The organism is Flavobacterium galactosidilyticum (assembly GCF_020911945.1).
Taxonomy (GTDB): domain Bacteria; phylum Bacteroidota; class Bacteroidia; order Flavobacteriales; family Flavobacteriaceae; genus Flavobacterium; species Flavobacterium galactosidilyticum.
Window position 1 is genome coordinate 2,256,029 of record NZ_CP087135.1, and the last position, 115,343, is coordinate 2,371,371.

General features: G+C 34.9%; 103 protein-coding genes, 1 tRNA gene and 1 pseudogene (2 of these 105 running past the window's edge). 55 read left to right on the top strand and 50 right to left on the bottom strand.

All coding sequences use genetic code 11. The features are described 5' to 3' along the window. The 12 genes from LNP27_RS09775 to LNP27_RS09830 form a co-directional block, all read right to left on the bottom strand. Positions 1-1,206: the 5' portion of an amidohydrolase gene (locus LNP27_RS09775; protein ID WP_229941455.1), read on the bottom strand. It extends 498 nt beyond the left edge of the window; 1,206 of the gene's 1,704 nt are visible here — the first part of the coding sequence; its start codon is at positions 1,204-1,206; the stop codon falls past the left edge of the window. A gap of 535 nt (positions 1,207-1,741) precedes the next feature. Further along, entirely contained in the window at positions 1,742-2,158 is a 417-nt protein-coding gene (locus tag LNP27_RS09780) for a DUF2141 domain-containing protein (RefSeq protein ID WP_229941456.1), read from the bottom strand. A gap of 12 nt (positions 2,159-2,170) precedes the next feature. Beyond that, on the bottom strand, positions 2,171-3,178 hold the full coding sequence (locus tag LNP27_RS09785) for an NAD-dependent epimerase/dehydratase family protein (RefSeq protein WP_229941457.1): 1,008 nt from the start codon (positions 3,176-3,178) through the stop codon (positions 2,171-2,173). A gap of 369 nt (positions 3,179-3,547) precedes the next feature. Continuing rightward, a complete protein-coding gene (locus LNP27_RS09790) occupies positions 3,548-3,994 on the bottom strand; it encodes an META domain-containing protein (protein WP_229941458.1) in 447 nt (148 codons plus the stop codon). A 303-nt stretch (positions 3,995-4,297) separates the two neighbouring features. Then, complete coding sequence (locus LNP27_RS09795; protein ID WP_229941459.1) at positions 4,298-4,966, bottom strand: ferredoxin reductase domain-containing protein; 669 nt, start codon at positions 4,964-4,966, stop codon at positions 4,298-4,300. A gap of 934 nt (positions 4,967-5,900) precedes the next feature. Continuing rightward, a complete protein-coding gene (locus tag LNP27_RS09800) occupies positions 5,901-6,851 on the bottom strand; it encodes a calcium:cation antiporter (RefSeq protein WP_346432385.1) in 951 nt (316 codons plus the stop codon). A gap of 321 nt (positions 6,852-7,172) precedes the next feature. Then, on the bottom strand, positions 7,173-8,141 hold the full coding sequence (locus LNP27_RS09805; RefSeq protein WP_229941461.1) for an FAD:protein FMN transferase: 969 nt from the start codon (positions 8,139-8,141) through the stop codon (positions 7,173-7,175). A 10-nt stretch (positions 8,142-8,151) separates the two neighbouring features. Beyond that, positions 8,152-10,350: a PepSY domain-containing protein gene (locus LNP27_RS09810; protein ID WP_229941462.1), complete on the bottom strand. Its 2,199-nt coding sequence runs from the start codon at positions 10,348-10,350 to the stop codon at positions 8,152-8,154. Between the two features lie 12 nt (positions 10,351-10,362). Then, complete coding sequence (locus LNP27_RS09815; RefSeq protein ID WP_229941463.1) at positions 10,363-10,845, bottom strand: DUF2271 domain-containing protein; 483 nt, start codon at positions 10,843-10,845, stop codon at positions 10,363-10,365. A 6-nt stretch (positions 10,846-10,851) separates the two neighbouring features. After that, the gene (locus tag LNP27_RS09820) at positions 10,852-12,315 is read right to left on the bottom strand and encodes an ankyrin repeat domain-containing protein (RefSeq protein WP_229941464.1); all 1,464 of its coding nucleotides are present in this window, start codon (positions 12,313-12,315) and stop codon (positions 10,852-10,854) included. A gap of 91 nt (positions 12,316-12,406) precedes the next feature. After that, complete coding sequence (locus LNP27_RS09825) at positions 12,407-13,765, bottom strand: hypothetical protein (RefSeq protein ID WP_229941465.1); 1,359 nt, start codon at positions 13,763-13,765, stop codon at positions 12,407-12,409. Between the two features lie 13 nt (positions 13,766-13,778). Further along, positions 13,779-16,187: a TonB-dependent receptor gene (locus tag LNP27_RS09830; RefSeq protein WP_229941466.1), complete on the bottom strand. Its 2,409-nt coding sequence runs from the start codon at positions 16,185-16,187 to the stop codon at positions 13,779-13,781. A gap of 810 nt (positions 16,188-16,997) precedes the next feature. Between LNP27_RS09830 and LNP27_RS09835 the strand changes: the two genes are divergently transcribed. The 6 genes and pseudogenes from LNP27_RS09835 (at position 16,998) to LNP27_RS09860 (ending at position 24,194) form a co-directional block, all read left to right on the top strand. Next, positions 16,998-17,309 carry a PAS domain S-box protein gene (locus tag LNP27_RS09835; protein ID WP_229941467.1) on the top strand — a complete coding sequence of 104 codons (312 nt, stop codon included), beginning with the start codon at positions 16,998-17,000 and terminating at the stop codon, positions 17,307-17,309. A gap of 373 nt (positions 17,310-17,682) precedes the next feature. Beyond that, a complete protein-coding gene (locus LNP27_RS09840; protein ID WP_229941468.1) occupies positions 17,683-18,408 on the top strand; it encodes a type IV toxin-antitoxin system AbiEi family antitoxin domain-containing protein in 726 nt (241 codons plus the stop codon). Then, a complete protein-coding gene (locus LNP27_RS09845) occupies positions 18,405-19,403 on the top strand; it encodes a nucleotidyl transferase AbiEii/AbiGii toxin family protein (protein ID WP_229941469.1) in 999 nt (332 codons plus the stop codon). Before LNP27_RS09840 ends, LNP27_RS09845 begins: the two co-directional genes overlap by 4 nt. Position 19,404: 1 nt before the next feature. After that, a complete protein-coding gene (locus tag LNP27_RS09850; protein ID WP_229941470.1) occupies positions 19,405-22,593 on the top strand; it encodes a type I restriction endonuclease subunit R in 3,189 nt (1,062 codons plus the stop codon). Between the two features lie 271 nt (positions 22,594-22,864). Then, complete coding sequence (locus tag LNP27_RS09855; RefSeq protein WP_229941471.1) at positions 22,865-23,230, top strand: ISAon1 family transposase N-terminal region protein; 366 nt, start codon at positions 22,865-22,867, stop codon at positions 23,228-23,230. A 46-nt stretch (positions 23,231-23,276) separates the two neighbouring features. Beyond that, a pseudogene (locus LNP27_RS09860) lies at positions 23,277-24,194 on the top strand (ISAon1 family transposase). 343 nt (positions 24,195-24,537) lie between these two features. On the opposite strand, the gene LNP27_RS09865 reads toward LNP27_RS09860, so the two are convergent. Continuing rightward, positions 24,538-24,611 (bottom strand) — tRNA-Arg (locus LNP27_RS09865). 93 nt (positions 24,612-24,704) lie between these two features. Here LNP27_RS09865 and LNP27_RS09870 point away from each other — a divergent pair. Then, positions 24,705-25,217, top strand: coding sequence for an adenine phosphoribosyltransferase (locus tag LNP27_RS09870; RefSeq protein ID WP_229941472.1), 513 nt, complete (start codon positions 24,705-24,707; stop codon positions 25,215-25,217). Here the strand turns inward: LNP27_RS09870 and LNP27_RS09875 are convergent. The 4 genes from LNP27_RS09875 to LNP27_RS09890 all read right to left on the bottom strand — a co-directional run bounded on the left by LNP27_RS09875 (position 25,214) and on the right by LNP27_RS09890 (position 29,147). Then, entirely contained in the window at positions 25,214-25,354 is a 141-nt protein-coding gene (locus LNP27_RS09875) for an SsrA-binding protein (RefSeq protein WP_229941473.1), read from the bottom strand. The two genes, LNP27_RS09870 and LNP27_RS09875, sit on opposite strands and share 4 nt — an antisense overlap. 87 nt (positions 25,355-25,441) lie before the next feature. Further along, entirely contained in the window at positions 25,442-27,268 is a 1,827-nt protein-coding gene (locus tag LNP27_RS09880) for a M56 family metallopeptidase (RefSeq protein ID WP_229941474.1), read from the bottom strand. 5 nt (positions 27,269-27,273) lie between these two features. Continuing rightward, positions 27,274-27,630 carry a BlaI/MecI/CopY family transcriptional regulator gene (locus LNP27_RS09885; RefSeq protein WP_229941475.1) on the bottom strand — a complete coding sequence of 119 codons (357 nt, stop codon included), beginning with the start codon at positions 27,628-27,630 and terminating at the stop codon, positions 27,274-27,276. 299 nt (positions 27,631-27,929) lie between these two features. Beyond that, positions 27,930-29,147 carry an MDR family MFS transporter gene (locus LNP27_RS09890; RefSeq protein ID WP_229941476.1) on the bottom strand — a complete coding sequence of 406 codons (1,218 nt, stop codon included), beginning with the start codon at positions 29,145-29,147 and terminating at the stop codon, positions 27,930-27,932. A gap of 344 nt (positions 29,148-29,491) precedes the next feature. Here LNP27_RS09890 and LNP27_RS09895 point away from each other — a divergent pair, with 344 nt between their 5' ends. From LNP27_RS09895 to LNP27_RS09950, 12 genes are all read left to right on the top strand, one after another. Beyond that, entirely contained in the window at positions 29,492-30,757 is a 1,266-nt protein-coding gene (locus tag LNP27_RS09895) for a site-specific integrase (RefSeq protein WP_132109790.1), read from the top strand. 675 nt (positions 30,758-31,432) lie between these two features. Next, the gene (locus LNP27_RS09900) at positions 31,433-31,810 is read left to right on the top strand and encodes a single-stranded DNA-binding protein (RefSeq protein WP_132109791.1); all 378 of its coding nucleotides are present in this window, start codon (positions 31,433-31,435) and stop codon (positions 31,808-31,810) included. A 35-nt stretch (positions 31,811-31,845) separates the two neighbouring features. Then, positions 31,846-32,919: a DUF932 domain-containing protein gene (locus tag LNP27_RS09905; protein ID WP_229941477.1), complete on the top strand. Its 1,074-nt coding sequence runs from the start codon at positions 31,846-31,848 to the stop codon at positions 32,917-32,919. A gap of 52 nt (positions 32,920-32,971) precedes the next feature. Continuing rightward, positions 32,972-33,454 carry a DUF1281 family ferredoxin-like fold protein gene (locus LNP27_RS09910; RefSeq protein WP_229941478.1) on the top strand — a complete coding sequence of 161 codons (483 nt, stop codon included), beginning with the start codon at positions 32,972-32,974 and terminating at the stop codon, positions 33,452-33,454. A gap of 11 nt (positions 33,455-33,465) precedes the next feature. Further along, positions 33,466-33,801, top strand: coding sequence for a molybdenum ABC transporter ATP-binding protein (locus LNP27_RS09915; protein ID WP_229941479.1), 336 nt, complete (start codon positions 33,466-33,468; stop codon positions 33,799-33,801). A gap of 10 nt (positions 33,802-33,811) precedes the next feature. Beyond that, positions 33,812-34,006 (top strand): hypothetical protein, encoded by a 195-nt coding sequence (locus LNP27_RS09920; protein ID WP_074590745.1) that lies wholly within the window; start codon positions 33,812-33,814, stop codon positions 34,004-34,006. Positions 34,007-34,017: 11 nt separating this feature from the next. Continuing rightward, the gene (locus LNP27_RS09925; RefSeq protein ID WP_229941480.1) at positions 34,018-34,632 is read left to right on the top strand and encodes a PRTRC system protein E; all 615 of its coding nucleotides are present in this window, start codon (positions 34,018-34,020) and stop codon (positions 34,630-34,632) included. A 17-nt stretch (positions 34,633-34,649) separates the two neighbouring features. Further along, positions 34,650-34,868 carry a PRTRC system protein C gene (locus tag LNP27_RS09930; RefSeq protein ID WP_074590740.1) on the top strand — a complete coding sequence of 73 codons (219 nt, stop codon included), beginning with the start codon at positions 34,650-34,652 and terminating at the stop codon, positions 34,866-34,868. Between the two features lie 16 nt (positions 34,869-34,884). Beyond that, a complete protein-coding gene (locus tag LNP27_RS09935) occupies positions 34,885-36,060 on the top strand; it encodes a hypothetical protein (RefSeq protein WP_229941481.1) in 1,176 nt (391 codons plus the stop codon). After that, positions 36,057-36,779, top strand: a complete 723-nt coding sequence (locus LNP27_RS09940; RefSeq protein ID WP_229941482.1) for a PRTRC system protein B — start codon at positions 36,057-36,059, stop codon at positions 36,777-36,779. The genes LNP27_RS09935 and LNP27_RS09940 overlap by 4 nt, the downstream gene beginning before the upstream one ends. Continuing rightward, on the top strand, positions 36,779-37,585 hold the full coding sequence (locus tag LNP27_RS09945; protein ID WP_132109799.1) for a PRTRC system ThiF family protein: 807 nt from the start codon (positions 36,779-36,781) through the stop codon (positions 37,583-37,585). The genes LNP27_RS09940 and LNP27_RS09945 overlap by 1 nt, the downstream gene beginning before the upstream one ends. A 369-nt stretch (positions 37,586-37,954) precedes the next feature. Further along, positions 37,955-39,004, top strand: a complete 1,050-nt coding sequence (locus LNP27_RS09950; protein ID WP_229941483.1) for a PIN domain-containing protein — start codon at positions 37,955-37,957, stop codon at positions 39,002-39,004. Between the two features lie 30 nt (positions 39,005-39,034). Here LNP27_RS09950 and LNP27_RS09955 read toward each other — a convergent pair whose 3' ends face one another. The 15 genes from LNP27_RS09955 to LNP27_RS10020 form a co-directional block, all read right to left on the bottom strand. Then, positions 39,035-39,427, bottom strand: a complete 393-nt coding sequence (locus LNP27_RS09955) for a DNA-binding response regulator (protein ID WP_229941484.1) — start codon at positions 39,425-39,427, stop codon at positions 39,035-39,037. Between the two features lie 342 nt (positions 39,428-39,769). Beyond that, complete coding sequence (locus tag LNP27_RS15265) at positions 39,770-39,898, bottom strand: hypothetical protein (protein WP_255673697.1); 129 nt, start codon at positions 39,896-39,898, stop codon at positions 39,770-39,772. A gap of 171 nt (positions 39,899-40,069) precedes the next feature. Continuing rightward, on the bottom strand, positions 40,070-40,357 hold the full coding sequence (locus tag LNP27_RS09960) for a molybdenum ABC transporter permease (protein WP_131910552.1): 288 nt from the start codon (positions 40,355-40,357) through the stop codon (positions 40,070-40,072). Between the two features lie 127 nt (positions 40,358-40,484). Continuing rightward, positions 40,485-40,934, bottom strand: coding sequence for a DUF3872 domain-containing protein (locus LNP27_RS09965; RefSeq protein ID WP_131910551.1), 450 nt, complete (start codon positions 40,932-40,934; stop codon positions 40,485-40,487). Positions 40,935-40,945: 11 nt separating this feature from the next. Then, entirely contained in the window at positions 40,946-41,506 is a 561-nt protein-coding gene (locus LNP27_RS09970; protein WP_131910550.1) for a conjugal transfer protein TraO, read from the bottom strand. 20 nt (positions 41,507-41,526) lie between these two features. Next, the gene (gene traN, locus LNP27_RS09975) at positions 41,527-42,420 is read right to left on the bottom strand and encodes a conjugative transposon protein TraN (RefSeq protein WP_229941485.1); all 894 of its coding nucleotides are present in this window, start codon (positions 42,418-42,420) and stop codon (positions 41,527-41,529) included. 24 nt (positions 42,421-42,444) lie between these two features. Further along, complete coding sequence (gene traM / locus LNP27_RS09980; RefSeq protein ID WP_132109816.1) at positions 42,445-43,761, bottom strand: conjugative transposon protein TraM; 1,317 nt, start codon at positions 43,759-43,761, stop codon at positions 42,445-42,447. Continuing rightward, positions 43,748-44,035 carry a nitrogen regulatory IIA protein gene (locus tag LNP27_RS09985; protein WP_074590710.1) on the bottom strand — a complete coding sequence of 96 codons (288 nt, stop codon included), beginning with the start codon at positions 44,033-44,035 and terminating at the stop codon, positions 43,748-43,750. The genes traM and LNP27_RS09985 overlap by 14 nt, the downstream gene beginning before the upstream one ends. 21 nt (positions 44,036-44,056) lie before the next feature. Beyond that, positions 44,057-44,488 (bottom strand): hypothetical protein, encoded by a 432-nt coding sequence (locus LNP27_RS09990; RefSeq protein ID WP_132109817.1) that lies wholly within the window; start codon positions 44,486-44,488, stop codon positions 44,057-44,059. An 11-nt stretch (positions 44,489-44,499) separates the two neighbouring features. Then, the gene (traK, locus tag LNP27_RS09995) at positions 44,500-45,123 is read right to left on the bottom strand and encodes a conjugative transposon protein TraK (protein ID WP_074590706.1); all 624 of its coding nucleotides are present in this window, start codon (positions 45,121-45,123) and stop codon (positions 44,500-44,502) included. 21 nt (positions 45,124-45,144) lie between these two features. Then, positions 45,145-46,140 (bottom strand): conjugative transposon protein TraJ, encoded by a 996-nt coding sequence (traJ, locus tag LNP27_RS10000; protein ID WP_074590704.1) that lies wholly within the window; start codon positions 46,138-46,140, stop codon positions 45,145-45,147. 2 nt (positions 46,141-46,142) lie between these two features. Continuing rightward, positions 46,143-46,775 carry a DUF4141 domain-containing protein gene (locus LNP27_RS10005; protein WP_113667128.1) on the bottom strand — a complete coding sequence of 211 codons (633 nt, stop codon included), beginning with the start codon at positions 46,773-46,775 and terminating at the stop codon, positions 46,143-46,145. A gap of 27 nt (positions 46,776-46,802) precedes the next feature. Next, complete coding sequence (locus LNP27_RS10010; RefSeq protein ID WP_113667129.1) at positions 46,803-49,307, bottom strand: TraG family conjugative transposon ATPase; 2,505 nt, start codon at positions 49,305-49,307, stop codon at positions 46,803-46,805. Next, positions 49,304-49,636: a DUF4133 domain-containing protein gene (locus LNP27_RS10015; protein WP_113667130.1), complete on the bottom strand. Its 333-nt coding sequence runs from the start codon at positions 49,634-49,636 to the stop codon at positions 49,304-49,306. The genes LNP27_RS10010 and LNP27_RS10015 overlap by 4 nt, the downstream gene beginning before the upstream one ends. A gap of 11 nt (positions 49,637-49,647) precedes the next feature. Next, a complete protein-coding gene (locus tag LNP27_RS10020; protein WP_074590696.1) occupies positions 49,648-49,953 on the bottom strand; it encodes a DUF4134 domain-containing protein in 306 nt (101 codons plus the stop codon). A 189-nt stretch (positions 49,954-50,142) separates the two neighbouring features. Between LNP27_RS10020 and LNP27_RS10025 the strand changes: the two genes are divergently transcribed. Both LNP27_RS10025 and LNP27_RS10030 read left to right on the top strand, forming a co-directional pair. After that, positions 50,143-52,281 (top strand): ATP-dependent nuclease, encoded by a 2,139-nt coding sequence (locus LNP27_RS10025; protein WP_229941486.1) that lies wholly within the window; start codon positions 50,143-50,145, stop codon positions 52,279-52,281. 2 nt (positions 52,282-52,283) lie between these two features. After that, positions 52,284-54,089: a UvrD-helicase domain-containing protein gene (locus LNP27_RS10030; protein ID WP_229941487.1), complete on the top strand. Its 1,806-nt coding sequence runs from the start codon at positions 52,284-52,286 to the stop codon at positions 54,087-54,089. A 19-nt stretch (positions 54,090-54,108) separates the two neighbouring features. On the opposite strand, the gene LNP27_RS10035 is transcribed toward LNP27_RS10030, so the two are convergent. From LNP27_RS10035 to LNP27_RS10045, 3 genes are all read right to left on the bottom strand, one after another. Beyond that, complete coding sequence (locus LNP27_RS10035; RefSeq protein WP_428978999.1) at positions 54,109-54,615, bottom strand: conjugal transfer protein TraD; 507 nt, start codon at positions 54,613-54,615, stop codon at positions 54,109-54,111. A gap of 132 nt (positions 54,616-54,747) precedes the next feature. Then, positions 54,748-55,188: a DUF3408 domain-containing protein gene (locus tag LNP27_RS10040; RefSeq protein WP_229941488.1), complete on the bottom strand. Its 441-nt coding sequence runs from the start codon at positions 55,186-55,188 to the stop codon at positions 54,748-54,750. 4 nt (positions 55,189-55,192) lie between these two features. After that, positions 55,193-55,960 (bottom strand): ParA family protein, encoded by a 768-nt coding sequence (locus LNP27_RS10045; RefSeq protein WP_113667135.1) that lies wholly within the window; start codon positions 55,958-55,960, stop codon positions 55,193-55,195. A 695-nt stretch (positions 55,961-56,655) separates the two neighbouring features. Between LNP27_RS10045 and mobA the strand changes: the two genes are divergently transcribed. The 25 genes from mobA to LNP27_RS10170 all read left to right on the top strand — a co-directional run bounded on the left by mobA (position 56,656) and on the right by LNP27_RS10170 (position 85,015). Beyond that, complete coding sequence (gene mobA, locus LNP27_RS10050) at positions 56,656-57,093, top strand: conjugal transfer protein MobA (RefSeq protein WP_229941489.1); 438 nt, start codon at positions 56,656-56,658, stop codon at positions 57,091-57,093. Positions 57,094-57,095: 2 nt separating this feature from the next. Then, the gene (gene mobB, locus LNP27_RS10055; protein ID WP_229941490.1) at positions 57,096-58,373 is read left to right on the top strand and encodes a conjugal transfer protein MobB; all 1,278 of its coding nucleotides are present in this window, start codon (positions 57,096-57,098) and stop codon (positions 58,371-58,373) included. Between the two features lie 128 nt (positions 58,374-58,501). Next, positions 58,502-58,876: an ArsR/SmtB family transcription factor gene (locus tag LNP27_RS10060; RefSeq protein WP_229941491.1), complete on the top strand. Its 375-nt coding sequence runs from the start codon at positions 58,502-58,504 to the stop codon at positions 58,874-58,876. Beyond that, positions 58,873-59,466 (top strand): mercuric transport protein MerTP, encoded by a 594-nt coding sequence (gene merTP, locus LNP27_RS10065; protein WP_229941492.1) that lies wholly within the window; start codon positions 58,873-58,875, stop codon positions 59,464-59,466. Before LNP27_RS10060 ends, merTP begins: the two co-directional genes overlap by 4 nt. 6 nt (positions 59,467-59,472) lie before the next feature. Next, the gene (locus LNP27_RS10070) at positions 59,473-59,679 is read left to right on the top strand and encodes a GDCCVxC domain-containing (seleno)protein (RefSeq protein ID WP_078764772.1); all 207 of its coding nucleotides are present in this window, start codon (positions 59,473-59,475) and stop codon (positions 59,677-59,679) included. Between the two features lie 196 nt (positions 59,680-59,875). Next, positions 59,876-61,873 carry a conjugal transfer protein MobC gene (gene mobC, locus LNP27_RS10075; protein WP_229941493.1) on the top strand — a complete coding sequence of 666 codons (1,998 nt, stop codon included), beginning with the start codon at positions 59,876-59,878 and terminating at the stop codon, positions 61,871-61,873. A 127-nt stretch (positions 61,874-62,000) separates the two neighbouring features. Continuing rightward, positions 62,001-62,519 (top strand): helix-turn-helix domain-containing protein, encoded by a 519-nt coding sequence (locus LNP27_RS10080; RefSeq protein ID WP_428979000.1) that lies wholly within the window; start codon positions 62,001-62,003, stop codon positions 62,517-62,519. Between the two features lie 86 nt (positions 62,520-62,605). After that, entirely contained in the window at positions 62,606-65,146 is a 2,541-nt protein-coding gene (locus LNP27_RS10085) for a heavy metal translocating P-type ATPase (protein ID WP_162073199.1), read from the top strand. A gap of 21 nt (positions 65,147-65,167) precedes the next feature. Further along, positions 65,168-65,395, top strand: coding sequence for a heavy-metal-associated domain-containing protein (locus tag LNP27_RS10090; protein ID WP_162073198.1), 228 nt, complete (start codon positions 65,168-65,170; stop codon positions 65,393-65,395). A 261-nt stretch (positions 65,396-65,656) separates the two neighbouring features. Continuing rightward, positions 65,657-65,986 (top strand): hypothetical protein, encoded by a 330-nt coding sequence (locus LNP27_RS10095; RefSeq protein ID WP_229941494.1) that lies wholly within the window; start codon positions 65,657-65,659, stop codon positions 65,984-65,986. A gap of 95 nt (positions 65,987-66,081) precedes the next feature. Further along, on the top strand, positions 66,082-66,960 hold the full coding sequence (locus LNP27_RS10100) for a DUF3347 domain-containing protein (RefSeq protein WP_162073196.1): 879 nt from the start codon (positions 66,082-66,084) through the stop codon (positions 66,958-66,960). A gap of 12 nt (positions 66,961-66,972) precedes the next feature. After that, the gene (locus tag LNP27_RS10105) at positions 66,973-67,494 is read left to right on the top strand and encodes a DUF305 domain-containing protein (RefSeq protein ID WP_162073195.1); all 522 of its coding nucleotides are present in this window, start codon (positions 66,973-66,975) and stop codon (positions 67,492-67,494) included. Between the two features lie 39 nt (positions 67,495-67,533). Further along, positions 67,534-68,193 (top strand): DUF3347 domain-containing protein, encoded by a 660-nt coding sequence (locus LNP27_RS10110; RefSeq protein ID WP_229941495.1) that lies wholly within the window; start codon positions 67,534-67,536, stop codon positions 68,191-68,193. Between the two features lies 1 nt (position 68,194). Then, entirely contained in the window at positions 68,195-68,644 is a 450-nt protein-coding gene (locus LNP27_RS10115) for a heme-binding domain-containing protein (RefSeq protein WP_092908329.1), read from the top strand. A 23-nt stretch (positions 68,645-68,667) separates the two neighbouring features. Beyond that, positions 68,668-70,938 (top strand): multicopper oxidase family protein, encoded by a 2,271-nt coding sequence (locus LNP27_RS10120; protein WP_229941496.1) that lies wholly within the window; start codon positions 68,668-68,670, stop codon positions 70,936-70,938. Positions 70,939-71,160: 222 nt separating this feature from the next. Next, positions 71,161-71,568 (top strand): Fur family transcriptional regulator, encoded by a 408-nt coding sequence (locus LNP27_RS10125; protein ID WP_092908330.1) that lies wholly within the window; start codon positions 71,161-71,163, stop codon positions 71,566-71,568. A 59-nt stretch (positions 71,569-71,627) separates the two neighbouring features. Continuing rightward, a complete protein-coding gene (locus tag LNP27_RS10130) occupies positions 71,628-71,954 on the top strand; it encodes a DUF6660 family protein (protein ID WP_229941497.1) in 327 nt (108 codons plus the stop codon). A 234-nt stretch (positions 71,955-72,188) separates the two neighbouring features. Next, entirely contained in the window at positions 72,189-76,556 is a 4,368-nt protein-coding gene (locus LNP27_RS10135) for a CusA/CzcA family heavy metal efflux RND transporter (protein ID WP_229941498.1), read from the top strand. 6 nt (positions 76,557-76,562) lie between these two features. Further along, positions 76,563-77,849 carry an efflux RND transporter periplasmic adaptor subunit gene (locus LNP27_RS10140; RefSeq protein WP_229941499.1) on the top strand — a complete coding sequence of 429 codons (1,287 nt, stop codon included), beginning with the start codon at positions 76,563-76,565 and terminating at the stop codon, positions 77,847-77,849. 11 nt (positions 77,850-77,860) lie between these two features. Further along, complete coding sequence (locus tag LNP27_RS10145) at positions 77,861-78,460, top strand: methyltransferase family protein (protein ID WP_229941500.1); 600 nt, start codon at positions 77,861-77,863, stop codon at positions 78,458-78,460. Further along, positions 78,460-80,496: a heavy metal translocating P-type ATPase gene (locus LNP27_RS10150; protein ID WP_229941501.1), complete on the top strand. Its 2,037-nt coding sequence runs from the start codon at positions 78,460-78,462 to the stop codon at positions 80,494-80,496. Before LNP27_RS10145 ends, LNP27_RS10150 begins: the two co-directional genes overlap by 1 nt. 82 nt (positions 80,497-80,578) lie before the next feature. Beyond that, positions 80,579-80,890, top strand: coding sequence for a hypothetical protein (locus tag LNP27_RS10155; protein WP_229941502.1), 312 nt, complete (start codon positions 80,579-80,581; stop codon positions 80,888-80,890). 87 nt (positions 80,891-80,977) lie between these two features. After that, on the top strand, positions 80,978-83,149 hold the full coding sequence (locus LNP27_RS10160) for a TonB-dependent receptor (protein ID WP_229941503.1): 2,172 nt from the start codon (positions 80,978-80,980) through the stop codon (positions 83,147-83,149). Positions 83,150-83,154: 5 nt separating this feature from the next. Continuing rightward, on the top strand, positions 83,155-83,949 hold the full coding sequence (locus LNP27_RS10165) for a cation efflux transmembrane domain-containing protein (RefSeq protein ID WP_125013919.1): 795 nt from the start codon (positions 83,155-83,157) through the stop codon (positions 83,947-83,949). 241 nt (positions 83,950-84,190) lie between these two features. Beyond that, the gene (locus LNP27_RS10170) at positions 84,191-85,015 is read left to right on the top strand and encodes an RteC domain-containing protein (RefSeq protein ID WP_132109836.1); all 825 of its coding nucleotides are present in this window, start codon (positions 84,191-84,193) and stop codon (positions 85,013-85,015) included. A gap of 16 nt (positions 85,016-85,031) precedes the next feature. Here LNP27_RS10170 and LNP27_RS10175 read toward each other — a convergent pair whose 3' ends face one another. Together LNP27_RS10175 and LNP27_RS10180 are read right to left on the bottom strand one after the other, a co-directional pair. Beyond that, on the bottom strand, positions 85,032-90,428 hold the full coding sequence (locus LNP27_RS10175) for an N-6 DNA methylase (RefSeq protein ID WP_229941504.1): 5,397 nt from the start codon (positions 90,426-90,428) through the stop codon (positions 85,032-85,034). Further along, entirely contained in the window at positions 90,418-90,852 is a 435-nt protein-coding gene (locus LNP27_RS10180; protein ID WP_229941505.1) for a DUF1896 domain-containing protein, read from the bottom strand. Before LNP27_RS10180 ends, LNP27_RS10175 begins: the two co-directional genes overlap by 11 nt. Positions 90,853-91,188: 336 nt before the next feature. Here LNP27_RS10180 and LNP27_RS10185 point away from each other — a divergent pair, with 336 nt between their 5' ends. Genes LNP27_RS10185 through LNP27_RS10200 form a run of 4 tightly spaced genes read left to right on the top strand, consistent with a single transcriptional unit; the run spans position 91,189 to position 96,355 of the window. Further along, positions 91,189-93,846: a hypothetical protein gene (locus LNP27_RS10185; RefSeq protein ID WP_229941506.1), complete on the top strand. Its 2,658-nt coding sequence runs from the start codon at positions 91,189-91,191 to the stop codon at positions 93,844-93,846. Beyond that, complete coding sequence (locus LNP27_RS10190; protein WP_229941507.1) at positions 93,846-94,640, top strand: hypothetical protein; 795 nt, start codon at positions 93,846-93,848, stop codon at positions 94,638-94,640. Before LNP27_RS10185 ends, LNP27_RS10190 begins: the two co-directional genes overlap by 1 nt. Next, positions 94,633-95,844 (top strand): hypothetical protein, encoded by a 1,212-nt coding sequence (locus LNP27_RS10195; RefSeq protein WP_229941508.1) that lies wholly within the window; start codon positions 94,633-94,635, stop codon positions 95,842-95,844. The genes LNP27_RS10190 and LNP27_RS10195 overlap by 8 nt, the downstream gene beginning before the upstream one ends. Then, the gene (locus LNP27_RS10200) at positions 95,831-96,355 is read left to right on the top strand and encodes a condensin complex protein MksE (RefSeq protein WP_229941509.1); all 525 of its coding nucleotides are present in this window, start codon (positions 95,831-95,833) and stop codon (positions 96,353-96,355) included. Before LNP27_RS10195 ends, LNP27_RS10200 begins: the two co-directional genes overlap by 14 nt. Before the next feature lie 70 nt (positions 96,356-96,425). On the opposite strand, the gene LNP27_RS10205 is transcribed toward LNP27_RS10200, so the two are convergent. The 7 genes from LNP27_RS10205 to LNP27_RS10230 form a co-directional block, all read right to left on the bottom strand. After that, complete coding sequence (locus LNP27_RS10205; RefSeq protein WP_229941510.1) at positions 96,426-97,307, bottom strand: ORF6N domain-containing protein; 882 nt, start codon at positions 97,305-97,307, stop codon at positions 96,426-96,428. Then, a complete protein-coding gene (locus LNP27_RS10210; protein WP_229941511.1) occupies positions 97,307-99,394 on the bottom strand; it encodes a type IA DNA topoisomerase in 2,088 nt (695 codons plus the stop codon). The genes LNP27_RS10205 and LNP27_RS10210 overlap by 1 nt, the downstream gene beginning before the upstream one ends. Before the next feature lie 60 nt (positions 99,395-99,454). After that, the gene (locus LNP27_RS10215) at positions 99,455-100,576 is read right to left on the bottom strand and encodes a DUF3945 domain-containing protein (protein WP_428979001.1); all 1,122 of its coding nucleotides are present in this window, start codon (positions 100,574-100,576) and stop codon (positions 99,455-99,457) included. Positions 100,577-100,605: 29 nt separating this feature from the next. Beyond that, the gene (locus LNP27_RS15345; RefSeq protein ID WP_428979002.1) at positions 100,606-100,911 is read right to left on the bottom strand and encodes a hypothetical protein; all 306 of its coding nucleotides are present in this window, start codon (positions 100,909-100,911) and stop codon (positions 100,606-100,608) included. Positions 100,912-101,010: 99 nt separating this feature from the next. Next, positions 101,011-101,304 (bottom strand): helix-turn-helix domain-containing protein, encoded by a 294-nt coding sequence (locus LNP27_RS10220; protein ID WP_074590589.1) that lies wholly within the window; start codon positions 101,302-101,304, stop codon positions 101,011-101,013. Positions 101,305-101,330: 26 nt separating this feature from the next. Beyond that, on the bottom strand, positions 101,331-101,684 hold the full coding sequence (locus LNP27_RS10225) for a helix-turn-helix domain-containing protein (protein ID WP_074590587.1): 354 nt from the start codon (positions 101,682-101,684) through the stop codon (positions 101,331-101,333). A gap of 245 nt (positions 101,685-101,929) precedes the next feature. Then, the gene (locus LNP27_RS10230; RefSeq protein ID WP_229941512.1) at positions 101,930-102,775 is read right to left on the bottom strand and encodes an RteC domain-containing protein; all 846 of its coding nucleotides are present in this window, start codon (positions 102,773-102,775) and stop codon (positions 101,930-101,932) included. Between the two features lie 628 nt (positions 102,776-103,403). Here LNP27_RS10230 and LNP27_RS10235 point away from each other — a divergent pair. The 5 genes from LNP27_RS10235 (at position 103,404) to LNP27_RS10255 (ending at position 107,078) form a co-directional block, all read left to right on the top strand. Continuing rightward, positions 103,404-104,006 carry a DUF1684 domain-containing protein gene (locus tag LNP27_RS10235; protein WP_229941513.1) on the top strand — a complete coding sequence of 201 codons (603 nt, stop codon included), beginning with the start codon at positions 103,404-103,406 and terminating at the stop codon, positions 104,004-104,006. After that, on the top strand, positions 104,006-104,674 hold the full coding sequence (locus LNP27_RS10240) for a TatD family hydrolase (RefSeq protein WP_229941514.1): 669 nt from the start codon (positions 104,006-104,008) through the stop codon (positions 104,672-104,674). Before LNP27_RS10235 ends, LNP27_RS10240 begins: the two co-directional genes overlap by 1 nt. A 44-nt stretch (positions 104,675-104,718) precedes the next feature. Then, the gene (locus LNP27_RS10245; RefSeq protein ID WP_229941515.1) at positions 104,719-105,432 is read left to right on the top strand and encodes a tRNA threonylcarbamoyladenosine dehydratase; all 714 of its coding nucleotides are present in this window, start codon (positions 104,719-104,721) and stop codon (positions 105,430-105,432) included. A 70-nt stretch (positions 105,433-105,502) separates the two neighbouring features. Continuing rightward, a complete protein-coding gene (locus tag LNP27_RS10250) occupies positions 105,503-106,177 on the top strand; it encodes an HAD family hydrolase (protein ID WP_229941516.1) in 675 nt (224 codons plus the stop codon). A gap of 55 nt (positions 106,178-106,232) precedes the next feature. Further along, on the top strand, positions 106,233-107,078 hold the full coding sequence (locus LNP27_RS10255) for a DUF2911 domain-containing protein (protein WP_229941517.1): 846 nt from the start codon (positions 106,233-106,235) through the stop codon (positions 107,076-107,078). A gap of 315 nt (positions 107,079-107,393) precedes the next feature. Here the strand turns inward: LNP27_RS10255 and LNP27_RS10260 are convergent, their stop codons facing one another. The 6 genes from LNP27_RS10260 to LNP27_RS10285 form a co-directional block, all read right to left on the bottom strand. Further along, entirely contained in the window at positions 107,394-109,133 is a 1,740-nt protein-coding gene (locus LNP27_RS10260; protein ID WP_229941518.1) for a sodium:solute symporter family protein, read from the bottom strand. Between the two features lie 121 nt (positions 109,134-109,254). Continuing rightward, entirely contained in the window at positions 109,255-111,786 is a 2,532-nt protein-coding gene (locus tag LNP27_RS10265; protein ID WP_229941519.1) for a PIG-L family deacetylase, read from the bottom strand. A gap of 160 nt (positions 111,787-111,946) precedes the next feature. After that, positions 111,947-112,462, bottom strand: coding sequence for a hypothetical protein (locus tag LNP27_RS10270; RefSeq protein WP_229941520.1), 516 nt, complete (start codon positions 112,460-112,462; stop codon positions 111,947-111,949). Between the two features lie 175 nt (positions 112,463-112,637). Continuing rightward, the gene (locus tag LNP27_RS10275) at positions 112,638-113,129 is read right to left on the bottom strand and encodes a hypothetical protein (protein ID WP_229941521.1); all 492 of its coding nucleotides are present in this window, start codon (positions 113,127-113,129) and stop codon (positions 112,638-112,640) included. 166 nt (positions 113,130-113,295) lie between these two features. Next, positions 113,296-113,613, bottom strand: coding sequence for a hypothetical protein (locus tag LNP27_RS10280; protein WP_229941522.1), 318 nt, complete (start codon positions 113,611-113,613; stop codon positions 113,296-113,298). A 189-nt stretch (positions 113,614-113,802) separates the two neighbouring features. After that, positions 113,803-115,343 carry the 3' portion of a BamA/TamA family outer membrane protein gene (locus tag LNP27_RS10285; protein ID WP_229941523.1) on the bottom strand. The gene runs 280 nt beyond the window's last position, so 1,541 of the gene's 1,821 nt are visible here — the last part of the coding sequence; its start codon lies beyond the right edge, outside the window; its stop codon occupies positions 113,803-113,805.

Here is a 115,343-nt window from a genome sequence, read left to right on the forward strand (position 1 = left end):
GATTGTTCTTCGGTCTTTATCAAAAGGCTGATTCAGTTTTTTACAAGCCAATTCGTGTGCTAAAATAACCATGTCAATAGTTGCATCGCCATTACAGTGAATAAACAACTGATTGTCTTTGGCGTAAGCCGTTTCAAATAATTTATTCAAACCCTCTTGGGTTAAGCTTGGTAAACCTCTACAATCATGATGACAACCCGGAACTTCAGTTAAAAAAGGTTTGCTAAAAAAAGCTGTTTTCCCTTGCGGAGAACCATCAGCAACTATTTTGGTTCCTTGTGTTTTAAATCCGTTTTTGTAGGTTTTAAAGTGTAAGGTGGTATCTGCTAAATTGCTATCTAATTCAGAAGAACCTGCTAAAGCAATCAAGTCTATTTTAAATTTCACAGCATCAGCTTGCGATTGAAAAAATTTAATAGATTCTCGACTCGTCATGCCGTCTTGCGCAGTGGTTATTCCGTTTGAAGCGTAATAATCTTGGGTTGTATCGAAAAATTCAGCTTGTTTTGAGTTTAGTTTTTCCATCATTAAACGCACAAATGGGTACATAGCCGTTTCTTGTACTAAACCAGTTGGATCAGCTGAATTTGGAAAACGAACAATAGTTCCACCATCAGGATTATTTGTTGCTATTGAAACTTTTAGTGCTTCAAGTCCAAGCGTATTAGCAACTCCCATGTGTCCGCTGGTATGTTGAAGATAAACCGGATTATTGGGTAGCACTTTATCAATATCTTTTTTGGTAGGATGACGCTTTTCTGTTAATTCGCCATCGTCATAACCCCAACCAAAGATCCATTCACCATCTGGGATTTTTTTATCTTCTTTATATTTTTTAAGGTTTTCTAAAATATCATTAAGATTAGTAACATTACCCACAGGTTTTGGATTCAAATCTACTTGTCCCATTGTATTAGAAACCATCCCAAAATGACTGTGCGGATCTATAAATCCTGGTAAAAGTGTTTTACCTTTTAAATCAATTTTTTCAGAATCTTTAAACTTTGATTCCGCTTCTGATTTAGTACCAACAAAAACAATTTTTCCGTTTTGTGCAACAATTGCTTCTGCATAATTAGGAGAATCATCTTCCATGGTAAGGATATCGCCATTGTAGAAGAGCTTCGAAGTTTCGCTCGAAGCTTCCTTTTTTTCTTTACAACTAAATAAAGAAAAAATAAGAATAAGGGATAAAATGTGTTTCATACTAATTAATTTTTAACTAATAATTTTTATTTGTAAAATCATTCAACATCGTTAATGACTAATTTATTTCCCACCGCTGCAGCAAAATTTTCACCATCATAACTTGAATTCGTAACAAAAGAAAAGGGAGTTGGTGCAATATAACTTACTTCATCAGTCGCAACAAATAAATTATTTGCTGGACAGGATTACTTACGAAAAATGTTATATAATTTGCCATAAGTAAATGGAATTTCTAATATTTTTAAACTACGTTGAGAACTAAAATCTCTGAACCACCGTCAGCTGGTCGTTTGTGAATGGCACTAATTTATTTTAAAGCTAATTGCTGAAACTAATTAATGTATTTAAAGTCAATTTCTTAAGGTGTATTGCAAGTTAATTTTGTTTTCTATACTAGAATTTTCTTTCAGTCTCTTATCATAAATTTAGAAGATGAAATAGAAAGGCAATGCTTTTAATACAATAAAATAGATTAGAAATCTTTTTTAAGCTTTGGTCTTTAATATTGTTGCCCTGTGGAAGTAAAGATTGTTTACTTGATCATCTTGATATTTAAAGTCTTGTCATCAGCTAAAATGAATTTACAATCATTATATTTTGGAGGTCCAAATTTTGGTTTAAAATTATTAGAAAATCCATAAGCTTCTTTAGGAATTCCCATAAAGTTGCGATTACATTCATTATCTGAGTTTTCATCATGATACATTGTGATGGCGTATTCGCCTTTTGGTAAATCGGTAATAGTTATCACGGCTATGTTTTTATCGACTTTAATAGAATAATTTTTAATAGAACCACTTTCTTTTAGGAAATCTTTATCCTTGTTAAAAACGCCAATTTTAATTTCGCCTCGTATCTTTTCGATATTGGAAATTTTAATAGTTAGTGCTGGATTTTCTGCGGAGAATATACTCGTAAATAAACTTATAAATAGAAATAAACTGTTCATAATGTTGTGTTTTTAATTAAAATAATGTTTCATTTGTACTAAATTCTGGTCTTTAAATGCTTGATAGGGTTCTGATTTTTTATGTAGAAACCATTTGATAGGGCCGCGTAGTATTGAAGTAATTATTTTTCCACTACGTGCTATTTTAGCTTCTTCCATTTTAAAATAATCTTCTAAGTTATTTTGCCTGAAGTTGACAATTTGTTCTAATTCATCTCCATCCGCATAATAACCACAATGAAAATTCTTTTGAGCAAATGAGTTTTTTGGAAAATTTACTTGTCCTAAACCAAAAATGGTAAAAGAGCGCTCTAAAAATTCTTTATAACTAGTGCGACAGCTTTCGCCACCACCTAGGTTAAAAATTCGTTTTGAAAGTAAGTGTTGTTTTTCAATTCCGTTCACGAATGCTCTTGCAGTGTCTCTTGGTGTTGCAATTTCTAATGCAGTATCAAGCGGCTGATGAAACATCAACTTTGATATTTTGTGATTACCCATGATGGCTGCTAATCTAAAAATAGTATAATCAAGTTGACTGTTTTGAATACAATCTTCAGCAGCAATCTTTGTAGTTGCGTAATAATCACCTTCACTACCTTGCAGTTTATCACCCACTTTTATAAAGGGATTTAAAATGCGATCGCCATAAACTGAAATACTCGAGCTGTAGATTAGAAAAGCATTAGGAGACTGTTTTTCTAATTGCTGAATTAGATTTTGGGTGCCAATTAAATTTACTTTTCTTGCTAATTCTGGATAATCATCAGCTACAGGAGGAATAACTGCTGCCAAGTGAATAGCAGCATCTATATCCTTAATTGCAGATAAATCTTCTAAAATTGAAATATCACCAAAAATTATATTTATTTGGTCTTGAAAGGGAAGCAGTTTTTCACGCGACTGCTTTGATTCCTTATCAAATACAGTTATGCTGTACGTTTTGTTATCAATAAGTTGCAGTAATGCTTCAAAACCAACGGTTCCCGATGCTCCTGTGAGTAGTATATTTTTCTTTATCATATATTTTTCTTTGTGAGCTTAAATATTCAAAAGAAGTGCCGAATATCAATTTATCTATAAAATTAACTTCAATTTATCACATACAACACTATAAATTTACTTGAAATATCTAGCCTTTAGTATTTAATAAACCTTATTTTTTCCATATTTGAATACTTGATAATTTCTGAAAATATTTCTAATTACTAACAGCAAGACGTCATGAATTTTCAAAAATTATCAAATAAAAAACAATTGATTTAATGAGTACTAAAAATTAAAAAGTTTCTTATGATTAGCCAAAACGAATTTGTGTTTATAAAAGTTTTGCAAAAATACTGTTTTAAACAATTAGCTCTAATAGTCGCAGATGATCATTTATTCAGTCAATTATTTCATATAAACGGCTTCAAAAACGGCTAAAGGCGCTCTTCGTCCTACATTTAAGGTTAGAATATCTTCTGAAATGGTATAATTATCAGCTAATTCAAAAACTTTTAGGAAATCGCTTTCGTTTACATCTACATCTGGACATATTTTCATGGTAACAGCTATGTTTTTAAAACTGATTTTATTTCCTTTTTCAAGAGTGTACTCGCCAGATAAACCATTACAACCAGCAAAGCCCGTAACTCCATTCTGTTGTGTTTTTAGAGTAAAAAAGATTTCACGTTCCTGATTTTTTTTCATACTAATTGCCTTGCCGTCTAATGTTTTCAGCTTCCAGTATTTCTCTGTTATCGTCTCCTCTTTTGGTTCCGAAATTGTTTTCTTAGCTGAATTGCATCCTAGTGCAATAAATGCTAATAGTACAAGTAGTAGTGCTTTAATTTTCATAATCTTTTTTAATTTTTATTAATAAATGCAAAGATAGGATTACTTTATCAACCGAAGGACCTTGCTTAAATAGGATTGTTTTTAAATATTTTAATGTGTTGATAATGAGTAGTTTTAATAGTGATGTTTAAAGTAATTTTAGTGTTTTAGCAACAAAATTTTAACAGCATTTAGTTCAGTTACTGTTTTGAGTTACTTTGCTTTTTATAAACTAATTGTGGAAATTTCATTAGACAAATTAGTGCTACTATGAAAATAAAAATAGGCTTAGGTGAATACTAATATTTTTCAATTATCTACTTTCTAATAGGATTCTTTGATGATTTTATTTTCATTTACACCTAGTGCAATTAAAATCTCGTTTACTGCATTCATCATAGGAGGTGGGCCACAAAGGTAAAACGTGTCCGAATTTCCACTAACGTATTTCTCTATTATTTCAGAATTTATATAACCATTTTCATATCCTTTTATGTTTTCATCGGAGAGTACGTTAATGAAATTTTGACCTAAAAGGTTCGTGAAGTATTTTGCATCAATGATGTCTTGTGCTTTTTTATTAGCAAAAATTAATTTGCTATTTCCAATTTCTCCTTTTTGTTCTAATATTTTTAATATGGCGATAAAAGGAGTAATTCCAGCGCCACCCGCAATAAAAATGCCTTCACCTTGGTTGCGGATGTCTCCAAAAGGATCTTGAAGTATGATTTCATCTCCCACCTGTGCAGCGAGTAACTTATTGGTAACTCGTTGATGCGATGGATAGGTTTTAACAGTGAATTCTAAATCTTCATCTTCTGGTAAAGAAGTGAATGTGAAGCAGCTTTTTTTCTCTTCCCAGTTCGGCTGATTAACGGAAATATCTGCTGCCTGACCAGGTATAAAGGTGTATCCATCTGGTTTTTCAAAAGTAATTCTAATGACATCATGAGTTATCTTTTGCAAATCTTTAATTTTTACTATATGCTCCATTTTAGCTGTTTTAACGTTGTTTTATGTAATGAACTTGCATAAAAAATGATTAATTTTACTATTAAAATAAATTTTTAATCAACTGAAAATAATCATTTTCATGTAAATTATGTGTTTTATAAAGATATGAATATTAATCACTTGCAGGGCTTTCGATACCATTTATTTAACGTTTAGATGCTTTTTAAGCAGTACTATTATTCAAATATATTCTGCCGTAGAACGGTGTTTTTACAATTGTATTGGGAAGCTGGATTGTACTTTAGTGATTTATTATTTAGTGAAATTTGTACTCATGAATACAATTAAAGTCTCTTTTTTGACCTTGGAAATCATAAAAATAAAGTTGGACATGATGCAATTTTGTGTAGATTAAAAATTGAAAAATTATTCAAAGTGTAATTACTTATTGATACATCTTCATCATTTCGACCGCACGAATTTTAGTATCATTTCACAACGATTCTGGTTCCGAAATTTTAATTTCGGAACCATATTTCAATAATTCCATGGTAATGTCATTAGTAGGATGCAGGAACCGCTTAATCAATAATTTATCACTACCATCGCTTATTATTTTTTTCGAAGTATGCAATGGGAATGATTTGATGTAGTTTCCTTGTTGCCAAGTAAATTCTAAGATTGTTATTTATAGTTCTGAATAGGTTTCGACACCAAAAAGCATGTTGGTATCTCTCTTCAATATTCACAGTAATTGGCTTGAACTTCGTATCTAAAATAAGTAATTTGGTAATACGATTGCAAATTTAAGTGGTATTGACCACCCAATTCCAATTTAAAGTGACTAATGAATTTCTAATATATTAAATAAGACATTAATAAGACACTTTTAATTTTTTTAGAGATCATTGCTTATGATCAGCTGATTATAATACACTTCTTACCACGTTAAACTTTTTCTAATTGTTCAAGTTTAAGGGTAAATCATAAGGAATACAAAAGCAAATAGATTAACTAGCAGTACCACACCATAAATAATATTCGATTTACCACTGCTTAAGGACAACATTACGGTAAAAACTGATAATCCTAAAAGCACTATAGATGTAATATCAAGACCGAGTATAATAGGCATTTCCATCATAATACAAACGATTGCCACAGCAGGAATCGTTAGTCCAATACTTGCTAAAGCAGAACCTAAGGCTAAATTGATACTTGTTTGTAATCTGTTTTTTCTGGCAGCTATTATGGCGGCAATAGCTTCGGGTAATAAAATAATGACAGCAATGAAAACACCTACCAACGATTTAGGTAAATTGTTACCAACTATGATACTCTCGATTGTAGGTGAAAGCGTTTTAGCTAATAGCACTACAATACCTAAGCTTAGAATAAGGAAGATCAGACTCGTATAAAAAACTCTGTTTGTTATGTGAATCGGTTCAGCTACTTCTTCATTTTCGTCAGTGTCAACAGTCAGGAAATATTGTCGGTATCTTCTAGTTTGCGCAAATAAAAACGATCCATAAATTACGACACAGGCAATTGAAGCAAAAACAAGTTGAGGTGTTGAATAGTAAGAACCTTCCACACTTTTAGTGAAAGTAGGAAATACCAAGGTAAATACAATAATGGATACTAATGATACTAAAGCAATAGTTACAGATGAGGCAGAAAAATTTTGTTCGTAATGTTTCAAACCACCAATCAGTAAACACAGACCAATTATTCCGTTCAAAATAAGCATAGTCGCAGCATAGACTGTATCTCTGGCTAACGATGCAGCTTCTGTGCCTTCGGTCATCATCAACGAAACGATTATAGAGACTTCAATAACAGTTATTGATATAGCTAAAATAATGGTTCCATAAGGCTCTCCAACGCGCTCTGCAATGATTTCAGAATGATGTACCGCCGACATCACACTAAGAATAAGTAATATACTAGCAATAATTTGGAAGAAACTGTTGTCGGCAATAAGGCCAGTAAATAAAAGAGTCCAGGCAAGTAAAGGGATAATAGTAGTCCACTGAAGTAATAATTTCATTTTTTAATTTCAATAAGTAAATAAATAATTCTGACAACCTATTATTTTAATTGCCGATCCATTTTCGCAAATTAAGTTTATTATTTAAAACTCGCAAATTAAGATAATTTAATGTCGTAATATGATGTGATTTAATCTTTTAATTTAAAGCCTATTTGTTTAATAATAAACTTTTTTTTATTCTCTACTAATGGACTATTTTTTAATAATGTCCTCTTTTTTAGTTATGATTATGTATTGATAATCAGGGAATTTATTAATTAATTTTATTCCTTTTTCTAAACCTAAAACCATGATTGAGGTACTAAAACCATTACACATTTCTGCATTTGGTCCAATTATAGTAACACTTATTAATTCTGTTGAAGGATAGCCAGTTTTTGGATTAATTATATGGGAGTATCTTTTGTCATTAATCTCGGCATACTTTTCATAATTTCCCGAAGTAGTAACCGCATTATTGCCTGAAAATTCTAAAATTTCAATAGTTTCACCCGTTTCTAAAGGATTGTTTACACCTATTCGCCAAGGATTGCCACCAATCTGTGTTCCCCAAGTAGCGATATCACCGGCAGCATTTATAATACCGGCTATGATACCTGATTCTTGCAATAGTTTACGTGCTTTATCTGCAGCATAGCCTTTCCCGATGGAACCAAAACCTATTTTCATTCCTTTTTTTGAAAGAAAAATTGTTGAGTTAATGCTGTCTAAAACTATATTTTTATAATTTACATTTACAATAGAGTTCCTAATTGCTTTTTTTGAAGGTAACTTTTCCATAGTTCCGTCAAATTTCCAAATTTTATCCATCGCAACTATGCTTATATCAAAAGCGCCATTTGAAATTTCAGAAAACCAAATCGCCTTCTTTGTAAGTTCAAATACTTCTTTGTCCACCTTAACTGGTTTTATGCCCGCATTTTGGTTTACTTGTGAAATTTGAGTTTGTGGTCGCCATTCAGAAATTGAATTTTCAATCCGTTCAATTTCTAGGATAGCTTTATTGATGTTTTGATGTGCCGAAATACTATCCGAATCAACCAAAGTGATTTGGAAAACACTTCCCATCAAATTTAAAGTCTTAGTTTGTTCCACTTGACTGAATGAAAATGTGCTAATTAAAAGTAGTGTTGATTTTAAAAGAATAGGAATGATTTTCATTTACTGAATATTAGTAACAATCGGTTAAAATCTGATTGTTTTCTTTGTACGTCTCGAAGTTTTCTCCATTGTTTTTGCAGATTATAGCCAAAACAGCTTCTACATCTTTTTGCATTTTAAGAGCGCCGCAAATCATAATAACACCATTGTTTCTTAATAATTCTAGGAAGAAGTTTTGGTCTTTTTTTATCAAATCCACTACATATTGTGATGCTTCTTGTCGTGATAAAGCTAAATTAAAAGTAGAAAGTTTTTGCTTGGAAATATACTTATGTGCAATCTGTGAATATTTTTTAGTGAGTTCATCATTATTTCGAAAGCCACAATATAAATGCGTTTCCACCTTGCTTTTATTTTCGGCTAACATGCCTAAAAATGGTGCAATACCTGTTCCGTTTGAAATCAAAGCCACTTTAGAAGCTTTCTTCGGAAAATGAAAGTGAGAATTATTAATAATTCGAGCTTTAATTGAAGTGCCTTTTTGCAAGTTATATAAAAATTCAGATCCTAATCCATTTGGGTGCAATCGGACAATTAATTGTACCGAATTATCAACTTTACCGATGGAGTAAAAACGTTCGACCGAATCATTATTTGGATAAATAGCTAATAAATCACCTGATTTAAATTTTGTCAAAGCATTAGGTTTCAAATTTAGCTTGAAAGTAATGACCTCCTCCGAATTTATTTCTGCACGATCGACAACTTTTAAAACTTTTAATTTTGGTGCTTTTTGACTGTATAAAGAAGGGGCTGTTGCTATGGCTAAGCTATTCAAATTGGCCCAAACCGAAAGCCATTGTGTAAATTCTTCTGCAGATTTGTCGTTTACAGTATGAAGTTTTATTGATTTCTCTGCCCAACTTTGTTCGGACAATAACACATCAACTTCTTTGGCATAGGCACAGAAATCGGGATAAGATTTAGATCCAAATCCTACAACCGAATACTGAATATTTTGTTTTTGTGGAAATTCACAAACTAGTTTTTTAAACTTTTTGGCATTAATCGGTGCTTCACCTAAACCATAAGTAGAAGTAAAAATAAGGAGTTGCTTCGCACTTGAAAAATTGACATAATTATTCATATCCGTTAGGTACGATTTCTTTCCATTTGCCTGCAACTGCTTATGAATCTGATTTGCAAATCCTAAGGTAGAACCATTTTCTGAACCTACTAAAAGTATAAATTCACACTCATTTGCCTTATATTTATTCTTAATTCTTGTTTTAGTTCGTTTTAGAGTAATTGCAAATCCAGAATAAATAAAAAGTAAAATATTTATAGAAGCGAAAGCCAAAATTATAGCCCAAACCCAATTTATTTGGCCGGTATGCAAGTCAAAGCTAAACTTTTCTAATACTTGTGTGAAAGGATATTTAACTTCTTTTACGATTTGACCCGTTAGTTGATTTACTGTTATTTCACTATCTTTTAACTTCAAAATGTAAAATTCTTCCGGTTCATCTTCCATAAACGGAAATTCAATCTTTATAACATCAGACAATTTCGTTTGTTTAAATACAGAAAAATCAGTCAATGGAACTTCTTTCAGTTTTGCATCTTCGGTATAATTAATCGCATTTGCTTTTTGGATAGGAATAATTTCGAAACGAAGTAAAAATAAATATGTTCCTGTTAAAGCAATAATCAAAACAGGTAGTAACATGATTCTTCCAGTTACCACATGAAAATATTGGGCAAGCGAATCATTATTTACTTTTGAAAAGAAATTTTTAATACCATTTTGTCTTTTAATTAGAAGAATTGTTCCCGAAATAGCGATTAAAAAAAATAAAAACGAGGCCAATCCTACAATAAATCTTCCAGTTTCGTGAAGAAATAGTGAACGATGTAAAGCCAAATTCCATTGGATAAATTCATTTTTTTGCTTTGGAATGCCTAATTGTTTTCCAGTAGTTGGATCTATATAAGCTTTAATCTCATTACCTTCTTCATCAAAACCTTCTAAAGTTACAAATTGGTTGTGATCTACTGAAATATTCGAGATTTCAGGATACACTTTACGTAATTCTGGTAAGACTTGAAGAAGTGTCAGTTCATTGAAATTGTCTATTTGATACGGATTTGTTTTCTCATTTGCCACATCAATAGCAAGAACAATTCCTGTTAAAGATGCAATAATAAGCACAAATGAGGCCAAAAGAGCTAAAACCAAATGGGCATACCGCCAAATAGACAATGTCATATTAGATTATTTTTAAAGTTTATTAAGCTTTACATAACGGATAAACCCTTTTCCTTCTTTTTTCTTCGTAATATCAACTGTTGTTAATGCAATTTCTACATCTCCAACATGATATTTATTGTCTTCCACAGCCGATTCAAATCGAAGTTTGTAACCTTTGTTTAATTTAGATTCATCAATAGAAAAAGTTGTAATACTTCTGTCGCCCGCTGCTATAGAGGCACCCGTAATACCATTCAGATTTTCTTTCTTCTTGGCGAAGGTTTTGTTCCATTCTTTGAAACCATTATACCACTGTTTATCTGGTCCCATTACGTATAATGTCTTTTCATAATTTCCTTTAGAATCAATTAAAGAAACAACAACATAAGCTTCCAAACCTTCATAATTTGTCATCTGCAACATGCATTTATACTTGGCTTGTTGGGCATTTGCTTGGGGCATAAATATTAGACCAAACAGGCCTACCAATACAAGTTTTATTATTTTATTCATAGTGTATTATTTTAAAAAATCTACTGATATATTAGCTTTTGTTAATGACTCATTTTCTTTTGCTAAATCATAAGCAGTTTCGTCAAATTCTGTTAGGATGTCTTTTTTAGCACCTGAAGCAACTAAATATTTTAAGATTGAGTCATCTTTTGCTGTTAATGCCGCTTTGTGTAAAGCTGTCATTCCTTCCTGATTTTTAACATTGATATCCATATCCAATGCACTTATTTTTTTAAATAGATTTAACTCATTTTTTGCAACTGCCAAATGGTATAATGTGTTGCCATCCTTTTGTGGAATTGTAATGTCAAATCCAGAATTTTTCAACAAACTTAATTTTTCGTCAAATCCATCTTTTCCGTCTTTTCGTACCGATTGAATCAAATAATAAGCTAAATTATTTCCTTTTGCATCAATAACGTTAGTTTTTGCTCCGTTTGCTAGTAGAAATCCCACCATATCTGAAGAACCATTTTCAACTGCAAAGCTCAATGCTGAAAGACCTTTTGAATTTATAGCATTCACATCTTTTACTTTCGAAATGAATGTTTTTACCAATTCAAGATTTCCACGAGTTGCGTTCATTAAAACAGAATTTCCAGCTTTATCTTGGTGGTTTACATCAACACCTTTAGCTAAGAAATAAGCAATAATATCTTCTTGTTTTTGTTTTCTAACTAAATTGTGTAAAACATTTTCACCTTCATCACCTAACGAATTTGGATTGATCTTTAAATCTTCAACCAAATATTTATAAGCTTCTAAAGTTACAGATGAAGATCTGGTTCCTTGAGAAGCAATAATTAAAGCTCGTCCGTCAAATTTAATTCCTTTTTCTAGGATAGTTTGTAGCAGTTTTACATCACCACTTCTGGCAGCATAATTAAATGCCGTATTCCCTAAATCATCTGTATCCTTTAACGACAAACCTTTTGTAGCAAGATAATCGGCTAATTTTAGTTCTTTGTCGTTTGGAATAGATAAGAGTAATATATTGGCTCCGTTTTTAAATTTTTGTTTTGGATTGTTTCCAGCTTTAAAGAACAATTCATATATTTTTGCATTAGCTTGTCCGTTAGCCGCAGCAAAAGCAATTGGAATAGCTCCTTTATCATCGGAAAGGTTAATATCAGCTCCTTTTTCTAATAAAAATTTCACTAAATCAACATTTCCTTTACTAGCCGCCCAATGCAAATAAGTACGACCATCATGCGTTAATTTTTTTACACTATTTCCATCTTGTTGAATAAGAAATAGGATACTTTCTAATGTTGCATCGTTATTGATGGCCATAGTAACGGCATCAAAATTACCACCATTTGCTTCAGAGGGACTATTCCCTTTTGCTATCGTTTCTTTAATAGTAGTTAAATCTGGATTTTTTTTCCAAAAATCTCCATTTAAAAATGTATTCTGTGCATTTGAAACACTTGCAATTAGCAGTAGTGTACTAAACAATATTTTTTTCATTGCTTTTTTTGTTTTTTAAATAAATGAAACTTTTAATTACAATTTAAAAATTCCGTGCTGCAAAAATACAACACGGAATTTATATTCTAACTTAGAAGGCTCCAATAAAATGGTTCCCAGGTTTATTTGTTAATTTAGCTCCAGTAGTTACAACTCCAGTCGCACTGTTAATGATATAAATACGACCATCTTGTCCAACCGGTGCGGCAGTTACATAAATATCAAAACCATCAACAACATAACCTTGATATTGGAAGAAATACATATCTGCGCTGTAAGGTAAATCTAATGTTTTTGCTGTTTTTGCTGTAAGATCTACAAGTGCTAAAAAACTTTGAGATTGACCAGAAAGATTAGAAACTGCTGAGCCACTATGGGTATAAGCTACCACGGCTTTTCCATTTCCAGCATATTTCCAGTTTTCTATATAAGTACCTGATAATCCTAATGCTGTATCTAAATTGAACACATAAGAATTATCGTATTGATTACTTGAATTAATTCTTAAGATGTGAGAACCAGAAGCATCTCTTTGGGTAGCTTGATAAATATTGCCATCATCACCAACAAAACTATTAAAACTACGGTAACCACTAGTATCACCAAATCCTACAGTAGAAGTAATTACTACCGGATTTTCTAATGATGGATAATCAACAACCACTGATTTAGCTCCTAAATGAGTATAAGTACTTTCATTGGTTCCCGTTGTTGGATTAGTTTTACGCATCCAAGTTCCGATTATTAATTTATTTCCTGCTTTGTTCAACACAGGAGCATCTAATCTAAAAATATGATGTCCTTGCGCTTCTTCGGCTGCGCTCAAAGCGATTTCATAAGATTTGGTTTGAGCAATTAATGAATTTACTAAATTTAATGCTAAAACCGTAGCAGTTCCTCTAGTGTGTTTATAACTTCCATCAGTATTAGTAACAACAGTGGGTGTCGTAACATTTACAGCAACTCCAGTTTTATCACCATCATATAATTTTACCCATCTTGGACTTGTTCCTGCATATTGTGAAATATTTACAACACCTCCTGTGGGACTGAAATTTTGTCCCCCATTTACTTTGTATTTTGAAAATTCACCACCATTTGTTCCTGTATAAGCGATATTGAAAAGCGTAGAACCATCTTGTGAAGATTGCAAACGCGCTGTTCTATTAGAAGGCACTGCAAATCCGTTTTCAAAAACATCATAAGTTTTAGACGGATCTTTAGCATTTTCTTTGCTAATAGCATAAACAATTGTTCCGCCATTTCCATCACCTGGTGTAGGATCTGTAGTTCCCATAACGGCTCCAGCTACAGTAATATACCTGCCTTCTGTAATGGGTGGTTCTGTAGTTCCGCCGCTAGTATTGTCATCATCACTGCAACTTGTTGTTAGAGCGAAAACTCCAATAAGTGCCGTAAAAGCCCATAAATTTAAAAATCTGTTTTTCATTATATTTATATATTTAAAAGTTATTGATTATGTAATTAAGTTTTAAGTAAAATGCTCTTCCAGGTTTTTGTACGCCCATATTATCGTAACTCTGTTTGTTAAACATATTCTTCGCGTCAAAACTAGCTATGAAGTTTTTGTTTGGAAAAATATAACTTACGCCAGCGTCTTGTATAAATTGTTCTGGGACATTAAAAAAATCAGTTCCGGCTGTATTGCTATATAATTTTCGATTGTAATTAAAAGTGTCTACAAACATGAAATTATAAAATAAGTTCAATTGTGATTTTTTAGCTAATACATCATTAAAGGAATATTGAGCACTTACGTTAGCATTTAAAAAAGGCTCATTTGGCAAGTCATATTTTATACCTCCTGTAACGGTTGTAAGTTCAAATTTCGAGACTCCCATTGCAATATTCAGGTTGTTATTATAAGTGTAATTTAATTCGAAATCAACGCCCTTTGATTTTACATTACCTTGATTTACGAAAGGAAGTGTTTGAATATTTGTATTAATTGCTGTTTGCACAGGTGTACCAATTCTGTCCGTTATGCTTCTGATAAAACCATTGGTAGCAATCACTATTTCATGTTTTTTGATTTTGAATTTTCCAAATCTAAAGCCAAGATTATAGTTCTTACTGGTTTCTGGTTTAATGTTTGGATTTTCTGATATGTTATCGCCTGAATCTCCAAAAACCTCATTTTCAGTAGGTAATCTAACTGCTTTTTCGGCAGAAGTTAAAAGCGTTACCGTCGGTAGAATAGCATAAGAAAACGCTCCACCATAGCCCATAACATTTTTATTGCTACTAACGATATCTTCAACCTTAGTTGGAACACCATTAATATTCTCCACTATCGGATTCATTCGTTCAATCTTTTGTTGATAATACTTACTAAAAACACTAGCTTTTAATCTACTTTCATGAGCAGTCAATTCATAGGTCAAAGCGCCGATGTTTTTATTTAAGTCTCTTGTCCCAAGAAATTTTCGTTCTAATACCGATTTCATTTCATCATCATCTTCCCTATTCACAATTGAAAGTGTATAGTTCAATAAAAATTTATGATTGGCATTAATTTCATAAGAAATACCAGTTCTTATAGCACCAACATCTCTTTTAATATTTGATAGTGTTGGTGCTCCTTGTTGTGCTCCTGACGGACGAGGAATGGGTTGGCCGTTTAAATCCAAACTCAAGTCACCATTCCAATCATAATTCCATTTAACGGTGTCGTTAATAGTTCGATTTCTTTCACCATACAAGCCGTGAAAATTAAACTCTAAACCTTTTACAAAGAGATCTTTCTTATTATAGGTTAAGCTCATCAATGCGGCATCTGATCGTAAAAATCTACCTTTATAAGGAGTTGACATAAACGTTCCGTGCTGTACTTCTTTATACGAATCTGAACAGGTGTAACCAATAAAGAAATTGTCTGCCCATTTTACATCGGTAAATCCAACTTCTACAACACTTCCGGTTGATTTAAATGCATCTTGTAAGCGCTTAGCCCTAATGTAATCGTATCTCCCATTTGGTAAGATATTATAAACTGTTTTTCCCCAAACTTCATAATCGTTATCAGAATAATTGTTGAAAAAAGAAGTTTTAATAGTAAAACCAGATGCTGCAAAACGATACAAACCATTAAAATTTACCTGAGAAGTGTTAAACGAACCATAAGAAGCCGACGCATTAAAATTATTTCGAGCGCCTTTTCTCAAGACTACATTAATGGCACCTCCTAAAGCATCGTCAGATAAATGACCTGGAACAACCCCTTTATAAACTTCAATACGTTCGATGATTGAAGGTGGAATACTATTTAAATCAAAAGAAGAGCCATAAGTTGAAATAGGAATACCATCGATAAAAACTCGCACAGAATTACCTGATATACCATTAATATTATAATTCACATCAGAACCTAAACCACCATTTTGACGAATTCTTACACCAACAGTTCTACTTAACAATTCATTAGTTTGCATATTTCTTAATGCAGCAGTTTTAGTCTCAATAACATTTACTGCAAAACCTTTTGTTTCAATTTTAGTTTTTTCAGTTTTAACATTAACCACAACTTCACTTAGCTCAACGCTTGTAGCTCTCTCTATAATAATATTTATATTTTTAGTAGTTGCATTTAATTTTATAGCTACAGTCTTTTTATTTGCTTCTATAGAACTAGTTTCAAGAAGATAATTTCCATAAGGAACATTTTCGATTACATAATTTCCGCTTTCATTTGAAACGGCGGATTTAGTGGTTCCTTGAAGAAAAACTAAAACTCCAGGTGCAGGTTGATTATCTGTGAAATTTATTCTACCGTTAATTTTAGTAGTCTGTGCAATAGCAGAGACGCTAAAGTAGAGGCATGTTAAAAAGACGAAATAGTGAGAGAGTGACATATTTTCAGTTCTAAAGTTCTTGCAAATTTATGCTTATTTAGACTAAATACAAATAAAAATATTAAAAATATTCATAATCCAATTCGCAATCCACTGTAAGAATTTGAATATTAGAAGTATAGTGCAAATTCCAATACCATTGACCATCTAATTCCAATTTATGATGACGATGGAGTTTTAATGCACTTAATTAGTAGTGTTTAAATGCAATAATTTGATATTCAAACTATAATTGCATATTCAAAGTTTTATTGATCATTAGTCTATACTGGTCAATAGAAACTGGAAATTGATGGTCAGTCTGACTCTTTTTTACAATTATTTACTCATATAGATACATAAAAATTTAAGGAAGAGTACTTCATTAAAAAATGTAATGTATAAAGTTTTACTTGTAAGTCAGAATTATAGAGTAATTGGTAGAATAGATTTGTAAACAAAAATCACAAAATTAGTTGAGTTATGTTTTTGTAGTTTAATTGATTATTAAAATTGGGTTTTTATTCTTAACGATTAGTGTCTGCTAAGTTAGGATGCCTTTTGAATTGTCTAAAAGAGATTCTATTTAAATTTATGATATAGAAATTTGTGCTATTTATAGTATGTTAAAACAATAAAAATCCAAAAATAAAGCCGCAAAACTTTCTATTTCAAATTGATACGAATTTCAGCTTGTTATTGTTATTCATTTAAATTACTTTTGCACCCGAAAAACGATAGCAATTATTCTCCAACTTTCAATTCATCAAATTTTAAGCATTAGAGTAGTAGATGAGTTTAAATAGTACCCCAAGAGTTTAATTTTTGAATATGAAAAATGAAATTGAAGGTTATCGAAGCCTCTTTTATCAAAATCCTTCCCCGTCCTTTGTTTACGAAATAGAAACTTTTAAAATTGTTGATGTTAATAAAGCTGCACTACAGCTTTATGGATATACAGTAGAGGAATTTCTGTCCTTAACTGTAAAAGATTTTACTGTAAAAGAAGAGATTGCTCCATTATTGAGTATTCATCAAAACATTCAAAATCGAGCCGAAAATTTCTTTTTAGGCAAATTTACGCATCTAGCAAAATCGGGCGAATTGCTGAATATGGAAATCAGTGGCTATTTAGAGTCCTAAACTTAATTAAAAAAGTTGAAATAGAATTCCAGAAAGAATTGCCACACAATACAGTAGATTATTTTAAAAGACATATTAATGTTAGTAAATACAATAATATGAGAGATATTAATAAACAGATAAAAAAAGTTTTTTTGGACTATATTAAATCTCAAAATGAACCTGATGATAATGTTGAGACAGCAAATAGTTTTAGTATAGGAAGAAAGCTAATAGATTTGTTTAAATAAAAAAAGAAGAGTTAGCATAAGGTTAGATAAATTGTCAAGTTTTTTGCTCCAAAAACTTGACAAAATAATTTAAAAACACAGAATGTCCAGTTTTTTATATAATAAACTGGACATTTTTATATATTTGTAGTAAATAGTATTACATGAAAACTACTGATTACATAGCTATTACCATCGATCGTTTCCCAAAAGGATATGTGTTCACCTATGCTGACTTTACCACAGCCGTGAATAAAAAAGAAGCGGTCATAAAAGCATTGAATCGTATGGTAGTTTCGGGCAAGATTGCAAAACTAGCCAAGGGCAAGTATTACAAGCCTGAAAGTACTCCTTTTGGAAATTTAGAACCCAACCAATATCAAGTGGTAAAAGATTTATTGGAAGATGATGGTAAAACAATTGGCTATCTTACGGGTTACAGTATGTACAACCAGTTAGGATTGACTACTCAAATAAGCAATACCATTCAAATTGGTAGAAATGACATTCGTCCAAGCGTAAATAGAGACCGTTATAGTATCAAATTCGTAAAACAAAAGAATACCATTACCAAAGAGAATATTCCGTTGTTACAATTACTAGATGCTATTAAATATATCAAGAAGATTCCTGATAGCAGTATTGCAGCAGCCTGCTTGCGGTTAGTATCATTATTGAAAGGGTTGTCAGAAAAAGAAATAGCAACATTGGTGCGTTTGGCTCAAAAATACCCACCTGCAACAAGGGCTTTACTTGGCGCGCTATTAGATGAAGCGGAATTTTCTCAATTCAAGGAAATAATACTTAAAAACCTGAACCCCATTACCAATTATAAACTATCGGGAGTACAAGCTGTTTTAAAAACTGCCGAAAACTGGAACCTAATATGAAGCTACACGAAAACAAAGTTATATTTAGACAATCAATTGAGTTTACCGCTCAACAGATGGGGATACTACCTATTTATGTAGAAAAAGACTACTGGGTAACGTATGCATTATGTATCATTTTTCAGGATACAATTGGAGCAGAAACCATTTTCAAAGGAGGAACAGCACTATCAAAATGTTTTGGATTAATTGAACGTTTTTCTGAAGATATTGATTTGGTAGTTTTGAAGAGAGACGAAGAAAGCGGAAATCAACTGAAAAACAAATTGAAGAAGATAACCAATGCTGTTGGTGCAAAATTAACAGAAGTAGATGAAGAGGGTATTACAAACAAAGTGGGCATGATTAGGAAAATTGCCTATCAGTATCCAAAAACGTTTACTGGAAAATTTGGACAAGTTAGAGAGAACATTATCGTTGAAGCGACTTGGCTAGGACGTTATGAACCATACTACACCACCTCTATTTCATCCTATATTTTTACAATGATGAAATCAGCGGGACAACTCCAAATTGCAGAAGAGCATGATTTATTACCCTTTGAAGTTCAAGTATTGCATGTAAATAGAACTATTTGCGAAAAAATAATGAGTTTGGTTCGTTTTTCTTATGGATCAAATCCGATAGAAGACTTGAGAAATAAAATACGCCATACTTACGACTTACATCAGTTATTAAAAGACTCCGAAATTCAAAAATTCTTTGAAAGTCCAGAGTTTGAAGAAATGCTTTTACTAGTAGGACAAGATGATGTTTCAAGCTTCAAAAACAATAATAGATGGTTAGTGAATCATCCGAAAGAAGCCATAATATTTAGTCAAACAAATCTAACTTGGGAAAAATTAGAAGAGGTCTATACCAATGAATTTCTTAATCTTGTGTATGGTGCAAAACCCACGAGTGAAGAGATTTTAAAATCACTGATCAAAATCAGTGAGCGTTTACAACATATAAAATGGAATATTGAAATTCCCAAAAAAGGAGAAACGAAATAGGATGAAATTTACCGAAGCACAATTAGAACAAGCCTTTATCAATTTACTACAAGAAGAGAAAATGACTCATCTGGTAGGTGGTGAAGTACGTAAAATAGAGTATAACGGAGCAGCTGAACCACCAACGGTTTACGGACATGTTGTAAGTGAACAAGTATTGCTAACAGAAGATTTGAAAAACTATTTACGTTCTGCCTATACAACCGAAAATATTACCGAAAACGAGATAGAATCCATCATAAGAGATTTAGATCGTTTGCCATCATCTGATTTATACGAAAGCAATAAAACCATTATGAAAATGGTGAGTGATGGTTTTTTGTTAAAGCGGGAAGATAGGAGCAAAAAAGACTTTTATGTGCAACTCATTGATTATTCGGAAAATGATGGGAATACCTATAAAATTGTCAACCAACTAGCGATAAAAGGCTATGAAATGCGCATTCCCGATTTGATTTTATACATCAACGGATTGCCTTTGGTGGTTTTTGAATTTAAAACAGCAATTCAAGAAAATACAACGCTTCATGATGCGTACGTACAGATTACGACTCGTTATAAAAGAGATATTCCAGAGCTATTCAAATACAATGCTTTTTGTGTGATAAGTGATGGTGCCAATACTAAAGCAGGTTCATTCTTTGCACCTTATGAATTCTTCTATGCCTGGAGAAAAATTGAGGGCATGATAAAAGAGGTTGATGGTATTGATGCGATGTTTACGCTTATTCAAGGGATGTTCAACCGTAAAAGATTGCGGGATATAATTCAAAATTTTATCTTTTTACCTGATAGCTCCAAAAAGAATGACAAGATCGTTTGTCGTTATCCTCAGTATTACGCAGCAACGAAACTTTTTGAAAACATCAAACAACATCAAAAACCGTTGGGAGATGGTAAAGGAGGAACTTATTTTGGAACTACAGGTTGCGGAAAGAGTTATACCATGTTGTACTTAACTCGTTTATTGATGCGAAGTAAATATTTTGCAAGTCCAACGATTATAGTCATTACAGATAGAACCGACTTGGACGATCAATTATCAGGACAATTTACGAATGCGAAAGGATTTGTAGGTGATGAATCGATAATCAGTGTCGAAAGTCGTTCTAATTTAAGAGAGCTACTGCAAGGCAGAAATAGTGGTGGCGTGTTTTTGACTACTATTCACAAGTTTACAGAAGACACCAAATTATTAACGGATAGAACCAATGTGATTTGCATATCTGACGAAGCGCATAGAAGTCAAACGAATTTAGATCAAAAAGTAAAAGTGACAGAAACTGGTGTTAAGAAGTCCTTTGGGTTTGCTAAACATTTACACGATTCCTTGCCCAATGCCACTTATGTAGGTTTTACGGGAACTCCTATAGATGCTACGATTGATGTTTTTGGAGAAATAGTAGATGCCTACACGATGACTGAATCGGTAGCGGATGAAATTACCGTTCGTATTGTCTATGAAGGTCGTGCGGCTAAAGTATTGTTGAACAATCAGAAACTAGCCGAAATTGAAGCTTATTATAATCAATGTGCGGAAGAGGGCAGTAACGAAAATCAAGTTGAAGAAAGTAAAAAAGCCATGTCGCAAATGAATGCGATTATTGGTGATCCCACACGCTTAAAAACCGTTGCCGAAGATTTTATAAAGCACTATGAAAATAGAATTGCAGAAGGTTCAACAGTAAAAGGAAAAGCAATGTTTGTGTGTAGCAACAGATTTATTGCTTATGAATTATATAAAAACATCTTGGAACTAAGACCCGAATGGGGTGAAGTAAAAGTCGCAGCGGATGATGTAGTTTTATCAGACAAAGACAAAAAGGAAATCAAACCGATGGAGCGAATCAAAATGGTTATGACTCGTGGTAAAGATGATCCTGAAACACTTTATCATTTACTAGGAACTAAAGATGATCGAAAAGAATTGGATCGCCAGTTTAAAAATGAAAAATCAAATTTTAAAATTGCAATTGTAGTTGATATGTGGTTGACAGGATTTGATGTTCCTTTCTTAGATACTATGTACATTGACAAACCAATACAGCGCCATAATTTAATTCAAACTATTTCTCGTGTAAATAGAAAGTTTGAAGGAAAACAAAAAGGATTGGTTGTTGATTATATCGGAATCAAAAAACAAATGAATATGGCTTTGGCATTATACAGTAATGCCGACAACGATACTATTGAAGATATTGAGCAATCTGTGGTTGTCGTAAAAGATCAGTTGGATTTATTAATTAGACTGTTTTACAAGTTTGACAAATCGGGTTATTTTAGTGGTACGCCATTAGAGCAATTAAAAACACTCAATCAAGCTTCAGAATTCATTCAACTAACACAAGAACTGGAAAAGCGTTTCATGTATATCGTAAAACGATTAAAATCAGCTTATGATATTTGTTCAGGTTCAGGAATCTTTTCAGAAGAACAACGAGATGAAATTCATTTCTACTTGGCTGTTCGTTCTATTATTTTCAAATTGACAAAAGGAGTTGCACCTGATACTGCTCAGATGAACAATCGAGTGAAACAAATGTTACAAGATGCCATCGAAAGTGATGGTATTGAAGAGATATTCAAATTAGGGGACGAAGGGCAAACCGAAGTCGATATATTCTCAGATGATTATATGGCTAAAATTGATAAAATCAAATTACCTAACACAAAAATCAAATTACTTCAAAAATTACTAGCCAAAGCAATTGATGATGTAAAGAAAATAAATAAGATCACAGGAATAGACTTTTCAAAAAGATTACAGTTTATTGTAGATAAATACAATGAAAGAAAAGAAGATGATGTATTGCAAAGCCGAGTACTGGAAGATTTCACAGATGAAATCATTGATTTGTATTATGCTTTAAAAAAGGAAAAAGACTCGTTCAAAGATTTGGGTATTGATTTTGAAGAAAAAGCATTCTACGATATTTTAAAAGCTTTAGCTCATAAATACGACTTCAACTATCCTGATGATAAATTAATCATATTAGCGCAAAAGGTGAAGCTTGTAGTCGATGATAAAGCCAAATACACAGATTGGAGCAAGAGGGATGATATTAAAGCAGAGCTAAAAGTGGATCTAATTATTTTACTAGCAGAAAGTGGCTATCCACCAGTGGATCGTGATGAAATTTATAAAGAGATTTTTGAACAAGCAGAGAATTTTAAGAAGTATAGAAGTTGATCCTTGTTATGTGATCTAATTGCTTAGAAGTATCGTAAATAATCACATTGTGAGAAGCTCAAAATTAATTCATTACCTAAAAAAAAAAGCAAACCCCTCAATATAGTATATTAAGGGGATTTGCTTTTAACAAAAGTTTGAATAGAGAATTTTTGGATTAAGAGTTTAAAGGGTAAACCCACTAATCATTTATCAAATTTAATTGGATCAATACATATTGTTGTGGGGAAATATTAAAATCTAGATATTTGTATTGCTAAATTACATACCAATGCAAGACTCTTTTATCGAGATCCTTAAATTATTGTTACCAGAAATAATAGTAGACTACTTTGAACTTACGTCCTATAAAAAAGGAGACGAGATAATTCATTTGTATCTAAGGGAGATCAATTCAATTCCTAAAGAATACCGAGGATCTAAATTGAGTTCAAAAGGATTCTCTGAAGAGATAACGGTTCAAGATTTTCCTATTCGTGGACATCAGGTATATCTTCATATCACTCGAAGAAGATGGCTTAACGAAGATACTGGCAAAGTAGTCTTTAGAGATTGGAATTTAGTAGCAGACGGAACTCGTGTAACACAGGAGTTTGCGTCTTTTTTAAAAGAGATCAATAGATTCCAGTCCAAATGATTGTAATGCTATCGCTTCTTTTTATGGAGTTAAGGGGAGAAATTTGTTGTCTCAATACAAAGACTACTTAAGTGACTTTAAAACTTGGGATCAACTAGGACATGCTAAAAAATGGCTTCTTTTCCCTAAGAACATTCGAAAGTATTTATCTATAGATGAAACATCTCTCTCTAACGCAGAGCTCTATACAATTCTGACCAGTAAATCTGCTAAAGGAAAGAAAGGAACCATTCTACCCATGGTTGCAGGAACTAAAGCAGAAACAGTAATATCAATTATTGAAAAAATCCCTTTTAAACAAAGAAACCTAGTCAAAGAAATTACTTTGGATATGGCCGGTAATATGGGCTTAATTGCTCGAAAATGTTTTCCTAATGCAACTCGTGTTGTTGATCGTTTCCATGTGTAGAAGCTGGCTAGAGAAGCACTCCAGGAAATCAGGATCAAATATCGTTGGGAAGCCATAGATCAAGAAAATGACGCAATAGAACGAGCAAGGAAGTCAAAAGTAAATTTCGAATCTAAAACACTCTCTAATGGCGATACTCTTAAACAATTACTGGCAAGGAGTCGTTATTTCTTGTATAAAAACAAATCTAAATGGACACCAAACCAAATAGAACGTGCTGGCTTACTATTTGAATTATATCCTGATATTCAAAAAGGATATAGCCTAACTCAAGAGCTTCGTGGCATCTTTGAGCACACAACCGATAAAATTATTGCTTTTGCGAAATTAGCCAAATGACATGAAAAAGTAAATCAATCTGGGTTTAAGTCTTTCGGTACAATCTCCCGTACCATTATGACTCACTATCAAACAATATTGAACTACTTTGACAATAGAGGTACTAATGCTTCAGCAGAATCTTTCAATGCAAAAATAAAAGCATTTAGATCACGATTCAGAGGTGTTAGGAATGTAGAATTTTTCCTTTTTCGACTAACGAATATATATGCTTAATTTTTGCTGCTCCACAGGTTTTCGTGTTGATCCATTTAATTTCAATTCTGATATAGGAATCTAATTCAGAATAACTTTTTTGGCTTTTAAGGAGCCAAAAGTTATTTCCGAATAAGTTATTATATATTTTTATTTCACCGTATTTAGAAGCTAGATGATGTAGTAAGTGTAGCAAATGTAGTTCAGAAAAAAAGATATATTTTTTCAACTAAGGAATAAAATTGTTAGAGTTATAGAATATGAGGAGAGTGTGAACAACACTAATTCTAAAAAAGTGTGAATATAGTGTGAACACTAAAAACAAAAAAGGGTTCCAATCTCTTGGAACCCTTATAAACTCTAGTGACCTTGACTGGATTCAAACCAGTAACCTCTTGAGCCGTAATCAAGTGCGCTATTCAGTTGCGCCACAAGGCCATTTGCAGGTGGTTGTAATAACGTCATTGCGGGTGCAAATATAGAGATAAATGTGTAATTTGCAATAGTAAATTCGTAAAAAAATAAAAAAACATGCCACTACAAAACTATATACGTGATATTCAGGGATTTCCAAAAGAAGGAATTTTGTTCAAAGACATAACTCCGCTACTAATCGACCCTTTAGCAAGCGCTGAATGCCTAAAATTGCTAGTTTCAACTCTAAAAGAGAAGAAAATTAATAAGGTAGTAGGAGTGGAGAGCAGGGGTTTTTTCTTTGGAACACTGATTGCACAAGAACTAAAAGCTGGATTTGTACCTGTTAGGAAACCAAATAAACTGCCTTTTGAAACTATTTCGGCTACTTACGACTTAGAATATGGTTCAGATGCATTAGAAATACACATTGATGCCATACAAAAAGGAGACCACGTTTTGATTCACGATGATGTCTTGGCAACCGGAGGAACTATTAAGGCTGTTTGCGAGTTAGTAGAACGTTTGGGTGGTGAAATTGTACAATGCAATTTCATTATGGAATTATCTTTCATCAACGGTAGGGAAAAAATTAAAGAACAAGAAATTTTTACAGCGATAAGCTATTAATCCAGTGCTCTTGTAGTTACGTAATAGCGGAAACCAATAATAGCCATTTGCCATTTTTTGGCTTTAGCCAAGTCTAAGCGCTGTTTAGTAAAACTGGGTAAGATAAGTTTATTGATTTGAGCTAAAATTTTGTACATGCTTTTTTTTCAAAGGTATAAAAAAAGACGGTCTTGATGGAGATCGTCTTTTTTGTATAAATGTTTTATTTTAATATTTGAAATCCTCTAACCTTTTTTTTGAGGAATTGGTTTAACATCGCTTTCATCTATTTTTTTCTTAGTACTGATTTCAATTACACCATTTTTACCGCTTTCACCATATTTACTAGTTGCGCTAAATCCTTTCAAGACATCAATTTTGGCAATTTGGTCTGTAGGTATTTCTTCAATATTGAAATTTGAATCCTTTGCTTTTCCATCAACAACAATCAAAGGCTTGGAACTATCAAGAGATGAAAATCCACTTACTTTCCAACCATTGACAACTTTGTCTTCTTTTATTCCATATCCTACAACTTTTATTTCTGGAGATTGCACATCATTATTATTATTATTATTAGTGTTCTTTTCTTTTATTGTAATTTCAATTACTCCATTTTTACCGCTTTCACCATATTTGCTAGTTGCGTTAATTCCTTTTAATACATTTATTTTGGCAATTTGGTCAGTAGGTATTTCTTCAATTTTAAAATTGGATGCTTGTTTTACTCCATCAATAACAATAAGCGGTTTGTTATCTATATCTTGTTTTAATACTGATTGAATGTTCGCTTTATCATCTACTTGACCAATTTTATTATTTGGTGTTTTAATTTTGTCTTCATTTGTTGTAGTGACATTTGTCTTAAAATTTGATATTTGATCATTTTCTGATAAAGGGTTTAAATCCATATTATATCCCATTTCTTTTTTATTTTCATCATAATAGAATTTAAATGGTTTTATAGGTGTATTTCCAGATTGGTTACTACTGCCACTACGATTGTTGTCTTTGAATTCACTTTTAATGCTGATAATTTCTCCATTGGAATTTCTTTTGATATTGAAAAAAGTTAAATCAATATTATACAAATTCTTTATTTGTTCGCAATGTTCTTTAATTTCCGCGTCGGTGGTGTTTTTGGTAATAACCATGTTGATTTCATCAATTTTAACATGTTTAATTTCAATGTCATCGGATTTTTTCTCCTGAGCGATGACTTCAATTTGAAATAATAGTACAAAGGCAATAAGTGCCGGTAATACGGAGAAATACTTCCAATAATGGCTGTTTTTTGATTGATTTTTGTTTAACATAACGATTCGTTTTTTGATTAATGATTGATAAAAATGATTACTGATGGCAACACAATTTTCCTGTGTTGTTATTTTTAAAAGGGTGATTTGATAGGCTTTTTTATCCGAAATGTGTTTTGATGCTTCACTATCGGCAATGAATTCTAGATTTTGAACCATCGCTTTTTTGTACAACCAAATCAACGGATTGAACCAAAAAATGACACAAAAAAATCTTGAAATTAGCACATCAATGCTGTGTTTTTGTAGGCTATGTACTTTTTCGTGTTCTAAAATATTTTCTAATTCGACAGCAGTATATAAAGACGAATTGTAAACGATGTAATTGAAATAGGAGAAAGGAGCAATGTTTTCGGCGATGTCTATTAATTTGAAATTACCATGCTTTTGCATCGTTTTTCCTTTTAATAATTTAATTAGGCTATTAAAATCAAAAACTAGTTTGAGAAACGAAATGACAATTCCTATAAAGTACGCATAAGCTAACATTAAGTACCAATTAATTTTTGGTTCTGGAGCAGCTACCGAAGTTGTCACAGGAATATTGGACCAATCGAACGAAGCTATTGATGGTTCTATCCAAACTATTTTGCTAATAAAAAACAAAGGAAGAATTGTAGAAGTAATTAATCCCAAAAGTAAAAACCATCTGTTTGTCGTGAAGAAGGTCTCTTTTCTTAAAAGTAACATGTAGGCTAAGTAAAATAGCACAATCAAGGCACTTGCTTTTATAAAGTAAATAAATACATTTTCCATAACTATTATTTTTTTTCAATCATGGCTAAAATTTCTCGCAGTTCATCGGCAGATATTTTCTCTTCCTTTGCAAAAAAGGACACCATATTTTTATAAGAACTATTGAAATAATTATCAATTGCAGTGTTCATGAACTTCTTTCTATAGTCTTCAATAGGAACAATAGGATAATATTGATGGGTATTTCCAAAAGCATTATGAGCGACAAAACCTTTTTCCTCGAGATTACGCACAATAGTAGATAGCGTATTGTAATGCGGTTGATCCTCCGTTATTTCAGCCATGACTTCTTTGACGAAAGCTTTTTTAAGCCTCCATATAATCTGCATGATTTCCTCTTCTTTGTTCGTTAGTTTTTGCATGATTTTTTATTTGAATCAAACCTACAACTATATTTTTAGTTAACAAACTATTTTTATAGTTATTTAACTATTATTTTAGTTTTATATCTATTTTTTTTAGAATAGAGTGCGAAATTTATAACATAAAAAGTGTTTTGTAAAATGAAAATAGTTGATGAAAAGGAGATTGCGTGAGGGATAGAAGCTAGCTACCAAAGTAGCGCGTATAGCCCGACAGCATTAGGAAAAGGGGCTACGTAACAAAATTATCACTTAGCCCCTTTTCCTAATGGAGTCACGCACAAAGTATAATAATGAGATTAATTTTCTTCTCTCCGAACTAGTTTTTGCAACCAGATACAACCAGCAAGCGATAGCATTCCTAAAGTTCCCATAACAAACCAATTAGTTTGATAGCCAAAGTTAGCTATGATTTCAAGTCCAGTTTTAGAGCTGGCAATATGTGCTAAACTAAAACTCATTGTGAACAATGCCATATAACGACCTTCGTGTCCTTTTGGCGCTCTACTTAAAGCAAAAGAGTTCGAGAATGGGAAGATGAACATTTCGCCAAAAGTGATAAAAAGGATGCTTACAACGAGCATTCCTGCCCAAATATTGATTAATAGAATATAAAAACTAATCGCCATCAGTAATGAACCCCAAAGGATAATCTTGATTTTATTGATGTTTTTTCGTTGGCTAAAACTTACAATTGGCATTTCGAGAAAGAATATTAACAAACCATTTAACGATAATAAAAGTCCACTTTGAAATTCAGTTAGACCAAATTTTTCATTATGATACAAAGGTAATGTTGTGAAAAGTTGGAAGAAAAGCATTGCCGTAATAAAGCAAATGAACAGAAAAATCCAGAATATTTTGTCTTTAAAAACGGATGCAGGTATTTCAGTTTCGGTACTACTTACGGCTAAATCAGCTGGTTTTTTGCGCTCTTTTACTAATAAGGTAAAAATCAAAATAGAAACAATACAAGAAGTTCCATCTATCCAAAACAATCCGCTATAGCCTAAATTCATGATGATTAGACCACCTAATGCGGGTCCGGCGGTAAATCCTAGATTAACAGCAAGCCTAACCAGAGTCAGTGCTCTGGTGCGATTTTCGGGTTTGGCATACGTTCCTAATGACACAAACATGGCAGGGCGAAACATATCAGCGACGGTCATAATGAAGAACATCGCAAAACACAATCCCCAGAAAGTGCGCACGTATTGGACTGCAAACAACAACAATCCGCTCGTAAATAAACTAAAAACCATGATTTTGTAAAACCCTATTTTATCCGTTAATTTTCCGCCAAGCCAAGAGCCCAACATCGAACCAAAACCAAAACATACCATTATCCATCCCACTTGAGCGTAGGAAAAATTTAAATCTTCTTTCAAATATTTGGATAAAAACGGTAAAACCATCGTCCCAGCACGATTGATAAAGGTAATTAAGGTTAAAACCCAAACCTCTCGTGTAAATCCCCGGTAATTATTGATGTAGCGACTAAAAGCAGTTTTGATCATAAAATGATTTTATATGGTGCAAATTTACAATGTTTTTTAGGAGCTTTTTCCAGCTATCCGCTACAATCTTTTCTTTTTTTTTGAAAAAAGAATTAATAAAAAGCAAAAGTAAGCAAAACGGCGAAAACCGTTACTATATAGTGGTTTATAAAGTGGTAGTACAAAGTTGGAAGACTGTGTACTTTAGTTTTTGGGCTTGAAATGACAAGGTTAGGTTACTAAATCGTTACTGGTTAATACCTAAATAAAATACTATAACCGTTTATACTTCAGTTATTTGCATCATTTTTCATATTTACTTGTAACTCAATGAAAGTTAATTTTAAACATTAAATTTTTGAGTTATGGAGAAGACAAAAAAATCCACGTTCAAACTACTTTTCTACCTAAAGAAAAATGAACCGAAGAAGAATGGAACAGTTGCAATTATGGGGCGTATTACCGTTGATGGTAAACCAACATCTTTCAGTACAAAATTAGAAATAGATCCTAAAATATGGGATTTAAAACACGGTAGGGTTTTAGGCAAGAGTACCCAAGCATTGGCAATCAACCTTAAATTGGATAAAATAAGATTGCGCATAGACCAGCATTATGATGAAATGTTTAAAGATGAAGGTTTCGTTACAGCACAAAAACTAAAGATTTCCTTTTTAGGTATCGGTGTTATGGCCGATACAATTCTTACTGTTTTTGCAGATCACAATGGCGACTTTAAAAAAATGGTCGATAAAGAACAACGTTCTGCAAGCACTTATGCGAAATATGATATTGTTTATAGACACTTAGCTGAGTTTATCCAATTGCGTTATTACAGACCCGATATGGCTTTCAGAGAACTTACACCAGATTTTATTCGTGAGTTCGACTTCTTTCTGCGTGTAGATAAGGAATGTACGCATAATACCGTATGGGTTTATACGATGCCTGTCATCCGAATGGTAGAGCTTGCTATTAAAAAAGGACTAATCAGAAAAAATCCTTTCGAAGATTACGAGATTACGATGAACGAGAAAGATCGGGGTTATCTGCTGAAAGAAGATGTGGAGAAGATTATGGTTCATAAAGTAGATGCAAGGTTTGACTTAGTCCGGGATTTATTTGTATTCAGTTGCTTTACAGGTTTATCTTATGCCGATATTAAGAAGTTAAAGCGAAGCAATATCCAATCATTCTTTGACGGGCATCAATGGATCATAAGCAGGCGTAAAAAATCAGACATTGCATCAAATGTGCGTTTGCTTGAAATACCTAAAAGAATAATTAATAAATACGTGGGTGTTATGAGGAATGAACTTGTTTTCCCTATACCATCTAATGCTACTTGCAACACCCATATCCGCAAGGTTGCAGGGCAGGCAGAGGTTTTTCCAGAGCATAAAATTGGTTTTCATACAGCCAGGCATACTTTCGGAACAATGTTTCTGACCGAAGGTGTTCCACTTGAAAGCCTTAGCAAAATGATGGGGCATAAAAACATTTCTACCACACAGATTTATGCTAAAATTACCAGCCAAAAAATCAGTAAGGATATGGATTTGGTTTCAGATAAATTCCAATCTATGGAACGTGCATTTTTAGCTACTAAGGAAGAGCTTGTTGTTGGATAGATTTTATAATCCTTTAGGTAAGATTTAGAAGCAGGATTTAACGATCCTGCTTTTTTTGTGCCCATATTTTATCCCCAAAGCACATTTATTTTCTTTCCTCAACCCCATCCCATAAAAGAGCTTTGGTTGGATATACTGAAAAACATATCGAAAAATTCTGGCCAAATTCCAAGCAATATTTTTCAATATCCTTTTGGTGGCTTTCATAGCCACAAACACTTAAAAATGGTTAAAAATTCTGCCAGATAAATGCTGGTTTTGTAATCACATAGACCATTTCTTAATGCCTTTTCCATTGGCTTCCACATAGGCTTCCACATAGGCTTTTATCCAAGAGCCAGTATGCTGTTTTGTCCCATTTCAAGAGCAAAGGTATTTCCGTGTTCTTAACGCAGCATCAAGGTCAAGCCCTGCGGGTTTGCCAAAAAATCTCCACCCATTCGGGTCGTATTTTTTGTCAAAACCTTGCTGTTGCTAAACACGAACCTTTTATGCTCGTGAAACGAAACAAAGCATACTCCGGCTCTTTAAACGAATAAAAAAAATGTCAGAAATGAAAAAATACAGCATTAGAAATGGTAAAAGAGAAACGAAACTTCAGCACCTCCTCTCATTACCGAATAAATCAAAAAAAATAAAATCAGAACAAAATCAATAACGCAAAAAATAGAAATTATGAACATCACAGGAAGATTGACGAGAGATGCAGAGGTACGCACAACGTCACAGCAAAAACAAGTAGTAAACTTTTCGGTAGCAATCAACGACAGCTACCGTAACAAACAGGGCGAACGCATAGAACAGACGACCTATTTTGATTGCTCCTATTGGATAACGCCCAATGTTGCCAAAATCCTAACAAAAGGCTCGTTGGTGGAATTATCGGGCAGGGTAACTGCAAGAGCGTGGACAGGCAATGACGGAGAAGCACACGCAGGACTGAATTTTCACACCTCCCAAATCAAACTGCACGGAGGTGGTAAAAAATTAGAAACTGTACAAGCTACCGTAGAAACAGCCACTAAAAAAACAGAGGACGACCTCCCATTTTAACAACGAGTATTCAAACAATTTTAAATCATTTTATCATGGCACATAATATCAATTTCAACGAGAGAACAGGACGTTATTCATTCTTTAGCGTACAACAAAAAGCGTGGCACGGTTTGGGGCAAATCGTAGAGCAATACCCAACAAGCGAGGAAGCTATCAGACACGCAGGATTAGATTATGAAGTCGTAAAATCTCCTCTATTTACCAAAGGTTCGGGTATTGTCGAAACGGCAAACGGCATTGAGATAGGCAGTAGCGAATTGGAAGTACCTAACTATTTCGCCAACATACGCACCGATAACAATGTAGTATTAGGTGTAGTTGGTAAGGATTACCACATCGTACAAAACCGTGAAGCCTTTAATTTCTTTGATGCTATTGTAGGCGGTGGCGAGGGTATTCTGTATGAAACCGCAGGAGCGTTAGGCAACGGAGAGCGCATATTTATCACAGCCAAATTGCCCGACTATATCCGTGTAGGTAATGGTGATGATGTAACAGAAAAATACATTTTCCTAACTACTTCGCACGATGGTAGCGGAAGTATCACAGCCGCATTTACACCTGTCAGAATTGTTTGCCAAAATACGCTAAATGCTTCGCTACGCAGTATGACCAATGTAGTTCGTATCAAACATACTTCGGGAGCAAAACAACGTATCGAAAACGCCCATAAAATTATGGGACTGGCGAACACTTTGAGCAACCAATTAGAGGACATTTTTAATGAATGGGCAAGCGTAAAAGTAACAGACCGAGAAGTAAGAAAGCTAATCCAATTGGCACTTTGCCCGAATAAAGAAACGTTTGACTTAATTAAAAAAGGTGCAGAAGATGAAATTTCAACCTTGTTTAAAAACACCGTTGATGATGCTTTTTCTTACGCGATGATAAGCGACACGCAACAAATGGATACTACTAAAGGCACATTGTTCGGAGCGTACAATGCCGTTACAGGCTATTATCAGAATGTACGCAATTACAAAAATGATGAAGCCAAGTTGCAGAGTATTGTATTGGGTGGTACTGCCCAACTCAAATCACAGAAAGCATTTGACTTGTGTACCTCTTTTGCAACGGATGGTGCGGAAATCTTAAACCTTAACTAAATAACCACAGGCTATCGCCTTAATCGGTGGTAGTCTACTAATAACAAACATTATGGCAAATTGGTGTAGTAATACGGTTGTTTTCGAGGGTAAACCCAAAGCAATCGAACAGATACAGAAGCTATTCAAGTTAATGGCAGAACAGGAACTAAAAGAAAAATGTGGACAGTTACCCGACTTTATTTCGGAAGATAACGGAGGTTATTTCTTTGCTACCTACCAGTATGAAGGCGATACAGACGTATTTCAATACGAAACAAAATGGTCGCCTAATATGGAAGTGGTACAAAAAATAGCAGAACACTATAAAGTGAATTTCATACAGGATTATGAGGAATTGGGTTGCTTGATATATGGCAGAGCAACATTTGCTGACAAGCTACTCACAGATATTTATTTGGAAGACGAAGATTTTGAAAAATTTCAATTTGACCAAGAAACCGATACTTATCATTTTGAGGGTAAAGAATACGACAGCGAATGGGAAATATTAGAAACCTTGTTAGAGCAGAAAATAGCCAATCATCAACCTTAAAAACAAGAATAATGGAAACGAAAGTAATAGCCACCAAGTTTGTCCGCTATGATGTACCCGAATTGGAAACCCTACAATTTGCAAAGGTTTATCTATTGAGGGAAAAACTGAACAAAGGCGAAAAAATGAACCGAGCCGAAAAGAATTGGCTTGCAGACGCAGTAAACCGAAATGCCTATTTCAAAAAAGCAGTTCCCTTGCACGGCTATCGGTTTGGTTTTGAAGATGTTTTGAAAAACTATGTAGTGAAGCAATACGGCAATTGGTCAGAATACAATGCACCCGACAAGACAAGCCTTAGAAGCATTGTATATGGTAGGATTGAACAAATAGCACAAATTAATTAATCCAACAGCTATGAAAATAACAGACATAAATGGTTGCCAAATCGAAGTAACAGATTTAAAGGAAGCCATAAAAATAGCAAGACGATATAAAGAATATCGCCACGAGGACAGCAATTTTTCGGAGTTTGACAAAAGACAGAAAACCTATTGGTCGGATATGTACGAGAAACTAAGAGCAATCAAAGCACAATTAACAACATCTTAAATTTTACAGCAATGAATACTAATTTTTTCAATCAGATAGCACAGTTGGACTTTACAGGGGTATTACAACTGAACATTTCAAAAAGAGCAGAAAATAACCTAATCGTTTCGGTTATCCTCAATAACGAACAATGCGGAGATAACGCCAAAAACCTAATTCCGCCACTAATATTTAACGCAACACCCCAAGAGTTTGACGATGGTTTTTTTGAGCAGATAACCGCACCCATCAAAACCGTTTCGGGTTTAATGGTGGACATGGAAAAATTTCTAAAACAATTAGAAGAAGTCAAAAAACAATCGGCTATGGAGAAAGAAAAAGCCGACAAACAGAAGAAAGAACAGGAAGCCAAAGACAAGAAATTTAAAGACGGAATGGCAAAGGCGGATGAGTTAGAAAAAGAGGGAAAATTCCGTGAAGCGTGGATGAAAGTACCCGAGATAACGGAGTTTCCCGAAAAAGCGGACGAGATACGCAAACGTAAAATAGCATTGTCTGACAAGTTTGCAACACCGAGCCTTTTTGGAGCAATGGAAGAAACAAAACCCGAACTGCAACAAGAGGAAAAAGTTACAGTAGATTATCCTACTGATGAAACGGACGAAGAAGAAGAACAAGAGTATTAACCCAAAAAATCAGATTTATGTTATTAGCAACGCAATTAGAGCGAGTTTTTATACTCAAAGATAAAGGACAGGACATCAAACTGACCGACCCCGAACCACGTTGGAGCGTGGAAGCCGTAATGAATTTTTATGCCAATATGTACCCTATTTTGACAACGGCAAAAGTATCAGCACCGCAAATAAAAGACGATGCAGTTGAGTACAAATTTGAAAGCGTAATGGGTACAAAGGGTTAAACCAAAAATCAAAACGATGAATTATGCAACCACATATCCTATCGGGAATTATCAGCATACCCGAACAGAAACGACAACGGCAATTGCACCGACAGCTAAACGAGTTCGCACAATGGATGCAAAGACCAAAAGATGCAAACCAAGTGCAGAAAGACAAGCGGAAAGCAGTACCAATAGCGATGTTGCCAATGGTTTTCTAAAGTCGGTATTCCTGCCTAAACTGAAAACGGAACAATCCGTACAGGCTTGTAAGGAAACCGCAAAAACAGAGCGGAATTTTTATCAATCCCTTTCCAACCTCGCAGAGCATTACAGTATTGAACCAATGCAAACACAAATTTATGGCTATCCCTACAATATAGCTTTGGCGATGTGGGATATAAAAACCAAGTTAAAACGTATCCATTTAAATTGGGATAGTTTGCAATTGGTACAGAATAGTAAGAAAACCTTTTTTGTAAGTGAGGAACGGTACGATACAAGAACGACCTTGTATTATATTCCTATGGTTCCGCTCTTTAAAATGCTCAACGACAAAAGGCGTAAAAAGACCGCTCAGTTATTGGTTTGCGTATGCAGTTATCTGTATCACATTGCTGATATTCCGTATTACAGACAAGAAAATAGCTACCTGTTTTGGATGTATGAAATGATGACCGATTGGGTGGAACAGGACGATGAAACAGACGAAACAGAAAGATACAAAAGCGAGTTGAAGCAAGCCGAACAAATTGGCGACAAAATGGAACAGAAACTATTCAATCGTATCAATTTACAACTATTTAAACAGCGTTTAAACATCTTTAAAAGCCTTGATGAATTTGACCAAGAATGTTGGCAATTGGCTTGTAAAGTTTTTGAACTTTTTACGGAATATCCAAAAACAAGTATTTTCAAAAACGCACCCATTTCCGAACAAGACCCTTACAATGATGATTATGACAATGAAACCATTGGAATGGAAAAGTACATTTCATTTGTAGCAGATACCAAAGGTTGGCTGTATGAAAATCTTTCGGATAGCATTAACAATGAATTTAATGAGTACGGAGCAATGGCAGAACCCACCATTAGCAAACACTTTGACGGAAGTGAAATAACCGCAACCAACCTTGATTTTGAGAACCGCTTGTTTCCGTTACTGAACCATTTATGCGGTTTATTAGATGAATATAAAATGACGACAAAATGAACAATTTAAACGACATCACCGAGAATTTTGGAACATTATATTTTCCAAAATCTGCTTTGGTTTTTTATGAAACCAAAGGTATAAATATAGATATGTATGTGGAGCATTTTGATATGGATAGAAACGGAAACCCTATCAATGCACACCCTTTGACCGTAAAAGAAGCCAATGTATTGGCAAAATCATTACATACCGATGAAGAAAAGAACAAAGCCTTTTTAAAGCCAAAGAGAATTTTGTCTACCAACATTTTACACATCAATCCGAGTGAAAAAGGTACAGTACTTTGGTACACCAAAGCACAGCAAAGACAACTGTATTTTGTAAATGGTTTGGGCATTCCCAACGGCAAGGCTAAAGTACCGCCAATGCTTTGGTTTGCAAATAAAAATAGCCTTTCTGTATTTGCTTTGTCAAGCGATAGAAGACCCATAGAAAAAACGCCTTTGCATTACGCTCCATTTTTTAATGTGTACGAAAATGGCAACGTATGTATGGGAACAGTAAATATTGATATTCAAAATTCGGCTTCGGTGGAAGAATTTATACAAGCGTGGGAAAGCTATTTTTTCAACAGTTATTTCAGCCATTTATTGGGGAATTACAATCCGATAAAAGGAAATTGTGTAACCATTTGGAAAGACCTAATTGGTACAGACACCCCCTTTCCAAAAGAAGTATTGAAACCAAATAACAAAACACTTAAAAACCTATTGTGATGAATACAGCTAAACAAAAAATACATTTTACAGACAGAGATTTAATCAATCCTACCAATCCGATTTTGATAAATGTAATCGGTGCAGGTGGAACAGGTTCAAAGGTTTTGACCGCCTTAATGGAAATGAACCACAGTTTAACTGAGTTGGGACACGCAGGACTACAAATCCGCCTTTGGGATGATGATGTAATTACCCAAGCAAATTTGGGCAGACAGCGTTTTGCAGAATGTGAAATTGGATTGTACAAATCCGTTGCACTAATTAACAGAGCCAACCGATTTTCGGGAACAAATTGGAAAGCCGAAACGGTAAAATTTGAAAAAGACCGTTTGGATAAATTGCCCGAAAATGCAGGAGCAAGTATTTATATTTCTTGCGTGGACAGCGTAAAAGCAAGGTTTGGGATTGCGGATATTTTGAATATTCTGAACAACGGTAAAGCCTATTCCAACCGCCCACGTTATTGGTTAGATTTCGGTAACAGCCAGCACACAGGACAAGTGCTACTATCTACAATAGGAAGAATTAAACAACCCAATTCCGAGAAATACGAAACGGTGGCAAGCCTGCCATTTATTACTGATGAATTTGGCGAACTTTTAAAACAGTCTGAAGAGCAGGACGACACGCCAAGTTGCAGTTTAGCTGAAGCATTAGAAAAGCAGGATTTATTTATTAATTCGTCATTGGTACAAATGGGTTGTTCTTTGCTTTGGGGCTTGTTCCGCAATGGAATGACGGAATACAGAGGATTTTTTCATAATCTGAAAGATTTTAATACCCACCCGATAAAAGTCACCTGACCCGAAAAATCGGGCGGCAAAAATGCAATTCCTCGCTACGGTCGGAAACGCATTTTTGCATTTAATTAGGTGCAACCCCTTTGTCAAAATGCACTGCTCCACAATTCCCTTCCCCTACATTTTGCCAAACAGGTTGCGTTATTATTTGCGTGGGATACTCATTATCCCATTTTTGCTTTTAGCGAACTTCTTTTCTTTTCATATCTGCGACCAAAGAAAAGAAGCAAAAGAACGTCGCTTTTTTAGAATGATTTTGACTAACACTTCCCTCTCTCAAATTTGTGAGATAATAAAAAAGTACAACATACAAACTCTATTACATTATCTTTTAAAGTATTTTTGCAATTTGCTATATCAAATATTACCACTATGATGAATATTTTCCTAGATTCAAATATACTATTTCAAGACTATTTTTTTGATAATAAGTCAAATAAGAAAATACTTGATTATTGTAAAGAAGGTCTGTTGAACCTGTATATGTCTGAAATTGTTCGTTTGGAATTGCGAAGACAGTTTCAAAGAGAACTTGAGGATAAAAATAGGGAAATAAAAAAAATAATTAAAGATGCTATTCGACTTAAAATTGAGGCAGAAATAACAGAAATATCTATTTCCGAACAGTTAGAAAAATTTGACACTTTCTATAAAAGACTAACTTACAATGATAATTTTTTTTTATTACCATATTATAACGACTTTTTACCGGATCTTGTAGAAAGAGCAATTTATAGAAAGAAACCATTTACTGAAGAAAAATCAGAATTGAAAGATGCTATAATTTGGAAAACATATTCTCACTATGTTGAAAGCAATGATACTTCGGATTGTATCCTGTTAACAAATAATACTTCGGATTTTTGCTCAAAACAAGACAAATCAAAAATCCATCCAGATTTAGAATTAGATACGACCAGATTTTCAGTAATCAATAAGTCTTTCGAATTTATTAAAACTAATGCAACTGTTCTCGAAGGTCCTGAGAACAAATTCCAAGCATACATTAATCAAATTGATATTGACCAAGAATTTGTTTTGAATATCCTAAAAGAGAATTTCGAAAAGGCAATTGAAGACGAAATACACAAGAAAATAGATAATCTCCATCCTTCCGATATACTTTCTGATGATTATTTTTTTGATGGGCAGATGGTAGCGTATGGATGCGAAATTTTAGACTGCGAAGAGATTGAACATGAAATTCTTGGTGACACAGCTCTTATTTCAGGTGTAGTTTATGCTAGTTGTGAAGTTGAGATTTTACAATATAATGCAGTACGTGACCCTGGAGAAGATAGATACTCGAATGTTGGTGAAAAAAATGTAACTTTTAAGGTGTTTTTCAATTTTGATCTAAAAAAGGATGAGATATGTTCTGATTTTGAAATTACTGATGTTGAAGTTGGTGATATAGATTAAAAACTTAACTGTTTACTAAAACTAAGTATATCATTCATTATATATCCTTTTGAAAGCTTTTTTTAAATCGTCTGTATCGCTACCGACAAGTAAATAGCTTGAAAAGCCAAGTTTAACAAGAGAAGATACTATGTTTTCTTCATCAATATCACTATAGGCAATAAGTTTTATGGAAGGATATTGTGTCCTAATTTCTATAAGTTGTTGGATGATTTCCTTACTGTAAAAATCAAGGTCAATCACGCAAACTTTGGGAAGTGTTTTCAATGCTGATAATTGAAATAATCCGTCTTTAATATGCTCTGAACGAAAAACTATTTTAATTCCTGAAGTAGCAAGACTTTTGCAAATCTCATCCAGCACCGGGCTTATATCATTGATAAATGCTACGCTAATTTCTTTTTGGTGGGCATCTGTTTCCATAACATCAATTTTATTGTTAGTGGACACCTGCAAAAAAATAAGGCGCAGGCCACTACACTTACCGCACATTGAGGTACTGGTATACCCGACAACGAATAAGCGAGCACCTACGCCTATGGCATAGGTGTTCTTTCTTATTGTCCCGTTGTCTAAAAATTACCAGTTTTCAATGTGGGACTTAAAGTAAAAACACTTTAAGATTTTCTATATTTCGTTACAAAGATACTAAACTGCTTTTGATACTCACCATACCTTTAAAGCCAATTGGGTCAAAAAAATAATTAATAACTGGCTTTATTGTTTAAATAATTATGCTCTAGTTCAGTGAGTATATCTGTTTGTTTAAAAATGATCCCCCCCTATTTGGATGTATGGCAGTAATTTATCTTCTCTTTTCGCCATTCCTAAAGGCTCTTTCAGTTCATTTTTATTTCCATCCAATGAAGATTTCTGTATTGCGATTACTTCCATTTCTGCTCAATTTTGGTATGAAATCTAATTTATAAAGGCTTTTAAAAGGATTGATAACGTTTGAATTTGTTGGCATTTAAAAGAAATATGTGGCTTTTACTAACCGGCACAAAAAAAATCGGATACCCTTTGGGGTTATCCGATTTTCTTACAACCGTATTTTAAAAATCACTATCTGCGTTGGTCGGTTGGTTCGGTTTCTATCTCCACTTTCTGTTTTTCATTATCATTTTTTTCGCGTGAATAAACCCATAACGACAATAGCCCAAAAATAATCAGTGCATAGGCTACCCATTTGCCAACTCGTTCAATGAATTTAATGCCAATCGATTTTTCGTAAGAAGAAAAACTTTCGGCACCCATAGGACTACGCCTGTAAAACTTTCTACGATTTATCCAATAGCGAAGTGCCAAGCCTAAAACCAAAAATAGTATCCCTATAACTAATGATGCAACCATAATAATAGCTATTACATTTATAAATATGAATTTACAAAAAAAATATTTGTTTCACTACATCACAAAAATATAAAATGTGAGCGTGGTAGTATAAAAAAATCCTGTCTTGTGGACAGGATTTTATTTGTTAATCGCTACTATTGAATTGGAAAGTGAGTTTCTTCTCATTTCCAAAACTATCAGAAATCCATACATCAAATGATTGCGACACAGTGCATGAAGAAGTGTAATACAATCGGAACTGCTCTGTTGGTAAAGGATATAAATCGTTTGGTAAGTACGCAAGTTCATTAGAATATCTTAAAGTTCCCTGACCATCAAACTGAAAATAACGGATAAAATATTGCGTATCGCTGTAATTACCGCTTCGCTTTATCGCCATCCTTATTTCTACGGTTTGCCCATTCGATACATCTTTTTGAACAGGCATAACCTGCACTTCAAAAGGAAAATCGTTCTGTATTTCGAGTTCATCATCTTTGCTACAAGATACCAAAGTAACCGAACTTGTGAGGATTACCAGCAATACATATACTGGCAGTAATCCTCTTTTGAATTGTTTGAAAAATGTTGTCATTATTATACGTTTTAAAAGTTAAACCTTAATCCCACACCTGCGGACGGTCGGAATTGTTTCATATCCGTACCCCATAAAACCTTTGTACGTCCTTGCAGGACTAATACAAATCGGTCGGACAGATACGTTTCAAAAGTCAACCTACCGCCAGCTCCGTAAATGAAATTGTCTTCACTCACTATTTTCGCTCCGTCATCCAACATTGCTTCGCCTCGGTTGATGGTTTCATAACCGATGACGCCAGATATTCCAGTATTAAGCGTTATGTTTTTTCGGGCATCGCCTAAAAGGAATAAACTGTAACCGCCTTCAGCAGTATAAGTTTCCTTCGGAATGCGCAAGTCTTTATAAGAATGGTATTGGTGCGTATATTCCAACGCCCAAAATTGGTAATTGCCGTTTTTGCCATTTACGGTCATTGCTACATTGATGTAATAATCGTTTCCGATTTTATCATTAGACAATACACCAGCACTTACTTCCAAGCCTTTTTGCTTAGGTAACATTCGTTGTGCCTGTGTAGCGGTAATGCCCATTAACACAAGCATTACGGTATGGATATACTTTATCATCTTATTGTTTTAATAGGTTATTAAAATTTCAGGTGCATATCATTAACCAAACGAGCCTTGATTAAATCCGAATTTTCTACCTGAAGCGTTTGGTGTCTGCCACCGTTTTTCTCAAAGATTTCAATCAGCAAAACCTTGTCATCGGCAATGGTAAACTGGTCTAAAAGGAATACGTTTTGTTCGATTGCTTTCCCGCCAATCTCATTCAATGGCTTATAAGTACGTAATGGTATCATTGGTCTTTCCTGCACTACGGTACGCTTGGCTACTTTTTTATCTACTACTTTGAAATTGATAAAATCAATTCCGAAAGGCACATTGGTACGGTTTCTCAATTCTGTATGGAAATAGTATTTGCCATTGTGTATGTAAATTCCTTTTAGGATAAACTGAATACCGAAACTTTTAGCACCGATATGCTTTACAATTCGCTGGTCTTTTTTGTAAATCGTTTCCAAAAGCAAACCTGACAATGATGGCGAATTGTTACCCAATTCTTCAAAAAGCACATCATTTCCATTTTCCTTATCCACTGCTTTTTGCATTGTCAGCAGATCGTAACTCAACGCTTCCGGATAAGCACTATAATATACATTGAAGCTGTAAAAGCGACCGTCATTGGTAATTACCGAAAAATTGGTTTCAGGCACAAAATCTTTTACCGATGCTTTTACACGAAGTACATTTTCTGCGTCTTCTGCCTTTCCTGCAATCAGGTATTCACTTCCCAAATCGACATATCGTATAGCGGTTGGGAAAATCAAATGAGTAGTCTTGTCATAGGTTACTTGCATTTGATAGGGTTCTATCTTGCCCAAAGCAAGCGGTGCTTTTAGACTGTCTTGTGCAAAAGTGTTTACGGCAAAGCCGATGATAAGGGCAAAAGCCCAAAATGTTTTTATTTGATTTTTCATCTTTTTAATTATTTGAGTTAAATATTATTTTTTAGAAACAAGGAAAACCTGGTGTCCTGCTTTTAGCGTAACCTTTGGTGTTCTTATTTTTTTTGCGAAATAACCCGAAATACCTTGTACGGCACTTTTACTAAGGTCGGAACCAATCTGTTGACCTGTTGAGGAGTTCATACTGAAACTTGAACCTGTGGCATTTCCCATATTTGCAACAATGTCTGTTACCGCATTCCGTTCAGGCGAGTAGGGAACGTACAAACCTTGTTGTCCGTCAAGGTCGTAGATGGTTATATCTACTGGGATAATATTACCCTCCAATTCTATGGAAGTAACTTTTAGATGTAATCTGCCACCTTGAAATTTCCCGATTGCCGTTAAAATTGTTCCCTGAGGAATCGTACGGTTAGGCGTTTGAGCAGGTTCTAATAAACGTAGTCGTACACCGCTTTCGCCAATTATTGTCTGTGTTTCTTGTATGCTGGCTTTTACGCTATTTTTTGGTTGAGCCACTTGTTCTACAGATCCAGCAGTATAGAAACCTCGGTTCTTGTTTTCGCTCCAGTCTGCTAAAAAAGCACTATCGGTAGGTTCTCTGTACAAAGCCGATACAGCTTTCTTTCTTGTAGGTGTGAATGCTACAAAATATTCTTTCTGAGAATTTGAAGAAGAACCTCGGCTAGCACTGTCGGTGCTTACAGGTTTTTCGGTATTTCCTCCCGAAGGCAGATACTTTGAAGCCATCTGATACGATTTTTCCATCAACGTCAATTGGTCATTTACAGTTACACCGACAGGTATATCTTTTTCAGCCAATTTTTCTTTTAGTTCGTCCAATTGCCTGCGTAGTTCTTGTGTTTCGCTGTTATTATCCTGATAAAATGAACCTAATGTGCTTTGTGCATTTCGGTAACTGTTTAGTGTAGAAGTGCCCGATTTTCCAGTCATCATACCATTGTTTTGGTCTTCTTCGGGCAATTCTTCTTTAGTCTGCTGTGTGCTATCGTTATTCCAATAATCCGATAGCGTAGTTAGGGCATTTCGGCTTTCCTGGTCTTTCTGTTCCAGCATATCTTGCTCATAAGCTTTTTGTTTATCATCCTGCATTCCTGCTTCGGTAGCCTGTGGAAAAGCATCGTTTAGTCCGATGTTTTCCATTTCTTTTTTATCTGCCGAGGGTTTAAATATCAGGTATAAACAACCCATAAAAACAATCCCCATTAAACCAAAAATGAGTGGTTTTTTAAATCGTTCAATGGCACTCTTTTTATCCTCCGTAAGGTTGGATACTTTGTTTTGGTCGCCTTCCTCAACCAGAATGCTGACCCTTTTTTCATTTTCTTTCATAAAATTTATTTTTAAAAATTGTTGTCAATGTGTCCTTCAGCTTTTCAGGACTTTCTTTCTTTTTGAGAACAGGATTTTCGATATGCTCAATGACCAAATTGTTATCGGCTTTGCCTGCATCATACCATACTTTTAAAATAACTCCTGCGGTAAGCAGTAGATAGCCTATAAAAAAGTATAAGGTGTATTTATGCTGTTTTCCAACGGGTAATGCCCGCCATCGTTCGTCCAACTTGTTAAAATACCTATCCATATTTGCTCTTAATTTTTTCATGTCTTAAATTATTATTGGCTATCACATTTTAAACCCTCTTTTTTGGGAAGAAATGTGTTGTTTAGGATCTTCAGATACTTGGGCTACGGCTTCCTTTAATGTAGGAACCGAACCTGTTGAAAGATTTGTTAGTTCTGATTTCTTCAATAGTTGTCCGTAGCGGTCTGTCCTTTCAATGTCCATCTTTTGTACATCGAAAATGCCGTTTTTATGTCTTATCCACATATTACATTCAATCCTCGGCTTGTCATCTCCATTCCATTGGAGGTAAGTCGATAATAAAAAAAGTTCATGTCTATTCGGTTTTTTCGTACCGTTGTGAGAGGCTTCCAAGTATTCATTAATGCTTTCTTTTAACTTGCCCGGATAAGATGCTTCCGTTTGGAAGTAACCGTTGTATCCTTTATCTGTCAGTGTTTTCACGAATGTGTCTAAATCAAGTAACTGTTTCATAATCTTTGATTTTAACGTTGAATAACTTCAATGTCCTTATTCTCTACCACGGCAAATTTTTCAATATTGAAACCTTGCGGGTTATTGTCTGAACGGACAGAGTTTACAAGGAAACAGGACGTTACCAAGCTTCGCTTTGTCACATTGCTGGAACGGATGATGAATTGCTTAGCGTAAGTACGCACTGCATAAGGATGATTGTCGAAATTGCAGACCACACTATCCACCTCGATACGTTGCTGTACATTACCCGATATGATACGGTTGTAATAGCCTTTTTCGGAAAGATCTTTGTAATAATCAAAGGCACTTTTATCGGCAAGATTGAACGCCCGTTTCATATTGCTTTCAATGGCATTTTTGTCGGGTGCAAGTGTAAAAAAGAGTTCGTGAAAACGTCTTACGTGTTCCCTTGCCTCAACTGGACGGTTGATGGACGCATCTTGCGAAAGAGCCAACATCAATGATTTCCCATTGTCCAGTACATAAACTTTTTGGCGTTGTTCTGTTGCAAAGCTGTAGGACTGCCATACGGCATATCCTACAACGCTAATGCATAGAACGGCAAACACAATGGCGTACAGCCTTATCTGTCTAAAGCTGTTTTCGATATTTCTGAGTGTTTTAAATTCCATTTCTTAAGTGATTAATTTTATTTACTTATTAATTAGCCTGCCACCAATATTTCCTGCAACAGACCCAGCTCCAGCTCCGGCAAGATTTCCCGATTTCATTGCAGTTTGGTTAACATTACGGGTAAAGTTTCCGGCACCCCCTGCCTGAATAATCCAACCCGTTACCGTTGGAATTGTAAAATATCCTACAATACCGATAATCATAAAAATGATATACACGGTATTACTTGTATCGGGTATATAGGTTGGGTCGGCAAGCATTTCGATATCCCGTTCCAATATCAGCGATTGTATCCTTGCTAACATCGAACTGAACAAATCTGAAACTGGAAGCCAGAGGTAAACACTTATATACCTTGTAAACCATTGCGAGAGCGTGGATTGAAAACCGTCCCACACGGAAATAGCAAAGGCAATTGGTCCGAGTATGGACAACACTATCAGAAAAAATGTTCGTATGGTATCAATAACCAATGCAGCCGCCTGAAAAAGTATTTCCAGTAAATTGCGAAACCATTCCTTTATTGCTTTCTCAATCTTGTAGGCTTGCCTGTCCATATACATTCCTGCCATTGTTCCCACATCAGAAGGCGACCAGCCCAATTCCTCCAATTTCTTATCGAATTCCTCATCCGATGCCATATAAGCAGTTTCGGGATTTCTTACCATTGCTTCGTATTCCAATTGGTCTTTCTGCTGTTGCAATTTATTGAGGTCAAGTACCTGGTCTTCGAGAATGGAATGGGTTCCTGTTACTATCGGATTGAGAATTGCATTGATGGTTCCCAACACGATTGTTGGGAAAAACATAATGCAAAGTCCCAAAGCAAACGGACGTAACAATGGAAACATATCAATTGGTTCGGCTCGGCTTAAAGCCTGCCAAACCTTTAATGCCACATAGAACAAAGCGCCTAATCCGGCCACACCTTTAGCTACTCCTGCCATATCACCGGCAAGTGGCATCATATCATCGTACAGCGAACGCAGTACTTCGTGAAGATTATTCCATTCCATTTTTACCAGTATTTTTGGTTAGAAGTTCCATACAAGTCAAGCACTCGTTTGGCATCGTTTTTCTTTTTCGCTCTCAGGTAGCTTACAGATATGTTCTTGTTGGTGTAATAGCGAACAAGACTGTGATAATGCTTTACCTCTTTGTACACACGGTCGATAACATCCATACGCTCTTTGTCATTTAGCGAAAGGCTGGACGAGGTTATAATCTGCTTCAATTCCTTTAGCAGTTCCGTACTTTCATTTAGCAATGAAGAATAACCGTTGCCGATGGCTACCAATTCCTGTGGCGAAAAATTTGGATCGTTCATCATCTTGCCAAAATTCTGCACATACATTTCCGAAACATCACCTACCAACAAAGCAGTCTGTTGCACTTTACGAGCATCTTTTACAAGGTTGTTTATAGCCTGTAGTTTGTCGTAATACTCTTTGCCTTGCTTATACACTTTTTCCACTTCCTTAAAATTCTTAACCACATTGCTTACAGTGGAAGAAGTCTGTATAATTTCGTTCGCACTATTGAGGATGCCTGAAGCCAGATTTGCAGGATCTGTAACCACGAATTGTGCTTTTGCGGACGGTGCTACGGCAAGCGTTAATGCCATACACACCATAAAAATGATTTTTTTCATTTTCTTAAATTTTAAATTGTTAATGAATTATTGATTTGCACTATCACGCCGTTGCATAGCGATGTGCTTAATGGCGAGTTCTACATTGCCATCCAGTTCAGATGCGAGTTGCATCACTTCCAGTTTTTCGGTTTCTTCGGTGGTGTATGCGAGATATTCCTCCAAACTAACTTCTGTGGCATATACCGCAGAGTGTGTTCCACCCAAGCCAATCCATACTTCCTTGTAAAGTCGTGATGGGTCGTTGTTCATATTGATAGAAAGTACTTGCGCTTTTTCCTTATCTGTAAGTCCTAGCATTGCCTGTATATCATCGAACTTGTTCATATACTTTCGCTGGTCGAGCAGGATTTTACAATCGCTGTTGTTTATGATACTTTCCTTTACAATGGGCGATTGGATGATATCGTCCACTTCTTGTGTTACCACAATGGCTTCGCCAAAAAACTTCCTTACCGTTTTGAATAAATACTTGATGTATTCAGCCATTCCTTCTTTGGCGATGGCTTTCCAGGCTTCTTCAATCAGGATGAGTTTTCGGATACCTTTTAGCCTTCTCATTTTGTTGATGAAGACTTCCATAATGATGATGGTCACAATTGGAAAGAGGATTTTATGGTCTTTGATGGCATCAATCTCAAACACAATAAAGCGTTTGGAAAGCAGGTCTAATTGTTTATCAGAATTCAACAGATAATCATATTCGCCACCTTTGTAATAAGGTTCCAAAACATTGAGAAAATTGGCAATGTCAAAGTCTTTTTCCCTTACTTGTTTTTCTTCCAATACCTTACGATAATCGCCTTTCACATATTCATAGAAACCATTGAAGGATGGAAAAATATCATCTTGTTTAATGCGTTCGATGTAACCGCTTACGGCATTTGATAATGCAACTTCTTCCGAACGGGTCGGTGGTTCATCATCACGTTTCCAAAGGGTAAGTATTAAGGTTTTAACACTTTCTCTTTTTTCAATGTCAAACACACCATCATCGGTGTAGAAAGGATTAAAGGCAATAGGATTATCTTCGGTATAAGTAAAGTAAACGCCGTCTTCGCCTTTGGTTTTGCCTTTGATGAGTTCGCATAAACCCTGATAAGAATTGCCAGTATCAACCAACAAAACGTGAGCACCTTGCTCATAATATTGGCGAACCATATGGTTAGTGAAAAACGATTTTCCACTTCCCGAAGGACCCAGTATAAACTTGTTCCGGTTCGTGATGATACCCCGTTTCATCGGTAAATCCGATATATCCAAATGAATAGGCTTTCCGGTCAATCGGTCAGCCATCTTAATGCCAAATGGCGATGGCGAATTGTCGTAATTGGTTTCTTCTGTAAAAAAACACAAAGCAGGTTCAATGAACGTGTAAAAACTTTCCTCACTCGGAAAATCGCCTGCATTACCCGGCATTCCTGCCCAATATAGTGTTGCTACATCCGTAGTGTTGTGGCGTGGTTTGCATTCCATTAATGCCAAAGCGCTACCACTATCATTTTTTATTTGTTTGAGTTCGTTGGCATCATCTGACCAAGCCATAATATTGAAATGCGCTCTGATGGATGACAGTCCAAAACTATGTGCCTCATTCAGGTATTTTTCTATCCACTCTTTGTTGATTTGATTTGCCCGACTGTAGCGAGCCAACGAGTGCATATTTCTTGCAGACTTTTCAAACTTTTGCAGGTTGGCTTCGCTATTATCCAAAAACAAATACTGGTTGTAAATATGATTACAGCTTAACAGCAATCCCACAGGTGCAGCAAACGACAAACGGCAGTCGCTTCGGTCGGTAGATAGTTTTTCAAAACGGGTATCAGCAGATACTGTTCCGGGTAAATCGTCGGTATCAGATAAAGTGTGCAGGCACAATCTTTTGTTACCAATACGAATTTCTTCGCCACCCAATGCAATGTCTTGCATCGGTGTTCCAACTTCTCTTGATAATGTTAGGTATTGCTCCAATAATCCCTGCTTTCCATCTGTACCTATGATTTCGTCTTCGGTCAACCGTTGCAGTTTGATAAACCCACTATCGTTTACGATACGTTCAAATTGTGCAATGGCTTCCATAAAGCGATGTATCACTTCCTTATCCCTGATTTCCTTCGGTATCAGCGTTCCTTTGCAAAGCGAACTGAAATTACTCTGCATTCGCATACGCTCTTTGCTCGTTTTAGTTAGAAATAGATAACAATAATGGTTCAGAAAAGGACGTTCATTGAAATGGCGTTGGTAGGATTTTGCTAGAAAACTTTGGTCATCTTTTGCCAGATCTGGCGCATAATTTTCTTTGATGTACCAATCCTGTTTATGGACTATCGTGAAATCTGGCAAGGTTTTGATAGCCTTATGCCAAGCGGAATGGATAGCTTCATATTCAGCAGAAGCCACGGTAAACAGCTCCGGCAGACGTACTTCAAAGCAGGCAGTAATGTCCGCATCTTTTGACAGAATACAATTGTTCTCTACCGCCAATAATGGAAACTTGCTTTCCAGTGTTGTTGATTTTGCTGTATTTATCATCGTACATTGGATTTAGTGGTAAACTTTAAATAACGATGTACAGGCTTGCGACAAATGATGTAACGAGGATGCCGTTTATTAGCCGCTATTTTCATTAATCCGTGTTCTCCATATTTTCTATTCAGTGAGAAGGTTTGCCACACAATTAGCGAAGCACCACCTGCTCCAAGAAAAAGACAGATGTAAGAATTAACCCCGATCATATATAATATCATCACGAGGATTAGGGTTCCGAGCAATCCACCTGCGAAAATGAACAAGTATTGTGCTTTCAACCCTTTAAATTCCACCGTTCTTCCAATACCCTTATTGATGTTATAATTACTCATAAGGCAGGGGATTAAAGAAAGAATGAACGAAGGACGGTTGCCGCTACGATGAGAAAAATACACGCACCGAACCACGAAGCCGCCGTTTTGCTCGTATCAGGATCACCTGAACTGAACTTGTTGTACACTTTAACACCTCCGATGAGACCTACTACGGCACCAATGGCGTAGATGAGTTGTGTGGCAGGGTCGAAATAAGACGTTACCATTTGGGTTGCTTCGTTGATACCGGCTGTACCATTTCCTTGGGCGAAGGCACCAATTCCTGACAGCATTGCTACCGCTGCCAGCAAAGCTTTTTTTCTCTGTTTTTTCATAATTGAAACACATTAAATTGTTATTCTTTCCCACACCTTGCGGGCTTTCGTGACAAAGGTGTCTCAGAAATGAAGGCGTTATAACAAAGTGGTAGTCAAAGGAATTGTTTGGCTGTGGGTGGCGGTTAGAAAAAAGAAATGTAGTATATTAGTACATTTGAAATGTTCAATTATAAACTTCATTTTTTAATGTATATATCTAAAGTTAGCCTCATCAATTACAGAAATTTCGCAAATGCAAATTTTAATTTCAAAAAAGGAATTAATACCATTATAGGCGAGAATGGATCTGGAAAAACAAATGTTTTTAAGGCTGTAAGATTGCTTTTGGAAGATGCTTCCTTACAATATGCTTACAAGCTTACGGAAGGAGATTTTAATAGAACTTTGGATAAGAATAAATGGAAAGGTCATTGGATAATAATCAGTATTGAATTTGATGAACTTAATGATGAAGAAGCTATTCAATCGTTATTTATCCACGGAGCCGGAATTGCGGAAGAGGACTATGTGAAAAAAGCTACCTATAATCTTTTCTTTCGTCCCAAAGCGGATATAAGACAAAAGCTATCTGAATTAGCCAAAGGAGATACTGCTGGATTACAAACCTTGCTTGATGAAATCAATATTCAGGATAACTACGAAACTTTCTTTACAGGAAAAAGTATCGCTGACTTTAATGACCCGGCTGTATATAAGGAATTGGTTGGTGATTTTGAAAATGTTATTTTTCCTCCCACAATAGATGCCTCAAAATTCGGGTCAAAAATCCCACATCAAATGTCAGTTGCTAAAGAAATCTCTTTTACATTCATTCAAGCTTTGCGGGATGTTGTTAGCGATTTTCATAATAACAGAACTAATCCATTATTTACACTTTTGAAAAATAAAAGTGGTGAAATTAAAGAAGCGGATTATAAGCCAATTAGTGATTTGGTTAACGATTTGAATGAAAGTATTGAAGCACTTCCCGATGTACAAAATATTAGGGATGATATTAAATCTACAATTCAAGATGCTGCAGGACTTACTTATTCTCCGTCATCATTATCTATCAAATCCAGCGTTCCAGACGAAGCAGAAAAATTGCTTCAATCTTTAAAGCTATTTATTGGCGAGCCTGGAGAAGAATATGAAGGTGGCATTCACGAATTGAGTTTAGGTGGAGCAAATCTAATTTTCCTAACTCTAAAGCTGTTAGAGTTTAAATATCAAAAGTCCAAAGATACTTTTGCTAATTTTTTAATCATTGAAGAGCCCGAAGCCCATATTCACAATCACATTCAAAAGGCTTTATTTGATAAGCTGGATTATGGAGATACACAGATTATATATTCAACACATTCTACACAAATATCTGAAGTAAGCAATGTTGAGAACATTAATATTTTGGCTAAAAAATTAAATTATGCTGAAGTATATCAGCCCTCTACGGGATTAGGACCTGAAAATATAAATCAGATACAACGCTATTTGGACGCTGTGAGAACCAATTTGCTTTTTGCTAAAGGGGTAATTTTAGTAGAAGGAGATGCCGAAGAAATTTTAATCCCTACTATGGTTAAAAAAGCTTTTGGAGTAAGTTTAGATGAACTTGGTATTAGTCTTATAAATATTAGAAGTACAGGTTTTGAAAACGTGGCTCAGCTTTTTCATAATGACCGAATACAAAGAAAGTGTGCCATACTCACAGATTTAGATGATGCTATCTGTGACACCACAGAAGTTGTGGGTGATAGTGATGCATTGAAAAAGTATAAAAAGAAAGTGGCCGGTTCCAAACAAAAAGGTTTGGCTAGAAAGGTGAAATTAGATGCATTTGAAGTTGGCAATATTTGGGTGAAAGCTTTTTATGCAAAACATACTTTTGAAGTAGATTTCATTACTGAAGGAAATGAATTGGAAGTTAAGAAAATAATTAACCAAGTTTATGTAGATCAAGATACACGTGATACTGCAAAGGCAGATATTGAAGATGCTGACGTTTCTATTTATGGGAAACGTGTACTTACGATGGCAAAACAAGAAGGAAAAGGTTGGTTTGCTATAATGTTAGGAAAGCATATTTCGTACAAGACTATTCTTCCCAGTTATATAATTGATGCCATTTTTTTTGCTAAAGAAACGTCTCCAAATATCATTGCAGATATAATTGATTATCGAATTAAGAAAAATTTTGGGGATGATAACAAATTGGATTTTACAAGTTGCAAAGTAGAATTGTTAAAATATAGAAACGGAGAAACCACTTTAGGAGACTTAGCTTTCGACTTCGACCTCGTTATTCCTGACGATCAAATTTTAACGCTAATAGATAAATTGAAGTAGTTATGTTTATTTGGGAAAAAGACAGTATCAATAAAGAACAGGAAGATGCAATTCTCGAAAACAACAGCGTACTTCTTATTGCTTGTCCCGGTAGCGGTAAAACAAGAACTTTGACATTCAAAATTGCTTATGAGTTAAGCAGATTGAAGTCAGACAAAGAGTTCGTGATTGCTATAACCTATACCAACAGAGCTTCTGATGAGATCAAGGAACGAGTTGAATTATTAGGCGTAGATACAACCCAATTATGGATAGGCACTATCCATTCTTTTTGTATGGAATGGATTTTAAAACCATACCATCTGTATTCTGAAAGATTGAAGAACGGTTTTAAGGTCATCAATTCCTTTGATTCAGAGAAGATTTTAACCGAATTATGTGCCCCCTATAAGAAAGAGAAAATAACATATTATGATTGTGGTATTCTTGCCAAACCGGATGGTTTTTACTTAACCTGTCTTGATAGTGGTAAACATAATTCATTAAAGAAGATTCTTGGAGAATATTTTAAAGTTCTTGAAAAAAATCGACAAATTGATTTTGAGCAAATCTTATTTTATTCTTATGAAATTCTCAAATCAAAACCAGTTATAGCTAATATTTTGTGCAAATTATTTCCGTTTGTTTTAATTGACGAGTATCAAGATACCAAAGAAATACAGTATCATATTATATCCAAAATATTAAGCGTAAGCAAAGGAGCTTCAAAAACACTGATCGTAGGTGATCCAAATCAATCTATTTACGATTCACTGGGAGGGTATCCGATGCCGAAAGATGAATTAGAAAAATTATTAGGATTTGAATTGACTCCATTAAGCCTTGACAAAAACTATAGGTCATCTTCTGCTATTATTAGCTATTTTGATTATTATAAAACTTTCGATACCCCAATTGTAGCCTTTGGAAATGGAAAAGATTATTCAAGTTCAATCACATTTAACTCTTCCGTTTCAGTAGATAATTTAATTGAAGAATTGACTCAGTTAATATTGTATAATGTTGAGAAAGCAGGGATTAGTCCCAATGAAATATGCATCACTGCACCACAATGGGTACACATAGCAAGTATTACAAGAAAACTTATCATTCGACTTCCTGATTTCAGTTTTGACGGACCAGGGATGGCACCGTTTTCTCGGGATATTGATAATTTTTGGTTCAAGGTTTCAAGAATTGCATTGACAGAACCATCTGCTTTTATGTATGTAAGAAGATTAAGGTGGAGCAATGAAATTTTAAATGAACTTGATTCCGCAGGAGTTGATGTTTCAAATATGACTAGTAAGAAATTTTTAAGAATTTGTAATTCTTTGGAGATTATCGAGAAAGATGGATTAACTTATTTAAGGACTTTTTTTAATCAGATCTGTGAAAAACTGAAAATTGCATCACCCAATTTTCCTTTGTTAGATGAACATTTCAATTCATTTTTTGCAAGTTCTGAAAGTAGAATTCAGAGGCTGATTGATGAAGGAAATCCATATATTGGTGATATTGAAAATTTCAGAAAAGTATTCAGACAGCGAGATGGAATTACAGTATCCACTATCCACGGCACCAAGGGCGAAGAATACGATACAGTTATAGGTTTTGGCTTGTTAGATGGCTATGTTCCTCATTTTAACGATAATAATGGTCTTGAAAATTCAAAGAAGCTATTATATGTCTTAGCTTCAAGAGCGAGAAAAAATTTACATCTTATTTCGGAAAGAAATAGAAACGTACATAAGTTTTATGCTCCGGATGGAAAGCCACCAACTTCACATTTAACTGATTACAATTTCAAGTATTTACATGTTCTGTAACTAAAAAAAGGGAGTTTGCTCACACAAACTCCCCAATATCAAAATCTCTCAAATCATTTTTCCGCAAAGTGGAAGAACCGGCTTCCGTTTCAGATGAGAATGTGCTGTCCAATAGCTCTGCTATTTTTTGGGAAGCACCCTCCATAGAGTTTTCCAGTAGGCTGAATAATTCGGTTCCTTGTATTTTCTGAACTATGGCTATCGCTGTTTCCTTTTGAGACGGCTCCAATTTTTCTTTTTGTAGCAACATCCCCACGGAGCTTAGTTCTTCAAAGGTAACCCCTTGGGCAAAACCGTTATCGCTACTGGATATTCCGTACCTGTTCCATTCATCTTCTTCATCATCAAAATCAGACATATTACTGAAAACTTCGTCCAGCTCTTCCTGCGGAATTTGAATGTCGACGTTTTCATTTTCGTCGTATTCTATGTCAAAATTATCAGGATTTACTTCCTGCTCCTCATTTTGGCGTTCAGTGGCATTGTTTGGCACCGAAAGGCTTCTCTTAGGTCTAGGTTGCCCCATAATATCGGGCAGTTTAGGGTTGCTTTTTCCCTGTATCGGTTTTCTTTCTGAACTTTTTTTGATTACAATCTTGTCCTGCACAAGCAGGGCAATCAAAATCAGCAGGCATATCACAATTACTATTTCCATAACTTATAAAATAGGTTTGTATTTATCATTAAAACTCTTGGTAATCTGCTCGCCAAATTCCTGAAAATGGTAGTCCAGTAAATTGTCTAAATAACCGTAAATGGTTATTTTGTCTTCGCCTATCACTTGTACAATACGTGACAATTTTTCGTGAAAATCTGGTCGGATATATACCGTTTTTCCATCTCGGGCATTCGTGTCTGTTCTTTTGAAAAAGAGGCTTTCGTAATCTGTTTCGTTTGTTTTTTTAATTTTGGTCTTTTCCTTCACAGCAGATTTCTCCAATGGTAGTTTTTCGGGCTGAACATATTCCTTTTCGAGGGCTTCAACAGTTTGTTCTGTGGGTAACTGTAATCCCTCTCTTTTTACGCCAATTACCATCAGGCTCATCATCAGTTCCTCGTTAATATCGGGCGTACTTTTTTTCTTATTTTCTTTTTCCATTAGACTATAATTGAATGATTCTTAAAAATTCATTTACAAATTGATCTAACTGACAGGCTTTCATCAAGCGTTCATCAGGTGGCATTACCGTAGAACGGAAAACGGCTTTGCTGTTTACTTCACTTTCTTTGCGAAAACGGGTGCTGTTTTTGATTTGGCTCTGCATCAGGCTTAATCCTAATTGTTTGATGAGCTCGTTATAAACCTCATATAAAGGTGTACTTTCCCTGCCATCAACCTGGTTCCAAAACAGGTTGATGGTTTCTATGGAAGTTTCGCCTTTTTTCATAATCACATCCTGCAAAAGCTGTGTAAAAATCAGTGTGCTTTCCATTACCACTCGGTCTGCCGTGATAGGTGTAAAAATGTGGTGCATTCCTGCCAATGCATTCAAAATACCAGGCGTGTTAACCGTTCCGGGCAGGTCAAAAAAGACCACATCAATAGGTACTGAAGAACTACTTAAAAATTCGTGAGCGGTTTCCAATACGCTATCAGCTTTGGATTGCATAATCGGATAGGCTTTTTTGTTGATGGTGGTAAATTGTTTGTAAGCCAGCTTTTTTAAAGCTTCGTTTTCCATTACCATCGCCAAATCACGAGCCTTCATTTTCATCAGGCTGTGCTGGGGAAAATCGGCATCAAATACGGCTACATTATAGCCCAACCGATAGTGCATCGTACTTGCAACCAATGTTGTAAATGTACTTTTTCCCACACCGCCTTTTTGAGATGAAAAGGCGATAAATACTGTTTTGTGTTTTGCATTCATATTTCAACTGTTTTTAAAATTTATATCCTCAATTACTTAGGTGCGCATATAGGTTTGTAGCTCTATACAGAATTATAGAGATAAACAGGTAATTACGCACTAGGCTATTTATGTACTTGAATACTTTTTTATGGCTGTAGGCAAATAGATTTGTACAACCATAATTACTTATTTATATACCTGCTTTTTTGCGTACACAATTGCATATTCAAGTATTTCAATGGGTGCTTTTTTACATCTTCACATTTGTATTTATTTACATCGGTAATGAAGTACTTACGTTGTTACCTGCATAGCTAACTACGTCCCTATATGTGTTTGTAAGTACAAATAAATGCAGATAAATAGGTGTTTACATTGTCGTGGTAGTGTTTGGCTTCTAAAGGCAGAGTTTGTCCTAGTATCACATTGCAATACTCTTATCAACAGGTCTTTACTTTGTAAAATGAATTTTACTAACGGATTTATGCAAAGCATCTTGATAAAATGGACACGAAGCAGAACGGCATCGAGCCGATTTTCCCTGCTACATTTAATCCGTCCCGCAGGGCGGATTTTTGTGTTCATCAGAACACGGCAAGTTGTGTTTTGAGCATCTCGAAACGATTTCGGATGCTCAAAACAACTTGCCCTGCCGGGGGCTGAAAAACACCTTCCGAAGTCAGGGTTTTGTGTAAATTATAAATGGATTTGTGATGAACGAAAACAACAGAAAACAATTAAAAAAGACCGGACGCCGACCTAAGGAAGACCCGGCGAAGATTAGATATACAATTTCCTTTAATGAAGAAGAGCACAGCCGATTTCTTTCGCTCTTTGACCAATCGGGAATGCTGGTAAAGGCACATTTTATAACGTCCTGCATCTTTGATAAGACGATGAAATCCGTTAAAATAGACAAAGGAACCGTTGATTTTTATATGCGATTGACTTCATTTCACAGTCAATTTCGTTCCGTTGGCGTGAATTATAACCAAGTCGTAAAACTATTGTATAAGAATTTTTCAGAGAAAAAAGGATCTGCCTACCTCTATAAATTGGAAAAACAGACGATTGAAATGGTATTGTTATGCCAAAAAATAATTCATCTAATCGAAGAATTTGAAGCAAAACATCTGAAAAAACAGGTCTAAAAATGATAGCAAAAATTGGAAGAAGCAGTAATTTATATGGTGCTTTGGCGTACAATAATCTTAAAGTGGAAAAGGAAAACGGACAAATTCTGTTTGCTAATAAGATAATTGAAACACCAAGCGGACATTATTCTGTAGCACAATTAAGCCAATCTTTTACACCTTATCTTATTGCAAATCGAAATACCGAAAAACATACGTTGCATATTTCGCTCAATCCAGACCCGAAAGATAATGTTAGTGATGAAAAATTTAGGGAGTTGGCAGAGCAGTATATGCGTGAAATGGGTTATGGCGAACAGCCTTTTGTCGTGTTCAAGCATACTGATATCGACAGAACGCACATACATATTGTTTCGGTTTGTGTGAATGAAGAAGGCAAAAAGATTTCAGATAAATTTGAGAAAATGCGGTCTATGAATGTGTGCCGAGAACTCGAAAGGCAACACGGATTGGTATCTGCAACAGATAAGGAACACAAGCAGAACGATAAGATTTTTAGCCCTGTGAATTACCAGAAAGGTGATGTAAAAAGTCAGATAGCTTCGGTAGTTCGCCATTTACCGAACTATTACCAATACCAGACATTGGGCGAATACAACGCATTGCTTTCGTTATTCAATATTACTACTGAAAAAGTTGAGGACGAATTGCAGGGAAAATCTCAGCAGGGTTTATTGTATATTCCGTTAAATGAAAAAGGAGAAAGGGCCGGACATCCATTCAAGGCTTCGCTTTTCGGAAAGAGCGCAGGGCTTCCGACTTTGGAATTGCATTTTGCGAAATGCAAAGAGGCTTTGAAAGACCACCCGACAAAGCCAACTATCAAAGCTGCCATTACCATTGCCCTGAAAACCACGAGCGATGAACAGGCATTTAAAAAGCAGTTAACGGAACAGGGCATTAACGTAGTAGTGCGCCGGAATGATACAGGGCGTATTTATGGTATCACATTTATTGACCACAATTCCAAAGCGGTTTGGAACGGTTCCCGTTTAGGAACAGAACTTTCTGCCAATACCTTTAATGATTATTGGAACAATAATATCAAACCCGACATTAAAGAACCAGTTGAACTACAATCGAAAATATCAAGACCGAACGATGCAAATCTTCCTGCGGAAAAACCTCATCATTTATTCGATTTCATGAATACTGAAAAACACGAAGACGGCTTGATTGAAGCATTTGGCGGATTGTTACCCGAAGCACAGGGCGAAGATTATGAGGAACTGGATTTTGCCGATAAAATGAAGAAGAAGAAAAAAAGAAGACTGTAATAGGTCAGATTTTGGAATTAAAAATCTGTTTTTAAAAAGATTTATTGAGCTGTCACTTTATAATTCTGAAAGAATTTGAGTTGTATTTAAGCAATTGCTTAAATACACAAATTGACTATCTTTGTGCTATGGACAATAATTCTTGCATACGACAACAAGCAGACATTAAACAAATAAACCGCTGTAAAGACCGAGTTTCAGAACTCAACGGTTCTTTTGACTATTTATCGAACGGACTTGAATTAGCGGGAAACAATGTAAGATTGAAAATACTCTTTCTACTTTATGAAGAAAAACGACTTTGTGTTTGTGATATAAGCGACATTCTTGGTATGACAATTTCAGCGGTTTCACAACACTTGCGGAAACTCAAAGACAGAAAACTTATTGAAACCGAACGAGAAGCTCAAACTATTTTTCACTCCCTGACTAAAGAGTATGAAAAAATGCTGAAACCATTTTTCAAAATACTTGGCGAAAACAAAATATTAGAAACAATATGAAAACTGACAAAAAAATAATTGGTGCAGGACTTTTGACTGCAATTGCAGCTTCTCTTTGTTGCATCACACCAGTATTAGCTCTTATTGCAGGAACAAGCGGTCTTGCTTCCACTTTTTCTTGGCTTGAACCTTTTCGACCGTATTTTATCGGGTTGACAATTTTGGTTCTTGGTTTTGCTTGGTATCAAAAGTTGAAACTCAAAAAGCAAATAGATTGCAATTGTGAGACAGAAGAAAAACCAAAATTCATTCAGTCAAAAATGTTTTTAGGAATTGTAACAGCATTTGCAATCGTAATGCTTGCCTTTCCATACTACTCAAGCATTTTCTACCCAAAGACAGAAAAGCAAATTATAGTGGTGGACAAATCCAATATTCAAAAAGTAGAATTTACGATTAGCGGAATGACTTGTGCAAGTTGTGGCGAACACGTAAATCACGAAGTAAATAAATTGACAGGAATAATAAGTTCAAACGCCTCATACGAAAAAGAAAACGCAATCGTAGAATTTGACAACTCAAAAACTAACATTTTTGAAATTGAAAAAGCAATAAACTCGACAGGATATTCTGTAACCGACAAAAAATAAAATGAAATGGAAATCAAATTGCAATCAACAATAACCTGCCCCAACTGCGAACACAAGAAAGAAGAAACAATGCCGACAGATGCTTGCCAATATTTCTACGAATGTGAAAAATGCAAACAAGTTCTTAAACCAAAACAAGGCGACTGTTGTGTTTATTGTAGTTACGGAAGTGTTCCTTGTCCACCTATTCAGCAAGACAAAAAATGTTGCTAACGGACAGAAAACAAAAGAGCAATTAAAAGTATTTTTTATTTGGATGCTTCATAAATGTTACCATACAAAAGGATCATAGAAGCTACAACTCTTATCACTCCGCCAAACACTGCCACGCACCGCCATTGACTGCCACATCCTTATAGCTACTATATAGAGCCTTTAAATTCACGCCCGAACATTAAAAATTAAAATAATGCAGGGAGAAGATGATTTACGAGGACTTGCCAAGATTATGGCTTTTATGCGGGCAGTCAGCATTCTTTTGGTACTTATGCACCTTTATTGGTTTTGTTATGGTTTCTTTATAGAACGTGGCTGGACACTGGAACTCATCAACAAAATATTAGGCAATTTTCAACGGACCGCTGGATTGTTTTCGCATACCTTAAATACCAAAGTATTTGCTTTGGTATTGCTGGCTTTGAGTTGTTTGGGAACCAAAGGTGTTAAAAATGAAAAAATAACTTGGACTAAAATTTATGTGGCTTGGGGAATTGGCTTTGTCCTGTTTTTTCTGAACACACCTTTACTAAAGTTATCATTAAACACAGCTACATTCCTTTATGTCCTTACCACAGGTTTAGGCTACATCGCTTTGATGGTAGCTGGCGTTTGGATGAGCCGTTTACTTCGCACCAACCTGATGGACGATGTTTTCAATAATGAAAACGAAAGCTTTCAGCAGGAAACCAAATTGATGGAAAATGAATATTCGGTCAATCTTCCTACAAAATTTTATTACAAAAACAAATGGAATAACGGCTGGATAAACATCGTCAATCCTTTTCGGGCAACCATTGTTTTAGGAACGCCAGGTTCCGGAAAATCGTATGCTATCGTAAACAACTATATCAAGCAACAGATTGAGAAAGGGTTCTCAATGTACATCTACGATTTCAAGTTTGACGACCTTTCTACTATTGCTTATAACCATCTTTTGAAACACGGCGATAAGTACAAAGTTCAACCCAAACTCTACATCATCAATTTTGACGATCCACGTAAGAGCCACCGTTGCAATCCTCTCAATCCCAACTTTATGACGGACATTTCCGATGCTTACGAAGCCGCATATACCATAATGCTGAACCTCAATCGTAGCTGGATACAGAAGCAAGGCGATTTCTTTGTGGAAAGCCCGATTATATTATTGGCTGCTATTATTTGGTATCTGAAAATCTATGAGGACGGTAAGTACTGTACATTCCCACACGCCATTGAATTGCTGAATAAAAAGTATTCGGACGTATTTACTATTTTAACTTCATATCCTGATTTGGAAAATTATCTTTCGCCGTTTATGGATGCGTGGCAAAGTGGCGCACAAGACCAATTACAGGGACAGATTGCATCAGCAAAAATTCCTTTATCAAGAATGATTTCGCCACAATTGTATTGGGTAATGACTGGCGATGATTTTTCTTTGGATATTAATAATCCCAAAGAACCCAAGATTTTGTGTGTTGGTAATAATCCCGACCGTCAAAATATTTATTCGGCAGCTTTGGGATTGTATAATTCAAGGATTGTCAAACTCATTAATAAAAAAGGGCAATTAAAGAGTTCTGTTATTATTGATGAGTTGCCCACTATTTATTTTCGGGGATTAGATAATCTTATTGCAACTGCCCGAAGTAATAAAGTGGCAGTTTGTTTAGGCTTTCAGGATTTTTCGCAATTGATAAGGGATTATGGCGATAAAGAAGCAAAGGTTATCCAAAACACTGTGGGCAATATATTTTCGGGTCAGGTAGTTGGCGAAACGGCAAAGAGCCTTTCGGAAAGGTTCGGAAAAGTTTTGCAGAAACGTCAAAGTTTATCAATCAATAGAAATGATACCTCAACTTCAATATCGACACAATTAGATAGTTTAATTCCGGCTTCCAAAATCTCAACATTAACCCAAGGTATGTTTGTAGGTGCTGTTTCGGACAACTTTGACGAACGCATCGAGCAAAAGATTTTCCACGCTGAAATTGTCGTGGACAATGAAAAAGTTGCCGCAGAAACTAAAGTATATCAGAGGATACCAGAAATTCTATCCTTTGTTGATGAACAGGGAGAAGATAAAATGAAGCAGGAAATAGAAACGAATTATAAACAAATCAAACAAGATATTGTTCAAGTCATTAAAACGGAATTGGAGCGCATTAAGAATGATCCTGATTTACAGCATTTGATGCAGGAATAAAAAACAATATTCAACATAATATTTATGCTTTAATTTAAATCGTAAATTTGGCTATTCTGCTTAATATGAATAGGTAATAAATATGACGACACTCTTTATTAAAAACATGGTTTGCAACCGCTGTATTATGGTAGTACAAAATGAATTGGATAAATTCGATTTAGAGGTAAAAAATATAAGGTTGGGAGAAGCCATATTGGATAAAGAGCCTACTACTGAGGAAAAAGATAAATTGGAAAAGGCTCTAATTTTGTTAGGTTTTGAGGTAATAGATGATAGAAAAAGCCTCATCATTGAAAAGATAAAGAATATAATTATTGACCTTGTCCATCATCAGGACAACGACACCAAAAAAAATCTGTCAGATATATTAAGCTGCAAACTGCATCATGATTATAATTATCTGTCCAACCTGTTTTCTGAGATAGAAGGTACTACGATTGAAAAGTATTTTATTGCCCAAAAAATAGAGAAGGTAAAAGAATTATTGGTATATGATGAACTGTCTTTGAGTGAAATTGCTTTCCGTTTAAATTACTCAAGTGTAGCCTATTTAAGCAACCAATTCAAAAAGGTAACAGGACTTACCCCAAGTCATTTCAAGCAAATACGGGAAGATAAAAGGAAGTCTTTGGATAAGGTCTAAGTAAATCTTACAAATCATTCCCAAAATTCCACAACGAAAAAATGGAAACAATATGGAACTTTGTATCACAATAAAACTCATACAAAATGGTACACAAATATCAAGTAACAGGTATGACCTGTGGAGGTTGCGAAGCAAAGGTGAAATCGGCTTTATTAAAGGTTGAAAATGTGACAAATGTTGAAGTTTCAAAAGATGAAAACTCAGCTACCCTGACAATGGATAAACACATTCCAACTACACAATTGCAAAAAGCATTAACCGCTGTTGGAAAATATACCATAGAAATGAGCAATAACAAAAGCCCACAACATACCACGACAAATGAACCAGTGGCAAAATCCTGCTGCTCCGCTCATTCTCACGATGATAAAAAAATAATCGAAGTGACTAGCAATATAAAAGGCAAATACTATTGCCCAATGCATTGTGAAGGCGATAAAACCTATGATAAAGCTGGCGATTGCCCTGTTTGTGGAATGCATTTGGTAAAAGAAGCAGAATTGAATGTAAAGAAAACGATGTACACCTGCCCAATGCATCCCGAAGTTATTCAAGATAGTCCGGGTTCATGTCCTATATGCGGAATGGATTTAGTACCCATGGAACCAAGCGATTCCGAAGAAAAAAAAACCTATCTGGATTTGCTTAAAAAAATGAAAATTGCAACCCTCTTTACGGTGCCAATTTTCATTATTGCCATGATGGAAATGGTGCATAACAATCCGTTATTTCAAATAATGGACAGCAACATGTGGAACTGGGTGCAATTTCTGTTTTCAATTCCTGTTATTTTCTATGCTGGTTGGATGTTTTTTGTACGAGCTTGGAAATCCATAATCACTTGGAATCTAAATATGTTTACCCTTATCGGAATAGGAACTGGAGTTGCATTTTTGTTTAGTATTGTAGGAATGCTGTTTCCGAATATCTTTCCCGAAGAATTTAAAACCGAACACGGAACCATTCATCTTTATTTTGAAGCAGCAACAGTAATCATTACACTGGTCTTGTTGGGACAATTGTTAGAAGCAAGAGCACATAGCCAAACCAGTGGAGCTATAAAAGCGTTATTACAATTAGCGCCAACAGAAGCTACTTTGATTGGTGAAGGAGGCGATAAAGTGATTTCCATTCATGATATTAAGAAAGGTGATTTATTACGCGTAAAACCAGGAGATAAAATTCCAGTTGACGGAAAAATAACCGATGGTGAAAGCAGTATTGATGAAGCAATGATTACAGGAGAACCAATTCCCGTTGACAAAAAGAAAGACGATAATGTAATTTCGGGAACAATCAACGGGAACAAATCATTTATAATGATGGCCGAAAAAGTAGGTTCTGAAACATTACTTTCTCAAATTGTACAAATGGTTAACGATGCTTCTCGTTCAAGAGCACCCATTCAAAAATTAGCCGATAGTATTTCTAAATATTTTGTACCCATTGTAGTAATCATTTCAGTAATTACCTTTTTTGTTTGGGCACTATCTGGTCCAGAACCAGCGAAGGTTTATGGATTTATAAATGCCATTGCAGTTTTAATCATAGCTTGTCCTTGTGCTTTAGGTTTAGCCACGCCGATGTCTGTGATGGTGGGTGTGGGCAAAGGAGCACAATCTGGAGTATTAATTAAAAATGCCGAAGCCTTAGAAAATATGAATAAGGTAGATGTTTTAATAACAGATAAAACAGGAACGCTAACAGAGGGAAAACCTTCGGTAGAAAAAATTTACGCATCAACTAATAACGAGGATGATTTATTGCAAAATATAGCTTCCTTAAACCAATACAGTGAACATCCATTGGCACAAGCAGTAGTCAATTATGCCAAAACAAAATCTATTTCATTAATTGAAGTCAAAGATTTTGAAAATGTTACAGGAAAAGGAGTTACAGGAACGGTTACCAATAGAAAAGTAGCATTAGGCAATAAAAAACTAATGGAACAGGTTAAGGCAACTATTTCTGACGATTTAGAAAACAAAATTATTGCAGAACAAAAACTTGGTAAAACGGTTTCTTACATTGCTGTTGATGGTGTTACAGTTGGCTTTGTTTCAATTGCCGATGCGATAAAAACTTCGAGTGCAGCAGCGATAAAAGAACTAATGCTCCAAGGTGTAGAAGTAATTATACTTACTGGCGACAATGTTAATACAGCCAAAGCAGTAGCGGATGAATTAGGTTTGTCTTCCTATAAAGCAGGATGCTTACCCGAAGATAAACTCAACGAAATTAAACGTTTACAAGCAGAAGGGAAAATTGTAGCTATGGCTGGTGATGGTATAAATGATGCTCCAGCATTAGCACAAGCCAATATCGGAATAGCTATGGGAACTGGAACCGACGTAGCCATAGAAAGTGCCAAAATAACTTTAGTAAAAGGCGATTTATTAGGTATAGTTAAAGCAAAAAATTTGAGCCATGCTGTTATGAAAAACATCAAGCAAAACTTATTCTTTGCCTTTTTCTACAATGTGCTTGGTGTTCCAATTGCAGCAGGTATTTTATATCCGTTTTTCGGAATTTTATTATCACCAATGATTGCAGCTTTAGCAATGTCTTTAAGTTCTGTATCGGTAATCGTAAATGCATTGCGATTACGCAGTTTTAAACTTTAAGTGAATTATTCAATAAACAAAATGGAAAAGAATAATCAAGACTTACGATTCAAAACAAATATTAACTGTGGTGGATGTGTAGCATCTGTAAAACCTTATTTGGATAATGCCGATGGTATATGCCATTGGGAAGTAGATACAACTAAAGACAAGGTGCTTACCGTAAAATCACAAGGAATTACACAAGAACAGGTAATTGAAACTGTACAGAAAGCAGGTTTTAAGATAGAACCATTAAGCAAAGATTAATTTCCTTATCCTACTAATACCTGCTTAGTTATTTAGCTTATAACAAACACTTTAGGGAATTAACTAGATATTTATTTTAATAAGCATAAAAAGGACTATGCAGACTAGTGATTTAGACATTTTATCTATAATTCTGTGTTTGCAGTTCACGAATGTGCAAAATATAGCAATTAAAAGAAATAATTTCATAATTTTGTAATGTTGAAAAATTTGAGTAAACATATCAGCTTTGTCATCTTATTGTGTTTGGGCTTTTTCCTAATGCCAAGCATAAGCTATGCTTGTGCCAAAAAAACAGCCAATACAGAACAAAAAAGTTGCTCAAAAGACCAATCTGCAAAAGCAGAACATAAAAGCAGTTGCAAGGACAAGTCCTGTAAAAAATGTAAAGATGGTCACGACTGCGACGGCAATTGTAAGCACAGTTCTTGCGGATGTAGCACTTCTTCATCTTCGGTAAGTTTACAAATCCCCATCGATTTAAAAATAACACACCCTTTTGGCGAAACTAAAAAGCAAAAATTCGGTTTCAAACAAGCCTATTATTCTTCAGGTTACTCTTCCATTTGGCAACCGCCTAAAATAAGCTAAAACGATGGCTTGTTAGCCATACGTGTGCCTTGTCGAAAGCTAAATCCAGTTTTCGCAAATTCTTCGTATATCTTATTAAATTAAAAAAAATCAAAATGAAATCAATTTCAAAAATATTGATGGTAATCACTGTATTACTATCAGCCGTAAACAGTTTTGCACAAATCAAAAATGCAAAAACAGAAACCGTAAAAATATATGGCAACTGCGAAATGTGCAAAACTACCATTGAAAAAGCAGGAAATGTAAAAAATGTTGCCACAGTAGAATGGAATAAAGATACCAAAATGGCTATTCTCAACTATGATGATAAAAAAACAAGCCAGGATGAAATTCTGAAACGTATTGCTTTAGTAGGGTACGACAGTGAAAAATTTTTAGCACCTGATGATGTTTATGCTAAACTATCCGGATGCTGCCAATACAATAGAGAATTAAAACCAGTTGCAAAAACTAAAGATGCCGGTATGGATATGAAAAACGAACACAGCAACCACGGCGAAATGGCTCAAACAAATACCGCTGCAACCCAAAATGCACCACAACTGAAAGCCGTTTTCGATAATTATTTTTCTGTGAAAGATGCTTTGGTGAAAACCGATGCAGGTACTTCATCTGCAAAAGCTTCTGAACTGGTAAAAGCAATTAAAGCAGTAGAAATGACGAAACTTTCTAATGAAGAACATACCGTTTGGATGAAAGTAATGAAGGATTTAACTGCTAATGCAGAAAAAATTGCTGTAGCAAAAGATGTTACCAAACAAAGAGAAATTTTCGCTTTACTGGCTAATAATATGTACGAATTAGCCAAAGTTTCAAAACAAGAAACACCTGTTTATTATCAGCATTGCCCAATGTACAATAATGGTAAAGGAGCAAATTGGCTAAGCAAAGAAGAAGCAATTAAAAACCCGTATTACGGCTCCAAAATGCTTACTTGCGGAAGCGTACAGGAAACTATTAATAACAAATAAAACGCTATTGTTATGGAAAGTATGGAAAACCAACACGAAATGCAACATAACCATAAGAATGAAAAGCATAATACTAATCACTCTTTAGCAATGTACAAACGCTTTGCTGTAATGGCTGTTGCTATGTTCATAGCTATGTACTTCATTATGTATGCTATGATTGACGGCTTACAGAACCTTATCCTGAACATCAATAATTTGTATATGACATTGCTGATGGTTTCTGCAATGTTGATTATAGAACTATTGATAATGAAAGGAATGTATGAAAACAAAAAAATCAACTGGGCAATCATAACGGTTTCCTTTGCGATTGGCATCTTTTCTTGGTTTGGTATTCGGGAGCAATTATTTGTGGGCGATAAGGAGTTTGTAAAAGGTATGATACCACATCACGCAGCAGCAGTATTGATGTCTGAAAAAGCTAAGCTTACCGACCCCGAATTGATACAGTTACAAAAAAACATACTGGAAACACAGGCACAAGAAATCGAATTTATGAAGCGTAAGCTAAATGAATTTGAAAACAAATAAATAAGATAAATTTCTTCAATAATATCAAAAATAAATAAAATGAAAAATATAATTTTCTCAATCATTACATTAGTAACAGTTGCAGTGGCAACAATTTCCTGCAATCAATCTTCAAATAAAAATAGCGACCAGCAAGCTAATGATAGCACAACAATTGCTGCAATTCCGGAGTTACAATCACCTACACACAATGATACGGTAGCAACTGTTACTTCAACGGATACGTCTTCTCAAGAGGCAGAAAAATCCGATGTGAAGCAAGCTCAAAAGTTTACTATCGCACCTATAATTAAGGATTATTTGACTTTAAAAAATGCACTTGTCTCAGATAACGACCAAGCAGCTGCTAATGCAGGGAAGCAATTATTTACAACTTTAAACAATGTAAATATGAAATCCATTCCTGCCAACAAACATAAAGAATATATGGAGATAGCTGAAAATGCTAAGGAAAATGCAGAACACATTGGTGATAATGCAGGCAAAATAGACCATCAAAGAGAACATTTAGCATCATTAAGCAAAGATGTTTCCGATCTTATAGTATTATTTGGAACTACACAAAAATTATATCAAGACCATTGTCCAATGTATAACGATGGTAAAGGTGCGGTTTGGATTAGCGAAGCTAAAGCTATCAAAAACCCTTACTATGGCGGTAAAATGCTTACCTGTGGCTCTGTAAAAAAAGAGTTCTAAAATGAAGAAAGTATTAAAGATAATATTGACAATAGTGCTGTTTATTTTTATTGGAATACAATTTTATCAGCCTGCCCTTAATGTAGATAATGGGCAGGTTTACACAACCGATTTTACCCAAGCCTATAAAATGCCTGTTCAAGTAAAAGCGATGTTTCAAACCTCTTGCTACGATTGTCATAGCAACAATACCAACTACGTTTGGTACGACTATGTACAGCCTGCAAGAACATTGGTAGAAAATCACATCAAAAACGCAAAAGAGGATTTGAATTTCAACGAATGGGGTATATATTCAAATAGGAAGCAGGAAAGATTATTAAACTCAATTAAAGAACAAATCGAGACTAAACAAATGCCCTTATCATCATATACAATAATGCATAAAAAGGCAAAACTGAATGATGAGCAAATCAAAGTATTAACCAATTGGTTAAAAGAGCAGGAATAAGTTTCATTAATAAAAATATTAAAATGAATATACCCAGAAATATCACTATCAGATTGCTACAGGCAGTTTTCATACTGTTGTGTTCGCAATCTCTTTTTGCACAAAAGGTAGTCCGTTATGACCTTTATGTAAAAGACACACTTGTAAACTATGCAGGCAAAGAAAAAAGAGCCATTGCTGTAAATGGTCAAATACCAATGCCTACCCTAACATTTACGAAGGGAGATACTGCCGAAATTGTAGTACACAACCAATTAAAAGAAAGTACATCATTGCATTGGCACGGTGTGTTCTTGCCCAATAAGGAAGATGGAGTGCCCTGGCTTACACAAAAACCGATTGAGGCAGGTACAACATATACCTATCGTTTTCCTATTATCCAACACGGAACGCACTGGTATCACTCCCATTCTGGTTTGCAGGAGCAAATTGGGATGTATGGAAGTTTTATAATGAAGAAAAAGGATGATGATAAATCTTTTAGAAAAGGAATTGATGATTTACCTACCATTCCTATTATTTTAAGTGAATGGACAAACCTTAATCCCGATAACATCAACCGTATGTTGCATAATGCCAATGATTGGGCAGCGATTAAAAAAAATGCGACACAATCTTATGCAGAAGCTATCAAAGAAGGTCATTTCAAAACAAAAATTAAGAACGAATGGAAGCGTATGTTGGCAATGGATGTAAGCGATGTTTATTATGACAAAATTTTAATCAACGGAAATCATTCTACTGATTTAAAAACGGTTGATGGCAAAACGTTAAAAGCAGGCGATAAAGTACGGTTACGAGTATCAAACGGTGGTGCTTCTTCTTATTTTTGGTTGAGGTATGCAGGCGGAAAAATCACCGTAGTAGCCAATGATGGTAATGATGTAGAGCCTGTAGAAGTTGATAGATTAATTATTGCAGTTTCTGAAACTTATGATGTGGTGGTAACCATTCCTGAAGATGGTGTTGCCTATGAATTTTTAGCAACTACCGAAGACAGAACACAGTCAGCAAGCTATTTTGTAGGTAATGGCATCAAACAGCTCATTTCACCACTTCCAAAATTGAAATATTTTGAAGGGATGAAAATGATGAATGATATGATGAAGATGAACGGCGATTTGGACGATATGGGAATGAAAATGAGCTTGAACCAAATGGATATGAATGTGGTAATGTATCCCGAAATCACAGGAGATAGTAAGCAGAAAGAAGACCACAGCCAACACAATATGAATATGGAAAATGATCCCAACCGTTACAATGCAAATGCTTTGGGAGAAATCAAAACGCTGAATTATGCAATGCTACAATCTCCTTCCAATACCTCACTTCCTAAAGATGCGCCAGTAAAAGAATTGAAATTTACTCTTACCGGAAATATGAACCGTTATGTGTGGAGTATGGATAATAAAATACTTTCAGAAGTTGATAAAATACCTGTAAAAAAAGGAGAAATTCTACGAATTACCATTCATAATAACTCAATGATGCGCCACCCAATGCATTTGCATGGTTTTGATTTCAGGGTAATCAACGGCAAAGGCGAAAAATCACCGCTTAAAAATGTGTTGGATATAATGCCAATGGAAACTGATACTATTGAGTTTTTAGCTAATGAAGAAGGAGATTGGTTTTTTCACTGTCATATCTTATATCATATGATGGGCGGGATGAATAGAGTTTTTGCAGTTGATGATTACCAAAATCCATATTTGCCCAACAAAAAACAAGCCTATAATAAATTGCAGAGAGAAAGCAATATGCCTCACTTTATGGCACAGAACGATTTTGCAACCAATGGAAATGATGGAGAAGCGATGGTTCAGAATGCAAGATGGAGTTTAGGTACAGAATGGCGTTTAGGATATAATGATATGCACGGTTACGAGGTGGAAACCCATTTAGGAAGATATATAGGAAAAACGCAATGGTTTATGCCGTTTATTGGTTTTGACTGGCGTTACAGAAAAATGGGTATGGATGAACACGAAACCAATTTATTCGGACAGAAAAATGAAAAAGATACACGTAGAGCTATTAGCTTAGGTTTTATGTACACTTTGCCAATGTTAGTAAACTTTCAGGCAGAAGTATATCATGATGGAATTGTTCGTTTGTCATTAATGCGTGAAGATATTCCTATTTCTAAAAGATTAAGAGCAGGTTTTATGGTTAATACTGATATGGAATATATGGCAGACCTAAAGTACATCATCAACAAAAACATTGGCATCCGTACACATTACGATAGCGATATGGGTTTTGGAGTGGGGCTCGCACTGAATTATTAGTAAACAGTGTATATAATACGAATTAAGGGTTAAAACCATCAATTAATTTGCGGTTTATTACAAAAAATTAAATATTGCAAAACCATAACTATTAAGACCCAACCCTTAATTCGTATTAATAAGAAATTATATTGTAGATTAAATAGCAAAACCGTTAGTTTGAACACCCATTTTAACATAGCCTCTCGATTTTGGAGTAAATGGCAATAGAAATTGATCATTATGAAAAATGAAGAAAATATTTTACAACAAAGAAATATTAAACCCACAGCAATGCGTTTGTTGGTAATAGAAAAATTGTTAAAACAGCAATATGCCATCAGTCATAAGGAATTAGCAGAACAGTTTGAAAATGCAGACAATGTTACACTATTCAGAACGCTGAAAACTTTTTTAGAGCACAAACTTATCCATACTATTGACGACGGAACAGGAGTTGTAAAATATGCACTTTGTCAATCGGGTTGCAATTGCAAACCTTCAGAACAGCATACGCATTTTCATTGCTCCCAGTGCCAGCGAACTTTTTGTCTTACCGATACTGAAATTCCAAACATCAATATTCCACTAAATTTTAAATTAGAAGGCATCAATTTGGTACTCAAAGGACGGTGTGACAGATGCAACTAAAATACTATGAAACTTTGCAATCCGATTGCAAAGTTTATTTTTCTATATTTGCACTATAAATGAGATGGATAATCACAATATTGACTTTTTACCTGATGGTACTTTTTTCATTGCCTTGTAGCGATGGAAGTAATCAGTGTGAAGATACCATTCCTAAAATTGAAACCGTTCAATCTCACGACCACAACAAAGATAGCGATGACAATTGCGGTCCTTTTTGTTATTGCGATTGTTGTAGTATAAGTATTACTACTTACCATTTCAAACCTTTTGAAATCAAGCAACCTAAACCCACTCTTGTTGTTAAAAAAATTACACTTCGTGATTTTACTTTAATTTCCTTCTACTCAGGAAGTATTTGGCATCCTCCCAAATTTACTGTTTAATTTTTTCAGATTTTCTTAATGCTATTGATGGTTTGTTGCAAGCCTCAGTAATTGTATGCCTTTTATTGGCTTTATGGTACTGTTAGCGTGTTCGTGTTATGTATTTTCTATGAATGTTTGTTTATAGAAATAATTACAGGCATTATCCACTTCATCCAATAGTTATTTGATTATCTGTTGGCTTCTTATGACAAGAGGCAATAATTTATTTATCAAAAATTAAAACAGATATACGTGTTAGATAACATTATAAAATTTAGTATTCAGAACAAGCTTGTCATTGGTATAATGACCTTGTTACTCATCATTTGGGGAGTGTGGAGTGCCACAAAACTACCCATTGATGCCGTACCCGATATTACTAATAATCAGGTGCAAATAATTACGGTTTGCCCTACGTTGGCAGGGCAAGAAGTAGAACAATTAGTAACCTTCCCTATTGAACAAAGCATTGCCAATATTCCAGATATAGAAGAAACAAGGAGTATTTCAAGATTTGGCTTATCGGTAATTACAGTAGTATTTAAAGATAAAGTAGACATTTATTTTGCCCGTCAGCTTATCAATGAAAAACTAAAAGAAGCAGAGGAAAATATACCTAAAGGTATTGGCAAGCCAGAACTTGCACCAGTAAGTACCGGATTGGGAGAAGTCTATCAATACATCATCCATCCGAAAAAAGGCAGTGAAAAAAAATACAATGCAAAAGACCTACGCACAATGCAGGATTGGATTGTAGCAAGACAATTATATGGAACTCCCGGAATTGCCGAAGTAAATAGTTTTGGTGGCGAACTGAAACAATATGAAGTAGCAGTAAATCCCAATCGCTTAAAAGCTATGGGGGTAAGTGTTACCGACATTTTTACCGCATTAGAAAAAAACAATCAAAATACTGGTGGTGCATATATCGACAAAAAACCAAACGCTTATTTCATCCGAGGTATCGGTTTGGTAACTTCATTGGATGATGTAAAAAATATCAGTGTAAAAAATGATGGCGGCAGTATTCCCATTTTTATAAAAGACGTAGCAGATGTACGTTTCGGAAGTGCTGTAAGATACGGAGCAATGACCTACAACGGCGAAGTAGATGCAGTTGGCGGTGTGGTAATGATGTTGAAAGGCGAGAACAGCAATGAGGTGGTAAATCGCATCAAAGAAAAATTACCTATTATTCAAAAATCCTTACCCGAAGATGTAATTATTGAACCCTATTTAGACCGTACAGATTTGGTTGACAGAGCTATGAGTACCGTTGAAAAGAACCTGATAGAAGGCGCACTGATTGTCATTTTTGTATTGGTGCTTTTCTTAGGAAATTTTAGGGCAGGATTGATTGTAGCATCCGCTATTCCTTTGGCGATGTTGTTTGCATTGGCTTTAATGAATGTGTTTGGCGTAAGTGCCAATTTAATGAGTTTGGGAGCAATAGATTTTGGATTAATTGTAGATGGTGCGGTAATTATTGTAGAAGCTACATTGCATCATTTAGGTTTAAGGAAATCTACACAAAGGCTCACACAGCAAGAAATGGATAATGAAGTATTTACCTCAGCTTCCAAAATTCGTAATAGTGCAGCCTTTGGTGAAATCATTATCCTTATAGTTTATATTCCTATTCTTACATTGGTAGGTGTAGAAGGTAAAATGTTCCGTCCTATGGCACAAACAGTAGGTTTTGCAATATTCGGAGCATTGATATTATCTTTAACATATATCCCGATGATGTGCGCTTTGTTCTTATCTAAAAAGCCGATGCTCAAAGAAACCATTTCGGATAAAATGATGAATTGGTTGCAAAAAATGTATCAACCATTATTAGAAAAAGCCATCAAAATAAAATATTGGCTAGTAGGAATTACCGTTGGTATATTTGTTTTTAGTCTTTTCTTATTTAGCAGAATGGGTGGCGAATTTATACCACAATTACAGGAAGGAGATTTTGCCTTCCATTGTATTTTACCACAAGGCAGTTCATTGAGCCAGAGTATAGAAACCTCTATGCAAGCTTCAAGAATTATTAAAGAATTTGATGAAGTAAAAATGGTAGTAGGTAAAACTGGAGCGGCAGAAGTGCCAACGGATCCAATGCCACCCGAAGCTACTGATATGATGATATTGCTAAAGCCTCAAAGCGAATGGAAAAGTGGCAGAAGTTATGATGAATTGGGAGATGCTATCAATGAAAAATTAGAAGCAATACCTGGTGTGTTCTTTGAAAAAAATCAGCCAATACAAATGCGTTTTAATGAGTTGATGACAGGTATTAGGCAAGATGTAGCAGTAAAAATATTTGGAGAAAATTTAGATACGCTTGCCTTGAATGCTGATAAGGTTAGTAAAATTATACAAACAGTAGAAGGTGCTACATCTCCACAAGTAGAACGTGTGAGTGGTTTACCGCAAATAAATATAGAATACGACCGTACACGTTTAGCCAATTATGGGATAACGGTAGAAGATGTAAACAATGTAGTAAGCACTGCATTTGCAGGAAAAAGTGCTGGTGTAGTATATGAAAACGAAAGAAGATTTGAACTGGTAGTTCGGTTGGATAGTGTTTACCGTAACAGTATCGAAGATGTAAACAATTTGATGATACCAACTTCAACTGGTAATCAAATTCCGCTTTCGCAAGTAGCAACTATTGATTACAAATTAGGACCGGCACAGATAAGCCGTGAAGCAGGAAAACGTAGAATTGTAATCGGGTTCAACGTTGCAGGCAGGGATGTACAAAGTGTGGTAGAAGAAATTCAGCAAAAATTAAATACACAGGTAAAATTACCACCGGGCTACTATTTCACGTATGGCGGTCAATTTGAAAACTTGCAGGAAGCCAGTAACCGATTAATGATAGCCGTTCCGGTTTCTTTGTTATTGATTTTTGTATTGCTCTATTTCACGTTCCGTTCCTTTAAACAGGCAGGCTTAATATTTACAGCTATCCCAATGAGTGCGATCGGTGGTATATTGGCTTTATTACTTCGTGGTATGCCGTTCAGCATCAGTGCAGGAATTGGATTTATTGCTTTGTTTGGTGTAGCAGTTCTCAACGGAATTGTATTGATAGGTACTTTCAACCAATTGGAAAAAGAAGGCGTAAAAGACGTATTTAAACGAGTAATAGAAGGAACTAAAATCCGATTGCGACCAGTATTGATGACGGCAACAGTTGCCAGTTTAGGATTTTTACCAATGGCATTGAGTAGTAGTGCAGGTGCTGAAGTTCAAAAACCTTTAGCAACGGTGGTTATCGGTGGTTTAATTACCGCAACTTTCCTTACCCTATTTGTACTGCCATTACTCTATATCATTTTCAATTCAAAAATTAAATTAAAAAGAAAGCCACAAGTGAAACCCATTGTAACCATCATTGTATTGCTTTTATCAACGGTAGGCTTTACAGCAAATGCACAGACAAAAAGTTTAACTAACGTTGACGATGCGATAAATATTGCACTTCAAAATAATCAAACCTTAAAAGCTTCAGATTTAGAAATTGATGCCAGCAAAGCTTTGAAAAAAACTGCTGGAGAATTACCAAAACTTGGTTTTAATGCACAATTAGGGCAATATAGCAGTACCAAATTCGACCAGTCTTTTCAGGTGTCACAAACCATTCCGTTTCCATCATTATTCGGAGCAAAAAAACAATTGATTAATGCTGAAATAAAAGGCAAAGAATTGCAGAAAAACCTTTCGGTATTGGAGCTGAAAAATCAGGTGCGTACTTATTATTATCAAATTTTGTATTTGCAACACAATCAAAAACAATTGCAACAATTGGATAGTTTGTACAATGATTTTATCAAAATTGCACAACTTCGATACAAAACTGGCGACACCAAAAAAGTGGACATCAGCACAGCGGAAGCCAAGAAAGGCGAAATCAATTTATTGCTGAAACAAAACGGAGTATTCCTAAGCAATGCAGTTGCCAATCTAAAAACATTGATGAACACAAAAGACGATTTTGCCATTGCAGAAAACGGCAATTTTCAGCCTTTGCAAATTTCTAATTTGTTGGGTGATGAAGCTGTAGCCAATCATCCTGCCATTCAATCTTTGTATCAAGATGCCGTTATTGCAGAGCAAACAAAAAAGGTAGAACGTTCGCAAGGCTTACCCGATTTTACCATTGGTTATGTCAATCAGTCTTTAATTGGTTTTCAAAATGTAAACGGAGCAGAGAAATTTTTTAATGGTGGAAACCGATTTAGTTCTGTAAACATTGGTATTGCTATTCCCATCACTTATGGTGCTACCAAAGCCAGAATAAAATCTTTAGATTACAGAAAACAAGCAGCCGAAGCCAATGCACAGCAACAGCAAAAAACATTGGCTACGCAAATGCAAAATGCCTTGCAACAATATCAGCAAGACATACAGCAATTCAATTATTTTGAGAAAGAAGCATTGCCAAATGCCAAGGAAATTGTATCAGCAGCACAATTGGGTTACAGAACAGGCGAAATCAGTTATGTAGAATATCTTTTTGCGCTGCAAACTGCCACCGATATTCAGTTGAATTACTTGAAAAGTATTCAGCAGGTAAACCAATCCGTAATCAATATTTATTCATTCATTAATCAATAAGCAAAAATGAAATTCAATATAAATAAAATCACGTCTATCACAGCGATAATTGTTTTAATATTTACTTTTTCCGCGTGTAAAAACGATAAACAAAAAGAGGGTCAGGCTACAGAAGCAAAAGCAACCGAAAAAGCTGAAGCTCCTCACGAAGAAGAAACGCCAACCATTGCCACACTTACCGAAGAACAAATAAAAACGGTAGGCATACAATTAGGCGTAATAGAGCAAAAAGAATTAACGGCAACCATCCGAGCAAATGGTTTGCTGAAAGTTCCCAATAACAACAAAGCCAACGCAACTTCTTTGTATGGTGGTGTAATAAAAACACTGAACGTACAAATTGGAGATTATGTAAAAAAAGGACAAGTAATAGCCACTATTGCCAATCCGCAGTTTATACAATTGCAGGAAGAATATTTGAGTACTGCAAGCAGAATAACTTTTGCAGAACAAGAGTTAGCAAGACAAAAAGAATTGAACGAAGGCAATGCAGGTGCTAAGAAAAATCTACAAAGTGCCACAGCCGAACTCAATAGTTTACGTACCAGAAGAGCTTCCTTACAACAACAGATACAATTAATGGGCATCAATCCAGGTTCTGTTTCAAATGGTAATCTAAAATCAGCATTGGTTGTAACCAGTCCTTTGAATGGTACGGTTAGTAACGTTTTCGCTAAAATAGGAAGCTATGTAGATGTTTCTTCACCTGTTATAGAAATTGTAGATAACAGTTCCTTGCATTTGGATTTGAATGTTTTTGAAAAAGATTTGCCGATGCTCAAAGTAGGGCAAACTATTCATTTTAGAATAACCAACAATGCAGTAGAAGACTATAATGCTAAAATATTTGCAATAGGCTCATCTTTTGAAAACGAAAGCAAAACAATTGCCGCTCACGCCGTGGTACAAGGCAATAAAACAGGACTTATAGACGGAATGAATGTTACTGCCATTGTAAGTCTTAATAATGTAACAACTTCGGCTGTACCGAATGATGCCATTGTAAATGCCGATGGAAAATACTATATTTTTGTACAAACCAATAAAAAAGCAGAAGAACATCACGAAGAAGGCGAAGAAGAAGGCGGTCATAAAGAGGAAGAAGAAAAAGACCATAAGGAAGATAAAACCAGCAAGAATTTTGAAAAAGTGGAAGTGTTTAAAGGCGTATCTGATATGGGTTATACCGCAGTATCTTTTGTAAATGAAATTCCTGCCGATGCAAAAATTGTGGTAAAAGGAGCATTCTTTGTAAACGCAAAACTGAGCAATACAGGTGGGCACGGACATTAAAAATAGGAACTATGATTTGGTTAAAATTTTATTTGCCTTTGTATTTGGTGTTGTATATGACGGTAGCATTTGTGCTACCGTCATACCGCACCTATAAGCAAACAGGCATCAATCCGATAACATTTGGCAAAACGGATAACGCACACGATTACATCGGTTTTGTAATGAAAATATTGATAGCCTTGCTTTTTATAGCGGTATTCATTTATTCATTCAGCGATAAAGCATATCAGTATTTAGTACCCATTTCTTATTTAATGAAAGAGGTATTTTTGATAATTGGATTAATATTGATACACCTTTCACTATTCTGGATTTCAGTAGCCCAATACCAAATGAGCAACAGCTGGCGTATTGGTATCGATGAAAATTATAAAACCGAACTAATAACAAAAGGCTTATTTTCTTACAGCCGAAACCCTATTTTTTTAGGAATGATAATCAGTGTTGCCGGAATATTTTTTATACTGCCCAATGCACTTACATTTTTTCTGATGCTTGCAACTTACATCGTTATCCAAATTCAGATAAGATTGGAAGAAGAATTTTTAGAAAAACAACACGGAGAACAATATTTAATTTACAAACAAACTACTAAAAGACTACTATAATGGAACATAAACATAAATACGATGCACAAGGCAAACAGCTTTGTTGCACCCCACAAGAAGAAAAAATATATACCGATGCCAATGCAAAAAAGCTATTGGAAAAACATACCGACGATGATGGGCACAATCACGACCACTCCGACGACGACGGTCATAACCACGGAAGTAGCGATAAATCTACCTTTCAAATGTTTTTACCAGCCATCATCAGTTTCGCATTATTGATGATTGCAATTGCTTTAGATAATTGGCTTCCTCAATCTTGGTTTACAGGTTGGGTAAGGATTGTTTGGTATGTGGTAGCCTATGCACCTGTAGGATTTCCAGTAATTAAAGAAGCATTTGAAAGCATTAGAAAAGGCGATGTGTTTTCAGAATTTTTATTGATGAGCATTGCCACCATCGGAGCTTTTGCCATTGGCGAATATCCGGAAGGGGTTGCCGTAATGTTGTTTTATGCCGTTGGCGAAGTGTTCCAAACATTGGCTGTAACAAGAGCCAAAGCCAATATTAAAACCTTGCTCGACCAAAGACCCGATGAAGTAACAATTTTAGAAAACAATCAGGCAAAAACGGTAAAAGCTGAAACCGTAAACATCGGAAATATCATCCAATTAAAACCCGGAGAAAAATTAGGATTAGACGGAGAATTATTATCCGAAACAGCATCATTCAACACCGCTGCATTGACAGGAGAAAGCAAGCCCGACACCAAAACCAAAGGCGAAACCGTATTGGCTGGAATGATAAATTTAAACACCGTTGCACAGGTAAAAGTAACCACCGCTTATACCGATAGCAAGCTTTCTAAAATTTTGGAACTGGTACAAAATGCCACCGCCCAAAAAGCGCCCACCGAATTATTCATCAGAAAATTTGCAAAAATCTACACGCCGATTGTTGTGTTTTTAGCGATTGCAATTTGTCTTTTTCCGATGGTGTTTGTAGAAAATTATGAGTTTAAAACTTGGCTGTACAGAGCATTGGTATTCTTGGTTATTTCTTGTCCGTGTGCTTTGGTCATCAGTATTCCTTTAGGTTATTTTGGTGGAATTGGAGCCGCTTCCAAGAATGGAATTTTGTTTAAAGGAAGCAACTTTTTAGATGCCATTGCCGATATTAAAAACGTAGTAATGGACAAAACGGGTACAATGACCGAGGGCGTTTTCAAAGTTCAGGAAGTGGTATTAAAATCTGAATTTAATAAAGATGAAATCCTGAAAATGGTCAACGCTCTGGAAAGCCAAAGTACACATCCGGTCGCAACAGCTATTCATCAATACGTAGGCGAAATTGACAGCTCAATAAAGTTAGAAAATACCGAAGAAATCGCAGGTCACGGTTTGAAAGCCAATGTAAATGGAAAAGAATTATTGGTCGGGAATTTTAAGTTGATGGATAAATTCAACATCAATTATGATTTAGACCCGACCACAATTGTTTACACCCTAATTGCCATTGCTTACGATGGGAAATTTGCAGGATATATTACCATTGCAGACAGCATCAAAGAAGATGCACAGCTTACAATTGACAAACTGAAAGCATTAGGCGTAAAAACCACAATGTTGAGCGGAGACAAAAGCACCGTAGTAAAATTTGTTGCAGATAAATTAGGAATTAATAATGCTTTTGGCGATTTATTACCCGAAGACAAAGTAAATAAAGTAAAAGAAATAAAAGCCCAAAACGAAACCGTAGCATTCGTAGGCGATGGCGTGAACGACGCACCAGTAGTAGCTTTGAGCGATGTAGGAATTGCAATGGGTGGTTTAGGAAGTGATGCCACCATCGAAACTGCAGATGTGGTTATTCAGGATGATAAGCCAAGCAAAATCCCGATGGCAATCAATATTGGGAAGCAAACAAAAAAAATAGTTTGGCAAAATATCATTTTAGCATTTGCTGTAAAAGCAATCGTTTTAGTACTTGGCGCAGGTGGTTTAGCCACAATGTGGGAAGCCGTTTTTGCTGATGTTGGTGTGGCTTTATTGGCAATTTTAAACGCTGTACGCATACAAAGGATGAAATTTTAAAGAATAGTTGGTTTTATACAAAATGGGTAGTAATGATAACAGGGGTAGTAGTTTGTAACGTAGTTTTCAATATCTTTGGGAAATGAAACATTTATCATCCATATTAGCATTAATGGTCTTGGTCTTATCGACCTTGCCAGGCTTTATGGAAGATAAATGCTTTGACGTCATACATCAAACAACAAATAGTCAGGAAGAAGATAGCGACGGTTGCGGTATGGAATGTTGCTCGCCTTTTTCTAAATGCAATACCTGTACCGGATTTGTAATTACCTCTTTTTATGCTTTAACAACAAATTCTGCCCAACAACCTGAAAAGAAATTAAGTGTAATAACTGCCTCAGCTGTTTCAGACTTCCTCTCTTCCATTTGGCAACCGCCTAAGATTAATTAATGTTTTTAGTGTCTTCGGCACAATAACAAATTGCGGTGCTACAAACCGTCAATTCTTATTTTTTAAACATTAATAATTTTTCATATAATGAAAAAAATACTCTTTATGTCATTTTTTATGACACTAAATCTCTGTGTCTTTGCACAAAACACATTTAATGCTGTTGTTAGAAACAGTGAAAACAAAAATCCTTTGATTGGTGTGACAGCATCTATAAAAGGAACCTCGCTTGCCGCTACATCAAACGAAAACGGTCAAATCATAATAGTAAATGTTCCTGATGGTGTACAGGAAATACATTTTAGTTACGTAGGCTTTTATGAACGTATTGATACACTGGAATTTCCATTAAAGGACACCAGCGTTATTGAAATCTTACTCAAAGAAAATTCAGAAGAATTGGATGAAGTGGTTATATCTTCTACAAGAAGTACAAGGAGCATACAAAATATTCCAACCCGTATTGAATTTATCGGAAGTGAGGAATTGGGAGAAAAAGGAAATATGAAACCTGGGGATATTCGTATGCTTTTGGCGGAAAGTACAGGTATTCACGTACAAACCACTTCGCCTACCAGTGCCAATGCAAGTATCCGTATTCAGGGGCTTGACGGACGATATACGCAAATTCTAAAAGACGGCTTCCCTATTTTTTCGGGTGCTTCAAGCGGATTAGGTTTGTTGCAAATTCCACCGCTTGACTTAAAGCAGGTTGAAGTTATCAAAGGTTCTACATCTACGCTGTATGGTGGTGGAGCAATAGCAGGTTTGGTAAACCTAATTTCCAAGACACCAACGGAAGAAAGGGATTTGCGTTTTCATTTAAACGGAACATCAGGCGGAGGTTTAGACATCAACGGTTTTTACGGACAGAAGTTTAAGAAAATCGGAACAACCATATTTGCTTCGCATAATAGAAACGAAGCTTACGACCCTGCAAAAATTGGTTTTTCTGCCATTCCAAAATTTGAACGTTTTGTACTGAACCCTAAATTGTTTGTTTATTTCAATGATAAAACAAAAATGAATTTCGGTGTCAATACAACTATCGAAAACCGTTTGGGAGGTGATATGCTTTACATCAAAGGTAAAGGAGATAACACGCATCAGTATTTCGAGAAAAATAAAACACAACGCTATTCCACTCAATTTGTTTTCGACCATTTGATTAATGAAAAAAGTTCTTTTCAAATTAAAAACAGCGTGAGTTATTTTAACCGAAATACAACAATTCCCAACTATCAGTTTGAGGGAACACAAACCGCAACTTTTACAGAAGCAAATTATACCAACAGTACAGAAAAATCGGAATGGGTAGCCGGGGTCAATATTTGGACAGACAATTTTAAAGAAAAGCAGATTACTGCATTTCCGTTGAGGGATTACAGCCAAAACACATTCGGAGCTTTCGTTCAAAATTCTTTTAAGGCTACTGATTGGCTTCAATTAGAAGCGGGTTTAAGAACGGATTACGTGATAGATTACGGAGCTGTATTTTTGCCAAGAGTATCTGCATTGTTTAAGATTGCAAACGGATTGACTTCACGTATTGGAGGTGGATTTGGGTATAAAACACCAACCATTTTTACAGAAGAAAGCGAACGCCTACAATATCAAAATGTAATGCCTATTGACAACAAAATCAATAAATTGGAAAAAAGTTATGGAGCAAATGCAGACATCAATTACCGCACCTACATTGGGGAAGATTGGTCATTTAGCATAAACCAATTGTTCTTTTACACCTATCTGGATAATCCCTTGTTACTTGAAAACCCCTCTGCAAATCTGTATCAGTTCGTTAATTCTCCAGGTTATATTCATACTAAAGGAACAGAAACCAATATTAAAATTGGTTACGATGACCTGAAATTATTTTTGGGATACACTTATACAGATGCTCGATTAAACCAAAATGGAATGACTGTAGAAAGCCCGTTAACGCCAAAGCACCGCATTAATTCCATCCTGATGTATGAAATAGAAGACAAATGGAAAGTTGGTCTGGAAGCCTATTATTTCAGTCCTCAAAAACTGAATAATGGAACTACGGGCAAAGGTTACTTTATTACCGGGTTTATGGCTGAAAAGATTTGGGAAAGATTTTCTCTGTACATCAACTTTGAAAACTTCCTTGACACCCGACAAACACGCTTTGGTAGCATTTATACAGGAACAATAACCAATCCGGTTTTTAAAGACATTTATGCACCTTTGGACGGATTTGTGATTAACGGAGGAATAAAATTCAAGCTTTAAAACAAATGGAAAAAACCATATTCAATATAACTAAAATGGATTGCCCAAGCGAGGAGCAATTAATCCGTATGAAACTGCAAGACTTTGATACGGTAAAAGGATTGGAATTTGATATAGCCAATAGAAAATTGGACGTTTATCACAATGGAAACCCAGAGCCAATTTTTTTGGCTTTGGGAACACTGAACCTAAATACGACATTGGTTTCAACTGAAAAAAGCAATTTTGTTGTTGAAACAGATACAAGCAACAAGCAACGGAAATTACTTTGGATCGTGTTGATTATCAACTTCCTGTTCTTTGGATTGGAAATGTTATTCGGTATTTTTTCAGGTTCAATGGGATTGATAGCCGATAGCTTGGATATGCTTGCGGACAGTGTCGTTTACGCATTGGCTTTAATAGCTGTGGGGGGAACAATCGCCCTAAAAAACAACATCGCCAGATTTGCAGGATACTTCCAAGTCTTACTTGCTATTGTAGGTTTCGTTGAAGTGATCAGACGTTTTATGGGAATTGAAGCTATGCCCGATTTCAAAACAATGATTGTCGTTTCAGTTTTAGCATTGATTGCAAACGTATTTTGCCTTTATCTCTTACAAAAGAACAAAAGTAAAGAAGCGCATATGCAGGCTTCGATGATATTCACATCAAATGATGTCATTATCAATTCGGGAGTTATTGTTGCTGGTCTTTTAGTTAATTGGCTCAATTCAAGTTATCCAGATTTGATTATTGGGGCTATTGTATTTGTAATTGTAGCAAGAGGGGCTTACAGAATATTGAAGTTGGCAAAGTAAATCCCTAAATCTATAATTGCCTTTATCTTAGAAGAATAGGAGATAATAGAAATAAAAAAAGAGTGTTCAGGAATTGTTCTAATAAACATTCCTGAAATCTTTTAACCGATTATGGAAGAAGCTAAGCTATTGCAAATAGGCTCTATAATAATTTCAAAAAAATTCATTAGATGTGATATAGCCTACAAATTACACAGTTTATTTTTTTCTCTAACCCAAATATAGATTTCAAAATAGCCAAATGAACAAATTTTATACAGAAACACTACACAAGCTGGAAACAGAAATCAACGATTTGGAGATTGAAACCGATCACTCTATACAACGGATAGAAGCCGTTATAGGTATCATTCTAAAATGTTTGTCGGAAGTAAAGAAATATGTTCTAAACAGAGGATTTAAGAATATTGGGGAAGAAATCCACTTTTTCAAACATCAGAAGCCTATTATTGTTTCAAAACTTATTTACTACAATGCCATATATAAAATTGAGGCGAAAAAGCCTTATGGAGCAAAACCAGTCAGAAAATATCTTAACAAAGAACTAAAAAAACTCAAAGGGTTCTTTGACAATAACATTGATTTTTATAAATATTACCGCAGTAATAACTCCTTTCTTGACGAAAGATTTTTTGTTCGTGGCAAACACGATATAAAACTATGGTTGGACACAATTTATTTTGAAACTGACCAAAGCTTCTCTACATCCCACGATTATAAAGTAGCTAAAATCGTAGCTAATGATTTGATACAAGTTTACATTGAAAACCAATTGAATACTAAAAACTATAATAAGATTTCTCATGAATCTCCTTTAAATTGGACTGGTAACAAAACAGCATTAACCGAATTGATTTACGCATTATATTCACTAGGCGTATTTGAAAACGGAAATGTTGACATAAAGCTTATCTCCAAAACTTTTGAAAGAACCTTTAATATTGACTTAGGTGATTTCTATCATACGTTCATGGAACTTAAATCCCGGAAGATAAACCGAACAAAATTCCTTGACAGCCTCCGAGATGCATTGATTAAGAAAATGGACGAACAGGACGAAATGTAGCAAATTCTTTTGCATATTACAATACTCCACGTGGTAAATGAACACCTTTTATCCGTACAATATTCTCCGAAATGCTTGGCGTTTGCTTTTGTTTTTCGGTTTGTTCCGCAGGTTCCTCTTTAGTTTCCTGCGTAATTGATAACTGTATCTTTCGTTCAACGGCGGCCAGTTCGGTTTTGAGTTCGCTCAATCGGCTTTCCTTAGACCACGTACCATTTATGACCTCCTGAAGAATAGGTAGGTCTTTTTGTATTTCCGTAATTTTCTTTTGCTCCTGCTCAATATATCCAGGCAATTTTTCCAGTGCGTTAAGGAAGTTCATAGCAGCTAGCTTTTCATCTTTAGCGATTAGACCATTGTTGTAGGTATATTTGATATTTCCCTCGCCTTGCATCAAAAAACGATTTACACGAATATCCACACCGTCTTTTTGTGACATTTCCGTTTTTACCAAAAGCTGAAAACCATAAAGACTTCCGATTTCCTCGTAATCACCACCTGTACGGGCTTTATCCGCAAGCTGGTTGAGTTTTGCACCGATTTGTTTTATATCCGCATTGGGCGGTAAACCGTCCAACTGAACAGGATTGGTAATAGTACCGTCAGAACGTTTTTGGATACGTCCTTGCAGATTATTCCAATCTAGGCTCATACGGTCATATCGGGATTGGGCTTTGTCCAATTCAGCCGTATAGTCTTCCAATTTGTACTTCGCACTATACTTTGAACGGTTGAAAGCCTGTTTTTCGCTTTCCAATCCGGCAATCTGTTTTTCTAATTTGGCTTTATCCAACAAGTCTGTATTTCCTGAAAGGATAGCCACATATTCCGAGAAATTCATTCCCGATTTTTCGTCCATACTTCCTTCATCAATGGTACGTTTGCCGAGGTTATTGGTTTTAAGCTGGTCTATAAAAAGTTGCTTGTTGTACAAGAGATTGAACTTATAGCTATCCAACGATTTTTCTGTAGCATAAATAATTACATCCACTTTATTGTTTGCGAAATGCTTGGCAATTTCATTACCCTTTCGTATTGCTCTTCCATCCCTTTGGGTAAGGTCGCTTGGTCGCCAAGGCGTATCTAAATGATGAACGGCAACGGCTTTTTTCTGTGCATTCACGCCAGTTCCAAGCATACTTGTAGAACCGAAAATCACACGAATTTTACCCTCGTTCATATCCTTGATAAGTCCTTTACGCTGGTTATCGTTTTTGGCTTCCTGTATAAAACGGACTTCGTGTGCCGGAATACCGTGATTTTCCACAAGTTTGCGTTTTATTTCAGAATATACATTCCATTCGCCAGGCTTGTAGGTGCCGAGGTCGGAAAAGATAAACTGTGTACCTTTCAGTGCATTGAATTTGTTGTAATATTTCGCAATGTTTGTCGCACAATGGGATGCTTTATTGTCGGGATGGTCATCATACCTACCGCCAACCATTCGCATATCTAAAGACATTTTTCGGGCATAGTCGGTAGCGATAAGCATTTTTGCTTTTTCTTCTCGTTGCGATAAAGGTGCTCTTCCCAGCAAAGTCGCATTACCCGATTTTGCAAAATCCATCAGATTTTGGATAAATGCTGTCTGGTCGGGCGTTGGTGGAATGTTATACAGTATTTCGTTCTTTTCAGGGCGGTCAATGCCAATATCTTTTGCCGTTCTGTAATCTGTAATTTCAGAGTAGAATTGTGCCAATTCTGGCACTTTAATAAAGTATCGGAAACGTTCTTTTGCTACAATATTGTTGGCAACCGAGAATTCATAATCCGTAGTTTTTCTTGCATAAATAGCAGACCACGCATCGAAACAGTTAATTCCTTGCTTTTCCAACGCTCTTGGTCTCAGGTATTTGAACAAAAGGTACAATTCCGTAAGTGAATTACTGATTGTTGTTCCGGAAAGGAAAGTCGCACCCATATCCGCTTGTATTTTGTCTTGAATGGTTCGAATTGCAAAAAGCAGGTTCATTGCTTTTTGGCTTCCATCTACATTTCCCAATCCGGCAACCCTTGTGTGGCGTGTGTTGAACATCAAATTTTTGAATTGATGGCTTTCGTCCACAAACAAATGGTCGATGCCCATCATTTTGAAGTCTACTACATCATCCTTTCTGTTATCAATATCGTGTTGCAGGGTTTTCAGTTTTACCTCAAGATTTTCTTTCCGTTTGATAGCACCCGCAAGCATCCCTCGTGTAACTTCACTGCCTTCAGATTTTAGAGCATCGAGATTTCGCTCTACACTGTCTAATTCAATTTCGAGAATTTCCTTTTGCATTTCGGGCGATTGCGGTATCATACCGAACTGGTCGTGGGTTAATATCACACAATCCCAATCGTTGTTTTTAATATCCCCGAAAATCCGCAAGCGTTTTTTGGGCGTAAAATCTTCTTTGCCAGGATAGAGAATTTTTGCGTGTGGATAGGCGGTTCTGTAAGCTTCTGCAATTTCGTGAACGTTACTTTTTAACCCGATAATCATCGGTTTGTGTGCCAAACCCAAACGCTTCATTTCTTGTGAAGCCGTACACATTACCAATGTTTTCCCAGCGCCAACTTCGTGGTCGCAAATAGCACCGTTGTTCAGCTTTATCATCCAAACAGTATCTTTCTGGCTCGAATACAAGTCTTCAATACCTAATGATTTTCTATCCAAACCCGGAAATTCCTGATGGCTTCCATCATAATTCGGTCGTACAAAACAGTTGAATGTGTTGTTATACTGGTCGGTCAACCTATTTTTAAATTCATCGTTTTGAGCGTGAAGCCAATCGGTAAAAGCAGTACGGATTTCGTCAATCTTGGTATTCGCCACCTGTACGGCTTCCATATCCCTGACCTTGACTTCTTGGTCACCAACCTTGATTTTTTTGGTAATGTCTGGTGTGGTATTTACGAGTGCGTGTTTAAGCAAAGCAATCCCATCAAAGGTTCTACTCTCTGATTTTACGGCATATTTATCCCATATATGTACATTCTTTTGATTGCACTTTACCGAAAAATCATCCGAACTTTCGGAATAATGGATATTGACTTCCGTATCAAACAAGTGCGAAGCAAAACGGGCATAAATCCCTGTGGGTATCCAGCGTTCGCCGAGATTGAAATCCAGTTCTTCAAACTCAATGCGTCTTGGTTTGGCTTCTTCCAAAACCGTAAGACTTACTTTGGCTTCTGCATCATCGGGACTACTTTCAAGATAGGCTTTGACCTCTTCAGATTTCTCTACTATATTTCCAGCAATCCATCGTTCGGCTATATCATATTCCTTTTGTAAAGGATTATAGAAAATACGACCGTGTAGGGCTTCTTTCAAAGCATCGGCAGGCATACTGCTGATTTCGGACATATAATACAAATCCACCTTGCCGTATTTGTTCAGTGATGATGCTAAAGCCTCATCGGGATTGTCTGTTGCTAAAATAGTAGTAGAAAAAGTAACGGGACGACTGAATATATCCGCCTTATGCACCACACCACCAACTACACGTTCCAGATAAGGAATTTCTTTCCCTGCACTGTCTGTTTTAATCAATTTGATATTTTCGGCACTGTTCAAATTGCCATATCTTTTTACAAAAACATCATACAAATTATTCAGCGTTTCCCTTTCTACTGTATGTTCGTTTTGCTTTTCGGCTTCCTTTTGATACAAATCGAGATAGCTATCTCTTACTGAAATGTAGGCTTCGGCTCTTACTTTCTGGAATGATGGTAATTGCAAGGGATGGAACATTGCCGTTGCTCCATTTTTATCAACATCTTGCAAATGACCAACCCAACCATTATCTATAACAAGACAATCACTTCGATGAAATGATTGTAATCCTTTGCTGTATAGAGCAGGTTCGGGAATGGTACTGACAACGGTTTGCTTTTGAGCCTGACCATTTCCGTTTAAGCCCGAAAACAGGTCGCCGATAACTTCCTCTTTTTTGCTGACAGTTGAAGTATTTCCATTGGTATTTCCATTTGAAATTGGAGGGATATAAGGTGGTTGTATCGCCGAACTGAACAAGTCTGCTTGGCGAACAATATTGGCTCTTCGCTTCGTGGAAGTTTGCCTTTGAGTTTGAGTACCTTTTTTTGGTGGAGCAATAACCGCTACTGGTTCGTCCACATTTTCAAACAAGTCGAAAATGCTTAATTGTTTTAATTCATTTGGATTTTCCTGAATGGTTACAGGTGTTGGTTTAATCGTTATAGGCTCTACAATGGGAGCTGTAATAGTTGTTGTAATTGGAATTTGTATGTTCGGCTCGCCTTTGTATAAACTCAAATTCAGATGATTTTTAAAATCTTCTGAAAGCATTTTTTTAAGGTCTTTGGTAATTCCGGTAACGCCTTCTTTATGCGTATAAATTAAGGCTGGTTTTCCATAAGGGTCGGTGTCTAATTTTCTATCTGTATGAACAATTCTTGTGCTATCCTGAAAAAAAACATTGTTTGGTGTATTATATTCTGTTGTATTACTTTGGCAAAACAGTTCTTCCACTTCGGTCAAACTTTGTTTTGCCGTATTTTTTTGCAGGATAATCAGGTCGCTTCCAACTTCTGTACCTGCATATTCAGTAAACAGATTATTTGGCAATCTAACAACCGAGACCAGATTACTATTCTGCATCAACGCCCTGCGTATCGGTTCGTTTTTTGGGCTATTTAGAATACCCTGCGAAGTAACAAATGCCAACAAGCCACCGTCACGGAGCATATCCGTTCCTTTTAAAAAAAAATAATTTTGGATGCTTCGAGATGCCTGTATTTTTGCTTCGTCTTTACTTCGGGAATAAGAAAGGTCAAAAACGGAAGTATCACCAAAAGGGATATTACTTGCAATTACATCATAAGTGTTTTGTTCCTTTTGGGGTATTTCCTCAAAACCACTTACACGGACATTGCTTTCGGGATAAAGCTGTTTTAAAATCTTTCCTGTAAGCAAATCCTTTTCATAAGCAGTAATACTGGCTTTTTGATTTTCTGAAAAGGATTGTATGAAAGACCCGATACCTGCGGAGGGTTCGAGGAATTTATCAATGTTCAGACCGTTTTCACGCAAAGTTGCGGAAATCGCATCTATGACCTGTGGCGGTGTATAAAAAGCCGTCAGAACAGAGCTTTTCATACTATCCACATACCCTCGGTATTGCTTTTCGTCTTCGGAGTTTTCTTTTAGTAGTTGGTGGAGCTCTTGTGTAGTTGGAAATAAATCGTGTTCTGTTTTTCGCCAATTATTAATATCTATTTCATTTCCAATAGGGTTCAACACGAATTTAAGACCGCCAAATCCGCTGTATTGCATCATTAGCAGTCTTTCACCTACCGTGGCTTGCCGTTTCTCCTTTTCTAGTTTAAAAGCAATTCGGAGGGCATCAATGTTTTGTTGGAGATGTTGCTTTTTACTAAAGCCCATTTTCCGCTATCCATATTGCAATAGTTCCGGTTATTTCGGTGTAGAGCTGGTCGTACTCATAACCATAAGCGAAGTCATCAGTTAGTTCATAATTGGAGAAAATAGGTTCACAAACACGGAACATTTTCAAAGCAAATGGTCGCAATTCTTCATCTGCCATTAGGGTGTCGAACTCATTACAAACCACCTGAAACACGGTATCGAACTTGGAAAAATGTAAACCGTCAAAAAGAATATAATTGGCTATTTCGATACATTTTTCAATATCATTTCCCGATTGAAAAGCACCTTCATAAGCGTTGCTTGCCCAAGAGGAACGCTGGTTTATAAATTTTAGGTCGTTTGCTTTTTCGGGGAAACTGGTGTTTAATAATTCTTGTAATCGTAATCTGAAATACGAAAGGTCTTTTTGTTGTGCAGCCATACTTTAATTTTGTTTAGAATTTCGCTTAAAATCTAAAATTAGGGCAGGAAATGAAAGCTATTAAAGAGATGGCAGGGTTTGGCTTCTAAAGGTAGGTTTTGACGGAATTTTGAATACAAGTAGCCGAAATAAGTTGTATTATTGTGTATAAAAAATGAATATATCTTTTGCTAAATACTATCTAAAAATTCTACTATTTGGGTATTAGTGCCAATTATCAGAAGAAAACGATAGTAAATAGAATGATAGATATAAATAAAAGCCAACCGAATATTCAATTACATTTGAATTTTTTAACCCGCAACATCTTAATATTAATGTTATAGAAATTAGACAATGTTAAAAAGAATCGTAATACTTCATTCGGAAATTTATTCAAAGGCTGATATTGAGTTAGGTGACTGCGATTCATTACAAATAGTTGGGCCTAATAATATTGGGAAAAGTACTTTAATTTATGCTCTTAACTTTCTGTATATCATAGACGGAAAGCAAATGACTTTTAGCGGTAATAGGACAGGTGACAAAACGACAATAAATCATTACTTCCCTTCTATCAATTCGAGTTACATAATTTTTGAAATTTTTAAAAAGAGATATTATTGCATATTGGTAAAGAAAAATGCAGAAGGAAATCTGGACTATTACAAAATCGACAGTGATTACAAAGAGGAGCAATATTTTGAGCAAACACCAAAAGGACAAAAACTAAAGAAATTTGATTCTTTGCTTGCCGAGTTTTCTTCATCAGGTGTAGATTACAGCAAATATTCCAATAGACGAGACCTCTTTAATTTTGTTTATCAAAAAGGTAAGAAAAATAATGGTGTTGTGTGGTTAAACGAAGGAGCATCACAAGATCAGAGAGAAATTAGCAACAACTTCTCAAAAATCTATCGCTACCTGATTAACTCTAAACTTATTGACAACAAAACTCTTAAGGAATCTTTGATTATTGCTGACAATAGAGAGAACGAGCAAGTTGAATTTTCTAAGAAAAATCAAAAGGATATTCAAACTCTTTTAAAACACAATAAAGAAATAAAGGTAATCAAGAGTATTCAGAAAAGTTTTTCTGATTTTAAAGAATTCGTTAATCATTATAAAGCTAAAAACCAGATTCTTTCAGAAGTGGTATATGCATTTGACGCACTTTATTCATCGGTCAACATTGACCTAAATACAAGCGTTATAAAAAAGAAGAAAGAAAGAGAAGAACATCAAGTTAATCTAACAGAGACTTTGAATCCAAAACAAAGTGAGTTAAATCAAAAAATTGGTGGATTAAAAATTACAATATCACACAAGCAAACATCGATTGATTCACTAAAACAAAAGATTTCAACGATTAAGTCTTACGAAGGTATTGACTTTCTGAAGCAATCATTAAGCAACTTAGACACCGATAGGAAAAACATAGAGAGCCGGCTTACTCAAATTGAAAATCAAAATCTAAGTAGTCGTGAAATAGAAACGAAAATTTTAAAACTATCTCAAGACATTTCAAAACTTGACGGGCAAATTGAAACCTACTCAAATTTGCTCATTCATCAGATTAGCAAAAATGTTGAAAATAAAGAATTTCTAAATGCAATTCTTTCTGATTCCATTACCGCACTTCCGAAGGAAAATATTCAATCAGGTATTGAAAAATTAACCGATGTAATGAAAATCTTTGATGGTGCAATTTCAATTCCAAAAGATTTTAAAGGCAAGCCTATTGCTTCAATTGACGAATTGCGAATTCGAAAAGATGAAGCGTTGAAAGAAAAGGAAATTAATGAACAGTTGTTGCCAATTGCGAAAGACCTGGAAAAATACCGTTCCGAACTTCTAAAGGTTCAGCACAAAATCAAAGAAGTTAACAATAAAATCGAAGAGCTAAGTTCTTTACCAGAAGTTGAAAAAAACTTAATCAAAGTAGACGGAGAGCAAAAAGAACTAATTCAGCAAAAAGATGAAACAGAAAAAGAACTAAGAATAACCGAAGAAACGATTGGAAAAATAAATCAAGCAATTGAAATTTTAGCAAAAGATATATCTCAAAAAGAAGGCAGAATTTCTAAGATTCAAGAATGGAAAGTAAGGATTGAAGAATCGGGAATTAAGCCAATCGAATATCAAACAAATGAATCACTTGATAATCTTTTCAAAAACTTTGAGAGAAACTCAATTGAGCGAGAAGATATTAAGAATAAAAAAGAAAGATTGTTTGAAAATCTGAAAACTAAAACGGAAACTGTTTTTGCTTCAGAGGACGAATTTATCAAATATTTAGATTCTGAACTTGTAACTCTTGACGACAAACAAAAAAGTATTGACGCATTATTGAAAAATATCTCAACACAATTCTCTATTCCTTGCAAAACGCTTCAATCAAAATTTCAAGAGTTTCAAGCGTTTATTAACAATCAATTCAATTCTAAAATTAGAAAAATTAAAATCTCAGATATAGATTCTCTTAACATTGAAATTATTCCAAACGAAGCTCTAATCAAAGATTTAAAGAAGATTATGGAAATCAGAGACCTAACTTCAGAACTAATCTTTGACGATCAATCAGAAAACCTTAATGTTCTGAATAGATATCTGGATAACCAAGCTATAATTGAATTTAAAGACCTTTTTGACATCAGATTGCACCTTGACAAAAAAGGACATCACAAAGTTGTCGATTTAAGAAATCAAATAGAATCTGACGGAACAGACAAAATGATTAGAATGGTGATTATTATGTCAATCATCCATCAGATTGTAATTAATGACGTTGAAAATAAAATCGTGATTTTTGTGGATGAGATAGGTACAATTGATGAAGCCAATAGAATTGAAATTTTAAACTTCTGTAAGGAGCATAATTTTATACCAATATCAGCCGCACCACTGCATCCTTATGACGGTTTTGATAAATACTATTTAGTGAGACGAAGTAATGGGAAAATAGTTTTAAGTGAGAATAACGGAAATGTAATCTATCGTAAAAAGAAAACGTAGTGAATCAGACAGATTTTAGAACATACAAGAAATTAAAAGATGATGCTTTCCTCACAGAAAAGGCAGTTCCAAAAACTGTATTGAGTTCGCCTCATTTCCAAGGATTAGTCTTTTCTTTAATTCTTGAAAAAACAAAATCAGGAAGAGGATTCAGATATGAAGTAAGCAAAGTAACTGAATTTGAAAATTTCTTTAAAACCCATTTCCCCGAAGACATCGAAGTTAAAGACAAGTCTGACAATGTTAGAAAATTCAGAAATTCTAAAATTCAAAAAACCGTATCTACGCCAATTTTTATGCTAAGAGGATATGATACAGTTTGGATAAATGGCCAAGAATTGAATTTAGAGGACTACACAAAAAAATTTCAACTATTTGCTTGTAATGCAGAGAAAATTGAAGCAGAACGTATTTGCATTGTTGAGAACTTGGACACTTTTTTAGTTGCAGAAAAACTGCTAGGTAAAAATTACGTTTTTCTTCACAAATACGGACGAATAGGAAAAGAATCACTCAGCAGTCTATATACAAATCACTTACTTGTTTTTGTTGATTACGATTTTAACGGACTTGAAGAATTTCTTAGAATAAGAGAGGTATTTGAATTTGCCCAATTACACATACCCGAAAACTACGATGAACTTTTTGGAATGTATTCTCAAAGCCTAAAAGGTAACAAAGCCGAAATGACAAATAGAATTAAACAAAGTTCAGACGTTAATGTGGTTAAGATTAGAGAAAGTATAATAAGAAACAACAGATTCTTAGAACAACAATATTGGAAATATGATTAAGTCAGAACCAAAATCAATATTGCAGTTTATGGCAAGTCATTATGAGTTGTTAAGAGACCTTTTTGACATACAGGTCAAGAACGACATTATTACCAAAGAATCTCTAAATGTCTGTTTAGAGAACTATGATAAGAATATTCAGGCACAGCTAACAGAATATCAAATATTAGTTGAACAAAATGATGATTTTGCTTTCAACGAGCCGTATTTGATTCTCTTTGAGTTTATCCATCAACAGTTTAAACCTCTTTTACCAGAGGAAATTGAACATTTTGGGCAAGCAATCAGAGCATTATTTCTAAAAATCAGAGAAGGAATAAATGATGATAAAAATATTTTGTTGGAAAGAATTGAGGCCTTGTCAAACCAAATAAAAAAGTTTACAAATGCTGTTGTAAATAATACCAAAAGTTTATTGACAGAATCAAAAGAACTAAAAGCGAACAATAAGAAAATTGATTACCAAGAAAAAGTCCATAAAGCAAGGTATCTGATTGAAAATTATATATCGCCACTTAATACAATTTTAGATGTAAATCATAGTCAATCCATCTACAACGAATTGCTAAACGTTTCTCAATTTTCTAATGTAAAGAGATTTGATTATGGAGATGAAAGTGTAAGACGTGAATTTGAAAAACTTTATCATCTACTTCGTCAAGTCGGGAAAGACTTACACACTCAATCAGTAATTCTCACAAACGAACTATTGCCGTTAATTGAGAGAATAAAAACCGAAAGTCAATATTTGAGAGGCTTTCATTTTTACCTAACCAATGGAAACTGTTACAAAGAAATTGAACCACCTCGCATATTGGTTTCTACTCGAGATAATATTTATAACAGATTTATTTATGAAAACACGAAAGAATACTTTGAACAATTCAAAAACGAAGCTGAATTAATTATCGCTGAAGACACCCAGCAAACGAATGATTGGCTTTTTGATAAAGCAAAATATAAAGAGACTTTAAACAAAAATTTGCCTGTAGAGGATTTTTTTAAATGGTGTGAGAATTCTATCAAACAAGAAAGTGAGAATTTTTCCTTTGACAATTTCTTTATGGTAACAAGTTTACTTTTTGAAGATGAATATGAAATTACAGTATGCAAAGAAGGAAGAAAGATTACAGTTTCTAATGACAAATCAGAACTAATTATGCCGAAACTTACAATTAAGAAACAAGAAGATGTATCCAGATAAACATAAAGAGATTGTCACTTCACTGATGGAAGGAAAGTTCATTACGGTTGAGGAATTGTTGTTTGAAACCATCAAGAAGAATGAAGATTTTTATATCAAGTTTTTTGAAACTTCTTTTGGTTTTGAACTTATAGGCAATCACGAATTTTATTACTTGGTTTCAAGTGAGACAAATGAAAACACTTCAAGAGATATTTCTATTTTCTTTTCAATTTTATGTTATGAACTTGACAAGGATGGAAAGAATTTTTTAGAGGAACTTAATTATTCAGAATTTTATATTGACGAAATTCTTGAATATTTTAAAAATTCATCGTGGTTAGATGTTATTAAGGCTAACAAGCAACTGTGCAATGAAGAGAGTTTAAAGCGACATATCGGAACTATGGTAAAAAGAAACATTGCTGTAAAACAAAGTAACGACAGATATTCATTTACAAAAGCACACAAATTATTTATTGACTTCGCAAAAGACTTAGTAAGGGACGATAAGAACGAACCCAATAGATAACCGCAAACACATTACCAAGTCACACAAGCCGAAACATAAATCAATATTTCATCAGAGTGTGTGTATAACCTCAACGACTATTTAAAATTAGAAGCATTCTACCCACCTCAATATCCATTCTCGAAAAGGCAAACCATTTTTTGCCCAGGTCTTTGAGTGACGCTCCGATATGGTAGAGTTCGGTATCGTCAATAATCAAAAAACGGTCGTGAGCATCGAAAAAAACCTCAATCTCTATTGGCGGATATTGGCTATTGTACCGTTGTACATCCAGCCGTAACTGATTTTTGATGTTTTTGGTATAGATTGTTGCGGTTACATTACCGCTTCGTTTGCCCAATAAGGTTAATACTGTGTCATCCACATAATTATCAAGCAGGATAATAGAACTTTTGGCATTGCGAATAATATCTGAAATAAAAGTGTAGGCATCAAAAACCTGCCCATCGTAGAAAACACCTTTTTCGCTTTGGAGCTTGTCGCTTTCCAAAGCCTTAAAAATATCTTCAAATTTTTGATCAGTTTCCAGTTGTTTCAACTCCATCCTGTCCAAACGATGAAAGAGGGAAGCATTGCTGATGAGCATTCTACGCATTGCTACAAAGGCTTCCATAATTTCAACACTGACTTTAACGGCAATTTCTGAACGAAGTACAGCAGAAAGCATTGCAACACCTTGTTCAGTAAAAACATAGGGCAAATAGCGTCTTCCGCCGTATTTTAAACTTGAGGTTCCAAATTGGAACCTCAAGTTTTCAAATTCATCTTCGGTCAGTTGAAAGCAAAAAGAAGCAGGAAACCTTTCAATATTTCTTTTTACAGCTTTGTTGAGGTTTTTTGTTTCCACCTGATATAAGGAAGCGAGGTCACTATCCAGCATCACTTGCTTGCCACGGATGGCATAAATCAGGTTCTTAATTTCCATCGGGCTAATAATAGGCTTATTTTCCATTACTTTTTGTAGCTTTTATTTTTCTCAAATTCAAAGGAGGTTTTGCAATCCTCATTCAACACGATATAAGCATCGAATTTCTTTCCGGCTTTGCTTTTCATTCCTTTGATAATGGAAGTTTTTCCTTTATTGACAAGATTTTCAATATCAGTAATGCTGATTTGTACGCCACACACATTGCGGAACTGTACCCAATTACAAACTTCATCAGGGCATTTAACAATCTTATCTCTAATAATCAGTTGCTTGGTTTTACATTTTGGGCAAATAAGTTGGGGCAGGTTTTCGTGAGCAATGGTAGTTTGCAACAATTCATTCGTAATAGATTTTGCATACGTTTCTATTTCCTTTTGAAATGCTTCGGCATCAGCTTCGTTATTTTCAATTTTCTGTAAAGCGAGTTCCCATTCGGCAGTCATTGCTACGTCCGCAATTTTTTGGTCTTTGACCAATTCATAAACCTGCAATCCTTTTTCAGTCGGGATTAAAGATTTCTTTTCTCTTTGGATATAATTTCGGGTAAACAACGTTTCAATTATTGATGCCCGTGTTGCAGGTGTGCCAATACCAATATTTTGCAAAGCTTTGCGTTCTTCTTCATTTTCTATCCCCTTTCCAGCAGTTTCCATAGCTGATAAAAGCCCAGCTTCAGTATATAGTGCAGGCGGTTTAGTTTGTTTTTCCAAAACGGAGGCTTCTTTTATTTTAAGTTCATCGCCCTTTTTCAGTTCGGGTAAATCCTGCAAAGGTTCGGTGTCATCATCTGCGAAACTTCCTTTTATCGAGCGCCAACCTGGTTCGGTTATCTTACAACCTTTTGCAGTAAAATCATAATGTATAGCTTGTAAAGCAACGTCGGTAATCTCTTTCGTACAAACTTGAGAAATCGCTTCCAGCAGTCGAAAAGCAATCATATCGTAAACTGTATTTTCTTTTGCATTTAATGCCGATGGAATTTTTTCGGTAATCAACAATGCGTGATGGTCGGTTACACGCAAATCGTTCACCATGCGTTTATTGAAACGTCCCCATTTTATTTTAGACAAGGCTTGTTTGCAATTTCCCCTGTCTTGTAGCGCTCTTACAAGATTGGGAATTTCAGCCCACACATCTTCGGGAATATATTTGCTTCCGGTACGAGGATAAGTGATGAATTTCTTTTCGTAAAGGCTTTGGGCAATGTTCAGCGTTTCTTCGGCAGAAAGATTTAGCTTTTTGTTGGCTTCTTTTTGCAAACCTGTCAAGTCAAAAAGCAAAGGTGGTTGTTCCGTTACGTTTTTGATTTCTACGGATGTAACCGTTGCAGTATTTCCGTTTCTTTCGATAGTTCTCGATGCATCGTCTGCCAGCTTTTTATCGTCCCATTTGGTTGTGGAAAGGCTTTTAAAACCAATCATTTCCTTGTTGTGCAACAATTGTATCTGATAATATTTCTTTATTGAGAATTTTTTGTTGTCGAGATAACGTTTGCAAATCAAGGCAAGCGTTGGTGTTTGTACTCTTCCGAGCGAATAAATCCCATTTCCTGCAACAATGCTCAATGCCTGCGTAGCATTAATGCCTACAAGCCAATCGGCACGGCTTCTGCCTTGTGCAGATTGATACAATCCGTCAAATTCTTTTCCGTTTTTGAGGTTATCAAAGCCTTGTTTAATTGCCTTTTCAGTAAGTGAACTTATCCATAATCTTTGAAAAGGTTTGTTGCATTTGAGGTATTCATAAATGTACCGAAAGATGAGTTCGCCTTCACGACCTGCATCAGTAGCTACAATTATGCTATCACATTGATTAAATACTTGCTCAATTATTTTCAATTGCTTTAATGCACCTGTATCAGCTACATAACTTTTGTCCTTTTTTACTTTACGAACGGTTAATAAAAATGGGTTGGGAAGTATCGGAAGTGAGGCTTTCTGAAAACCTGATATTCCGTAATCTTCGGGCATTCCTAATCCAATTAGGTGTCCAAATGCCCACGTAACACAATAGCCGTTGCCTGTCAGGTAACCATCTTTTTTTTCGGAAGCACTCAACAAGCCGGCTATTTCTCTTGCTACGCTTGGTTTTTCTGCAATTATTGCTTTCATATGAATATTTTTATTGTTTTCATTTGTCATATGGAATGCCCAAAAGCATTTCATAATTTACTACATTTTTCTGCCTTTAGATTTAGCAGGTGCTTGAGGTTTTTCCTGTTGCTCTTGCTGTTTTTTATCTTTTGGCGTTTGTTGTTTCGGTTGCAAAGGCTCTTTGATATTCTTTGTTGCTTCATTGGTTTTACCATCCGAATTAACCGCAGTTTGCGTTTTATGAGCTTCAGTAGGTTTTGCTTGTTCTTTGAGTTTACCGGGATTTTGAAAAGAAAAATTGGTTTTGTTGGTTTCCTTATTCAGCGTGATATAACCTTGATACGGCTTACCTTGCTTATCTGTCAAGCCATTGATGTAAATAGTCTGACCAGCTTTGAATTTATCGTATTGCTCATTATCCAATCCCTTACCTCTAAAAGTTCTCGGAACTTCATGCGAATTATTTTGCTGATTATTTTGTCCGTTGCTTTGCGTTTGCTGATTGGTATTGTCTCTATCGAATAGAAATTCAACATAACGTTTGTCTGCATTGAACTGTACCGTTGCTTCAAACTCAGTTCCCTTTTTTGAAATCATTCCCTCTAAATGAAGTGGTTTGCCGTCCATTAAAGTTTGTTTTTGCTCATCATTCAGTTTTACCCCTTTTATTTCATCGGGTATTTTTATGTATTCTATTTTTAGTGCAATCAATTCATTGGTTAACCTATCCACACTAATAATTGACGGAATGGTTTCGCCTGTTTTGGGGTTTTTCAAATCAACCACACGTCCCATATTTCCTGCATCGAGTAAGTTTTTCTTGTCTTCATCAGTAAACTTGTGTCCAAAGAATTCAAAATTTAAGTTCGGTTCTTTACGAATACCGTGAATGGCGACCACTACCTTACCTTCATCATTATGTTGCAAAGAAAGTCGGGCATCCATTCGGGTAACAGCAGTGCCGAGATTTAGGCTTACGGGTACAAGTTCATTGGTTTTAAAACCTTTCAATAAAGGTTCAAGTAGGTTCATTTTTTCAAGGCGTTCTTTGCCTAATCCAAGATTGTTCATTGTTTCCCAATCAATTTGTTCCAGCTTGTAACGGTATTCGTTATTTTCCGGTGCTTTTTGTGTTGTTTCCATATTATTTTGATTTTCTTGTTTATGTTCAGGCTCAACTTTTACTTCATCTTTTTTCATTTGTTTTTCGCCTCGTGGAGTAGGATGGTCTACCTGTTTTGAAATTCTTTTGCTTTTTCTAAGGCTTTATCGGCTGGTACTTTGAAGAATGTAAATTTGGTAGGATCTTTTAGCTGTCTGTAAAAATTTGAGAAGAAATTAGAAATCAAATCACCCTGTTTGTCCACCCGCATAAATTCGCTTTGGTTCTTTTTTGTGGGATCAACGGTTTCCATTTTTCCGTTTTTGTCGATACTTTTTACAGCTTGGATTTTCATTTTCTCTTTATCCAGTACCAACAATATGTCCGATAATTGTTCGGGAGCTTCTTGTTTATTTGTAGTTTCTTCGCTCATAATCTGAAAATTTTAAGATTTCAATGCCGAAAATAAAAGAAGCGTTTACTGCATTGCACTAAGTGGCATTCAAAGGCAGTATTTGTCGTTTAATGGCATTTATTTAGGTGTCGGAGGATTAAAACTCTCTCTTATAAATTGATGAACATCCGACAATTTGTAATACAATTTTCCGCTTATGGTATAATAAGGCAGTTTCCCGTTAGAGCGGTAACGTTGCAATGAACGATTGCTGATTTTAAGCATTTGAAGCAAATCCTGATTGTCGAGCAATTCCTCGCCATCAATACTATTTCGTTTCTTTTGAAAGTCTTCGATATGATCGCCAAGCATATCAAGCCTGTCCATTAGGCGTTCCATCCACGCCAAAAATTCCATTCTGTCAATATTCATAGGATTATACTTTTAAGGGTTCGTACCTATTTTTTATCTGTCTTTAGTTTCCTGCCTTTTTCGATATAGCTTTTGCCTGTTGCTATAAGTTCCTTTACATACTCATCACTGCTTTGAACAGCATTGGCATTGAGCATATCTTTGATAGCACCAATCGTGTAGAAGTATTGTCCATAGATTTTTGAATAAGCAATCTCACCTTTGGTACGCATACGCCAAAGCGTTTTTTCGCTAATGTGCAGGTATTGACATACCTCGTGATTGTTGAGCCACAGGTCATCATAATTGGTCACTTCCAATCTTTTCAGATAATCAGCGATAGCAGTGATACGATTGTTTAGCTGATCCCACGCTTCTTCTTCAATGGTTATTATTTTCATTGCATAACTTTTAAAGTTTACTATGCAAAGTTGAAAAGAGTGGCAGAGTTTGTCTGCCAAGCCTTGCCAATTGGTTTGGCGGTTTTTTGAAAATTTTTACAATTAGGGAAAGCCTTATCAGTAAAGGATTTTAGGGGATTTTGATTGTTTAACAATAGTATTTTCCAAACTTTACCAATTGGTTGATATGGGCAAAAAAAAAGCAGTACGATGATGTACTGCTTTGAAATGATAGCTCAATTAAACTAAAGGTCTTTATCCATATATTCTTCAAGAGAAAACTTAAGCTGGTCTAAAAATGAAGTCCTGGAACCACTTCGGGTTTTCATTCTATGGAAAGCGTGATGTAGGTCGCCGAGAGGAATACGGAAAAGTATTTGAAACATCAGACTAATTTTTCGGATACCGATTTTTCCGTGAGAAATTACGCCCGAAGCATAAAGGGCATATATCAATTCGATTATAGCATTTTTGCTATCTGTCCAAAATATATCTTTGGAACTTTCCGGCTTTTGCAATATCACATCGGGGTTTTCATCGGGGTTGATTTTTGTGAGCAGATAAGTGTAGAGCAAATCATTGGAGATAATCCTTGCCGTTTTATAATCGAAGAAAGTCGAGAATTCCGAATCTATTTCAAATACAATGCTGTTAAGCCCATCGTGGTAGTTAATGTTTCCACGTTTGAAGTAGTTATCATCACGGTCTGTCCGTCCTGAACGGTAATATCTGTAAAAATCCGAATTACAGAGGTGTTCAATGTATTCCCGTTTTAGATTTGCCAACTGTCCAGAAAAATAACTGTAATACATTTTACCGTTACTGACAGGGCAAGTGGTTTCAATGCGATATATCTTATTATAATAAATCAGCTTACCGAGTATTTGGGGTTTAATACAACGAAAAAAATGGATTTCTTCCTCATCGTTTTTAAACCCTTCCTCAATAAGGTATTTCTTAACTGAACCTAAAAGATCTTGAAGATACAGGGTCATTTCATAAGCCTCATCAATCAATCTTTTGCTTTGTGATAAAATCTTATCCTCGTTATTGTGAATTTCTAAAAGGATTTTGTCTAAAGAATATTTCATAGCTAATAAATTTTGTGATGCTTGCCAAATTTGAGATTTGGTTTACGTCTAATTAATTCACAAAATTTCAAACATTTAATGATAATAATTCCACAGTTTCACCCCACTGGGGAGAAATTTTTTCTAACGATGAAGACAAAAGAACCATCAAAATTCCTAAAAATTATAATAGTTAGGTCGTGAAAAGGAGTTTTAAATCACATAGATTTATTATATTTGCTACTGATTTACAAAGAAATTGAGTAAAAATGAATGCAATGAGCACCATTACTAAATCGTTACCGACAACGATTTCCAACAGTGTAAACCCCTCTATTTAAGCTCCTTTTTGCTACATTAATTTTTTTTTGAAAAAAAAGAAAAGGATTTTCACTGCTATCTGGGCTAGGATTTAGTGCTTGCCATGCGCCTTTGTTTTCAGAATCAATATTGGAAATAATTCTTAATATCGTTGTTTAAAATCTGCGTTTATCCGTTTGATCTGCGTTACCAGCATTCTAATTCAATTTGAAATACTTTGTTTTAATTGCTTCATTGGTGGCTTTGGTTTGCATTGCAGTAAAATTGGTCCAAATATTAACTTTGTCGCTTTCCAACTTTTACGCTATTTTTGTATAAAAATTTACAAATGAGAACTCTTTTGCTTTTTGTTTTTTTAGTGCAAACACATTTAGGTTTTAGTCAAGAAAAATTTAATATTTTGGATGTTATTAAATTCCAAAACGAATTAAATCAGGAATATGCTGATGCTAAAACGAGTCCCTTAATGACTGAAGATTTAGCGACATTCAAAACCTTAGATTTTTTTCCAGCGAACGAAAAGTTCTTTGTCGTGGCTAAATTTGTACGAACAAAAAAGGAGAAGCCTTTTGAGATGAAAACATCAACAGATAGAAAACCAATGTACGTGAAATATGGAGAAGTTTTTTTTACGATTGACGGATCCAACCTTAAATTGAATGTGTACAAGAACATTGCACTTTCGAAACAAGAAAAATACAAAGATCATTTGTTTCTGCCTTTTTCAGATTTAACATGTGGCAACGAAAGCTATATTGGAGGGAAATACATCGATTTGAAAATTCCTAAAGCAAACAGCATTGTGATTGATTTCAATACATCTTATAATCCCTATTGTGCATATAATCACAAATATTCTTGTCCAATAGTTCCTCTCGAAAATGATTTGAATATTGAAATAAAAGCGGGAGTCAAAAAGTTTCACCACTAATGGATTTTTTTAATCTGCATACTCATAAAGGAACCAATCAAGTGCATGTTTTGGAATTAGTGAATCAATATCCGCAGGAATTTGATGCTGGTATTCCCTATTATTCTATTGGAATTCATCCTTGGTATATTGTTCAAGATAGATTGGAAGCTGATTTGAGAATTGTTGAAAGCAAATTAAAAGAACCCAATTGTCTCGCTATTGGTGAATGTGGATTAGATAAAAGAATAGCGATTACAATTGAATTGCAACAGAGGGTTTTCGAGAAACAATTACTTTTGGCACAAAAATATAATAAACCCGTTATTATACATTGTGTAGCTGCTTTTCAGGAATTGATTGTTGTCAAGAAGAAAATAAATATTTCGGTTCCAATGATCATTCATGGATTTTCTAAAAACGAACAAGTTGCTAAACAATTATTAGATAACGGATTTTATCTTTCCTTTGGTAAATATTTATTGCAATCCAAAAGCTCAGGTACAGCATTAGAAGCAGTTTTTAAAAATGTTCCAAATAACCGAATTTTTCTGGAAACGGATACAGTTAATGACGGAATTGAGAGCGTTTATAAATTAGCTGCGCAAATTAAAGGAGTTCCACTTGTAGAAATGCAAGAAATAATAAATAGAAATTTTAGATCAGTTTTTGACAAATCAAACGATTAGCGCGATAATTGAGTGTATAAAAAATAAAATAAAGATAGTATAGAATGGCAGAGTGGACAGAAAGAAGCGAACTTTTATTTAAGAAAGAAGGTTTAGATAATTTACAAAAGGCACATGTTTTAGTTGTTGGATTAGGAGGCGTGGGATCATTTGCAGCTGAATTTTTAGCTAGAGCAGGAGTAGGAGCGATGACTATTGTAGATGGTGATGTAGTTGATATTACGAATATAAACCGACAATTGCCAGCTTTGCATTCTACCGTTGGGCGACCAAAAGTAACTATTGTTGGTGATCGACTAATGGATATCAATCCCGAATTAAAACTCACACGTGTAGAAGAATTTCTTTCGCCTGAGCGTGCTTTTGAAATTGTTACTGAAGAATTTGACTATGTTTTGGATTGTATTGATAGCGTGACTCCAAAATTGAATTTAATCATTGGCGCAAAGCGAAAAAGAGTAAAAATTATAAGTAGTATGGGCGCTGGTGGAAAAATGGAAGCTGCGAAAGTAAAAGTAACCGATATCAGTAATACGGTAAATTGCTTTTTAGCAAAAACCATTAGAAGACGATTAAAAGAAGTTAAAATCGATAAACTGAAAGTCGTTTTTTCGTCAGAAATACAAGATGATGCTAGTTTAAAAATGACGGACGGATCTAATTATAAAAAATCATTTTACGGAACTAACAGTTATATGCCTGGATTATTTGGTTTATACGCTGCGGAAACTGTAATTCGATATTTGCTTAAGAAATAATGTTCGGTTTTTTAGTCTTTGTTTCAAATAGTAAAACTCACAATTCACAATTCACAACTCAAAACTCACAATGATACAAACCGTAATTTTCGACATGGATGGTGTAATCGTCGATACAGAACCTGTACACCGTTATGCTTATTTCAAACAATTTGAAGAACTAAGCATTGATGTAACCGAGGAAATGTACACTTCTTTTACAGGTTTCTCGACTCGAAATACATTTCAGAAATTGAAAGAAATTTTTACTATCAATCAGGAAGTAGAAGATCTGATTCAAAGGAAACGAACAATTTTTAATGATGCTTTTGACAGTAAAGAAGATCTAGAATTATTAGAAGGAGTAGAAAACCTAATAAAAGAATTACATCATAACGGAGTACAACTAATAGTAGCCTCTTCAGCCTCCAAAGTTACAATAGAGCGTGTTTTTAGACGTTTTAAATTGCATGACTATTTTACGCATGTAGTAAGCGGTGAGGATTTTCCTAAGTCAAAACCGCATCCAGCTATTTTTGAACATGCCGCTAGTTTGTCTATTGCTCCAAAAGAAAATTGTATTGTAATTGAAGATAGCACTAACGGAATCAAAGCTGCAAAAGCGGCAGGAATTTTTTGTGTGGGCTATAACAGCATTCATTCTGAAGCGCAAGATTTATCTGAAGCTAATGTGGTTATAAACCATTTTAATGAGTTAAATTTCAATAAAGTAACGAATATTGATTCTAAATTAAGAAGTAATTAACAATTTTGAATATCCGAATTTGTAATTTTGAAGATCATAAAAAAAACGAACAACTATGAAAAAAATAATTATTGCATTGGCAATTATTTTAGCTAATTTTTCTATTGAGGCACAAGTTAAAACTCCTCAATCTAGCCCAAAAGCAACGATACAGCAATCAGTAGGTCTGACTGATGTAGAAATTGAATATTCACGACCAAGTGCTAGAGGAAGAGCTGTTTTTGGTAATTTGATTCCTTTTGGAAAAGTATGGAGAACTGGAGCTAATGAGAACACAACAATATCTTTTAGTGATGATGTAGTTATTGACGGTAAAACCTTAAAGAAAGGTAAATATTCGTTATACACAGTTCCTAAAATAGAAAGTTGGGAAATAATTTTCTATAAAACGACTGATAACTGGGGTAATCCAGAAGAATGGAAAGAAGAAAATGTAGCGTTAAGAGCAACTGTTAAACCAGAAACTTTAAATAAAAGTGTAGATACATTCACAATTGGTATAAGTGGTTTAGATAATAATTTTGCTTTCTTAGAAATCTCATGGGAGAACTCCTATGTAGCTCTAAAGTTTGAAGTACCAACTCAGAAAAAAGCAACTGCTAATATTGAAAGAGCATTGTCGGGACCAGCTTCTGCTGATTACTTTGCTGCTGCTCAGTTTTTATTTCAATCAAATGGAGATAATGTAAAAGCATTAGAATACATAAATAAATCTTTAGAATTGGCTAAAGACAAGCCATTTTGGTATAACAGACTGAAATCATTAATTCAAGCAAAATTAGGTGACAAAAAAGGAGCTATTGAGAGCGCTAAAGCATCTCTTGCAGCTGCTGAATTAGCAAAAAATCAAGATTACGTAAAAATGAATAAAGATAGTATCGCTGAGTGGAGTAAAAGTTAAATTAAAAGATCTTATATAAAAAATCCCGTCTCGCTTCAAATCGTGACGGGATTTTTTATGTTTAGTTATTTATATATTGAAAAGTTAAGAAGAATAACAAACCGCAGATTCACAAATTTTTAACCTGTGAATCTGCGGCTGATTAATTGTATTCTAATTATTCCATTAGTGTTTCTAAAACTATCGCTTGTTTCTATAAATCATTCTTAATAATAAAGTAGCGAATCCTTATTTATAAAAAGCTATAAAAAAAGTTAACCGCAAATTCACAAATTTTTTAATCTGTGAATCTGCGGTTGATTACTTGTATTCCAATTATTCTTTTATTGTTTGTTCGACCATCGCTTTGTCATTTCTAAAAATCGTCCATTGTAATAATAACGAAATAACAATAGTTAATGTCGCACCTATAAAGTTAAGCCATAAATAACCTAGTTTTTCTTGTCCGCTTGGATAGATATAAATTGCATAGTAGTAGATGATGAAAATTGTTAATTGACTTACTACTGCGCTGTAAAAAATAGCTTTAGACTGTACATTTTTTAAATAGAAACCAACGAGGAAGATACCCAATACAGTTCCATAAAATATAGATCCGATGATATTTACTAATTGGATTAAATTTTCGAATAAAGTTCCAACACAAGCAAAAAGTATAGCTATTATTCCCCATAATAAAGTGAAAAATTTAGTAGCATACAGATAATGTCTTTCTGACTTTTCTACTTTTACATTTCGTTTATAAATATCAATTGCTGTTGTAGAGGCTAACGCATTCAAACCGGAAGCAGTTGACGACATCGCTGCTGAAATGATAACGGCTAGCAACAATCCGATAAGACCTTTAGGCAGATAATTTAAGATAAAGTGAAAAAACACATAATCTTTATCATTGGTTTCGCTATTGCGATCTGCTTTTAGAATAATATCTTTCGCTCGGTCACGTAAATCTTTTTCTTTATTGGACAACGTTACTAGCTCTTTTCTTAAGGTGGGATTGTCATAATCTTGATTCAGTTGATCGATGTACAATAAGTTAATTACTTTTTTATCTTCGGATAAATCCTCTAATTTTTTTTCTAAAGCATTGTATTCCCCCTTGAAAGCTGATTTTTCAATCATCGCTTTGTTATTGGGATTAAAATTTAACGGAACGGGATTGAATTGGAAAAATACAAAAACCATCACTCCAGTTAGTAAAATAAAAAACTGCATTGGTACTTTTAAAAGTCCATTCATAATCAATCCCATTTGACTTTCCTTAACTGATCTCCCAGATAAATAGCGTCCTACTTGCGATTGATCGGTTCCAAAATAGGCTAGTGCTAAGAAAAATCCGCCCGTTATTCCGCTCCAAAATGTATATTTTTCTTCAGGATCAAAAGAGAAATTTACAATATTCATTTTGTCGTTTGCACCAGCAATATGCAAAGCGCTGGTAAAAGTCATATCATTAGGCAAGTAATGTAAGATGAGGAAAAATGTAATAAACATCCCCGACATGATGACAAACATCTGTTGTTTTTGAGTTACGTTTACTGCTTTAGTACCACCTGAAAAAGTATAAATGATAACTAATACACCAATGATAATATTCATGTACGTAAGATTCCATCCCAATAAAGCAGATAAGATAATTGCGGGAGCATAAATGGTTAATCCAGTTCCTAATCCTCTTTGAAACAAGAAAAGAATGGCTGCAAGAGATCTAGTTTTTAAATCAAATCTTTTTTCTAGATATTCATAAGCGGTATAAACCTTGTATTTGTGATACAGCGGAATAAAGGTGACGCAAATTACTACCATGGCAATTGGAAGTCCAAAATAGAATTGTACAAATCCCATTCCGTCATGATACGCCTGTCCTGGTGTAGAAAGAAAAGTAATAGCACTAGCTTGTGTAGCCATTACTGAAAGACCTACAACATGCCAAGGCGTTTCATTACTTCCTAGAATAAAATCTTCTACGTTTTTACTGCCTTTGGTTTTCCAAGCTCCATAAATTACGATGAACAATAAGGTAACAATAAGTATAATCCAATCAAATAATTGCATAGTTTAAGAGTATAATTTCATGATTAGATAAAAAAACAAAATGTATATAGCATTTGCGACCAGCACCCATGTATAGTTTTTTTTCCAAGTTTTTATTTTTTTTGGTTCCATTTTATTTCTGTTATTTCTTAATGGTTGAAGCAGGAATTTTATCAGCTGATTTCAATGAAATAATGTTAGACATTAATTTGTAAGCGCCAGTTACACCTTCGGGCAATTCTCTAAAAAAACTTAAACCAGTATAAATGTAATATCCTTTTCCGTAAGGAGCAATCAACAAAGCACCATTTTTAGGTGTTTCTCCTTTGTCATTTGAAGAAAGAATAGGAGTAAAGGCTTTGTCAAATTCATTAGGATAATACAATCCTTGCTCTTGTTTCCAACCTTCAAAATCTTTAGCTGTAATTTTGTTTGGAAAGTTTAAAACAGGATGATTTGGTGCTAAGAATCGCACTTCTGCATCTTCTTCAGTCACTCGATCTTTAGAAAGTTTTAATGAGTAAGGTGCTATATTATCAGTTATAAGATCGCTATTAGTATTATATTGAACCACCATAGTTTTTCCAGATTTGACAAATTCAAAAAGAATATCCTGTTTGAATGCTAAGGCATTAATAGTATTGTAAGCACGGACGCCTGTCATTACCACATCAAAATTTTCTAATTTTTCAGGACTTATTTCTTCAGGTTTAAGTAAAGTTACTTTGTATCCTAATTGCGTTAAAATATTGGGAACTTCATCTCCTGCACCCATAATATACGCTATTTTTTCGTTAGTGGTTTTTAAATCTGTTTTGATCAATTTAGCTTCGGCAGGTTTTAAAACTTGCTGTTTAGTTATATGATCATAATTGATGAAAATTTGCTCTTTATCAAATCGTTTGTTTCCAATGATAGCCACACTTCTAGCAACCGCTTCTTCGGGCTTGTTTGGCGGAGTTACTTCAAAATAGACAATTTGTTCTGTACCTTTTTTAGCAATATCAAAAGGAATTAATTTAGGAGATACGTTCCAGTTTTTTGGTAATTCTAATTGTAAATTTCCCTTAACACCATCTTTCCCTGTTCTGATTTTAACCCCTACATATTTCACTTTGTTGTCTTTAAAAAGTAGTACATTGTCCACAATAGTTGTTGTTATTTCAGGAACGATGTCAAGATAATTATAAATTTCACCTTTTACATCATCATTGTATTTATAAACAACAGTGCGTTCAAATGGAATTTCTATTTCGCTGATTTTCAAATTAAATACTACTTTTACTTCACGGATGATATCTGGAATTCCTATATTTTGTTGATTATTTACCGTGTACATTCCGTCAGTTCCAGTTTCTTGTAACCAATAGGGTTGCGTGTAATTGATGGATTCAGCTAAACGTAAATCTAAATTTATATTATTTAGAATGTTGTTTTTTAATTCTAATTTTTGCGTCGTTTTTACTTCATTTGGTAAAGTGGTAACGCTCAATAATTGCATTGGAGTTGCACTTCTATTAATCGCTTCAAGCTTTAATTTGATGTTACTTCCAGGAGTTGCTTCTTGATTTTGAGCAACTGCTTCAAGATATAATCCTGAACAGGCTGCTATAATTTTTTTTATTTCGGCTGATTTTAGTGGTGCCCAATGATTTTCATCTAAAGCTTGCATCATCGAATAGGCTTTAGCCAAGTTTGGAATACTTGCTGAGGGATTATTAAAGTCAAATTCAGCTGCAATTTTTGTCAATAACTCGCCAATTGCTTTTCCTCCTTTTACTCGATTCCAAGTCGTATCAATTCCTTCAAAAAGAGATTTTTTATCATTTAAGGGCGCTCCATTTATAAGTTCTAAATACTCTGTATCTTCTCCACGAACGCCAGTGCTTCCAAAACCTTGTGACTGATGGCGACTGCGACTTAAGGCTGCTATCTCTTGATTAGATTTCCCTGTAGCTGGATAATAAACTCCAGTTTGCATGGCTATTAAATTAGTCTTATCAGCTGCATTGTATTTTTCGATACTTCCGTAAAACCACCAAGAGGTGTTGAAAAATTGGCGTTTTGGCTGCCAAGGTTGTACAAGTTTTAATTGCTCCGGAAAAATTAAAGGATTATTAGCCAAATTAAAACTTTCGACACTTAACATTGAAGAAGCGGTATGATGTCCGTGCGTCGTTCCTGGAGAACGATGATCAAATCGGTTGACAATTACATCTGGCTGAAATTTTCTGATAGCCCAAACTACATCTGCCAATACTTTTTCTTTGTCCCAAATTTGTAATGTTTCCGTTGGGTTTTTAGAAAAACCAAAATCATTAGCTCGTGAAAATAACTGTTCGCCACCATCTATTTTTCTAGCTTCAATAAGCTCTTGTGTTCGTATTACACCCAATAATTCCCGCAATTGAGTTCCTATTAAGTTTTGACCTCCATCCCCGCGTGTCAAAGATAAATAGCCTGTTCTTGCTTTTTGTTCATTTGATAAATAAGAAATAAGGCGTGTGTTTTCATCATCAGGATGGGCAGCTATATATAATACTGAACCTAAAAAATTGAGTTTCTGAATTTGACTGTAAATTTCAACCGAAGACGGTTTTTTGGGATTTTGGGCAATTATTATTTGAAAACAAAATAGGAATACTGTTAGGACTAGAATATGTTTTTTTTGCATTTTTTAAATTTTAATTTGCAATAGATTCAAATGTAGGTATTAAATGCTTTTTACTAAAATATTTTTTATTTTCTTTAAGCATTGTTGATGTTATAAAAATAAAAGAGAGAGAAAACTAATATAAGCTTTCTCTCTCTTTATTTTGACTAATATTTAGAAATTAATCTCTATCATGTCCGCGTCCATGACCATTTTTACGTCCATGATTATCGTCATTTCTTCTTTTATTTTCGTGTTTTTGATATTCTTTACGATTATCATTATGTCTGTTACTAACATATACTCTACGGTTATTGTTGTAGCCTACATTTCTATTATCTCTACCGTTATAGCCTCTGTAGTATTTTACTTTATGGCTTTTGAAGTGGCTATAGGGTCTTGAACCATGATAATCATTCAATACTACTTTGTATCCACGATGCAAATCATAATTTCTATATTGATATGGTAAATGTCTGGAACGAATCCAACTTCCGCCACCAAAATAAATAAATTGTGAAGCTCTTATATCATAATACGATTCAACATCTGGCAAATAATAATATTCTGTTGCAACGTGTCCTACAGGTCCCCATGCAGGAGCTGCACCTATATTCACATTTACAGATACTTGTGCTTGTATAGTACTTGAAGCAAAAAGGATAATTCCTACGGCGATTAATTTTAATGTTCTCATTTTCTTTAGATTTAATTGGGGATAATTTAATTATAACTCTTTATTTTATTTCTAATGATAAGTTTTCAACAACTGTGCCAATACGGTAATATTAACATTTAATTAAGAGTTAATGCTCTGAAATAAAAAGAGCCTCATTACTGAGACTCTTTTTATAAATTATGTGAAACAAGGATTAATGTTTTCCATTTCCATGACCTTTATATTCTTTTCCGCCTTTATTTCCATTGTTGCCATTTCCATTGTTTCTGTTACTTTTGTATACTTTGTTACTATTATTACGTTTTGAACCTATTGATTTTTGAGGTTTACCTTTGTATCCTTTGTAATATTTTGCTTTGTGTGTTTTAAAGTTGCTGTATGGTCTCGAACCATGGTAATCTTCCAAGACAACTTTGTAGCCATTGTATAGGTTATAGTTTCTATATTGATTAGCCAGGTTTCTTGAACGAATCCATTTTCCTCCATCAAAATAAATGAACTGGGTGGCTCTTACATCATAATAAGCTTCAACATCTGGTAAATAATAATAATCTACTGCTGAGTAGCCAGCCGGACCCCAAGCTGGAGGAGTACCTATATTTACATTTACTGAAACTTGCGCTTGTATAGTATTTGCGGATGCAAAAAGTATAATTCCTGCGACGATTAATTTTAATGTTTTCATTTTTTAAATTTTTAATTAGTAATATTTAGTTATTATTTTATCTGGTTATGTGGAAAAGCTAACAATTGTATCATTATCAAAAAATTAACAAAATTGTGTTATTTTATTTCATAAAAAAAAGGAAACAATTTCTTGTCTCCTTTAGATAATCTAAGTTTTTTTCTAATTATAGTAAAAGAATTAATAATAGAATAATGATGATTATTGCTCCTATTGATAGATAAACACCGTTTCCTGTAGACTTTAACTCCTTTTTAATAGTACGAACTTCTTTGCGTAATTCTTTTTTCTCTACAGAACTCATATTAGTTTTGTCCATTGCTTTTATTTCGTCCAGACGATTAAGCATTACTTTAACCTCTGCAGGCACTTCTTTAGTAGTGTTAGATATTGCTGTTGGATTTTTTTCAGCAGCTAACATTTGGGTTGGAACAACACTTAATGACAATACCATCATCATTAAATAAAAGGTAACTTTTTTCATTTGTTTAGGTTTTAGTTATGAATTTATTATGATAAAAGTACGCATTTAAGTCTCACTAAATTTTATAGAATTATAATATAAAGTTATATAATTTGCGTTTTTATAGTAATCTTAAAAAGATGTAACTTTCAACAACGACTGACCTATCATCCTTGTTGTTAAATAAATGGCTACCAGTATTCTATATTATTACTTATAAATCACAGTACGTGGCTTGCCCAATTCAAAATTTTGCAAGCCAAAGTCTGTTGTTTCGAATGCATTTGTTTTAAATATATTTTGGCCCGTTCCTGGAATTGAAGGATAATAACTGAGCGAAATTTGAAAAGAACTAAAGACTAAATAATCATTACTTATTATTAATCCTATACCCACTTTTGAATATGCTTTACTTTCAAGTAATCCTCGTTCAGAACTTCCTAACATAGCAATAGAATAGTTTACGTACGGATTTAAACGGAATCCCCAGAGATCCCACGGAGAATAAAATTGAGTTTGTGAGCTTAAAATTGCCTTTTTTGTACCATATTCTGCCATTTTAAAGCCATTTAGTCCTTGATTTTCGTTTATTGAAAGTTGGTCTCCAATGATGTCTTCACGATTTGAACCTAATATTATTTTGGGTTTAACAAACTGTCTCACTTTCCATTTACCAATGGTCATTAAATTTGTAAAATAATTTGCTTCAAGCGAGAACGCGGTTTGCTTAGTATTCGATTTTTCAAAGAAAGTGCCTAGTTCAAAATTAGCACTTAGAAAACCCCATTTGTAGAAATTCCCAAAAGCAGCGCGACCACCTAAATAGTAACGTCCGGTATTATTTTTATATTGATATCCAGTCGTTATTCCATATAATTTGCCAATAGGAACATCCTCAATAATTCCGTTTTGAAATATATAGCGATCTCTGATGAATTTACGAGATGAAATACCAATTCCAAACAATACCAGTTTTTCATTCGAATAAAAATTGCTACTGTCGTAATCAAAAATAGGACTTTCTAAATATTTACTATTTAAAAATCGAGCGCTTGTAATCAGATTTGTAGTTCGATCATTTTCAGTATTTCCTTTAAAAATAGTGAACGCTCGTCCTGCCCAAAAATCATGCGTACTATATTTGAAATTCTGCGAAGCGAAAACCATATTAGAATCAGGAAGAGTATCTTTTCGAAATTGCTGGTCTAGGTAAATTCCACCCGCCCATCTCGCCAATGGTGAATAAAAAGGTCGATCAATTGCAATAATTTTTGAATAGTAATTGTCTAAGTCTATTTCGTAGCTCGTTTTAACATTTACAAAGGTGTTTTTAATATTTGGAATGCTATACGCTACGGCATAAGCACTTTTGCCATCATCAAATCTATTTTTAAATTTATTTTCAAATTGGTGACCAGTACCAAAAATATTACGTTCAATTAAATCAAAATTTACTCTTGAACTGGATAACGAACCTTTGGCTATCAAGCTCCAAGAATCTAAAACTCTGATTGAAATATCTATCGAATCGGAATTAGTACTGATTAATTCAGGAGTTATATTTACACGATTTATATAACGTTGTGAACGTATCAAACGTTCTGACTCTTTTACTAAATAAGAGTCAAATGGTTGATTTTTTCTAATTAAAAGTAGATTTAAAATAGCAAACCTCTTGGTCTTAGAGTGAACTTTGTTTCCGGATCTTTCACCCCAGTTTTTAGGTTTTTTTAATGTGTCAATTTCAGAAT

Coding starts and splice junctions, on each gene's coding strand:
- LNP27_RS10025 (WP_229941486.1), top strand. CDS start 50,143: ATGTATATATCTAAAGTTAGCCTCATCAATTACAGAAATTTCGCAAAT.
- LNP27_RS10080 (WP_428979000.1), top strand. CDS start 62,001: ATGGTAGTACAAAATGAATTGGATAAATTCGATTTAGAGGTAAAAAAT.
- LNP27_RS09870 (WP_229941472.1), top strand. CDS start 24,705: ATGCCACTACAAAACTATATACGTGATATTCAGGGATTTCCAAAAGAA.
- LNP27_RS15265 (WP_255673697.1), bottom strand. CDS start 39,898: ATGGAAGTAATCGCAATACAGAAATCTTCATTGGATGGAAATAAAAAT.
- LNP27_RS09795 (WP_229941459.1), bottom strand. CDS start 4,966: ATGGAGCATATAGTAAAAATTAAAGATTTGCAAAAGATAACTCATGAT.
- LNP27_RS09815 (WP_229941463.1), bottom strand. CDS start 10,845: ATGAATAAAATAATAAAACTTGTATTGGTAGGCCTGTTTGGTCTAATA.
- LNP27_RS09990 (WP_132109817.1), bottom strand. CDS start 44,488: ATGAAACAGTTACTTGATTTAGACACATTCGTGAAAACACTGACAGAT.
- LNP27_RS09845 (WP_229941469.1), top strand. CDS start 18,405: ATGAAGCTACACGAAAACAAAGTTATATTTAGACAATCAATTGAGTTT.
- LNP27_RS10035 (WP_428978999.1), bottom strand. CDS start 54,615: ATGGGGCAACCTAGACCTAAGAGAAGCCTTTCGGTGCCAAACAATGCC.
- LNP27_RS09830 (WP_229941466.1), bottom strand. CDS start 16,187: ATGTCACTCTCTCACTATTTCGTCTTTTTAACATGCCTCTACTTTAGC.
- LNP27_RS10005 (WP_113667128.1), bottom strand. CDS start 46,775: ATGAAAAAAATCATTTTTATGGTGTGTATGGCATTAACGCTTGCCGTA.
- LNP27_RS15345 (WP_428979002.1), bottom strand. CDS start 100,911: ATGAGCGAAGAAACTACAAATAAACAAGAAGCTCCCGAACAATTATCG.
- LNP27_RS10180 (WP_229941505.1), bottom strand. CDS start 90,852: ATGGCTGCACAACAAAAAGACCTTTCGTATTTCAGATTACGATTACAA.
- LNP27_RS09820 (WP_229941464.1), bottom strand. CDS start 12,315: ATGAAAAAAATATTGTTTAGTACACTACTGCTAATTGCAAGTGTTTCA.
- LNP27_RS10260 (WP_229941518.1), bottom strand. CDS start 109,133: ATGCAATTATTTGATTGGATTATACTTATTGTTACCTTATTGTTCATC.
- LNP27_RS10170 (WP_132109836.1), top strand. CDS start 84,191: ATGAACAAATTTTATACAGAAACACTACACAAGCTGGAAACAGAAATC.
- traJ (WP_074590704.1), bottom strand. CDS start 46,140: ATGGAATGGAATAATCTTCACGAAGTACTGCGTTCGCTGTACGATGAT.
- LNP27_RS10210 (WP_229941511.1), bottom strand. CDS start 99,394: ATGAAAGCAATAATTGCAGAAAAACCAAGCGTAGCAAGAGAAATAGCC.
- LNP27_RS09905 (WP_229941477.1), top strand. CDS start 31,846: ATGGCACATAATATCAATTTCAACGAGAGAACAGGACGTTATTCATTC.
- LNP27_RS10215 (WP_428979001.1), bottom strand. CDS start 100,576: ATGAAAAAAGATGAAGTAAAAGTTGAGCCTGAACATAAACAAGAAAAT.
- mobC (WP_229941493.1), top strand. CDS start 59,876: ATGCAGGGAGAAGATGATTTACGAGGACTTGCCAAGATTATGGCTTTT.
- LNP27_RS09790 (WP_229941458.1), bottom strand. CDS start 3,994: ATGAAAATTAAAGCACTACTACTTGTACTATTAGCATTTATTGCACTA.
- LNP27_RS10255 (WP_229941517.1), top strand. CDS start 106,233: ATGAAAAAAATAATTATTGCATTGGCAATTATTTTAGCTAATTTTTCT.
- LNP27_RS10130 (WP_229941497.1), top strand. CDS start 71,628: ATGAGATGGATAATCACAATATTGACTTTTTACCTGATGGTACTTTTT.
- LNP27_RS09875 (WP_229941473.1), bottom strand. CDS start 25,354: ATGTACAAAATTTTAGCTCAAATCAATAAACTTATCTTACCCAGTTTT.
- LNP27_RS09910 (WP_229941478.1), top strand. CDS start 32,972: ATGGCAAATTGGTGTAGTAATACGGTTGTTTTCGAGGGTAAACCCAAA.
- LNP27_RS10105 (WP_162073195.1), top strand. CDS start 66,973: ATGGAAAGTATGGAAAACCAACACGAAATGCAACATAACCATAAGAAT.
- LNP27_RS09780 (WP_229941456.1), bottom strand. CDS start 2,158: ATGAACAGTTTATTTCTATTTATAAGTTTATTTACGAGTATATTCTCC.
- LNP27_RS09835 (WP_229941467.1), top strand. CDS start 16,998: ATGAAAAATGAAATTGAAGGTTATCGAAGCCTCTTTTATCAAAATCCT.
- LNP27_RS10040 (WP_229941488.1), bottom strand. CDS start 55,188: ATGGAAAAAGAAAATAAGAAAAAAAGTACGCCCGATATTAACGAGGAA.
- LNP27_RS09960 (WP_131910552.1), bottom strand. CDS start 40,357: ATGGTTGCATCATTAGTTATAGGGATACTATTTTTGGTTTTAGGCTTG.
- LNP27_RS09925 (WP_229941480.1), top strand. CDS start 34,018: ATGAATACTAATTTTTTCAATCAGATAGCACAGTTGGACTTTACAGGG.
- LNP27_RS10100 (WP_162073196.1), top strand. CDS start 66,082: ATGAAATCAATTTCAAAAATATTGATGGTAATCACTGTATTACTATCA.
- LNP27_RS09935 (WP_229941481.1), top strand. CDS start 34,885: ATGAATTATGCAACCACATATCCTATCGGGAATTATCAGCATACCCGA.
- LNP27_RS10060 (WP_229941491.1), top strand. CDS start 58,502: ATGGACAATAATTCTTGCATACGACAACAAGCAGACATTAAACAAATA.
- LNP27_RS09890 (WP_229941476.1), bottom strand. CDS start 29,147: ATGATCAAAACTGCTTTTAGTCGCTACATCAATAATTACCGGGGATTT.
- LNP27_RS10085 (WP_162073199.1), top strand. CDS start 62,606: ATGGTACACAAATATCAAGTAACAGGTATGACCTGTGGAGGTTGCGAA.
- LNP27_RS10120 (WP_229941496.1), top strand. CDS start 68,668: ATGAATATACCCAGAAATATCACTATCAGATTGCTACAGGCAGTTTTC.
- LNP27_RS09965 (WP_131910551.1), bottom strand. CDS start 40,934: ATGACAACATTTTTCAAACAATTCAAAAGAGGATTACTGCCAGTATAT.
- LNP27_RS09945 (WP_132109799.1), top strand. CDS start 36,779: ATGAATACAGCTAAACAAAAAATACATTTTACAGACAGAGATTTAATC.
- LNP27_RS09985 (WP_074590710.1), bottom strand. CDS start 44,035: ATGAAAAAATTAAGAGCAAATATGGATAGGTATTTTAACAAGTTGGAC.
- LNP27_RS10250 (WP_229941516.1), top strand. CDS start 105,503: ATGATACAAACCGTAATTTTCGACATGGATGGTGTAATCGTCGATACA.
- LNP27_RS10205 (WP_229941510.1), bottom strand. CDS start 97,307: ATGGAAAATAAGCCTATTATTAGCCCGATGGAAATTAAGAACCTGATT.
- LNP27_RS09880 (WP_229941474.1), bottom strand. CDS start 27,268: ATGGAAAATGTATTTATTTACTTTATAAAAGCAAGTGCCTTGATTGTG.
- LNP27_RS09810 (WP_229941462.1), bottom strand. CDS start 10,350: ATGACATTGTCTATTTGGCGGTATGCCCATTTGGTTTTAGCTCTTTTG.
- LNP27_RS09900 (WP_132109791.1), top strand. CDS start 31,433: ATGAACATCACAGGAAGATTGACGAGAGATGCAGAGGTACGCACAACG.
- traN (WP_229941485.1), bottom strand. CDS start 42,420: ATGAAAAATCAAATAAAAACATTTTGGGCTTTTGCCCTTATCATCGGC.
- LNP27_RS10150 (WP_229941501.1), top strand. CDS start 78,460: ATGGAACATAAACATAAATACGATGCACAAGGCAAACAGCTTTGTTGC.
- LNP27_RS10160 (WP_229941503.1), top strand. CDS start 80,978: ATGAAAAAAATACTCTTTATGTCATTTTTTATGACACTAAATCTCTGT.
- LNP27_RS09915 (WP_229941479.1), top strand. CDS start 33,466: ATGGAAACGAAAGTAATAGCCACCAAGTTTGTCCGCTATGATGTACCC.
- LNP27_RS09805 (WP_229941461.1), bottom strand. CDS start 8,141: ATGAAAATCATTCCTATTCTTTTAAAATCAACACTACTTTTAATTAGC.
- LNP27_RS09930 (WP_074590740.1), top strand. CDS start 34,650: ATGTTATTAGCAACGCAATTAGAGCGAGTTTTTATACTCAAAGATAAA.
- LNP27_RS10275 (WP_229941521.1), bottom strand. CDS start 113,129: ATGAAAACATTAAAATTAATCGTCGCAGGAATTATACTTTTTGCATCC.
- LNP27_RS09800 (WP_346432385.1), bottom strand. CDS start 6,851: ATGTCGGCGGTACATCATTCTGAAATCATTGCAGAGCGCGTTGGAGAG.
- LNP27_RS10015 (WP_113667130.1), bottom strand. CDS start 49,636: ATGAGTAATTATAACATCAATAAGGGTATTGGAAGAACGGTGGAATTT.
- LNP27_RS10195 (WP_229941508.1), top strand. CDS start 94,633: ATGATTAAGTCAGAACCAAAATCAATATTGCAGTTTATGGCAAGTCAT.
- LNP27_RS10245 (WP_229941515.1), top strand. CDS start 104,719: ATGGCAGAGTGGACAGAAAGAAGCGAACTTTTATTTAAGAAAGAAGGT.
- LNP27_RS09840 (WP_229941468.1), top strand. CDS start 17,683: ATGAAAACTACTGATTACATAGCTATTACCATCGATCGTTTCCCAAAA.
- LNP27_RS10030 (WP_229941487.1), top strand. CDS start 52,284: ATGTTTATTTGGGAAAAAGACAGTATCAATAAAGAACAGGAAGATGCA.
- mobA (WP_229941489.1), top strand. CDS start 56,656: ATGAACGAAAACAACAGAAAACAATTAAAAAAGACCGGACGCCGACCT.
- LNP27_RS10200 (WP_229941509.1), top strand. CDS start 95,831: ATGTATCCAGATAAACATAAAGAGATTGTCACTTCACTGATGGAAGGA.
- LNP27_RS10155 (WP_229941502.1), top strand. CDS start 80,579: ATGAAACATTTATCATCCATATTAGCATTAATGGTCTTGGTCTTATCG.
- LNP27_RS10115 (WP_092908329.1), top strand. CDS start 68,195: ATGAAGAAAGTATTAAAGATAATATTGACAATAGTGCTGTTTATTTTT.
- LNP27_RS10280 (WP_229941522.1), bottom strand. CDS start 113,613: ATGAAAAAAGTTACCTTTTATTTAATGATGATGGTATTGTCATTAAGT.
- LNP27_RS10095 (WP_229941494.1), top strand. CDS start 65,657: ATGCCAAGCATAAGCTATGCTTGTGCCAAAAAAACAGCCAATACAGAA.
- LNP27_RS09895 (WP_132109790.1), top strand. CDS start 29,492: ATGGAGAAGACAAAAAAATCCACGTTCAAACTACTTTTCTACCTAAAG.
- LNP27_RS09785 (WP_229941457.1), bottom strand. CDS start 3,178: ATGATAAAGAAAAATATACTACTCACAGGAGCATCGGGAACCGTTGGT.
- LNP27_RS10185 (WP_229941506.1), top strand. CDS start 91,189: ATGTTAAAAAGAATCGTAATACTTCATTCGGAAATTTATTCAAAGGCT.
- LNP27_RS10165 (WP_125013919.1), top strand. CDS start 83,155: ATGGAAAAAACCATATTCAATATAACTAAAATGGATTGCCCAAGCGAG.
- LNP27_RS10225 (WP_074590587.1), bottom strand. CDS start 101,684: ATGAAAATAATAACCATTGAAGAAGAAGCGTGGGATCAGCTAAACAAT.
- LNP27_RS10010 (WP_113667129.1), bottom strand. CDS start 49,307: ATGATAAATACAGCAAAATCAACAACACTGGAAAGCAAGTTTCCATTA.
- LNP27_RS10090 (WP_162073198.1), top strand. CDS start 65,168: ATGGAAAAGAATAATCAAGACTTACGATTCAAAACAAATATTAACTGT.
- LNP27_RS10270 (WP_229941520.1), bottom strand. CDS start 112,462: ATGAGAACATTAAAATTAATCGCCGTAGGAATTATCCTTTTTGCTTCA.
- LNP27_RS10240 (WP_229941514.1), top strand. CDS start 104,006: ATGGATTTTTTTAATCTGCATACTCATAAAGGAACCAATCAAGTGCAT.
- LNP27_RS09940 (WP_229941482.1), top strand. CDS start 36,057: ATGAACAATTTAAACGACATCACCGAGAATTTTGGAACATTATATTTT.
- LNP27_RS09850 (WP_229941470.1), top strand. CDS start 19,405: ATGAAATTTACCGAAGCACAATTAGAACAAGCCTTTATCAATTTACTA.
- LNP27_RS09825 (WP_229941465.1), bottom strand. CDS start 13,765: ATGAAAAACAGATTTTTAAATTTATGGGCTTTTACGGCACTTATTGGA.
- LNP27_RS10265 (WP_229941519.1), bottom strand. CDS start 111,786: ATGCAAAAAAAACATATTCTAGTCCTAACAGTATTCCTATTTTGTTTT.
- mobB (WP_229941490.1), top strand. CDS start 57,096: ATGATAGCAAAAATTGGAAGAAGCAGTAATTTATATGGTGCTTTGGCG.
- LNP27_RS09955 (WP_229941484.1), bottom strand. CDS start 39,427: ATGGAAACAGATGCCCACCAAAAAGAAATTAGCGTAGCATTTATCAAT.
- LNP27_RS10125 (WP_092908330.1), top strand. CDS start 71,161: ATGAAAAATGAAGAAAATATTTTACAACAAAGAAATATTAAACCCACA.
- LNP27_RS10230 (WP_229941512.1), bottom strand. CDS start 102,775: ATGAAATATTCTTTAGACAAAATCCTTTTAGAAATTCACAATAACGAG.
- traK (WP_074590706.1), bottom strand. CDS start 45,123: ATGGAATTTAAAACACTCAGAAATATCGAAAACAGCTTTAGACAGATA.
- merTP (WP_229941492.1), top strand. CDS start 58,873: ATGAAAACTGACAAAAAAATAATTGGTGCAGGACTTTTGACTGCAATT.
- LNP27_RS09970 (WP_131910550.1), bottom strand. CDS start 41,506: ATGATAAAGTATATCCATACCGTAATGCTTGTGTTAATGGGCATTACC.
- LNP27_RS10070 (WP_078764772.1), top strand. CDS start 59,473: ATGGAAATCAAATTGCAATCAACAATAACCTGCCCCAACTGCGAACAC.
- LNP27_RS10220 (WP_074590589.1), bottom strand. CDS start 101,304: ATGAATATTGACAGAATGGAATTTTTGGCGTGGATGGAACGCCTAATG.
- LNP27_RS09950 (WP_229941483.1), top strand. CDS start 37,955: ATGATGAATATTTTCCTAGATTCAAATATACTATTTCAAGACTATTTT.
- LNP27_RS10175 (WP_229941504.1), bottom strand. CDS start 90,428: ATGGGCTTTAGTAAAAAGCAACATCTCCAACAAAACATTGATGCCCTC.
- LNP27_RS10235 (WP_229941513.1), top strand. CDS start 103,404: ATGAGAACTCTTTTGCTTTTTGTTTTTTTAGTGCAAACACATTTAGGT.
- LNP27_RS10140 (WP_229941499.1), top strand. CDS start 76,563: ATGAAATTCAATATAAATAAAATCACGTCTATCACAGCGATAATTGTT.
- LNP27_RS10110 (WP_229941495.1), top strand. CDS start 67,534: ATGAAAAATATAATTTTCTCAATCATTACATTAGTAACAGTTGCAGTG.
- LNP27_RS10145 (WP_229941500.1), top strand. CDS start 77,861: ATGATTTGGTTAAAATTTTATTTGCCTTTGTATTTGGTGTTGTATATG.
- LNP27_RS09855 (WP_229941471.1), top strand. CDS start 22,865: ATGCAAGACTCTTTTATCGAGATCCTTAAATTATTGTTACCAGAAATA.
- traM (WP_132109816.1), bottom strand. CDS start 43,761: ATGAAAGAAAATGAAAAAAGGGTCAGCATTCTGGTTGAGGAAGGCGAC.
- LNP27_RS09920 (WP_074590745.1), top strand. CDS start 33,812: ATGAAAATAACAGACATAAATGGTTGCCAAATCGAAGTAACAGATTTA.
- LNP27_RS09885 (WP_229941475.1), bottom strand. CDS start 27,630: ATGCAAAAACTAACGAACAAAGAAGAGGAAATCATGCAGATTATATGG.
- LNP27_RS10020 (WP_074590696.1), bottom strand. CDS start 49,953: ATGAAAAAACAGAGAAAAAAAGCTTTGCTGGCAGCGGTAGCAATGCTG.
- LNP27_RS10045 (WP_113667135.1), bottom strand. CDS start 55,960: ATGAATGCAAAACACAAAACAGTATTTATCGCCTTTTCATCTCAAAAA.